This window comes from Streptomyces sp. NPDC049813 (assembly GCF_044465085.1).
Lineage (GTDB): Bacteria > Actinomycetota > Actinomycetes > Streptomycetales > Streptomycetaceae > Streptomyces.
In genome coordinates this window covers 218,022-301,751 of the sequence record NZ_JBITLI010000010.1, presented here as the reverse complement: position 1 = coordinate 301,751, position 83,730 = coordinate 218,022, and the positions used below count along the sequence as shown (strand labels likewise).

The 83,730-nt window shown below is 72.9% G+C and carries 77 protein-coding genes and 2 pseudogenes; 48 read left to right on the top strand and 31 right to left on the bottom strand.

Annotated elements, in window-relative coordinates; all coding sequences use genetic code 11:
• Positions 1–140: 140 nt before the first annotated feature.
• Positions 141–719 carry a dihydrofolate reductase family protein gene (locus tag ACIBW6_RS22065; protein ID WP_399062090.1) on the bottom strand — a complete coding sequence of 193 codons (579 nt, stop codon included), beginning with the start codon at positions 717–719 and terminating at the stop codon, positions 141–143.
• A gap of 133 nt (positions 720–852) precedes the next feature.
• Here ACIBW6_RS22065 and ACIBW6_RS22060 point away from each other — a divergent pair, with 133 nt between their 5' ends.
• Positions 853–1,698, top strand: coding sequence for an MBL fold metallo-hydrolase (locus ACIBW6_RS22060; protein WP_399062088.1), 846 nt, complete (start codon positions 853–855; stop codon positions 1,696–1,698).
• Between the two features lie 78 nt (positions 1,699–1,776).
• Here ACIBW6_RS22060 and ACIBW6_RS22055 read toward each other — a convergent pair whose 3' ends face one another.
• The gene (locus ACIBW6_RS22055; RefSeq protein ID WP_399062087.1) at positions 1,777–2,283 is read right to left on the bottom strand and encodes a metallophosphoesterase family protein; all 507 of its coding nucleotides are present in this window, start codon (positions 2,281–2,283) and stop codon (positions 1,777–1,779) included.
• 101 nt (positions 2,284–2,384) lie between these two features.
• On the opposite strand from ACIBW6_RS22055, the gene ACIBW6_RS22050 reads away from it, so the two are divergent.
• The 6 genes from ACIBW6_RS22050 to ACIBW6_RS22025 all read left to right on the top strand — a co-directional run bounded on the left by ACIBW6_RS22050 (position 2,385) and on the right by ACIBW6_RS22025 (position 9,818).
• On the top strand, positions 2,385–3,605 hold the full coding sequence (locus ACIBW6_RS22050) for an aromatic acid exporter family protein (protein ID WP_399062085.1): 1,221 nt from the start codon (positions 2,385–2,387) through the stop codon (positions 3,603–3,605).
• A 112-nt stretch (positions 3,606–3,717) separates the two neighbouring features.
• Positions 3,718–4,287 (top strand): glycerol-3-phosphate responsive antiterminator, encoded by a 570-nt coding sequence (locus ACIBW6_RS22045; RefSeq protein ID WP_399062083.1) that lies wholly within the window; start codon positions 3,718–3,720, stop codon positions 4,285–4,287.
• 252 nt (positions 4,288–4,539) lie between these two features.
• The gene (locus ACIBW6_RS22040; protein WP_399062081.1) at positions 4,540–5,841 is read left to right on the top strand and encodes a nitrate/nitrite transporter; all 1,302 of its coding nucleotides are present in this window, start codon (positions 4,540–4,542) and stop codon (positions 5,839–5,841) included.
• Positions 5,842–5,895: 54 nt separating this feature from the next.
• Positions 5,896–6,672 carry an SDR family NAD(P)-dependent oxidoreductase gene (locus ACIBW6_RS22035; protein WP_399062079.1) on the top strand — a complete coding sequence of 259 codons (777 nt, stop codon included), beginning with the start codon at positions 5,896–5,898 and terminating at the stop codon, positions 6,670–6,672.
• A 132-nt stretch (positions 6,673–6,804) separates the two neighbouring features.
• The gene (locus ACIBW6_RS22030; protein WP_399062077.1) at positions 6,805–8,268 is read left to right on the top strand and encodes an FAD-binding oxidoreductase; all 1,464 of its coding nucleotides are present in this window, start codon (positions 6,805–6,807) and stop codon (positions 8,266–8,268) included.
• A 110-nt stretch (positions 8,269–8,378) separates the two neighbouring features.
• Complete coding sequence (locus tag ACIBW6_RS22025) at positions 8,379–9,818, top strand: FGGY-family carbohydrate kinase (protein WP_399062075.1); 1,440 nt, start codon at positions 8,379–8,381, stop codon at positions 9,816–9,818.
• 64 nt (positions 9,819–9,882) lie between these two features.
• Here the strand turns inward: ACIBW6_RS22025 and ACIBW6_RS22020 are convergent, their stop codons facing one another.
• Complete coding sequence (locus tag ACIBW6_RS22020) at positions 9,883–10,620, bottom strand: SDR family oxidoreductase (protein ID WP_399062073.1); 738 nt, start codon at positions 10,618–10,620, stop codon at positions 9,883–9,885.
• Between the two features lie 209 nt (positions 10,621–10,829).
• Here ACIBW6_RS22020 and ACIBW6_RS22015 point away from each other — a divergent pair, with 209 nt between their 5' ends.
• The gene (locus tag ACIBW6_RS22015) at positions 10,830–11,240 is read left to right on the top strand and encodes a GNAT family N-acetyltransferase (RefSeq protein WP_399062071.1); all 411 of its coding nucleotides are present in this window, start codon (positions 10,830–10,832) and stop codon (positions 11,238–11,240) included.
• 32 nt (positions 11,241–11,272) lie between these two features.
• Here the strand turns inward: ACIBW6_RS22015 and ACIBW6_RS22010 are convergent, their stop codons facing one another.
• Positions 11,273–12,340 (bottom strand): Lrp/AsnC family transcriptional regulator, encoded by a 1,068-nt coding sequence (locus tag ACIBW6_RS22010; RefSeq protein ID WP_399062069.1) that lies wholly within the window; start codon positions 12,338–12,340, stop codon positions 11,273–11,275.
• A 187-nt stretch (positions 12,341–12,527) separates the two neighbouring features.
• On the opposite strand from ACIBW6_RS22010, the gene ACIBW6_RS22005 reads away from it, so the two are divergent.
• The 3 genes from ACIBW6_RS22005 (at position 12,528) to ACIBW6_RS21995 (ending at position 15,674) form a co-directional block, all read left to right on the top strand.
• Positions 12,528–13,445: an alpha/beta hydrolase gene (locus ACIBW6_RS22005; RefSeq protein ID WP_399062067.1), complete on the top strand. Its 918-nt coding sequence runs from the start codon at positions 12,528–12,530 to the stop codon at positions 13,443–13,445.
• Positions 13,446–13,693: 248 nt separating this feature from the next.
• Entirely contained in the window at positions 13,694–14,770 is a 1,077-nt protein-coding gene (locus ACIBW6_RS22000) for a glycoside hydrolase family 19 protein (protein ID WP_399062065.1), read from the top strand.
• Between the two features lie 361 nt (positions 14,771–15,131).
• Entirely contained in the window at positions 15,132–15,674 is a 543-nt protein-coding gene (locus ACIBW6_RS21995; RefSeq protein ID WP_399062063.1) for a hypothetical protein, read from the top strand.
• Between the two features lie 74 nt (positions 15,675–15,748).
• Here the strand turns inward: ACIBW6_RS21995 and ACIBW6_RS21990 are convergent, their stop codons facing one another.
• Positions 15,749–17,146 carry an MFS transporter gene (locus tag ACIBW6_RS21990; protein ID WP_399062104.1) on the bottom strand — a complete coding sequence of 466 codons (1,398 nt, stop codon included), beginning with the start codon at positions 17,144–17,146 and terminating at the stop codon, positions 15,749–15,751.
• 216 nt (positions 17,147–17,362) lie between these two features.
• Between ACIBW6_RS21990 and ACIBW6_RS21985 the strand changes: the two genes are divergently transcribed.
• From ACIBW6_RS21985 to ACIBW6_RS21975, 3 genes are all read left to right on the top strand, one after another.
• Positions 17,363–17,854, top strand: a complete 492-nt coding sequence (locus ACIBW6_RS21985; protein ID WP_399062061.1) for a MarR family winged helix-turn-helix transcriptional regulator — start codon at positions 17,363–17,365, stop codon at positions 17,852–17,854.
• 115 nt (positions 17,855–17,969) lie between these two features.
• On the top strand, positions 17,970–18,845 hold the full coding sequence (locus ACIBW6_RS21980; protein ID WP_399062059.1) for an MOSC domain-containing protein: 876 nt from the start codon (positions 17,970–17,972) through the stop codon (positions 18,843–18,845).
• A gap of 235 nt (positions 18,846–19,080) precedes the next feature.
• The gene (locus ACIBW6_RS21975) at positions 19,081–19,581 is read left to right on the top strand and encodes a DinB family protein (protein WP_399062057.1); all 501 of its coding nucleotides are present in this window, start codon (positions 19,081–19,083) and stop codon (positions 19,579–19,581) included.
• Between the two features lie 14 nt (positions 19,582–19,595).
• Here the strand turns inward: ACIBW6_RS21975 and ACIBW6_RS21970 are convergent, their stop codons facing one another.
• The 4 genes from ACIBW6_RS21970 to ACIBW6_RS21955 all read right to left on the bottom strand — a co-directional run bounded on the left by ACIBW6_RS21970 (position 19,596) and on the right by ACIBW6_RS21955 (position 22,760).
• Positions 19,596–20,354, bottom strand: coding sequence for an SDR family NAD(P)-dependent oxidoreductase (locus ACIBW6_RS21970; RefSeq protein WP_399062055.1), 759 nt, complete (start codon positions 20,352–20,354; stop codon positions 19,596–19,598).
• 81 nt (positions 20,355–20,435) lie between these two features.
• Positions 20,436–21,782: an MFS transporter gene (locus ACIBW6_RS21965; protein ID WP_399062053.1), complete on the bottom strand. Its 1,347-nt coding sequence runs from the start codon at positions 21,780–21,782 to the stop codon at positions 20,436–20,438.
• Positions 21,783–21,861: 79 nt separating this feature from the next.
• Positions 21,862–22,446: a TetR/AcrR family transcriptional regulator gene (locus tag ACIBW6_RS21960; protein ID WP_399062051.1), complete on the bottom strand. Its 585-nt coding sequence runs from the start codon at positions 22,444–22,446 to the stop codon at positions 21,862–21,864.
• An 83-nt stretch (positions 22,447–22,529) separates the two neighbouring features.
• Positions 22,530–22,760: a hypothetical protein gene (locus ACIBW6_RS21955; RefSeq protein ID WP_399062049.1), complete on the bottom strand. Its 231-nt coding sequence runs from the start codon at positions 22,758–22,760 to the stop codon at positions 22,530–22,532.
• Between the two features lie 224 nt (positions 22,761–22,984).
• On the opposite strand from ACIBW6_RS21955, the gene ACIBW6_RS21950 reads away from it, so the two are divergent.
• Entirely contained in the window at positions 22,985–23,719 is a 735-nt protein-coding gene (locus ACIBW6_RS21950) for a S1 family peptidase (RefSeq protein ID WP_399062048.1), read from the top strand.
• Between the two features lie 117 nt (positions 23,720–23,836).
• On the opposite strand, the gene ACIBW6_RS21945 is transcribed toward ACIBW6_RS21950, so the two are convergent.
• The 3 genes from ACIBW6_RS21945 to ACIBW6_RS21935 all read right to left on the bottom strand — a co-directional run bounded on the left by ACIBW6_RS21945 (position 23,837) and on the right by ACIBW6_RS21935 (position 27,638).
• The gene (locus tag ACIBW6_RS21945) at positions 23,837–25,534 is read right to left on the bottom strand and encodes a methyltransferase (protein WP_399062046.1); all 1,698 of its coding nucleotides are present in this window, start codon (positions 25,532–25,534) and stop codon (positions 23,837–23,839) included.
• Between the two features lie 192 nt (positions 25,535–25,726).
• The gene (locus tag ACIBW6_RS21940) at positions 25,727–26,935 is read right to left on the bottom strand and encodes a 4-hydroxybenzoate 3-monooxygenase (protein ID WP_399062044.1); all 1,209 of its coding nucleotides are present in this window, start codon (positions 26,933–26,935) and stop codon (positions 25,727–25,729) included.
• 115 nt (positions 26,936–27,050) lie between these two features.
• Entirely contained in the window at positions 27,051–27,638 is a 588-nt protein-coding gene (locus tag ACIBW6_RS21935; protein WP_399062042.1) for a dienelactone hydrolase family protein, read from the bottom strand.
• Positions 27,639–27,998: 360 nt separating this feature from the next.
• Here ACIBW6_RS21935 and ACIBW6_RS21930 point away from each other — a divergent pair, with 360 nt between their 5' ends.
• On the top strand, positions 27,999–28,685 hold the full coding sequence (locus tag ACIBW6_RS21930) for an ANTAR domain-containing protein (RefSeq protein ID WP_399062040.1): 687 nt from the start codon (positions 27,999–28,001) through the stop codon (positions 28,683–28,685).
• A gap of 49 nt (positions 28,686–28,734) precedes the next feature.
• Positions 28,735–29,493: an ANTAR domain-containing protein gene (locus ACIBW6_RS21925; RefSeq protein WP_399062038.1), complete on the top strand. Its 759-nt coding sequence runs from the start codon at positions 28,735–28,737 to the stop codon at positions 29,491–29,493.
• Positions 29,494–29,609: 116 nt separating this feature from the next.
• Here the strand turns inward: ACIBW6_RS21925 and ACIBW6_RS21920 are convergent, their stop codons facing one another.
• Positions 29,610–33,698, bottom strand: coding sequence for a discoidin domain-containing protein (locus tag ACIBW6_RS21920; protein ID WP_399062036.1), 4,089 nt, complete (start codon positions 33,696–33,698; stop codon positions 29,610–29,612).
• Positions 33,699–34,132: 434 nt separating this feature from the next.
• Between ACIBW6_RS21920 and ACIBW6_RS21915 the strand changes: the two genes are divergently transcribed.
• From ACIBW6_RS21915 to ACIBW6_RS21900, 4 genes are all read left to right on the top strand, one after another.
• Positions 34,133–34,882, top strand: a complete 750-nt coding sequence (locus ACIBW6_RS21915) for an SDR family NAD(P)-dependent oxidoreductase (protein WP_399062034.1) — start codon at positions 34,133–34,135, stop codon at positions 34,880–34,882.
• 100 nt (positions 34,883–34,982) lie between these two features.
• Positions 34,983–35,807 (top strand): hypothetical protein, encoded by an 825-nt coding sequence (locus tag ACIBW6_RS21910; protein WP_399062032.1) that lies wholly within the window; start codon positions 34,983–34,985, stop codon positions 35,805–35,807.
• A gap of 163 nt (positions 35,808–35,970) precedes the next feature.
• Complete coding sequence (locus tag ACIBW6_RS21905; RefSeq protein WP_399062030.1) at positions 35,971–37,113, top strand: anion permease; 1,143 nt, start codon at positions 35,971–35,973, stop codon at positions 37,111–37,113.
• A gap of 16 nt (positions 37,114–37,129) precedes the next feature.
• Positions 37,130–37,360, top strand: a complete 231-nt coding sequence (locus ACIBW6_RS21900; protein WP_399062028.1) for a hypothetical protein — start codon at positions 37,130–37,132, stop codon at positions 37,358–37,360.
• 141 nt (positions 37,361–37,501) lie between these two features.
• Here the strand turns inward: ACIBW6_RS21900 and ACIBW6_RS21895 are convergent, their stop codons facing one another.
• A complete protein-coding gene (locus ACIBW6_RS21895; RefSeq protein WP_399062026.1) occupies positions 37,502–38,950 on the bottom strand; it encodes an APC family permease in 1,449 nt (482 codons plus the stop codon).
• Between the two features lie 155 nt (positions 38,951–39,105).
• On the opposite strand from ACIBW6_RS21895, the gene ACIBW6_RS21890 reads away from it, so the two are divergent.
• Positions 39,106–40,314: an ROK family protein gene (locus ACIBW6_RS21890; RefSeq protein WP_399062024.1), complete on the top strand. Its 1,209-nt coding sequence runs from the start codon at positions 39,106–39,108 to the stop codon at positions 40,312–40,314.
• A 56-nt stretch (positions 40,315–40,370) separates the two neighbouring features.
• Here ACIBW6_RS21890 and ACIBW6_RS21885 read toward each other — a convergent pair.
• From ACIBW6_RS21885 to ACIBW6_RS21865, 5 genes and pseudogenes are all read right to left on the bottom strand, one after another.
• A pseudogene (locus ACIBW6_RS21885) lies at positions 40,371–40,502 on the bottom strand (DUF664 domain-containing protein); the annotation flags it as partial.
• Positions 40,503–40,779: 277 nt separating this feature from the next.
• On the bottom strand, positions 40,780–41,007 hold the full coding sequence (locus ACIBW6_RS21880) for a hypothetical protein (protein ID WP_399062022.1): 228 nt from the start codon (positions 41,005–41,007) through the stop codon (positions 40,780–40,782).
• Between the two features lie 695 nt (positions 41,008–41,702).
• Positions 41,703–42,554, bottom strand: coding sequence for an aldo/keto reductase (locus ACIBW6_RS21875; RefSeq protein WP_399062020.1), 852 nt, complete (start codon positions 42,552–42,554; stop codon positions 41,703–41,705).
• A gap of 49 nt (positions 42,555–42,603) precedes the next feature.
• The gene (locus ACIBW6_RS21870; RefSeq protein WP_399062018.1) at positions 42,604–43,632 is read right to left on the bottom strand and encodes a zinc-binding dehydrogenase; all 1,029 of its coding nucleotides are present in this window, start codon (positions 43,630–43,632) and stop codon (positions 42,604–42,606) included.
• Between the two features lie 44 nt (positions 43,633–43,676).
• A complete protein-coding gene (locus ACIBW6_RS21865; protein ID WP_399062016.1) occupies positions 43,677–44,654 on the bottom strand; it encodes an aldo/keto reductase in 978 nt (325 codons plus the stop codon).
• Positions 44,655–44,868: 214 nt separating this feature from the next.
• On the opposite strand from ACIBW6_RS21865, the gene ACIBW6_RS21860 reads away from it, so the two are divergent.
• A complete protein-coding gene (locus tag ACIBW6_RS21860; RefSeq protein WP_399062014.1) occupies positions 44,869–45,777 on the top strand; it encodes a helix-turn-helix transcriptional regulator in 909 nt (302 codons plus the stop codon).
• 98 nt (positions 45,778–45,875) lie between these two features.
• Here ACIBW6_RS21860 and ACIBW6_RS21855 read toward each other — a convergent pair whose 3' ends face one another.
• From ACIBW6_RS21855 to ACIBW6_RS21845, 3 genes are all read right to left on the bottom strand, one after another.
• A complete protein-coding gene (locus tag ACIBW6_RS21855; RefSeq protein ID WP_399062012.1) occupies positions 45,876–46,733 on the bottom strand; it encodes an aldo/keto reductase in 858 nt (285 codons plus the stop codon).
• The gene (locus ACIBW6_RS21850) at positions 46,730–47,164 is read right to left on the bottom strand and encodes a cupin domain-containing protein (RefSeq protein ID WP_399062011.1); all 435 of its coding nucleotides are present in this window, start codon (positions 47,162–47,164) and stop codon (positions 46,730–46,732) included. Before ACIBW6_RS21850 ends, ACIBW6_RS21855 begins: the two co-directional genes overlap by 4 nt.
• 68 nt (positions 47,165–47,232) lie before the next feature.
• Positions 47,233–47,553 (bottom strand): carboxymuconolactone decarboxylase family protein, encoded by a 321-nt coding sequence (locus ACIBW6_RS21845; protein ID WP_399062009.1) that lies wholly within the window; start codon positions 47,551–47,553, stop codon positions 47,233–47,235.
• 225 nt (positions 47,554–47,778) lie between these two features.
• Here ACIBW6_RS21845 and ACIBW6_RS21840 point away from each other — a divergent pair, with 225 nt between their 5' ends.
• On the top strand, positions 47,779–48,666 hold the full coding sequence (locus ACIBW6_RS21840) for a helix-turn-helix transcriptional regulator (RefSeq protein WP_399062007.1): 888 nt from the start codon (positions 47,779–47,781) through the stop codon (positions 48,664–48,666).
• A 207-nt stretch (positions 48,667–48,873) separates the two neighbouring features.
• Here the strand turns inward: ACIBW6_RS21840 and ACIBW6_RS21835 are convergent, their stop codons facing one another.
• The 3 genes from ACIBW6_RS21835 to ACIBW6_RS21825 all read right to left on the bottom strand — a co-directional run bounded on the left by ACIBW6_RS21835 (position 48,874) and on the right by ACIBW6_RS21825 (position 51,736).
• Positions 48,874–49,767: a class I SAM-dependent methyltransferase gene (locus tag ACIBW6_RS21835; RefSeq protein ID WP_399062005.1), complete on the bottom strand. Its 894-nt coding sequence runs from the start codon at positions 49,765–49,767 to the stop codon at positions 48,874–48,876.
• Between the two features lie 89 nt (positions 49,768–49,856).
• Positions 49,857–50,945, bottom strand: coding sequence for an NAD(P)-dependent alcohol dehydrogenase (locus ACIBW6_RS21830; protein WP_399062102.1), 1,089 nt, complete (start codon positions 50,943–50,945; stop codon positions 49,857–49,859).
• 35 nt (positions 50,946–50,980) lie between these two features.
• Positions 50,981–51,736, bottom strand: coding sequence for a (5-formylfuran-3-yl)methyl phosphate synthase (locus ACIBW6_RS21825; RefSeq protein ID WP_399062003.1), 756 nt, complete (start codon positions 51,734–51,736; stop codon positions 50,981–50,983).
• A 336-nt stretch (positions 51,737–52,072) separates the two neighbouring features.
• Between ACIBW6_RS21825 and ACIBW6_RS21820 the strand changes: the two genes are divergently transcribed.
• Positions 52,073–52,606, top strand: a complete 534-nt coding sequence (locus tag ACIBW6_RS21820; RefSeq protein WP_399062001.1) for an EF-hand domain-containing protein — start codon at positions 52,073–52,075, stop codon at positions 52,604–52,606.
• A 322-nt stretch (positions 52,607–52,928) separates the two neighbouring features.
• Positions 52,929–53,849, top strand: a complete 921-nt coding sequence (locus ACIBW6_RS21815; RefSeq protein WP_399061999.1) for an NADP-dependent oxidoreductase — start codon at positions 52,929–52,931, stop codon at positions 53,847–53,849.
• A 61-nt stretch (positions 53,850–53,910) separates the two neighbouring features.
• Here the strand turns inward: ACIBW6_RS21815 and ACIBW6_RS21810 are convergent.
• The 3 genes and pseudogenes from ACIBW6_RS21810 to ACIBW6_RS21800 form a co-directional block, all read right to left on the bottom strand.
• Positions 53,911–54,036: pseudogene (locus ACIBW6_RS21810) on the bottom strand (TauD/TfdA family dioxygenase); the annotation flags it as partial.
• A gap of 21 nt (positions 54,037–54,057) precedes the next feature.
• Positions 54,058–54,324, bottom strand: a complete 267-nt coding sequence (locus ACIBW6_RS21805) for a hypothetical protein (protein ID WP_399061997.1) — start codon at positions 54,322–54,324, stop codon at positions 54,058–54,060.
• A 97-nt stretch (positions 54,325–54,421) separates the two neighbouring features.
• Positions 54,422–57,928 carry an AfsR/SARP family transcriptional regulator gene (locus ACIBW6_RS21800; RefSeq protein WP_399061995.1) on the bottom strand — a complete coding sequence of 1,169 codons (3,507 nt, stop codon included), beginning with the start codon at positions 57,926–57,928 and terminating at the stop codon, positions 54,422–54,424.
• Between the two features lie 439 nt (positions 57,929–58,367).
• Here ACIBW6_RS21800 and ACIBW6_RS21795 point away from each other — a divergent pair, with 439 nt between their 5' ends.
• The 4 genes from ACIBW6_RS21795 to ACIBW6_RS21780 all read left to right on the top strand — a co-directional run bounded on the left by ACIBW6_RS21795 (position 58,368) and on the right by ACIBW6_RS21780 (position 62,559).
• A complete protein-coding gene (locus tag ACIBW6_RS21795) occupies positions 58,368–58,988 on the top strand; it encodes an SDR family oxidoreductase (RefSeq protein ID WP_399061993.1) in 621 nt (206 codons plus the stop codon).
• A complete protein-coding gene (locus ACIBW6_RS21790; protein WP_399061991.1) occupies positions 58,985–60,217 on the top strand; it encodes an MFS transporter in 1,233 nt (410 codons plus the stop codon). The genes ACIBW6_RS21795 and ACIBW6_RS21790 overlap by 4 nt, the downstream gene beginning before the upstream one ends.
• A 418-nt stretch (positions 60,218–60,635) precedes the next feature.
• Positions 60,636–61,739 carry a transposase gene (locus ACIBW6_RS21785; protein ID WP_399061989.1) on the top strand — a complete coding sequence of 368 codons (1,104 nt, stop codon included), beginning with the start codon at positions 60,636–60,638 and terminating at the stop codon, positions 61,737–61,739.
• Between the two features lie 130 nt (positions 61,740–61,869).
• Complete coding sequence (locus tag ACIBW6_RS21780) at positions 61,870–62,559, top strand: response regulator transcription factor (protein WP_399061987.1); 690 nt, start codon at positions 61,870–61,872, stop codon at positions 62,557–62,559.
• 8 nt (positions 62,560–62,567) lie between these two features.
• Here the strand turns inward: ACIBW6_RS21780 and ACIBW6_RS21775 are convergent, their stop codons facing one another.
• Positions 62,568–63,281 carry an arylmalonate decarboxylase gene (locus ACIBW6_RS21775; RefSeq protein ID WP_399061985.1) on the bottom strand — a complete coding sequence of 238 codons (714 nt, stop codon included), beginning with the start codon at positions 63,279–63,281 and terminating at the stop codon, positions 62,568–62,570.
• A 227-nt stretch (positions 63,282–63,508) separates the two neighbouring features.
• On the opposite strand from ACIBW6_RS21775, the gene ACIBW6_RS21770 reads away from it, so the two are divergent.
• From ACIBW6_RS21770 to ACIBW6_RS21690, 17 genes are all read left to right on the top strand, one after another.
• Complete coding sequence (locus ACIBW6_RS21770; protein WP_399061983.1) at positions 63,509–64,660, top strand: isopropylmalate synthase; 1,152 nt, start codon at positions 63,509–63,511, stop codon at positions 64,658–64,660.
• A 77-nt stretch (positions 64,661–64,737) separates the two neighbouring features.
• Positions 64,738–64,923 carry a lysine biosynthesis protein LysW gene (locus ACIBW6_RS21765; protein WP_399061981.1) on the top strand — a complete coding sequence of 62 codons (186 nt, stop codon included), beginning with the start codon at positions 64,738–64,740 and terminating at the stop codon, positions 64,921–64,923.
• A gap of 1 nt (position 64,924) precedes the next feature.
• A complete protein-coding gene (locus tag ACIBW6_RS21760) occupies positions 64,925–65,782 on the top strand; it encodes a RimK family alpha-L-glutamate ligase (RefSeq protein ID WP_399061979.1) in 858 nt (285 codons plus the stop codon).
• On the top strand, positions 65,779–66,834 hold the full coding sequence (gene argC / locus ACIBW6_RS21755; protein ID WP_399061977.1) for an N-acetyl-gamma-glutamyl-phosphate reductase: 1,056 nt from the start codon (positions 65,779–65,781) through the stop codon (positions 66,832–66,834). Before ACIBW6_RS21760 ends, argC begins: the two co-directional genes overlap by 4 nt.
• Positions 66,831–67,658 carry an acetylglutamate kinase gene (locus ACIBW6_RS21750; RefSeq protein ID WP_399061975.1) on the top strand — a complete coding sequence of 276 codons (828 nt, stop codon included), beginning with the start codon at positions 66,831–66,833 and terminating at the stop codon, positions 67,656–67,658. The genes argC and ACIBW6_RS21750 overlap by 4 nt, the downstream gene beginning before the upstream one ends.
• Positions 67,659–67,712: 54 nt before the next feature.
• A complete protein-coding gene (locus tag ACIBW6_RS21745; RefSeq protein ID WP_399061973.1) occupies positions 67,713–68,276 on the top strand; it encodes a type 1 glutamine amidotransferase in 564 nt (187 codons plus the stop codon).
• Positions 68,277–68,344: 68 nt separating this feature from the next.
• The gene (locus tag ACIBW6_RS21740; protein WP_399061972.1) at positions 68,345–69,496 is read left to right on the top strand and encodes a Glu/Leu/Phe/Val dehydrogenase dimerization domain-containing protein; all 1,152 of its coding nucleotides are present in this window, start codon (positions 68,345–68,347) and stop codon (positions 69,494–69,496) included.
• Complete coding sequence (locus ACIBW6_RS21735; RefSeq protein ID WP_399061970.1) at positions 69,493–71,250, top strand: AMP-binding protein; 1,758 nt, start codon at positions 69,493–69,495, stop codon at positions 71,248–71,250. Before ACIBW6_RS21740 ends, ACIBW6_RS21735 begins: the two co-directional genes overlap by 4 nt.
• A gap of 85 nt (positions 71,251–71,335) precedes the next feature.
• Positions 71,336–72,601: a pyridoxal phosphate-dependent aminotransferase gene (locus ACIBW6_RS21730; RefSeq protein ID WP_399061968.1), complete on the top strand. Its 1,266-nt coding sequence runs from the start codon at positions 71,336–71,338 to the stop codon at positions 72,599–72,601.
• Between the two features lie 85 nt (positions 72,602–72,686).
• On the top strand, positions 72,687–73,643 hold the full coding sequence (locus tag ACIBW6_RS21725; protein WP_399061966.1) for a fumarylacetoacetate (FAA) hydrolase: 957 nt from the start codon (positions 72,687–72,689) through the stop codon (positions 73,641–73,643).
• A gap of 145 nt (positions 73,644–73,788) precedes the next feature.
• Positions 73,789–75,174, top strand: coding sequence for an NtaA/DmoA family FMN-dependent monooxygenase (locus tag ACIBW6_RS21720; protein ID WP_399061964.1), 1,386 nt, complete (start codon positions 73,789–73,791; stop codon positions 75,172–75,174).
• Entirely contained in the window at positions 75,171–76,382 is a 1,212-nt protein-coding gene (locus ACIBW6_RS21715; RefSeq protein WP_399061962.1) for an LLM class flavin-dependent oxidoreductase, read from the top strand. Before ACIBW6_RS21720 ends, ACIBW6_RS21715 begins: the two co-directional genes overlap by 4 nt.
• A 327-nt stretch (positions 76,383–76,709) precedes the next feature.
• Entirely contained in the window at positions 76,710–77,645 is a 936-nt protein-coding gene (locus tag ACIBW6_RS21710) for a GNAT family N-acetyltransferase (RefSeq protein ID WP_399061960.1), read from the top strand.
• A gap of 42 nt (positions 77,646–77,687) precedes the next feature.
• Positions 77,688–78,608, top strand: a complete 921-nt coding sequence (locus ACIBW6_RS21705; RefSeq protein WP_399061958.1) for an aminoglycoside phosphotransferase family protein — start codon at positions 77,688–77,690, stop codon at positions 78,606–78,608.
• A gap of 140 nt (positions 78,609–78,748) precedes the next feature.
• Positions 78,749–79,735, top strand: coding sequence for an aldo/keto reductase (locus ACIBW6_RS21700; RefSeq protein ID WP_399061956.1), 987 nt, complete (start codon positions 78,749–78,751; stop codon positions 79,733–79,735).
• 124 nt (positions 79,736–79,859) lie between these two features.
• Positions 79,860–80,645 carry an SAM-dependent methyltransferase gene (locus tag ACIBW6_RS21695; RefSeq protein WP_399061954.1) on the top strand — a complete coding sequence of 262 codons (786 nt, stop codon included), beginning with the start codon at positions 79,860–79,862 and terminating at the stop codon, positions 80,643–80,645.
• A gap of 161 nt (positions 80,646–80,806) precedes the next feature.
• On the top strand, positions 80,807–81,391 hold the full coding sequence (locus tag ACIBW6_RS21690; RefSeq protein ID WP_399061952.1) for a DinB family protein: 585 nt from the start codon (positions 80,807–80,809) through the stop codon (positions 81,389–81,391).
• A gap of 36 nt (positions 81,392–81,427) precedes the next feature.
• Here the strand turns inward: ACIBW6_RS21690 and ACIBW6_RS21685 are convergent, their stop codons facing one another.
• Positions 81,428–81,961 (bottom strand): DinB family protein, encoded by a 534-nt coding sequence (locus ACIBW6_RS21685; protein WP_399061950.1) that lies wholly within the window; start codon positions 81,959–81,961, stop codon positions 81,428–81,430.
• A 45-nt stretch (positions 81,962–82,006) separates the two neighbouring features.
• Positions 82,007–82,639 (bottom strand): ATP-binding protein, encoded by a 633-nt coding sequence (locus ACIBW6_RS21680; protein ID WP_399061948.1) that lies wholly within the window; start codon positions 82,637–82,639, stop codon positions 82,007–82,009.
• Between the two features lie 184 nt (positions 82,640–82,823).
• Between ACIBW6_RS21680 and ACIBW6_RS21675 the strand changes: the two genes are divergently transcribed.
• The gene (locus ACIBW6_RS21675) at positions 82,824–83,600 is read left to right on the top strand and encodes an SAM-dependent methyltransferase (RefSeq protein ID WP_399061946.1); all 777 of its coding nucleotides are present in this window, start codon (positions 82,824–82,826) and stop codon (positions 83,598–83,600) included.
• The last annotated feature ends 130 nt before the right edge of the window (positions 83,601–83,730 follow it).

Here is an 83,730-nt window from a genome sequence, read left to right as displayed (position 1 = left end):
CCGATACGACAAACGCCCCGACCGCTACCTCGCCGCCGTCACCCTCGCCAGCACACTCATCTGGCTCGACACATGATCGACAAGACGCCCCCTAGGGACAACGGCACCTGCTGGAGCGGGGGCGGCGAGCCCGGCCTGTGTCAGCCGTCCGTGCCGGGTGGCCCCTTCAGGACGGTGGGCTCGTACTCGAGGAGCTGGAGCCCGCCGTCGAAGGTGCGGCTCTCGACGAGGTCGAGGCGGACGTCCGGATACGCGTCGAAGATCCGCTCCCTGCCGGTGGCGCCGGTGATGACCGGGAAGACGACGACGCGGAAGCGGTCCACGAGCCCCGCCACGAGCAGCGACCGGCACAGCGTGAGACTGCCCAGGGTGCGCAGCGGCCGCTCGGCGTCCTTCTTCAGGTCCCGCACGGCCGCCACGGGGTCCCCGGCCACCAGTTCGGTGTTCGGCCAGTCCAGGGGCGTGCGCAGCGTCGACGAGAAGATCACCTTCGGCATGGCGCTCAGTTCGGCGAAGGCCGAGTCGTCGGGTGCCTGGGCGGCGAACCCCGCCATCAGCCGGTAGGTCGTGGCGCCCATCAGGGTGGTGTGCTGCTTCTCGGCGTCGCTGTCGATCCACGCGAGGTACTCGGGGCCACCCATGCCCCACAGCCCCGGCCAGCCGTCCGCGGCCGCGTATCCGTCGAGCGAGATGATGAAGTCCACCATGAGACGTGGCATCGGAGCGTCCCTCCACAGTGAGGTGTGTGTCGTAGGGGTGACTGCTCCCCGCCCTCGAAATCATCGCGCGCTTTCCCGCCCAGTGCCGTGCCGGGCCGGGCGGGAGGGGCCGTTCAAGGAGGAACAGGTTCTGATGTCGTCTTCGAAGCGCGTGCCGTCGGCCGAGGGCTCGCGGCTGCCGATCTGCGCCACCTGCGGCGTGCAGTACGGGGCGCCCCGCGCCGACTGCCCGATCTGTCTGGACGAGCGCCAGTACGTGGGGTGGGACGGTCAGCGGTGGACCTCGCTGGCCGAGCTGCGCGCCTGCGGCCACCGGGGCCGGCTGAAGGAGGAGGGGCCCGGCGTGGTCGGGCTCGACGCGGTGCCGTCGGTGGGCATCGGCCAGCGCGCGCTGCTGGTCCGGTCGCCGTCCGGCAACGTGCTGTGGGACTGCGTCGGCTACCTCGACGACGACCTCGCCGCCCGGATCGAGGAGCTGGGCGGGATCAGCGCGATCGCCGTGAGCCATCCGCACTTCTACGGGGTGATGGCCGAGTGGGGGCGGGCGTTCGACGCGCCGGTGTACGTCCATGCGGCCGACCGCCGCTGGGTGGCGCGGCCGGACCCGGCGATCGAGTACTGGAGCGGCGACACCCACCGGATCGCGCCCGGTATGACGCTGATCAACGCCGGCACGCACTTCGCCGGAGGCACCGTGCTGCACTGGGCCGACGACCCCGAGGGGCACGGCGCGCTGTTCAGCGGCGACATCTTCATGGTGGTGATGGACCGGCGGTGGGTCAGCTTCATGTACAGCATCCCCAACTTCATCCCGGAGCGGCCGGGCACCGTCCGCCGGGCACTGAACCTGGTCGAACCGTTCGCCTTCGAGCGCATCTACGGGGGGTTCTGGGGGCGGGTGGTCAGCGCCGACGGGGCGGCCGCGGTGCGGCGTTCCGCGGACCGCTACCTGCGGTTCGCCGAGGGGGACGGGGCGTAGCGGCGCCGCGGTCCTGTGGCGGCCCGCGCCGCCCCTGTTCCTCGCCGCGGACGCTCGGCCCGTACGGGGCGGCAGCCTTCAGCCCGTGCGGGGCGGCAGCCTGTGCAGCTCCACCTCGGTCAGCTGCCCCGCGTCCACCACGGCCGTCATGTACGTGCAGTACGGCTGACGGCGGCGGTCGGTCGGCGATCCCGGGTTCAGCAACCGCAGCCCGCCGGGGGCCGTGGTGTCCCAGGGGATGTGGCTGTGCCCGAAGACCAGGAGGTCGAGTTCGGGGAAGCGCTCGGCGCAGCGGCGCTCCCGTCCCTGGGCCGCGCCCGTCTCGTGGACGACACCGACGCGCACCCCGTCCAGCTCCGCGCGGGCCACTTCGGGCAGCCGGTCGCGCAGCTCCGGGCCGTCGTTGTTGCCGTGGACCGCGAGGAGGCGGCGGGAGCGGCTCTCCAGTAGGTCCAGGGTGGCGGTGTCCACCCAGTCGCCGGCGTGGACGACCACGTCGGCGCGCGGTACCCGGGCGAGGAGTTCCGCGGGCAGCGCCTTCGCACGCTTCGGCAGATGCGTGTCCGAGATCAGCAGCAGAAGCATGTCCCCACTATCGCGCACCGCCGCCCGGGCCTCCGCGTCCCTCACGGTACGGTGCGCCCGCCCCGGGTGTCCGTGATCGTTCCGCGGGGAAAGGCACACCCGTGCGCGAAGCGACTGATCCACTTCTCAACCTCGTCAGACGCGGCAAGGAACCCGCCGTGGTGCAGACGGTGCGCTCCACCGCCGCGGCCGTCATCTCCTACGTCGTCGCGGTCCGGCTGAGCAGCGAACCCGTCCCCCTCACGGCGCCCCTGACGGCGCTGCTCGTCGTCCAGGTCACGCTCTTCGCGACGATCCGCACCGCCATCAGCCGGGTGAACGCGGTCGTGGCGGGGGTGCTGATCGCGATCGGGTTCAGTGCGCTGGTCGGGCTCACGTGGTGGAGCCTCGGCCTGATCATTCTGGCCGCGCTGACCATCGGCCGGTTCGTCAAGGCGGGTGACTTCCTCGTCGAGGTCGCGATCAGCGCGATGCTCGTCCTCGGTGTCACCCAGGCGGCGGGCGCGGCCTGGGACCGCGTCCTGGAGACCCTGATCGGGGCGGTCGTCGGCTTCCTCTTCAACACCCTGTTCGTCCCGCCGGTGTGGGTGTCGTCGGCGAGCGAGTCGCTGCTCGACCTCTCCCGGCGGATGGCCCACCTGACGAGCAGGATGCACGAGCAGCTCTCTGGCCCCGTGTCGGTCGAGGAAGCGGCGTCGCGGCTGTACGAGGCACGCCGTCTCGACAACGACATCGCCGATGTCGACGCGGCGCTGCGGCAGGCCGAGGACAGCCTGCGGCTCAACCCGCGCGTCAAGGAGGGCCTGCTCTCCCGGGTCGTCCTGCGCACGGGCCTCGACACGCTGGAGATCTGCTCGGTCGTCCTGCGCGTCTCCACCAGGACGCTGACCGACCTCGCCAAGGCGCGCGCGGGCGAGCCGCTCTTCCCGCCGCACGTCTCGGCCGCGATCAGGGAGATGTACGACCATCTGGGCGGCGCCTTCCAGGCGTTCGCCGTCCTGATCACCTCGCAGGTCAGTGCCAACGCGGAGGATGCCGAGTCCCGGCTCACCAAGGAGCTCGCGGCGGGGCGCGAGAGCCGCGACCGGCTCGCCGCCATGCTGCTCGACCTGGTGCGCGACCACCCCGGCCAGTGGCAGCTGCACGGGGCGCTGCTGGCCGAGGCGGACCGGATCCTGGACGAGATGGACGTCGACAAGCGCTCCGCGCGGCTGGTGGAGGAACTTGATCTGCGGGCGCGTGAGATGCAGGACAAGCATCCGCGGCTGACCGCGCTGCGGCGTTCGCTGCGCGGGTTCGCCCGCCGGCTGCGCCGCCGTTGACCCGCTGGACGCCGGCTGCCGGGGCCGGCGTCCTGGGCCCCGGGTCATGGGCCCAGGTCACGGCCGTACGCTGAGGGTGCTTGCCGCCGCGCCACACTCCAGGAGAACCGCCATGAACACCACCCCGCTCCCGTCACTCCTGGAGGAGTTCCCGGTCGTCGCCAGCATCAAGGACGAGGACGACCTGGACGCCGTGCTGCGCTCCGAGTGCCGCGTCGTCTTCCTGCTCTACGGCACGGTCCTCGACCTGCCCGCGGTCGTGCAGCGGCTCAAGGACGACGGCCGGGTGGTGCTCGTCAACGTGGATCTGCTCGAAGGGTTCGCGACCAAGGAGATCGTGGTCCGGTACGTCAAGGAGCGGACGGCGGCCGACGGCATCCTCAGCTCCAAGGGGTTCCTGCTGCGCGCGGCCCGCGAGCTGGGGCTCTACGCGGTGCACCGCTTCTTCCTCATCGACTCGATGTCGTACCGCAACCTCGCGCCGCAGCTGCGCATGTCGAAGGCGGACTGCGTGGAGATCCTGCCCGGCTGCATGCCGCGGGTCATCTCCTGGGTCGTCGCGGACATCGACGTACCGCTCATCGCGGGCGGTCTGGTCTGCGACCGGGACGACGTGTTCGCCGCGCTGAAGGCCGGGGCGAGCGCGATCGCGTCGTCGAACCGGGAGGTCTGGGCGATGTGAAATCGGGGGTTGACACTGTCGTCACCCGCGATTTACTTTTGCGGAGCGGTCCGCCACAGGCACCGCACCGGACTGCACGACAATCGCATAACGGCTTCCGGGACAAGGGTCGACGCACCCTCGTGCCGAAGCAGTTACTAGAGACCAGAGAACAGTAACTCCACCCGATACCGGGAGAGTTGCTGTTCTTTTTTTGTGCCCTTTCGGGCGCCCCGTCCTGCCCTGCATTTCCACGAAGAGGTGATGAGCGCCGTGACCAGGTCCCAGCGCTGGGTCAGCTTTCTGATCCTGTCGATGACCTGCGGAATCATCTATCAGGTCGCGTACATACGGTTCGTGTTCCTGGGCCCCACGGCGCAGGCCCTCGCTCTCTCGTCGCAGGACTACGCCAACATCGTCTCGGTCTTCGGCGTCGTCGCGATGGTGATGTACTTCTTCGGCGGCTGGTTCGCCGACAAGTTCCGTCCCAAAGCCCTTGTGGTGACGGCCTTGGTGGGAACGGGCCTCGCCGATCTCTATCTCGGGACCGTCCCCGGATACTGGGGAATTCTCGCCGCGCACGTCCTGATGGCCGTCATGGGAATGGGCCTTTACTGGGCCGCCCTGGTGAAAGCCATCGGAATGCTGGGCGATTCCTCCGAGCAGGGCCGTCTCTTCGGTTTCCTGGAGGGCGTGCGGGGTGTCACGTCGACGATCGTCGGCTTCGTGGGGACGGCCGTCGTCGCGGCGAGCGTCGCCGAGGCGGCGGGCGTGCTCTGGCTGATCCGGATCTACGGCATCCTGTGCTTCGTCTACGCCGCGCTCGTGTGGCTGTTCGTCAGGGGTGACGAGAAGCGGCTGGCGCACCTCGGCTCCAGCACCCTCACCCTGCGCCAGCTGGGGCGCGCCGCGCGGAACAAGTACACGTGGCTGATCGGCGGCACGGTCATGCTGATGTACTGCTTCTACACGACGCTCGGCTACTTCTCGCCGCTGCTGGAGCACCAGTACGGGATGGCCGCCGCGCTCATCGGTGTCATCGGCGTCGTGCGCACCTACGTCTTCCAGTTCGTCGCCGGTCCGGCCGGTGGGGTCGTCGTGGACAAGGTCACCCGGTCCACACCTCGCTTCCTGCGCTGGATGTTCGCGGGTTGCGCGGCCGTCGCCCTCGTCTTCCTGGTCCTGCCGCGCGACTCCGCCTTCACCTGGGTGGCGCTGGGGCTGATGTTCGCGCTCTGCCTGCTGGTGTTCGCCAGCCGGGGCGTCTACTGGGCGCAGGTCGGCGAGGTCGAGGTCCCGGAGGGCGAGCGCGGCGGTGTCATCGGCCTCGCCTCGGGGCTCGCCTACCTGCCCGACGCGTTCCTGCCGACGGTGTGCGCCTGGTGGATCGGCGATCCGGCCGCCACGCCCGCCGTTCCCGAGCACGGCGGCGGCTACACCACTCTCTTCCTGTTCCTCCTGGCCATGGCGGTGCTCGGCCTGTGGCTGACCACCCTGACCGTCCGGGTCCGGCGCCGGGAACTGGCCGCGGCCGCCGCGCCGGACACCCCTCGGGTGGTGCCCGCGACCGCCTGAACCGCCCCGCCAGGAACCCTGCCCGCAGCGCACCACGAAAGAGCGATCCCCCTCATGGACATCACCGAGTTCCACCGCGACTTCTTCTCCCTCGACGGCAAGAACGCCATCGTCACCGGCGGCAACACCGGCCTGGGTCAGGCCTTCTCGCTGGCCCTGGCCAAGGCGGGGGCGAACGTCTTCGTGCCGTCGGTCACCGACGACGACGGCGCCACCCGCACGCTCATCGAGGCCGAGGGCCGCCGCATGGAGTTCCTGGCGGCCGACCTCACCCGGCCCGGGGTGCCGCGGCAGATCGTCGAGGGGTGTGTCGACGCCTTCGGGTCGGTCGACATCGTGGTGAACTCGGCCGGCATCTGCAACCTGGCCGAGGTGGAGAAGTTCGGCCGGTCCGAGTGGGACCCGATGATCAGCGTGAACCTCACGGCCCCGTTCGAGCTGAGCCACGAGGCGATCCGGTTCATGATCCCGCAGCGCTCCGGGAAGATCATCAACATCGCGTCGATGTTCTCCTTCCTCGGCGGCCAGTGGTCCCCCGCCTACGCGGCCACCAAGCACGGCATCGCCGGCTTCACCAAGGCGTACTGCGACGAGGTCGCGCAGCACAACATCCAGGTCAACGCGATCGCGCCCGGGTACTTCGCCACGAAGATCACCGAAGCGACCCGTGCGGACCCGACGACCGACCAGCGGGTCCTTGACCACATCCCGGCCGGCCGCTGGGGCGACGTCGCCGACCTGATGGGAACGACGGTCTTCCTCGCCTCCCGCGCGTCGGACTACGTCAACGGCCACGTGCTCCCGGTCGACGGAGGCTACTTGGTCCGCTGAGCCCGACCCCGGCGCCCCCCCGCCGACGGGACGTGCGCGACGCACCCGTCACCCCGGACACGTAAGACACCCAAGACACGTACGGCACGCCCTCACACCCCCCTCACACCGCACCGAACGAGGTAGATCACCATGGCCCAGTCGCTCTCCAAGCTGTCCCGCGCGGACATCGTCGCCCGCCTGACGGACCTGCTCGCCGCCGGGCAGATCGTCACGGACGAGGAGCAGCTCAAGCTCGCGAGCGTCGACCGGTTCAAGAAGTACCAGTCCGTGCACGGCATCTTCGACGGCCCGCTGCCCGCCGCGATCGTCAACGCGCGCTCCACCGAGGACGTCGCGAAGGTCCTGGCCTTCGCCGACGAGAACAAGATCAACGTCGTGGCCCGCACCGGCCGCACCGGCACCGAGGGCGGTCTGGAGACGGCGGTCGAGGACACGATCGTGCTGGACGGCTCCGGCCTCGACGAGATCATCTTGATCGATCCCGAGAACATGCAGGTCACCGTCGGCTGCGGCGTCCCGCTGCAGGTCCTGGAGGACAAGCTGCGCGAGCAGGGCCTGACCACCGGCCACTCCCCGCAGTCCAAGCCGCTCGCCCAGTACGGCGGTCTCGTCTCCACCCGCTCCATCGGCCAGTTCTCCACGCTGTACGGCGCGATCGAGGACATGGTCGTCGGCCTGGAGGCGGTCTTCCCCGACGGCACGGTGACCCGCATCAAGAACGTGCCGCGCCGCTCGGCGGGCCCGGACATCCGGCACATCGTCATCGGCAACGAGGGCGCCCTGTGCTACATCACCGAGGTCACGGTCAAGATCTTCAAGTACCAGCCGGAGAACAACGAGTTCCACGGCTTCCTCGTCGACGACCTCGCCACCGGCGTCAAGGTCATCCGCGAGGTCGTGACGAACGGCTTCAAGCCCTCGGTGGTCCGGGTCTACTCGCCGGAGGACGCCCGCCAGCACTTCGCGCACTTCTACGACGGCAAGGTCGTCGTCGTCTTCGTCGCCGAGGGCCCCCGGGGCATCGTGCGGGCGACGAGCGAGGAGATCGAGCGCGTCATCGGCCAGTACCCGCACGAGAAGGTCGACCCGGCCCTCATCGAGGACTGGTTCGACCACCTCAACTGGGGCGTCGACAAGATCGAGGCCGAGAAGCAGGTCATGCTCCAGAAGGCCGAACTCGGCTACACCACCGAGGTGTCGGTCGACTGGTCGCGCACCGTCGAGCTGTACGACAACGTCATGCGCCGCATCCGCACCGAGTTCCCCGCGGCGGACGACCTCGTGATGCTGGGCGCCCACTCCTCGCACAGCTACCAGACGGGTACGAACCTCTACTTCGTCTACGACTACAAGATCAACTGCGAGCCGCGCGAAGAGATCCACAAGTACCACGTCCCGCTGAACGCGATCATCGTCGAGGAGTCCCTGAAGGTCGGCGGCTCGATCGTCCACCACCACGGCATCGGCAAGTACCGCGCGCCCTGGACCACGCAGGAGCACGGCAGCGCGTACGCGATCCTCGCCAAGCTCAAGGAGACGTTCGACCCGAACGGGATCATGAACAAGGGCACCATCTTCCCGATGGACGCCTGACGTCCCGGAAGGGGCCCTGGAGTTCGGCCGCGAACTCCAGGGCCCCGTCCCCCGCGTCCTCCTGAGTCCTCACGCGCTCTTCTCACCCGTACGACCTGACCGGAGTGGGCATGTCCAGCACCCGTCCCCGCTACTTCATCGGCATCGACAACGGCTCCCAGTCGTCCAAGGTGACCGTCTACGACGCCCACGGCCGTGCCGTCAGCGAGGGCCACGCCGCGCTGCGGCCCTACGACACCCCGCGCCCCGGGGTCGTCGAGCACCCGGACGACGACCTGTGGACGTCGATCGGGGCGGCGAGCCGCGCGGCCATGGCGGCGTTCGACGGCGACCCGGCGGACATCGCGGGTGTGGGCCTGTGCACGATCCGCTTCTGCCGCGCGATCCTCACGGCGGACGGCACGCTCGCCCAGCCGGTGATGAGCTGGATGGACGAGCGGGTCGCCCTGCCGTACACGCGGACGAACCCGGACGCGGCGTACGTCACCACGTCGTCCGGTTACATCAGCCACCGTATGACCGGGGCCTTCCGCGACACCGCGGCCAACTACGCCGGCATGTGGCCGCTGGACCCGGACACCTGGCAGTGGACGGAGGACGACGCGGAACTCGCCAAGTACGGCATTCCGCGCGACATGCTCGTCGAGCTGGTCCTGCCCGGCGAGACGCTCGGCACCGTGACCCCCGCCGCGGCGGCCCACACCGGCATCCCGGCCGGTCTCCCCGTGGTCGCCACCGCCAACGACAAGGCCGTCGAGGCCCTCGGCTGCGGGCTGCGCTCCCCCGACACCCTCCTCATCTCCCTCGGCACCTACGTCGCGGGCATGACGACCGGCCCACGCAACGTCCCCGACGCGACCGACTTCTGGACCAACTACGCCTGCGCGCCGCACTCCTATCTCTACGAGTCGCACGGCGTCCGGCGCGGGATGTGGACGGTGAGCTGGTACCGCGACCTGCTGGGCGAGGAGGCCGCCGCGCACGCGCGGGAGGCGGGGCTGTCCGTGGAGGACCACCTCAACGCCGAGGCGGCGAAGGTGCCGCCGGGCTCCGACGGCCTGATGACGGTCCTGGACTGGCTGGCGCCCGGCGACGCCCCCTACCGCAAGGGCTCCCTGCTCGGCTTCGACGGCCGCCAGGGCCGGTTCCACATCTACCGCTCGATGCTGGAGGGGCTCGCGCTGACCGTCCACGACACGGGCGCCCGGATGGCGGCGGAGCTGGGCGCGGAGTACCGCGAGGTCATCGTCTCCGGCGGCGGGTCCCGCTCCGACCTCATGATGCAGATCCAGGCCGACGTCCACGGCCTGCCCGCCCGCCGCGCCGAGGCCGCCAGCGCGGCGGGGCTCGGCTCCGCCATCTGCGCGGCGGTCGGCCTCGGCGCGTACGCGGACTTCGACGAAGCGGTGGCCGCGATGGTGCGCCCGGGCGCGACCTTCCTGCCGAGCCAGGACCACCATGAGGTCTACCGGCGCCTGGAGAGCGTGTACCGGGAGATCCGCGGTCACACGGACGCGGTCTACCGGCGGAGCTTCGACCTCTTCGGGTAGTCGGTCCGCGGGCCGGGCCGGGCCGGGCGGGGCGGGGCGGGGCGGGGACCGGCGCGGCCGAGGTTCAGGCCAGTCCGCCGCTCGCGCGCAGGTTCTGGCCGGTGATCCAGCGGCCGTCCGGGCCGGTCAGGAACGCGACGACGTCGGCGACGTCGGAGGGTCGTCCCAGGCGGCCGAGCGGTGTCCTGCCGATGACCGCGTCGAGAGCCTCCGGCGGGTTGGTTCCGCGCAGCAGATCGGTGTCGGTCGCCCCCGGTGAGACGGTGTTGACCGTGATGCCGCGCGGCCCGAGCTCCCGCGCGGCGACCGCGGTCAGCTGCTCGATGGCCCCCTTGCTGGCGGCGTACGGCGCGATGCCGGGGACGGGCCGGGTGGTGTTCAGGGTCGAGATGTTCACGATCCGCCCGCCGTCGCGCATGTGCCGGGCCGCGTGACGCATCGTCAGGAACACCGATCTGGTGTTGCCGGCCATCAGCCGGTCGAACACCTCCGCGTCGGTCTCGGCGAGCGGAGCGGGTGTGAAGGACATCGCCGCGTTGTTCACCAGGATGTCCAGGGCGCCGAGGTGCGCGTCGGCGGCTTCCATCAACCGCTCCGCGGCATCCGGTTCCCCCAGGTCCAGGCGTATGGCCCGGACCTTCCCGCCGTCCGCCCGCACGGCGCGGACGACGTCGGCCGCGGCGTCCTCGCTGGCCGCGTAGTTGAAGACGACGTCCACGCCGTCGCGGCAGAGGCGTTCGACGATGGCCCGGCCGATGCCGCGGGAGCCGCCGGTGACGACGGCCGTTCTGTCTGTGGGCACTGTTCCTCCAGGGTCGGTCGCGGACGGGTGATCCGGAACGTGAACGTTCGAAGGACGGTACTGGGACGCGCGACAGGCGACAGACGCCGGGCGCGGCCGTTGGACGGCGCCCCGGACCCCCTCCTCGCGCGGGACGGAAGCGGACGCCCTTGCTCCGGTGCACCGCCTTCCGTAACCTGTAGCAGGTGAATAGCATTAGTGACCCTTACATGCTGCACGAGGGGGCACCCTCTGTGCAGACGTACCTGCGACTGCGCTCGGTGTCCGGGCTGAGTGCGAAGACCGTACAGGCCGCGGAAGCCGGTCTGCCGCACACCTGGTACGGCGTGACGGTGCTGCACGGTGACGACCGGCGTCCGGTCGGCATGGGCCGCGTCATCGGCGACGGTGGCTGCTTCTTCCAGATCGTCGACATCTGTGTCACGCCGGAGCACCAGGGCCGGGGGCTCGGCAAGCGGATCATGGCGGAGCTTGTCCGCGAGTTGGAGTCGCGGGCACCGGAGGGCGCCTATGTCTCCTTGATCGCGGACGGCGACGCACGGTTCCTGTATGAGAAGTTCGGGTTTCGGGAGACGGCTCCGGCGTCGGTGGGCATGCACCGCATGGTGCGCTCCGGCTGACTTCGGGGCGGCGCCGCCTCCCAGGCTCGCGGCTACGGCGCGCAGACGGGCCGGCTTCGCGCGGGCGCGGAGGCAGGGCGCCCGGCGCCCAGCGGCGGCGTCCGTTTGACGGCATGGCTCACGATCGCCGTCTCGACCTGCGTGATGCCGAGGCCGGTCAGGTCGGCGGAGAGGAAGCCGTAGAGCGCCGCCAGGTCGGGGAAGTAGGCGGCCGCGTGCAGGTTCGAGGGGCCGGAGGTCGCGAACGCGCCGTGTACGGCCGGGTGGTCGGCCAGCGCCCGGCCCGCGGCGGCCAGGTGGTCGGGGGCGACGTGCAGCAGCAGCTTGGCCTCGATGGGCAGCCCGATCCGGCGGGGGTCGACCAGGACCTGTGTCACCAGCCGTCCCTGGGATGCCAGTTGGGCGATCCGGCGGCGCACCGTCGTCTCCGGACGGCCGGTGCGGGCGGCCAGGGCGGCGGCGGAGAGCCGGGCGTCGGGCGTGAGCGCGGTGATGAGCGACTGCTCGACGGGGTCGGTGTCGACGCCGTACGGCCCCGCGGAGCGGGCGGGTGCCGGGGAGTGGACGGTCTTCGGGGCCGGACCCGGGTCGGGCCATGTCAGAGCCGTCCGCTCGGCCGGGGTCAGCACGGCGTGCCGCCACTCGGACGTGAGCCGGAAGACGTGCAGGATCGTGGCGCTCTCCAGGGAGGTGACCGCCTGCGTGGAGGGCAGTTGGCGGAACACCAGCGGGTCGCGGGAACCGGGTTCGGTGCGGGCCACCGCGAAGATCTCGTCACCCGCGGTGGTGACGTCGACGAACGGGATGTCGTCCCGCGCCGCGAGCGCGGCCACGATCGTGTCGAGCTTTCCCCGTAGCACTCTGATGCGGAGGAACAGTGCGCCCGCCGAGCCGCCGTCGCGCGGGCGCGCGACCGGGGAGATCACCACCCGCACGGTGCCGTCCGCGGTGAGCGCGTGCAGGCGGCGGCGCACGGTGGCGGGGCTGCGGTCCAGGGCTTGCGCCGCCCGCTCGGCGGTGAGCCGCCCGTCGCACTGGAGGGCGGCCACCAGCCGTTGGTCCGTGGAGTCGAGCACGGAATCCGCCGAAACGTTGGCCATGCAGGCGAGTTTCGCTCATCGCGGTGCCGCTGGCGGCCTCTTTCGCCGGACCCCGTTCCAGCATGAGGACACGTAGTCGGGCCGTCCGACAAAGACCCGAGCCCGAACCCCGAGCCCGAGCCCGAGCCCCGAGCCCCGAGCCCCGAGCCCCGAGCCCCGAGCCCCGAGCCCCGAAGGGAACCTTCCCGTGCCCCTCCCCGACCTCCGCGAGAAAGTCCGTTTCACCAGCGGTGACACGACATGCGCCGCCTGGCATTATCCCGGCACCAACGGCGGGTGCGTGGTCATGGCGGGCGGCACCGCTGTGACCAAGGAACCCGCCACGGACCGCTTCGCCCGGCGCTTCAACGACGCCGGTTTCGCCGTCCTGGCCTTCGACCACCGCCGCTTCGGCGAGAGCGGCGGCGCCCCGCGCCAGGTCGTCCGGTTCGCCGAGCAGCGCGCCGACTGGCGGGCGGCGATCGCCTGCGCGCGGGAGCTGCCCGGCGTCGACCCGGGAGGAGTCTGCCTCTGGGGCTTCTCCCTCGGAGCCGGTCACCTCCTCCAGGTGGCGGCGGACGATCCGGGCCTGGCCGCGGCGATCGCGCAGTCGCCGGTCACCGACGGCCGCGCGCTCGCTCCGCACGCGGCGCGCGCCATGACGCCCCTCGCCCTGTTGCGGCTCATGGCCCTGGCGGTCGCGGACGGACTCGGCGGTCTCGTGGGCCTGCGTCCGCTGCTGGTCCCGACGGCAGGCGTCCGTGGTGACGTCGCCTCACTCACCACGGCCGACGCGATGGACGGCGACCGCGCCCTGGACCCCGACCGCCGCTACCCGGACTGGGACCAGAGGGTCGCCGCACGGATCGCGCTCCGCATGGGCGGCTACCGGCCCGGGCTGCACGCCTCCCGCATCCGGTGTCCTCTGCTCATGGTGGTCTGCGACCAGGACCGCAGTGCGCTGGCGGGCCCCGCTCTGCGGGCGGCGGCCGCGGCCCCCGACGCGGAGGTGCTCCGCCTCGAAGGGCGGCACTACGCCCCCTTCCTTGAGGCCCATGAGGAGACGGTCGAGGCCGAGATCGCCTTTCTGCAGAAGCACCTGACCCGCCGGCACGGGCTCGCTTGACCCCAGTGGCGGGGCCCGCCCTCGACCGCGGGTGGCGAGGGGTCGCGCTCGACCGCGGGTGGCGCGGGCCGCCGGGGCCGGGGTGGCGAGGGCCGCCGCGGCCGAACTGGACACCGTCGGCGGAGAGTCGCAGCGCCAGCGTCCGTCTCACCGCTCTGCAACAGCACTTGGTCTAGACCTTGACAGGTCCATACCATTCAGTTTGAGTCTGGAGCGACTGTCACACTCACCCCCGCAAGGAGTGATCCATGTCCAGACAGCGCCTCCTCGCGTTCCTCACCGCCCTCGCCGTCGCGGTGGGGATCGCCCTCCTGGGACCGATGACGTCCACCGCCTCGGCCGCTACCTGCGCCACGGGCTGGAACGCGACCGCCGTCTACACCGGCGGCTCGACCGCCTCCTACAACGGGCACAACTGGCAAGCCAAGTGGTGGACCCAGGGCGAGACACCGTCCACGGGCGGCTCCGGGGTCTGGGCCGACCAGGGCTCCTGCACCGGGGGCTCGGGCGGCGGCGGAACCAGTTGCACCTACCCCGCGTGGGTCGCCGGGCGCGCCTACGTCGCCGGCGACATCGTCAAGTACACCAACGGCAAGTACTACAAGGCCTCGCACGACAACCCGGGGTACGACCCGACGATCAGCACCTGGTACTGGGACCCGTACACCTGCAGCGGTGACGGCGGCACCACTCCCCCGTCCAACGGCTCGTTCATCGTGAGCGAGGCCCAGTTCAACCAGATGTTCCCGAACCGGAGTTCGTTCTACACCTACAGCGGGCTGACGGCCGCGCTCAGCGCCTACCCGGGCTTCACCACCACCGGCAGCGACACCGTCAAGAAGCAGGAGGCCGCGGCCTTCCTCGCCAACGTCAGCCACGAGACCGGCGGCCTCGTCTACGTCGTCGAGCAGAACACCGCCAACTACCCGCACTACTGCGACACTTCGCAGTCCTACGGCTGCCCGGCGGGCCAGGCCGCGTACTACGGACGCGGCCCGATCCAGCTCAGCTGGAACTTCAACTACAAGGCCGCCGGTGACGCCCTCGGCATCGACCTCCTCCACAACCCCAACCTCGTGCAGACCGATCCGGCGATCGCCTGGAAGACCGGCCTGTGGTACTGGAACACCCAGACCGGCCCCGGCACCATGACCGGGCACAACGCCATGGTCAACGGGGTGGGCTTCGGCGAGACGATCCGCTCCATCAACGGCAGCATCGAGTGCAACGGCGGCAACCCCGCCCAGGTGCAGAGCCGGATCAACGCCTACCAGAGCTTCACCTCGATCCTCGGCGTTCCCGCGGGCAGCAACCTCAGCTGCTGACCGCGCGGTCCGCCGTCCCGACCGGGCAGCGCGCGCCCGCTGTGGCACCTGGCCGCCACAGCGGGTCCGGGACTTCGATGTCCGCTCCGGGCCGCGTCCGGACCGCGGGCGTCCGGCCCGGGGCCGTGTCGGGACCGCGCCGCAAGGGGTGTGCTCGGGGTCGGCAGGTGCGTTCCTCGCGCCCCCGTGTGCATGCCGGTCTCCCGTGTGACGGGAACGCGTCGACAGGCGGGGTGCGCGCGGTGTGCCGGTGCCACCGGCGTCGCTAGTTTCCAGTGACCACAGCAGCGTCCCCCGCAAGGCCGGGAACAGGCCCCGGCTCCGGGCGGCGGGACGCGACCCCGGTCTCTGGAGGCCACTCATGTCATTCGGATCCCGCGCGGCAGCCGCCCTGTCGGCCCTGCTCCTGGCGACGGCCGGACTCTTCCTCTCGGGCGCGCCCGCCCATGCGTCGATCGACCTCGTCACCTGTCCCGTCGGCACGGAGACGACCACGTACTCACCAGGGCTGAAATATCCGGCCACGCCCGCGCCGAACGTCTCCCTGCACGCCACCGGTACGGTCGGGCCCTGCGTCTCCCTGGACCTGCACCACACGTCGGGGTCCGTGTCCTTCACCGGGAGCGGGCCGCTGAACTGCCTCGGCGGCAACTCCTCGGGGACCGGCGCGCTCAACTGGACCGACGCCGGCGCCGCGACCACCCACTTCACCTTCACCGGCGGCGTCTCCCTGCGCCCCAACGGCGTGACCGTGCTGGTACTCACCGGCAACGTGACCTCGGGTGACTACTCCGGCCACACGGTCCTCGTCACCATCACCCTGCTGAGCACCGACCTCACCGCGTGTCTCGGCCCGGCCGGCCTGACCAGCAGCTCCGGACCCCTCACGGTCACGGTCCTCTGACGGCCATGCGCGGAACCCGGCAGTCGGCCTCCGGGCCGTCCACCGGATTTCGCTCCGCGAGCGTCCACCGCCGTTCAGTGCGCCGCGGGCTGGGGCGGCCGGACGCCCTCGCCCGCCGGAGCGGACGGGGCCGTCCGCCCGGGGCGGCGCAGCACCAGCAGCGCCACCACGAAGGCCGCCGCGATCAGCGCGGAGCCGACGGTGAACGCCAGGCGGTAGCCACCGGTGAGGGCCGCCGCCCGCGGCTCCCCCGCGGCCAGCAGGGAACCGGTGCGGGACGCGGCGAGCGTGGACAGGACGGCGACGCCCAGGGCCATGCCGATCTGCTGGGTGGTGTTGAAGAGGCCGGAGGCGAGTCCGGCGTCCTCCTCTCCGGCAGCGGACATGCCGAGTCCGGCGAGAGCGGGCAGGACGAGCCCACCACCGGAGACGAGGAGCATCACGGGGAGCAGATCAGGGACGTACGCCCCCTGCACGGGCACCCGCGCGAGACAACCGAGGGCGCCGGCGAGGAGGGCGAGGCCCGCGAGGAGAACCTGCCGTTCCCCGAACCGGCTCGCGAGCCGCGCCGACGCCCCGAGCGAGACCGCTCCGATCATGACGGCGGCGGGCAGCATCGCGAGGCCGGTCCGCGCGGCTCCGTAGCCGAGCACCTGCTGCATGTAGAGCGCGGCGAGCACCTGGAAGGCGAACATGGCGGCGAGGGTGAGGATCTGGGTGACGCCCGCGCCGATGACGGTCCGCGACCGCAGGACGCGCAGCGGCATGAGCGGCGTGCGCGCCCGGGCCTGCCGCACGACGAACCCCGCGACCAGTACCAGCGAGCCGCTGATCAGCCCCACGGTGTGCGCCGAACCGGCCCCGTACTCCTCGATCTTCACGACGCCGTAGATGCCGAGCATCAGTCCGCCGGTGATGAGCAGCGCGCCCCAGGTGTCGGCGCCCGCGCGCAGTCCGAGGCCGCGGTCGGCAGGGAGGGCCGGTACGGCGAGGGCGAGGACGGCGGCGCCGATGGGCAGGTTGATGAAGAAGATCCAGTGCCAGTCGAGGGCGTCGGTCAGGACGCCGCCGAGCACCTGGCCGATCGAGGCGCCGGCGGCGCCGGTGAAGCTGAACACGCCGATGGCGCGGGCCCGTTCGCGTGGGTCGGTGAAGAGAGTGACGAGGATGCCGAGTCCGACGGCGGCGGCCATGGCGCTGCCGACACCCTGGAGGAAGCGGGCGGCGAGCAGCAGGCCGGGGCCGGTGGCGAGTCCGGCGAGGAGCGAGGCGGCGGTGAACACGACCGTGCCGGCCAGGAACATCCGCTTGCGGCCGAGGAGGTCGCCGAGGCGTCCGGCGAGGAGCAGCAGGCTGCCGAAGGCGATGAGGTAGGCGTTGACCACCCAACTCAGGCCGCCGGGTGTGAAGTCGAGGTCGTCCTGGATGGCCGGCAGGGCGACGGTGACGATGGAGCCGTCGAGGATGATCATCAGGGTTCCGGTGGCGATGACGCCGAGGGCGAGCCAGCGGGAGTGGGTGCGGGTTCTGCCGGGCGGGTTCTGGGTCACGGGTGTGGCGGACACGGCGAACGGTCCTCCTGGGTCGGGCCACCACCCCCTCCAGGTGGCGACGACAGCAAGACCGTAACAGATAGTCCCGTTGCAGACTATCTTTCTCGGAATCGATGGTGTTCTACCCTGGACCTCATGACCGCCATGACGCCCGCACCGGCCCGGACCAGGCCGGACCTCTCCTACTTCCTGGACCACACCAGTCACGTGCTCCGTACGCAGATGGCGGCGGCCCTTGCCGAGGTCGGTCTGACGGCGCGCATGCACTGCGTGCTCGTGCACGCCCTGGAGGAGGAGCGCACGCAGAACCAGCTGGCCGAGATCGGCGACATGGACAAGACGACGATGGTCGTGACCGTCGACGCCCTGGAGAAGGCCGGCCTGGCCGAGCGGAAGCCGTCCAGCACGGACCGCCGGGCCCGGATCATCGCGGTGACGGAGGAAGGCGCGCGCACGGCCGCGCGCAGCCAGCAGATCGTGGACCGGGTCCACGAGGAAGCACTGGCCGCCTTCTCGCCGGATGACCGGGAGACGTTCCTGCGCCTCCTCACGCACCTGACGACCGGTCACCTCGCCACGCCCACCCCCAGTCCCACGACGCCTCGCCGCCCGCGCCAGCGCGGCTGACGCCCTCAGCCGGCTGGCCGGACCCACGTCAACGGCCGCCACTATCAGCCCTGCTGAGCATCAGTCACTCATGACGGGGCGCTCTAAAGTGGTCGTCGACCAAGGGGGGCGGCACATGGCCGACGTCGTGCAGTTGATCTGCTATCCCGTGAAGGGGTGCGAGGGCACCTCGATGAGCGAGGCGCTCCTGACCCCGGCGGGCCTCGCGCACGACCGCAGCTTCATGGTCATCAGCGAGGAAGGGGTCTACCGCACCCAGCGACGCCACCCCCGCCTCGCGCTGATCCGGCCCACCGTCAGCGCCGACGGCACCCACCTCACGCTGGAGCCCACCGACCCCACAAGTCCGTTCGGTACGGCGTTCGTCACGGTGTCGGTGTCCGCCGCGCGCCGCGACGTCGATCTGTTCGGCAGCACCTTCCAGGGCATCGACCAGGGGGACGGCGCCGCCGCCTGGCTCTCCGACTTCCTCGGCACGTCCAGTCGCCTGGTCCGTGTGCCCCCCGAGCACGACCGGGTCGCCGACGGCCTGACCCCTGGCCCCTCCGGCTACGCGGACAGCAGCGCCGTGCACCTGCTGACCCGCGCCTCCCTCGGCCTCCTCGATCAGCGGATGGCCGGCCGCGGGGCCCCGCCCCTGCCGGTGGACCGCTTCCGCCCGAACATCGTCGTCGACAGCCCCCGAGGTCACGACGCGGACCGAGGCGATGACTGGGCGGCGGTGCCACACGCCGAGGACCGCGCGCGCCGCCTCGCCATCGGCGGGGCCGAGCTGGGGTTCGCCAAGCTCGCGGTGCGGTGTGCCGTGACGCTGGTGGACCAGGAGTCGGGTGCGCGACGCGGCCCGGAACCCTTGCGCACACTCGCGGACCACCGGCGAGCCACGAGCGGCGGCGTCGTCTTCGGGGCCAAGTTCTCCGTGCTGACCCCGGGGAAGCTGTCGGTCGGCGACGAGGTCGTCGTGCGGGAGTGGCAGGACGCCGAGCGGTGAGCACGCCCGGCCGCGTGGTGAGCACGTCCGGCCGGGTCGTCCGTTTGCCGCTACGGCAATTTTTCGTGCCTGTCCTCCGGCGGTCCGGCAAGACTGGCCGCCGGGTCCGGGGTCCTGGCCCTCCGGACCACTCGCCCCAGGCAGCCGCACGCGCGGGTGCCGGTCCCGAGACCCGACACCGAGCCCCGGCCCGCGCACTCGGCGCCGGGACCGCACACCGGGAAGGGAGACCACCATGGCCGGAACCAGCCGCCGCCCCCGCAGAGGCGACACGCCACCGCCCCGTACCGCGAACAACGAGACCGAGGTGTTGCGGGGCTTCCTCGACTACCTGCGGACCTCGATCGCCGCGAAGGTCGAGGGCGCGCCCGAGCCACAGGTCCGCACGGCCGCCGTGCCCTCGGGCACGAACCTGCTGGGCCTGCTCAACCACCTGACGTTCGTGGAGCGTTCGCTGTTCCTCGGGGACGACGTGGCGGACTGGCAGGCGACGTTCCGGGCCGCGCCCACGGACGGCGTGGCCGATGTCGTCGCCCGCTACCGCGCGGCGGTCGAGCGGGCCGACGAGGTGCTCGACGGATGCGCCGATCCCGGGGCGCCCCTCCCCCGGCCCCGGCCGGGACGGACCGCCCCCAGCGTGCGCTGGGCGCTCACCCACATGATCGAGGAGACCGGCCGGCACGCGGGGCACGCGGACATCCTGCGCGAACTCGCCGACGGCTCGACCGGCCGCTGACCCGCGCGCGTCCGTCAGGCCGAGGCCCCGCTGTCGACGACCAGATCGGTGCCGACCACCGCGCCCGCGGCGGGTGAGGCCAGATAGAGCACGGCGGCCGCCACTTCCTCCGCCTCGGCGAGCCGGCCCAGCGGGTTCTCCGTCCTCATCCGCTCGGCACGGTCGGCCTCGCTCTCGCCGGGCCGCAACGACATGGGCGCGGCGGCGGCGCCCGGGCTGACCGCGTTGATGCGGACACCCTGATGGATGTGGTCGAGGGCGGCGGACCGGGTCAGCGCGGAGACCGCGGCCTTCGAGGTGATGTACGCACCGGCGTTCGGGATGCGCTTGTGTGCACCCAGATTGGAGGCGATGTTGACGATGGCGCCGCCACCGTTCTCCTTCATGTGCGCGATCTCGTGCTTCATGGCCAGCCACACGCCGGTGACGTTGGTCCGCAGGACCGCGTCCCAGTCCTCCTCGCTCACCTCGCCCACCGGCCCCCCACCGCGCAGGATCCCGGCGTTGTTGACCGCGACGTCCAGGCCCCCGAACCGGGTGACGCTCCGCGCCACGAGGTCGCGCACCTGCGCGGAGTCGGTCACATCGGCGGTGACGGAGGCGGCGGTGCCGCCGGCCGCCTCGATGAGGGCGACGGTCTCGTCGAGCGAGGCGGCGGTGCGGCCCGCGGCGATCACGGACGCGCCCTCGGCGGCGAAGGCACGGGCGATGGCGCGGCCGAGGCCGGACCCCGCGCCGGTGACGAGGACGCTCTTGCCGGTGAAGCGGTGCATGTCGGTGACTCCCATGTGTGTGCGTCGGTGGTGGGTTCTCGGTCGTGCGGTTCAGTGGGTGAGGGCGGTCTCGTTCCGCTCTCAGCGGGTGCGGTGGATGAGGGCGGCCGCAAGGGCGAGGGCGGCCCCTGTCGCGGCCAGGGACGCCGTCCCGCCGCCCAGCGTGAGGAGAAGGGCGAAGAGGACGGTCGGGCCGCACTCCATCGCGGTGTTCAGCACGCCGCCGGCCAGCCCGGACTCCCCCGGCTGCACGCCGTCACCGGCGAGCACGGCGGCGCCGGCGAAGGCGGCCGCGGCCCCGGCCGGGAGCAGGAGGAGGCCCGGCAGCAGTCCGTACGCGTACGGGATCCCGGCGTCGAGGCCGGTGGCCGCGAGGAGGACCGACCCGACCGCAGCCGTGCCCAGTCCGGCGGCCGTGACGGCGCCGGCCCCGCGTCGGCGGATGAGCGGTCCCGCCGCCCGGCCGGACGCGATCAGCGCGACGGCGAACGGCACGAACGCGGCCGAGATACGCAACTCCGACCAGAGGCGCGCCTGTTGCAGATGGAGGGAGAGGACCACGGAGATGAGCGCGGTCGCGCAGGCGCTCAGCGCGATGGCCCCGAGGGCGAGAGCCCGGCGTCGCACCGTGAGGAAGCCGGGCGGCAACAGCGGGTCGTGGCCGCGCCGTTCGGCGTACCAGAAGGCGCCCAGCAGAATGCTCCCGCCGAGCAGCGGCGCGAGCACGCCCGCCGACGTCCATGACCGTTCGCCGGTGACGACGAGTCCGTAACTGCTCAGGACGATGCCGGCCGTGCCGAGCAGCGCGCCGGGCACGTCGAGCGCCCGGGCACGGTCCGGGGCGGTGTCCGGCAGCAGCCGCGGCGCGAGGGCGAGAGCCGCGAGCGCCACCGCGAGGGGCACGGCGAAGGTCCAACGCCAGGAAAGGAGCGCGGAGATGACACCGGAGAGCAGGTTGCCCGCGGTCGCGCCGAGCACCGAAAGACCGCCCCACGTGGCCATCGCCCTGCCGTACGCGGCGGGCGCGTCGTACACGGAGCGCAGGACCGCCATGGCGGCCGGTGCGACGAGGGCGGCGCCCGCGCCCTGGGCGAAGCGTGCCGCGAGCAGCGCGTCGATGTTCGGGGCGAGCGGCGCGACGGCGGAGGCGGCGGCGAAGAGGGTGAGGCCCACGGTCAGGGCGTGCCGCCCGCCGTTCCGGTCGGCGAGGCGGCCGCCGAAGAGCAGCAGCCCGGCGAAGGTCAGGCCGTAGGCGGCGCTGAGCAGGATCAGGTCGGCATGGTCCAGGCCGAGTTCGCGCCCGATGCGGGGCAGGGGGACGACGACCGCGGTGAGCGTGAAGATCAGGGTGGCCTGAACGGTGCCGAGAAGGGTGAAGGCGGCCCGCTGCCGCGCGGTCGCTGGTTCGGTGGCGCGAGCGGTGGTCATCGATCCCCCTGTTATTTGACCGTTCAGTCCATTATCGAGGCGCGCGAAGGGCCCCGACGGCTCCCTCTCGCGGGTGGTGTCAGTCCAGCAGCGCCAGGGCCTGCTCGGCGGCGTCCCGCACCCGGCCCGGTTCGTCCGACGCCTTGCCGACGACCCGCACGCCCTGGAGCAGGACGAGCAGCATGCGGGCCAGCGCGCGCGGATCGCGGTCGGCCGGCAGCTCGCCCTGCGCCTGCGCCCGCACGAGCGCGGAGTGCAGCGGGGTCTCGACCTGCTCCCAGCTGCGCTCCACCCTCCGGGCCGCTGCGGCGTCGTGCGGAGCCAGCTCGGCAGCGGTGTTCGTGACGAGGCAGCCGCTCAGTCGCGCGGTCGGGGAGGAAGCCTCCGCGGCGAAGCGGCGGACCACCGCCCGCACCGCGGGCAGCGCCGGACCCGGCTGGGACAGCTCGGCCAGCAGCCGCGGGTCGCGCGTCTCGGTGTACCGGTCCAGCGCCTTCAGGTACAGCTCGTGCTTGGTACCGAAGGTCGCGTAGAGGCTGGCGCGCCCGATGCCGAGGTGCTCGACGAGGTCCGCGACCGACGTCGCCTCGTAGCCCCGCTGCCAGAACAGCTCAAGGGCCGACTGCAACGCGGCTTCCGGATCGAATTCCTTGGTCCTGGCCATGCGCAGCAATCTAGAACAAGCTGGAACGATCGGTCAAGAAAAGCGACCAGACGCTGGACACGACTGCGCATTGCGGGGGCGGCCTACCCCGCCTGTCGCGTCTGCCGGGTGAACTGCCGCAGCTGCTTCTCTACATCGAACCGGTTCAGGCCGGCGTCCTGCGCGTACGCCTCGACCGCGTCCTGCGTCTTCGCGGCGGCCTCGAACCACACTTCGCGCTGCTTCGTCCGCTCGTCGTCGTCGAGCCGTCCCAGTTTCCTTCCCTCGTCGTCGGCGGTGCGCTGCAGGGCGATCAGGTCATCGGGGAGATCCACGAGCGGATCTTAAGCAGGGTTGCGCCTCGCGGCACGGCGGGCACGACGGGGGCCCTGCAGGATGGACGAGATGACGCTCCTTCAGCAGAGGCGACGCTCCTCACTTGGCTCAGGTGCACGTTTACCGCATGTGCCGGGCATGGCACGCATCGAGGAGTCCGGCTCGTGAGGCGTTGTGCGGCCTGGACGGTGTGCAGGTGTCGGCCCGAGGGGAGTTGTTCCGGATGGTGCGTCGCGTACAGGTGTTGCTGTGGAGTGTGGTGTTGGTCGTCGCGGGTTCGGTGTTGTCGGCCCGGCCCGCCTCGGCCGTCATCGGCGGATCGACGAGCACGTACGCCCCCTGGGCGGTGCGCATGCTCATCGACGGCACGCCGTCGTGCACCGGGACGGCGGTGACCCGTCAGTGGATTCTCAGCGCGTCGCACTGCTTCTTCGAGCAGGCGCGGCCCATCGCCGACAGCCGCATCACCTTCCGCGTCGGCGACCTGGACGTGCGCAAGGGCGTCACGGTGCGTCCGGTGCGGGGCACACGTGTGGGCAGTGCGGACGCCGACATGCTCCTCATCAAAGTCACCCCGATGAAGCTCCGGCCGGCGCGGCTCGCTCCCGGGCACGCCCGTCCGGGGCAGGTCGTGCGGGAGTACGGCTGGGGCGCCACCTGCACCGGTGACGAGAACGCTTGTCAGTCCCCTGTGCTGAAACAGGCGACCCTGCGCGTGGTGCGCGCGGACGACCTCCGGTGTAAGGGCTTCACCGCACCGGGTGGCTCGGACTTCTGCATGGAGAAGGTGTCCGGCATTCCCGCGGGCGGGGACTCCGGCGGCCCGGTGATGACCGTCGCGCCGCGTGGGGCCGAGAGGTTGGTGGGGGTCTTCGACGGATCGGACCGGGAGGAGATCGCGGAGGCCGGGGAGGTCGCCCGACAGCGGGACTGGATCCGCGCGGTCGTCCGGACATAGGGAATGGGGGGCGTGCGTCGGGGCGCGGCTTGAGCCCTTTGGAGCAGCTCCCGGGGCGGCCCGCCCGCTCCGTGCCCGGGCAGGCAGCCCCGTACGCCGGTCTTGCCGTCCGGGTGGTCAGACCGTGGCGGCCGCGTCCTTCCGGACGTGCAGGACACTGCCGTCCAGGGGCAGCGGCGTCCGGTCCACCAGGGCGAGGCCCGCGTCGGCGAAGAGGCGGGCGTAGTGGTCCGCGGTGCGTTCGCGTCCGCCGACGTTGCACATCATGTGCAGGTCCCAGGCGGTGGCCAGGGAGTACGAGCCGTCCGCGGGCAGGACGCGTTCGACGACGAGGAGGTCGGCGTGGTCCGGCATGGCGCGGGCGCAGTGGCGCAGGATGGTGCGGCAGCGCTCGTCGTCCCAGTCGTGCAGGATCCGGGACAGGACGTACACGTCACCGCCCGGGGGAACGTCCGCGAAGTCACCGGCACGGAACGAGCAGCGGGCCGCGCAGCCCGCCGTGTCGAGCAGGCGGCGGGCGGCCTCGGCGGCGTGCGGGCGTTCCAGCAGGACACCGTGGAGGCCGGGGTGCGCGGTGAGGATGCGGCCGAGCAGTTCGCCGTTGCCCCCGGCCACGTCGACCACGGTCCCACCGCCGGGGGCCTGGGCCGCCGCCGTCAGCACCGGATGGGACGGGAGCGGGTCGAACATGCGGGAACCCGCGGCCATCGACCGGTCGAAGAGCGCGGCGAGTTCGGGGTCGCGGGCGAAGTGGTCGAAGTGGTTCTCGCCGAAGTGGTGCTCGAAGGCGACCTCTCCGGTGCGCACGGTGCGGTCGAGTCCGGCGAAGGACTGGTAGAAGGGGCCGCCGTACATCAGTGCCAGGGCCCGCATGGAGTCCGGGGCGTCCGCGCGCAGGAGAGTGCCGAGCGCGGTGAGCCGGAAGCCGTCCTCCTGCCGGTCCACGACGCCGAGCATGGCGAGGTAGCGGAGCAGGGTCGCGAGGTGGCGCGGGGAGGTGTCGGTGGCGCGGGTCAGGTCGTCGAGGGTGGTGGCCCGGTCCGCGGCCAGGTGGTCGGGGACGCACAGGCCCGCGAAGGCGGCCAGGGCCTGCGTGGTCCAGGCCCCGGTCAGCAGGCGCAGGAGCGTTTCGGCGGGGCGGCGGGCCCGGTGCTCGGCGAGGTGGTCGGCGAGCAGGTCGCGGTGGTCGCCGGGGACGTACAGCTCCACGCGCCGGTAGTCGCCCTTGGCCTCCGGGGAGGCGGCGAAGTAGAAGACCGTGCCGTTCTCGTGCGGGTTGTAGCCGCCTCCGTCAGGGGTGGCTCCGTAGCGTGCGAAGGCCGCGCAGAGTCCTCGTAGGACGAGCGGGTCCGGCGCGGTGACCTCGAAGGCGACGTGTGCCTCGTGCTGGTGTTCGCGCTCGTGTGCGGCCAGCGGGGCCAGGCCGGAGTCCGGGGGCGCGGTCAGGGTGAAGACCTCGACCGTGCGCCGGGAGCCGTCGTGGCACTCCACCGGCGGTCTCAGGATGCCGACGTCGAGGTCCGCGGCGCGGCGGCGGTGCCGGGCGGCGAGGCGTTCCCGTACGACGACGCTGGGTTGCGGTGGCCCATCGGCGACGAGCCCGCAGTCGGCGAGCATGGTCCGCAGCGCGGTCGCGTCGTCGGGGAGGACGAGGAGGGCGGCGTGGGAGAAGCGGCAGCGCTCCGCCAGCGCCCGCAGTTCCGGGCCGTCGAGTCCGGGCAGCAGGAGGGGCAAGAGCGTGGCGGTGTCCTGCTCCTTGACGAAGTCGACCGTCGCACGCAGGCGCGACGAGTCGCCCGACAACGTCTTGATCATTGCGGGAAGTCCTCAGGGATCTGGGAGGGAGGGTCAGGGGTGGGGATTTGGTGCGGGGGGGGGTGGTGCTGGGGTTGGTGCGGGGGGGGGGGTGGTGCGGGCCTCCGTCGGCGGCGGCCCTCGCGTGCCGACGGCCGTTCTCGTACGCCTACGTGGTACTCGGCGGCCAGACGCTCGCGAGGTGGTCGGCGCTCATACGCCCACATAGTGCTCGGCGAACCAGTCCTGCTGGCTGCGGGAGGTGCGCAGGGAGTGCAGGCGTGCGCGGCGCAGGTTGTTGTGGAAGCGCGTGGCACCGTCCGTCCCGGGCGGGCCGTGGAGCAGCCCGATCATCCAGTGCGAGAACTCCTGCGCGCGCCAGATGTGGGTCAGGCACCGGGCCGAGTAGGTGTCGAGGCCCTCGGTGTCGCCGTGGAGGAGGGCGTCGGTCAGGGCACGGGCGAGCAACTCCGCTTCGAGGACCGCGAGGTTGGCGCCCTTCGCCGCGGAGGGGCTGATCAGGGCGGCGGCGTCGCCGGCGAGGAACAGCGTGCCGTGGCGCAGGGGTTCGAGGACGTCGGATGCGAGGTCGACGACGGTGCGCTGCACGATCGGGCCGCGCACCAGCGGTCCGTACGCCTTGGCGTGCATGCGCCGGTCGAGTTCGTCCCAGATACGCTCCTGCGACCAGGCGTCGGCCGGGGTCCCGGGCGCGCACTGGAGGTAGTAGCGGGTGATCTCGCTGGTGCGGGCCATGTGGCCGGCGAAGCCGCGTTCGTGCACCGCGTAGCCGACGGCGTCCAGGCTGGGGGGCGCCTCGGCGAGCAGGCCGAGCCAGGTGACGCCGTGGTCGCGGTGGTGGCGTGCCGTGCCGGCGGGCAGCGAGCGCCGGGCCGCTCCGTGCCGCCCGTCGCATCCGGCGACGTACCGGGCGCGCCAGCGGCCGGGGCGCCCGTCCGGTTCGCGGGCGGTGACCACGGGGCGCTCGGTGTCCGCGTCGACGATGGCCATCGCCTCGGTGGCGAACCGGACCTGGCCGCCCGCGGCCAGGAACCGCCGCAACAGGTCCCCGACGAGTTCCTGCTGCGGGTACACCGTGTGCTGTTCGCCCTGGCCGAGTCCGCCGTAGTCCAGCCGGAACCGGCTCTCCTCGGTGCGGAACTCGCAGGTGCTGTGGGGTTGTCCGCGCCGGTGCAGTCCGTCGGCGAGGCCGTGCCGTTCCAGGACGCGGACGGTGTGCGCGGCCAGGAAGCCGGCGCGCGCCCGCGTCGCGAGCGCGGCGCGCCCGGCCCGTTCCAGGACGACGCAGTCGATGCCGTGGTCCAGCAGGATGTTGGCGAGGAGGAGTCCGGCAGGTCCGGCTCCGAGGACGACCACGTCGGTCAGATGGTCGGGAGCGCTGGTAGGGTGCCCGTCTGTCACGACACGGGATACTAAGTGGCGCAAATGCGGCTGGTGCGCCAGAACCACCCGAATGCCCGCATCCGGTGTCAACTGCCGCGCGTCACGCCGCAGTCGGCGCCGACCGGACCGGGGCTCAGTCGGCGGTGAGGGTCTGGCGCAGGAGGGGCAGCAGGCGGTCCCAGTGGTGGCGCAGTGCGGCGGGGTCGTGGGCGTCGGTGTCGGCCATGGTGAAGCCGTGGGTGGTGCCGGGGTAGATCTCGGACGTGTGGTCGACGCCCGCGGCGTCGAGGCTCCGGATGAGCCGGTCGAGGGCGTCGGGGGTCATGTCGCCCGCGGCGTGGCCGAAATGGGACCGGGCGGTGAGGCCGGTGAAGCTGTCGGGGCCGTCGGCGTCCACGGGGGCGTGGAACGCCGCGAGGGCCGCGACCCGGTCGGAGTGGGCCGTGGCGGTGCGCACCGCCAGCAGGCCGCCGATGCAGTAGCCGGTCACCGCGCCCGGCCCGGCGCCGGCCTCGGGCCGGGCGGCGAGGAAGCCGAGGTAGGCCTCGGCGTCGCGCAGCGTCCGCGCGGCGGTGTGGGCCTCGATGAGCGGCATCAGCTGCGCGAGGACAGCGGGCCTGGCCGCCGCGCCGATGTGCGCCGGAAGGTCGATCACCGGCGCCGGACCGTGCCGGTAGAAGATGTTCGGGACGAGTACGTAGTAGCCGTGGCGGGCGAGCAACCCGGCGCCCCTCTGAGCGCCGCACGGGCCGGCGCTCCGGCGCGGGCTCCTCCTCCTGTCACGTCGACCCCAGCGCGACACGTCAACCACGATCCGTGTGTGGCGCGGAGCCGTCCCGGTGGTCATCACCGCCCAACGTAGCGCACGGCGCGACCCCGGATGCCTCCTCGGTACGAGAGCCCTTGGCGCGGGCCCCGCAAGCGGCCACCGGCGTGCGCGACAAGCGCTGCGCCGCCCGCCAGCCGTGGTCGCTTCCGCTTTTGGCACGTTGAGTGACCGGGTCGCTACTAGGCTGGACGGTGCTGCGGCTCGGTGGGGGCCGGGGCGCACGGCGGCGACCCAGGGGAAAGCGGGTGGGGTATGCGTTCCACGGTCCAGGAGCTCCTGGACGGCCTGCACGCGGCGGCGGACGCCCCGGAGCGTCGGCGCTGGGCGGCGGCCTGCGCCCGGGGCCTGGGGCTGGGGGGCCTGGCCGTCTCGGTGGGGCAGGAGCTGGTGTGGTTCAGCGACGACACCAGCGCCCGGCTGGAGGACCTCCAGTTCGTGTTCGGGCAGGGCCCCAGCCGGCACCTCGCGGAGGCGACCGGCACCCGGGAGTTCCCCGATCTGACCCGGCTGTTGCAGATGCAGTGGCCGCAGTTCGCCGCCGCGGCCGAGGAGCTGGGCATCGCCGCCCTGTTCGTGTGGCCGCTGCACATCGGTGCCGTGCGGGTGGGCACCATGACCGGCTACCGGCGCGCGACCGGCCCGCTGACCGCCCGGGAGTCGTCGGACGGCAGGGTGGTCGCCGACGCCCTGGCCCGGCAGCTGCTCGACGGGTGGCCGGACAACGGCGAGCCGGACAGGGTCTGCGGCGCCGGGGCAGGCTCGGTCGGCCTGCACCGGGCCGAGGTGCACCAGGCCACCGGAGTCCTCAGCGAACTGCTCGGCATCCCGCTGGCCGAGGCCCTGGACCGGCTGCGGGCCAGGGCGTTCGCCTCCGGCCGGTCCCTGCCGGACAGTGCGCGCCACATCTTGCAGCAGGAGCTACCCCGTGACGACGTATGAACAGCCCCGCCGGCCGGCCACGCTCCGTGCGGCCGCCAAGGAGGACACCATGAGCAGGGAACAGCACATCGCCCGCACCTTCGTGGAACTGGCCGACACCCTGGTCGAGGAGTTCGACGTCATCGACTTCCTGCAGCAGATGACCGTGCGCTGCCGGGAGCTCCTGGACGTCACCGACGCTGCGGTCTTCCTCGCCCATCCGGGCCCCCACCTGCACTCCCCCGCACCGTGCGATCCCACGCCCGCCCTGCAACAGCTGCTGGAGGCCGCCTGCGTCCAGGGTCCGGCCGTGGAGTCCCACCGCACGGCCCGCACGGTCACCGCGCCGGACGCGAGCGAGGCCGCGGACCGCTGGCCGGAGTTCGCCGCCCGGCACCGCGCCGCCGGTTACACCCTGGCCATCGCCCTGCCGATGCGGCTGCGCCGGGAGAACGTCGGCAGCCTGCTCCTGCTCAGCACGGGCAGCCGGCCGCTGCGGGCCGACGATCTCGCCCTCGCCCAGGCGCTCGCCGACGCCACCACCATCGGCCTGCTCCAGGCCCGCGTCATCCGCGAACAGCACACCGTCAACGAACAGCTGCACACGGCCCTGCAGACCCGCATCGTCATCGAACAGGCCAAGGGCGTCCTCGCCGTCCGCAGTGACATCACCCTCAACGAAGCCTTCAACCTGATGCGGCGCCGCGCCCGCCACCACCGGCTCCTCCTCAACGAGGTGGCCCGCGACGTCATCGAGAACGGCCTCACCCCGGCCGAGCCGGCGGCGCCACAGGGCGGGCCGGCCGAGGCGGCGACCGAGACGGAGTGACTCGCGCGCCGTGCGGCGGCCGGTCGGCGAAGGCCGGAGGGCGCCGCGGCCGGTCGTCCGCACCGCGGTCGTGGTCCCTCCGGACGGAGGGGCCACGACCGCCGACGCTCCCCTGATCAGGCCTGTCGCGCCGCGGGCGCGGAGTTGTACGCCTCCGCCCGCAGTTCGAGCCGCTCCCCCGCCGCCGACGCGGGCCACGACAGCGTCACCTGTTGCGTCTCGCCGGGCAGCAGCCACAGGTAGTTGTGGCTGTAGAGGGTGGGCAGCACGCGCTCCCCATGGTGGCCGTGGCGCAGCGAGAGCCGCGTCATCGCCGCGACGGCGGAGCCGGCGTTGCGGACCGCCGCGGTCAGCTCGTGACGGTCGCCGGAGCGGGACACGCGAGGGGTTGAGAGGGTCAGCCGTGTCCGGTCCATGGTGCCGAGCTTCTTCATCGCGGCGGGTGTCCGGTGGCGCCAGTACGTGTTGGCCGACGCCGTCCGGCCGTGCTGGTCCCGCACGGTCAGGCGCAGCAGGTGCAGGTCGGGCTGGGTGTCGGTCCATGGGACGGTGAACAGGTCCGCGGTCTTCGCGGCCGCCGCGATGTCCACGGTGCGCGATCGCGGAGCGCCGAGACGGCGGCCGTTCAGGTCGTACAGGGTCGCGGTGACGGTCGCCTTCTTGAGCGCGGCCCGGGTGTGGTTGACCGCGGTGACCGCCCATGTCGTGGGGTGCGCCTGGACGTGCACCGGCTCGCACGCCGAACGGGCGCCGTAGTAGGTGCCGTTGACGTCGAAGTCGTAGTCGTACGTCTGCCAGACCGTGCTGTGCCATGCCGGGTGCGACATCCACAGCATGAGTCCGGTGGCGTCGTCCCACAGGTGCGCGTTCCACGCCTCGAACATGGCGCGGGTGTTCTCGAAGTTGACGAACTGTGCCTTACGGGCGAAGTCGTCGAGGTCCTTCGCCTCGCCGAGCCGGGTCTCGATGGCGGCCTTGTAGTGCTGCGGTGCCTGGTTGCCGCGTTCGCTCCAGTCGTGCAGGTACCAGGCGCCGCCGATCGGCCAGGCGGGCTCGTCCGCGGTCATCGCGCGCAGGCTCTCGGCGGTGGAGACGACGGGCATGCCGATCTCGGTGTGGAAGCCGAAGTTCTTGCTGCCGTACGTCCCCGCGTCGAAGTACTTCTCGGGCTCCACGTAGCCGTAGGGGCCGCCCCCGGTGACGATGCCGCCCGCCGAGTTGTTCTGGTAGAGGATGCCGGGCGCCGCGCTCTCGACGGCCTTGCGCATCCCCGCGTCGACGGCCGCGGGCGGGTCGCCCTCGTTGGCGCCGCACCACAGCACGATGCTCGGGTGGATCCGGTAGCGCAGGACGGTGTCGGCGGCCTGCGCGGTGAAGGTGGCGTGGTCCGGCGGGTCCATCGCCCAGGCGTTGGGGAAGTCGTTCCACACGAGGATGCCGTGCTCGTCGCAGGCCGCGAAGAACTCCTCGCGGTCGCTGCTGCCGACCCAGTTGCGGATCATGGTGAAGTTCATGTCGCGGTGCATGCGCACGGCGGCGTCCATCCGCGCGGCGGGCATCCGGCGCAGCAGTTCGTCCCAGCCCCAGTTGCCGCCGCGGGCCAGCACCCGGACCCCGTTCACACTGATCCTGAGCGGGTCGGGCTCGTTGGAGACCGTCTCGACGTCCTGCCAGGTGCTGCCGTCGTCGGAGACCTGGATCGTGTACGTCTTCGGGTACGCGCGCTCCCAGAGGAGGGCCACGCGGTCGAAGGCGCGGGCGGCGCCGAGGTCGACCTGGATCCACTGGTCGTCCGCGTACGCGGAGCCCCAGCGGGTGCCGGGGTCGCCGTCGGTGGCGTTCGCCGCGGGCTTGTCGTCCTCCTGCGTGGAGGCCGTCGCCTTCTGGTGCAGGGCGAGGTCCGTGCCCGGGTCCTTCGCGGCGAACACCGAGAGGGACCACAGAGAGTTGCCCCAACTGGTGTTCCGAACCCCGCAGTTGATGCGCACGTAACGGGCTGTCCGGGCCGGGATGTCGCGGACCTGGAGGCTTGCGTCGTTGTTGCCGAAGGGCAGCGGCAGCCCGGTGTTGTCGACGGACGCCGCGTCGTGCCAGGTGTCGCCGTCCGTGGAGAGCTGCACCTTGAAGGTGCGCGCGTAGGCCTTCTCCCACAGCAGGTCGACCCGGTCGACTGAGCGGGCGGAGCCCAGGTCGACCCGGATCCACTGGTCGTCGGCGAACTCCGAGGACCAGCGGGTGGCCGCGTCGCCGTCGCTCACGCAGCGCGCCGCGTGCTCGGGCGTGTCGGTGCCGGAGGCGTCGGCCGGAGCGTTCAGGGCGAGGTCGGTGCCGGGGGTGCGGCTGTCGTACACCGACAGGGACCACAGCGAGAAGCCCCAGTCGGTGGCGCGCTCGGCGCACTTGACGCGCACGAAGCGGGCGTCGGCGCGGTCGAAGGTCACGGACTGCGGGCTCGCGTCGTCGCTGCCACTGTTGCCGAAGGGCAGCGGCACGTCGTACTCGTAGCCGAACTGCCGGATGCCGAAGCGGGTGCGGCGCCGGTCGCTCTCCGTGCCCGCGACGGACGCGGTCAGCGTGAGGTCGTACAGGTCCGGGTCGCCGAGCCCGTTGGGCCACCACAGGCGGGGCTCGTGCACCCGCAGCCGGGAGAACTCGCCGGGGGTGAACACGACGTCGGCGCTCGCGCCCGCCCCCACCTCGACGGTCTTCGAGATCCGCACCCCGTCGAAGGCGGCCGTGACGGCCACGGACCGCTTCGCCGCGTCGGTGTTGCGCACGGGGACGACGACGGTGAGTTCGGCGAGCGAGGTGTCGGGCAGCCGGGGCAGCACGGTGTCGACGCGCGGGTCGCCGAGCACGGCGGCGCCGGTGCCGCGCAGCCGGACGTGGTTCCAGATGCCGGCGGCGCGGTCGCGCACGGCGGGCATCCAGTCCCAGCCCGACGCGGCGAGATACGTGGGCGAGTTCTTGTTCATGGTGTCCGCGCCCGCGTCCACCCAGGCCTCGCCGGCCGGGCCCTTGTCGCCGGGGCTGCCCGGCACCGGCATGGGGGCGATGCGCACGGCGAGCACGTTGCGGCCGCGGGGTTCGAGGGCGTCGGTGACGTCGAACGCGGCGCGGGCGAAGGGGTGGGCCAGCTCTCCGACACGGGTGCCGTTGAGCCAGACCTCGGCCGCGTGGTTGATCCCGTCGAACTCCAGGCGTACGCGGCGCCCGCCGGTGACACGGAGTCCTGCGGGGACGTCGAACTCCCGGCGGTACCACCACGCGTGGCGGGACAGCGCCTCCGGGATCCGCAGGTTGTTCAGTCCCGCGACGGGGTCCGGGAGTCTGCCCTGGTCGACGAGTGAGCCGAGGACCGTGCCGGGGACGGTGGCGGGCAGCCAGCCGTCGGTGTCGACGCCGTGCCGCGACAGGGCCGCGCCGTCGCCGCCCGCGCGGTCGTCCATCGTCAAGAGCCACCCCGACTCGACGGGCACCGTGCCGTCGGGGGCCACCCGCAGCGCCGGGGCGTCGTGGTGGCGGGCGTCCCAGTCCGTCCAGCCGCTCGCGGCCGGGCGCCGGCCCGGGTCCTTGCCGTGGACCGCGAACCCGTTCAGGCCCAGCGGGAGGGCGCTCGACCGCTTGTATGACGTCATGCGGACCCAGCGCGCCGTGACAGGGTGCGGCAGCGGGATGTCGACGGCGCCGCCCCGGCCGTCGGTGGTGCGGTGCACCGTCGTCCACGTGGCGCCGTCCGTCGAGGTCTCCACGGCGAAGGACTCGGCGTAACTCGACAGGATCTCCTTGCCCGTCGTGCCCGAGCGCGGGTTCCCCGTCGTCGGGGGCTCGAAGACGGGGTCGCCCGCGGTGGCCTCGAACGTGAGCCGGACGGAGGTGATCTCGCACGCCGCCTGGAGGTCCACGGAGATCCACTGCGGATCGCCCGGGGCCGCGCGCCAGCCGCTGCCGCGCACGCCCGGATCGTTGAGGCCGTCGACCGCGAACGCGCCGGGCGTCGGCGCGTAGTCCGTCGACGAGACCCGCACCGGGCGGTGAACGGCCAGTTCACGCCGGGCGCCCGCGGTGTTCCCCGGCGCTGTCGGGGCGTGCGCTTCCGCCGCGGCGGCGGGGGCGTCAAGTCCGAAGCCCGCGAGGAGGGTTGAACCGGCAGCGATGAACCAGCGCCGCGACGGACGTATCGCCCGGTCGTTCCGATCGGTCATGAGAACTCGGGTCCCATCATGAACAAGGCAGGCATGGCGGCGTCGCCGACTGCGCCTGACAACGTTGCCATTTGATGGCCACAGGTTCCGGTCGTGATCGGCTCGGTGTCAAGAGGGGTGTACGGGTCTGTGGGGGCTGTGCGGGCTGTGGGGGTGGGAGTTGCTGGTGGGGCGGGTGAGGTGCCCGGGGCGTGAGATGGCGGGGGCTGGGGTGCCGCCCGGGGCGAGGGATGACGGGGACAGGCGAGCCGGCCGGGGGCGTGAGATGGCGGGGGCGGGCATTCCGGTCCCTAGGATGGCGGCTGGCCGCAACGGGCGACCGAGTCGGACGTAAGGGAGCGGCACCGCCTTCGCGCTGCTCCACTCCCCTGCGCGGCGACGCGGGCGCCCGGGCCGGCCGGAACAGGACTGCCGAGAGGACGGGGTGACGGGGCATGCGACGCTTCACCGATCAGGTCGCCGTGGTGACCGGTGCCGCCGCCGGCATCGGCGCGGCCGCGGCCCGGCGGCTCGCCACGGAGGGCGCGGCCGTCGTCCTCGGCGACATCGACGCCGAGCGTGGCGAGCGGACCGCGGCGCGGCTGCGGGAGGAGGGCGCGCACGCCACGTTCGTGCGCGCTGATGTGGCCGAGGCGGCGGACTGGGAGCGCGTGCTGGAGGCCGCACATGTGCACGGTCCGGTGCGGGTGCTCGTGTCGAACGCGTACACCGTGGAGCTGGCGTCGGCGGGCGCGATGACGCAGGCGTCCTGGGAGCGGCAGGTAGCGGTCAATCTGACGGGCGGTTTCCTCGGTTTCCAGGCCGTGCAGCCCGACATGTCGGAGCACGGCGGCGCCGTCGTCTACACGTCGTCGGTCCACGCGCACATGGGGCTGCCGGGCCGTCCGGCGTACGCCGCGACCAAGGGCGCCGTGCTCTCGCTGTGCCGGCAGCTGGCGGTGGAGTACGGCCCGGCGATCCGCGTGAACGCGGTGCTGCCGGGGCCGGTCCTCACCGGCGCGTGGGACGGGGTCGGTGCCGAGGACCGTGCGCGCAGCGTGGCCGGGACGGCGGCCGGGCGGTTCGGCACGCCCGAGGAGGTGGCCGCGGCGATCGCGTTCCTCGCCTCCGCCGAGGCGGGGTTCGTGACCGGTACGAGTCTGCTGGTCGACGGTGGCTGGAGTGTCGTCAAGGCGTCCTCCTGACGCCCGGCGTGCCCGTGGTGCAGGGTTTTGCACCGGGTCGGGACGCACGCCTTCAAGCACCCCTCGGAGTACGCGTCGGGGCAGGCGGTAGCGTGTCGGCATGTGCATCTCGACGGGCGAGGCCGCGTTCTCCGGCACGATCGTGTACTGCGGGCGCCTGCACCACCCCGTGCACGGCCTCGTCCATGTGCTGGGCTATCAGAACACCGCCGTCAACCTGTCGGACGGCCCGAACGCGATGCTGCTGCACCTGCCCACCAGGCGGCTGACGCCCGAACAGTTCCTGCCCGCGGGGCGCGCCAGCGACGTCCTGCACCGCATGGTCGCCGCCGCGGAGCGCGACGCCGTCACGGATGCCGGCATCGCGTGGATGGGCGGGGAACCGGAGCCCGTCCGCGTCTTCGACCACGACGTGTACACGGTGCTCCTGGCGGACGACCCCACCGCGGTCCCCGCCGCGCTGTGGCAGGTGCCGCCGCACCGGCGCCCCGTCCTCGACCCGGACCTCCTGCGGTTCTACGCCGAGCACTTCCCCGGCCACGCCATCGCGGTGTGCTGCTTCGACCAGGCCGACGCACAACGCGCCAAGCCCCTGCTGCTGTGGTACGCGCCGCTCGACCCGGACCGGCTGACCGTCCCGGCGTTAGACAGTCACACCGGGAAGGCGCCGGACCTCGACGCGCCTGTGCCCGTGGACCATTGGGTGCTGTTCTCCACCGACGAGGCTCCCTCCGCCTGGGGCGCGCCGGTCGTCTACCCCGGCGATCTGCGCCACCGCCTGCGCGCGTTCCTCCCCGCCGCTGTCCTCGGCCGACGCTACGGCCCCGAACAGACGCTGCCCAACGGGGACTTCACCATCAGCCATCATGATCTGCTCACGGGCGACGCCGACCGCATCGAACGACGTCGGCCGGTCCGGGTCTGAGGAGTCCGGGCGGGCGCGGAAGCGCGCTGCACGAACAGCCGGAGCGCGTCACCGCGTTCGGGCTCGGGGAGAGGCTGCCGACCCGGGGCGGGTACCGCAACGTATCCGACAGCCTTTGCCCGCCGTTCTCCGTCAGTACTTCTGCGATTGCTTGCATCAGGTCATGGACCACATCACGTTCCTCGTGGCGGTCGTCATCGTCACGGCCCTGGCGTTCGACTTCACGAACGGGTTCCATGACACGGCCAACGCGATGGCCACGTCCATCGCGACGGGTGCGCTGAGACCCCGGACGGCGGTGTTGATCAGCGGCGCGCTGAACGTCGTCGGCGCGTTCCTGTCCACCGAGGTCGCCAAGACCATCTCGGGCGGGATCGTCGACGACGCGCTGGTGACTCCGGGCATGGTCTTCGCGGGCTTGGTCGGGGCCATCCTGTGGAACTTGCTGACATGGCTCGCCGGGCTTCCGTCGAGTTCCTCGCACGCCCTGTTCGGCGGGCTGATAGGGGCCGTCTGGGTCGGGGCGGGCGCGGACGGCGTCCACTTCGACAAGGTCCTCGAGAAGGTGCTGATCCCGGCCCTCGCCTCACCGGTGATCGCCGGGGTCGCCGCGCTGGTCGCGACGTACCTGGCGTACCGGCTGACGAACCGGGCCCGCAAGGAGACCGTCACCACCGGCTTCCGGATCGGCCAGATCGCCTCCGCCTCGCTCGTCTCGCTCGCGCACGGCACCAACGACGCGCAGAAGACCATGGGCGTCATCACCCTGACCCTCATCTCCGCGGGCGCGCTCGGCCATGACTCCGGGCCTCCGGTGTGGGTCGTCGGCGCCGCGGGCCTCGCCATCGGTCTGGGCACCTACCTCGGCGGCTGGCGCGTCATCCGCACCATGGGCAAGGGCCTCACCGAGATCCAGTCCCCGCAGGGCTTCGCCGCCGAGACCGCGTCCACCACGGTCATCCTCACCTCGGCGCACCTCGGCTTCGCCCTGTCCACCACGCAGGTCGCCTCCGGCAGCATCCTCGGCGCGGGCCTGGGCCGCCGGCTCGCGGAGGTGCGCTGGAGCGTGGCCGGACGCATGCTGGCCGGCTGGCTGATCACCCTGCCCGCGGCGGCGCTGGTGGGAGGGCTCTCGGCGAGCATCGTCAAGCACGGCGGGAACACCGGCGCCGCGGTCATCGCCCTGGTCGCGCTGGCCCTCGCCACGGGCATCGTCGCGCTGGCCCGCCGCAACCCGGTGCACGCGCAGAACGTCAACGACCACCACGAGGTCGCCGTCCGTACCCCGGCCCGAACGGCCGCCTGACCGACCGGAGTTCACCATGCATCTGGACTGGACCGCACTCGGCAAGGTCGCCGTGGTCAGTTTCGGCGCGACCGTCGCCCTCGTCGCCGTCTTCGCCCTCGGTGTCCTCGGCCTGTCCCAGGTCGCCGCCGCCCGGGAGCGCGGCGCCGGCGCGGGAGTGAGTCTGGCGCAGGCGGGCGTCTGCTTCGTCGCTTGCGCGGCCGTGGTCGTGTACGGGATCTATCTGATCGTCCCGCAGTTCCACTGAGGGCGGGGCGGGCACGGCGGCCCGTCGGCGGCTCGGGGGCGCGGGCGCAGCTCTCGGGGCCGCCTGGGGCGGCGGCCGCCGAAAGCCGCCTCCCGCTCCCGCTGTTGTCCGAGCGGGCGGTCCGTGCGGGAAGGGGGCGGCTCAGGCCTGGGCCCGGGTGCCGGCGGTGCGTTCGGGCTCGTCGTCGTCCGTCTCGCGCGGTCCGAACGGCCACACCTTCTCGAAGCGCGCCCACACCACGAACGCGACGCAGCCGAGCGCCAGCCAGGCGAGCGACCACTCGATGGGGTGGCGGCCCGGGGAGTTCTTGTCCGCGTACCCGTAGATGACCAGCCAGCCGATCAGCGCGACCGCGCTCGGCAGCGGGTACAGCCACATGCGGTAGGGGCGGCGCATGTCGGGGTGGCGCCTGCGCAGCACCGTGACGGCGGCGATCTGCGCCAGGGCCTGCACGATCACCATGACGGTGGTCAGGAGCTGGATGAGGGTCTGCAGGTCGGTGTGGCGGCCGATCAGGAAGCCGATGGCGGTGATGACGCCCATGGTGGCGAGGCCGAGCGTGGGGAAGCGGTGGCGCGGGTGCAGCTTGGCGTAGGGGCGGAAGAAGACGCGGTCGCGCGCGGCGTCGTAAGGCACCCGTGAACCGCCGAGCAGCCCCGCGAAGACGGAGGCGAACGCGGTGATGAGGATGAGCACCGTCACGACGTCCGCGGCGCCCTTGCCCCAGGCCTTCTCCAGTACCGCCGAGGCGACGGACGTCGACGCGACGTCGTGCGGGTCCGTCATCCGCTGCCAGTCGATCACGCCGAGCGAGCCGATCTGGAGCAGCAGGTAGATGACCATGATGCCGAGGATCGAGTAGACGATGGAACGGGGCAGCGTGCGTCCCGGGTCCTTGATCTCGGCGCCCATGTACGCGGTGGTGTTGTAGCCGAGGTAGTCGTAGATGCCGATGGTCAGACCGGCGGCGAAGCCGATCCAGAAGTGGTTGCCGGTCACGTCGAAGGCGTGCGCCGGGTAGCTGAAGGCGCGCTCCGGGCTGAAGTCACCGGCCGCGGCGGCGATCACGAGGAGCACCGAGGCGATCATCACGGTCCACATCACGACCGTGATCCGTGCGATGTGCTCGATGCCCCGCCACAGCAGCAGTACCACCAGAGCGATGACGCCGAGGCCGATCAGGTCGCCGGAGGTGCGGCCCAGGCCGGGGGCGAGATAGCCGAGGTACTGGACGAATCCGACCACACCCGTGGACATGATCAGCGGGATGAAGAGCATCGCCGTCCACACGAACAGGAACGGCATGAGGCGGCCGGTGCGGTGCTTGAAGGCCCGGCGCAGGTACACGTAGCTGCCGCCGGATCCGGGCATCGCGGCGCCGAGTTCGGCCCAGACGAGTCCGTCGGCGAGCGCCAGGACCGCCCCCGCCACGAACCCCATGACGGCTTGCGGGCCGCCGAACGCGGTGACCATCAGCGGGATGGTGACGAACGGTCCGATCCCGCACATCTGGCTCATGTTGATCGCGGTCGCCTGGAACAGCCCGATGCGGCGTACGAAGCCGTCGGGCACGGGTGGGGTGGTGGACACGAGGGCCTCCCCGGCCTGGTGTGGGGGACGTGCGAGGGGCGGGCGGTTCGGTGGGCCGGCGCGGGGGTTCGCGGGAGGAACGGCACGCCGGGCCTGATTAAGTTAAGTACCTTTACTATGACCGTCAAGAGGGTGGCGGCGATCCGTCGGGGAGCATGCGCGAGGATGATGCGGTGACCAGCGGGGACGAGGGTGCGGACCAGCCCATGAACGCGCAGCGGCAGCGCCGTGCGAACGAGCGCCTGTTGCTCGACCGGCTGCGCGCGGACGGCCCCTCGTCCCGGGCCCAACTGGCCCGCGTCACCGGCCTGTCCAAGCCGACGGTCTCCAGCGCCCTGGCCTCGCTCGAAGGCTCGGGTCTGGTCCGCGAGGCCGGCACCCGCACCCCGGAGCGCGGTCGCGGCCGGGCCTCCGTCCTCTACGTCCCCGACCCGGCGGCGGGGTACGCCCTGGGCATCGACATCGGCCGCACCTGGCTGCGGGTCGCGCTCGCCGATCTGGACGGCACGCTCGTGGCCCGCCTGGAGGTACGCAACCAGGCCCGCACCTCGGCCGCCCTGACCGCGCTCGTGGTCGGCACCGCCGACCAGTTGATCGAGCGGGCGAAGGTGCCCCGCGAGAAGATCGCCCAGGCCGTGGTGGGCACGCCCGGCGTGTACGACGCGCAGACGCGCCGGGTGCGCTACGCCCAGCATCTGCCCGGCTGGGGCAGGGCCGGGCTGATCGACGAGGTACGGGACCAGTTGGGCATCCCGCTCGCCGTGCACAACGACGCGAACCTCGCCGCGCTCGGCGAGTACACCTTCGGCGCCGGAGCGGGCAGCCGCCTCTTCGTGTACGTCATGATCGGCACGGGGCTCGGCATGGGGGTGGTCAGCGGCGGCCGGCTCTTCACCGGGGCGCACGGCGGGGCGGGCGAGATCGGTTTCCTGCCCTGGCCCGGCCGGCACCGGACGGACACCCTGGAGGGTGCCGTCTCCGGCGACGCGGTCGTCGCGGCCGCCCGCTCGCGCGGGATGGCGGGCCCGCTCACCGCCAAGGACGTCTTCGACGCGGCACGCGGGGGCGACGCGGCCGCGGAGGCGGCGGTGCGGGTGGAGGGCGAGCGTGTCGCGCACGCGGTGGCCGCCGTCGCCGCGGTCCTCGATCCGGACCTGGTGGCGCTCGGGGGCGGCGTCGGCCACAGCGCGGATCTGCTCCTGCGGACGGTCCGGGACACGCTGCGCTCCCTCACTCCCCTGCGCCCCAAGGTCGTCGCCAGTGCGCTCGCGGAGGACTCCGTCCTGCTGGGAGCGGTGGCGACGGGGCTGGAGACGGCCCGGGGCGTTGTCTTTGAGCGGCGCGCGGGGGGTCTGGCTCGCTGAGGGGCCTGAGGGCGTGGGCGGGGCTGTGGGTCGCGGCTCGGGACTCCGCACTCCGCTCAGCGAGGCCCGCGTCCCGTTCGGCCGTCGAGGAGTTCGCGGACGACGTCCAGGTGGCCGACGTGCCGTGCGGTCTCCTCGACGACATGCAGGATGATGCCGCGCAGATCGGCCAGTTCGTCCCCGAGGGGTTCGGGGTGGGGACCGCGTGGCGGGCCCTTCCGTTCGCCTCCGTGCGCCAATCCCTTATCCTCTTGGGAAGTCATCAACTACCGCATGACATCTGCCCGGTGTCGGAGTCGGCGTGGGGTGCGCGTCCCCGCTCCACGCCACCACTGGACGGCTTCAGGCGCAGCCACGGGTCGGCACATCCGGACGCCGGCGACCCCGTCGGCGCGTCCCGCCGGGCGGCGAAAGGGACGCGCCGTGTCTTCGGCGTCGACGAACTACCGCACTGTGCTGCGCACTTCAGGTGCCGCGGCCTTCTTCCTTCCCGCCGCTGTCGGACGTCTGGGCATCGCCATGACGGGCATCGGCATCGTCTGGCTGGTGCACGCGCGCACCGGTTCGTATGCCACCGCGGGTCTCGTCACCGGCGGCTTCGCTGTCGCGGACGCCGCTGCCGGGCCTCAGATCGGGCGTCTCGTCGACCGGTTCGGGCAGACGCGGGTACTTCCCTATGTGCTGGGTGCTCATGCCGGGGCCGTGGCGTCGCTGCTGTCGTCGGCAGGACGCCGAGCCGGTTCCATGATGGCGGGAGCGGGCCTTCGGCCCAGGCTTGGAAGGGGTGGGGGTGACAGGCATGGCGAAACACGGGGAACGTCTACGTCACCGTGGTCGGTTCGGCCCCCTCGGGAACTCCGGGTACCGGCCTGCTGTGCCTGCCGATCGCGGCGTGTGCGCAGGGCGCGCGGACCGCGGACGCGGCCTGTCGTGCGGCGTGGGAGCTGGGTGCGGGGATCGCGCCCAGCGGTGACTTCGAGGACGCGTACCGTGCGCTGTCGGCCGAGGAGCGGCAGCGCGCGCTGGAGGTGGCCCGGCGGACGTTGCCCGTCCTCAGGGCAGCGCGGGGGCGCGGCGCCGCTGAGGACGCGGCCCAGCTCGACATCCTGCTGTCGCTGATCGCGCCGTCCGACGACAGGCGGGCGCTGCGCCAGCACGGCCCCGCTCGGACTGGGGCTGCTCCAACGCGACGCGGCGGCCGTCCTGGACGCCGGTGGAGCGGCGTCGGCCGAAGGAGGGCGGCTGCTGGGTAAGTTGACCCTCCTGACGCGGCGTCACGGGATGTGCCCGGCAGGCAGCGCCGCGCTCTTCGCAGCTCTGTTCCTCCTCGACAGCCTGGAGCGCGTGCGCCTCAGCCTCCCGAGGGCTGAGATCCGGGCGCTCGCGCGTCAGGCGTCCAGGCGGCGCTTGGCGAGCCAGGTGACGATCTCGGGGTCGTGGTGGTCGAAGAAGAGGGAGTTGCCGGTGTCGAGCGTGGTGATCTCGGCCATTTGCTCGTCGGTGAGCTCGAAGTCGAAGACGTCCATGTTCTCGGCCATGCGCTCGGCGCGCACCGACTTGGGGATGGCGACGACGCCACGCTGGATGAGCCAGCGCAGCACGACCTGGGCGACGGACTTGCCGTGTTCCTCACCGATCCCGGCGAGCAGCGGGTTGCTGAACAGGCCGTTCCTTCCCTCGGCGAAGCCGCCCCAGGACTGGATCTGGACCCCGTGCTCGCGCATGAGGTCCTGGTGGTCGGCGCGCTGGAAGAAGGGGTGGGTCTCGATCTGGTTGACCTGCGGGGTGATCTCGTTGTTGACGATCAGGTCGATCAGGCGGTCGGGGTAGAAGTTCGCGACGCCGATCGCCCGGGTCAAGCCTGCGCGGTGGAGGGACTCCATGGCACGCCATTGGCCGTAGACGTCGCCGAAGGGCTGGTGCATCAGGTACAGGTCGAGGTGGTCCAGGCCCAGCTTGGTCAGGGACGTCTCGAACGCGCGGCGGGTGTTGTCCTGGGCGGGGGCGTCCTGGACCCACAGCTTGGTGGTGACGAAGAGGTCGTCGCGGGGAATCCCGCTGGAGGCGACGGCGCGGCCGACCGCTTCTTCGTTGCCGTAGGCGGCGGCGGTGTCCAGCAGGCGGTAGCCGGCGGCGAGGGCTTCGGAGACGGCGCGCTCGGTGTCCTCGGCGGGGATCTGGTAGACGCCGAAGCCGAGGAGCGGCATCTCTACGCCGTTGTTGAGGGTGACGGTCCGCATTGGTGGGGTGTCCTTCGCTGTACGGGTGGGGCGGGGGCAGAGCCGGTGGTCAGGGGCGGAGGAGGGCCTTGAGGACCTCGCGGTCGGCCATCGCCCGGTAGGCGGCCGGTGCCTCGTCGAGGGCGAAGGTCCGGTCGAAGACGCGGCCGGGGGCGATCGTGCCGTCCAGGACGTCGGGCAGCAGGTGCTCGATGTAGGCGCGGGCGGGGCTGGCGCCGCCGGTCAGGGTGATGTTGCGCATGAACGCGGCCGGGCCGATCGGGCCTTGCTCGTACTGGGGGACGCCCAGGCGGCTGACGGTCCCGCCGTCGAGGACCGCGCCGAGTGCGGTGTCCAGGGCCTGGCGGGTGCCGACGGCCTCGATGACCTTGTCCACGCCGCCGGTCAGCTCCCGGATGCGGGCGATGCCCTCCGCGCCGCGTTCGGCGACCACGTCGGTGGCGCCGAACGCACGGCCCAGGCCGGTGCGGGCCTCGTGGCGGCCGGCGAGCACGATCCGCTCGGCGCCGCGCCGCTTAGCGGCGATCACCGCGCACAGGCCGACCGCGCCGTCCCCGACCACCAGCACCGCGTCACCGCGGCCGACACCGGCGGTGACGGCGCCGTGGTGGCCGGTGGTCATCACGTCGGACAGCGCGAGCAGCGACGGCAGCAGCGCGGAGTCGGCGGCCACCGGCAGCTTCACCAGGGTGCCGTCCGCGTGCGGGACGCGGACGGCTTCGCCCTGGCCGCCGTCCACGCCATCGAACCCGTAGCGGCCGCCGTCGCGGCAGGAGATGTGCAGGCCCTTGGCGCAGTAGTCGCAGGTGTTGTCGCTGTACGTGAACGGGGCGACGACCAGGTCACCGGGTTTCAGGGCGCTCACGTCGGCACCGGTCTCCTCGACGACGCCGAGGAATTCGTGGCCCATGGGGCGGCCGGTGCCGGTGGCGGGCATCGAGGCGTAGGGCCACAGGTCGCTGCCGCACACGCAGGAGGCGACGACGCGCACCACGGCGTCGGCGGGCTGGACGATCTCGGGGTCGGGCCGGTCCTCGACGCGGACGTCGCCGGCTCCGTACATCAGTGCTGCACGCATGGAAGGTCACTGCTCCAATAGGGGGACGTGCCGGGGGCCGGGGGTCAGCGTTCGAGCATCCGGGCCTGGGCCTCGTTGTGGGTGGCGCCGGCGGCGGGCGGCAGGCCGGAGAGCCGGTCGAGCTGCTCGGCGGTGAGGGTGACCGCGTCGGCGGCGGTGTTCTCCTCGACCCGGCTGACGCGCTTGGTGCCGGGGATCGGGGCGATGTCGTCGCCCTGGGCGAGCAGCCAGGCCAGCGCGATCTGACCGGGCGTGGCACCGGCCTCGTCGGCGAGCGCCGTGACCTCGTCGGCCAGTGCGAGGTTGTGCCGGAAGTTGTCGCCGGTGAAGCGGGGGTTGCCGCGGCGGAAGTCGTTCTCGTCGAACTGGTCGGTGGAGCGCACGGTGCCGGTCAGGACACCGCGGCCCAGCGGGGAGAACGGCACCAGGCCGATGTTCAGCTCCCGCAGGACGGGCAGCACGCGCTCCTCGACACCCCGGGTGAACAGGGAGTACTCGGACTGGACCGCGGTGACGGGCTGGACGGCGTGGGCCCGGCGGATGGTGTCCGGGCCGGCCTCGGAGAGCCCGAAGGCGCGGACCTTGCCCGCGGCGATCAGTTCGCCGACGGCGCCGGCCGTCTCCTCGATCGGCGTGTTCGGATCGACGCGGTGCTGGTAGTACAGGTCGATGTGATCGGTGCCCAGCCGCTTCAGGGAGCCTTCGACCGCGGTGCGGATGTTGGCCGGGCCGGAGTCCAGGTTCCCCGCGCCGTCGCCGCCGTGCGATACCAGGCCGAACTTGGTGGCGAGCACCACCTGGTCCCGGCGCCCTTTCAGCGCCCGACCGAGCAGTTCCTCGTTGGTGTAGGGGCCGTAGATCTCGGCGGTGTCGATGAGGGTGACGCCGAGCTCCAGGGCCCGGTGCACGGTCCTGATCGACTCCGCGTCGTCGGTGCCCGAGCCGGTGTAGCCGTGGGACATGCCCATGGCGCCCAGTCCGATCCGGGAGACCTCCAGGTCACGCAGGTTGACGTAGCGCATTCTGCCTTCTTCGTCCGATGGTGTGTCCGCCCCCGCGCTGTCGCCCGGCCGGGGCAGGTGGTGCCGGTCGTAGCCGGGGGACACCGCGGGGCGTCGTCCTCGTCATCCACCTTCGCCCGGATCGCGGGAATGTGGCAGGGCGAGCTCTTCGGGGGTAGTGACAGGGCCCCCCACGACCGCGCGGGACGGGTGGCCGCCGGGTGAGACTGGGGTCATGGCAGCAACGAGCGCGCACAGCGAGGGCGCCGAGCTGGGCCGCTATCTGCGCGCCCGCCGCACCCGGACCCGTCCCGAGGCCGTCGGCCTCAGCGTCGGCACCGGCATCCGCCGCACCCCCGGTCTGCGGCGCGAGGAGCTGGCCACCCTCGCCGGCATCAGCATCGACTACTACGTGCGTCTGGAGCGCGGCAAGGAGACCCGGCCCAGCCCCGCCGTCCTCGACTCGCTCGCCCGCGCCCTGCACCTGGACGAGCAGGAGCACCAGCACCTGCGCGAGCTCGCCGCCCGCGCCGCCCGGTACATGCCGGAGCCACCGCCCGCGCCCGGCCGCACCGTGCGCCCCCACCTGAAGGTGCTGCTGGAGTCGCTGCGCCCGAACCCCGCGTACGTCATCAGCCGCAGCATGGACCTGCTCGCCTGGAACCCCGGCGGCCTCGCCCTGTACGCGGGTCTGGAGGAGTGGCCCGCCAACCACCGCAACCTGGCCCGCTACCTCTTCCTGCACCCGGCGGCCCGCGACCTCTTCACCGACTGGGACCGGCAGATCACCGCGTGCGTCGCCCGCCTGCGCGCCCTCGCCGGCACGGCGCCGGACGCGCCCGATCTCACGCGTCTCGTCGGCGAGCTCCTCCTCAAGAGCCCCGACTTCGCGGGCCTGTGGGAGCGCTACGAAGTCACCGGCCGCAAGCCCGCCCACAAGACGTTCCACCACCCGCTGGTCGGGACGGTCACCCTCATCTCGCAGTCCCTGCAGGTCGAGGGAACTCCGGGGCAGCGGATCGGCGTGTACACGGCCGAGCCCGGCAGCCCCGACCAGGACGCACTGCTCCTGCTCGACATGACCGCGCCCCGGCCCGCCGGACACCCCGGCCCCGCCCCGAGCACCAGCGGCGGGCCGTCGTAGGGACACCTCCTCCAGGTCCTCCGGCACGAGCCCCTCGGTGAAGGGCACCGCCCCTCTGTCGATGTCGAACCCGTCGAATCGTCCGCCGGGCCCCGAGGTCACTTGCCGCTGTAGACGGGGAAGGCGCTGTGCTCGCCGTAGTCCACGTCGCGCAGCCCGCGCAAGGCGTCCATGTCCTGCTCGGAGATCTCGAAGTCGACCGCCGCGTTGGACCGCATGTGGTCGGGGTCGGCCGTCTTGGGCAGCGACACGGTGCCCAGTTGCAGGGTGTAGCGGATGCACAGCTGGGGGACGGACACGCCGTACTTCCGGGCCATCTCCTGGATCTCGGCGTTGTCGAGGATCGCGCCGTGGGCGATCGGCGAGTACGCCTCGACGAGGATCTGCTTGCTCGCGCAGTGGGCGAGCAGATCGGAGGGGGTGTTGCCCGCGTGCACGAGCAGCTGGTTCACGTGCGGGGTGACGCTCGCACCCTGGGCGATGTTCTCCAGGTCGTGCTGCTGGAAGTTGGAGACGCCGATCGAGCGGACCTTGCCGGCCCGGTGGGCGTCCTCCAGGGCCCGCCATGCCTCGCGGTTGCCCTCGGCGTAGTCGCCGCCCCGGAAGTCGTCCCACGGCTGCGGGCTGTGGATCAGCAGCAGGTCGACGTGGTCCAGGCCCAGCTTCTCCAGGGAGCCGTCGATCGCGGCGACCGCCCGGTCGTAGTCCTTGATCTCCGCGGCGAGCTTGGTCGAGACGAACAGCTCCTCGCGGGGCACCGACGACGTGCGGACACCCTCGCCGACACCGCGCTCGTTGCCGTACGCCTGAGCGGTGTCGATGTTGCGGTAGCCGGTCTCGACGGCCACGCGGACCGCGTCGGCGGCCTTGTCGTCGTCGATGAACCAGGTGCCGAGTCCCAGCTTGGGGATCTCGACGCCGTTGGACAGCGTGTAGGTCTCGTCGAGGACGGTCATGCGTGCGCTCCGTTCTTCGGCAGCTTGCCGTACACCTCGTCGGTGACCGGCTCCAGCCATTCGTTGCTGACGTCGTCGCCCGGCGTGATGAAGGCGACGTGGGAGAACCACGTGTCCGCCTTCGCGCCGTGCCAGTGTTTCGTGCCCGCCGGGACCCGGACCACGGTGCCCGGCTCCATGCTGACGGGCGCCTCCCCCTCGGCCTGGTACCAGCCGCTGCCCGCCGTGCACAGCAGGATCTGGTCACCGCCGCCGGCCGTGCCGTGGTGGATGTGCCAGTTGTTGCGGCAGCCCGGTTCGAAGGAGACGTTGCTGACGGGAACGTTTCCCGAGGCGAGCGGCGCCAGATAGCTCTGGCCGGTGAAGTACTGCGCGAAGGCGTCGTTCTTCTCCCCCAGCGGGAAGATCTGCGCGAAGTCGTGGACAGCCATTTCCGTTCTTTCCTTTGCTCGGTCCGCCCCGCCGCCCGTGGGGCCGCGGGGCGCTGGGTCCGCCGTGGTCAGGCGGAACGCTCGTCCGCGATCTGCTTCAGCCGGGTGATCGCGGTCATGGCGTTCGGCCATCCGGCGTAGAAGGCCAGCTGGGTGATCGCCTCGGACAGCTCCTCCACCGTGAGTCCGTTGTCCAGCGCCACGCCCAGGTGGTACGGCAGCTGCTCGCTGCGGTACAGCGCGGCCAGCACGCTCACCGTGACCAGGCTGCGGTCCCGCGGGGACAGGCCGGGCCGCTCCCACACGTCCGCGAAGAGCACCTCGTCGGTGACCTCCACCAGCTTCGGCGCGATGCCGGCCAGTTCCCGGGGTGCGGACTGCTTCGCCATGAGGTGACTCCTTGCGATGGTTCGACCATGTGGACGCGGCCCTTCCCACCGTCGGGCCTCCCGCGCCGGGCGGCATCCGCAGCCGGGTGCCCCCGCCTGCGGGCTCGGACCGCGTCCGCTGACACCATCGAGGAAACCGCAGCTCACGGCGGTGCGGAAGGCACTGCTGTGACAGGTACCGACAGGACCCCCCAGCTCCGGCGGGCCGCGTCTAGCCTGGCGGACATGGACACCGCCCAGGAGATCCGCGAGTTCCTCGCCACCCGCCGCGCCAAGATCAGTCCGCGCCAGGCCGGCCTGCCCGACTTCGGGGGCGGCAAGCGCAGGGTGCCCGGACTGCGCCGTGAGGAGGTCGCCCTGCTGGCCGGTGTGAGCATCGACGACTACGTCCGCCTGGAACGCGGTCAGCTCGCCGGCGCCTCCGAAGAGGTCCTCGACGCCCTCTGCCGGGCCCTCCAGCTCGACGAGGCCGAACGCGCCCACCTGCACGATCTGGCAGCCGCCCAGCGCCGTCGCCCACCCCGCCGCGCCACCCGCAAGCCGCGGACCCCGGTCCCGGCCAGTCTCACCCGCGTCCTGGACTCCATGACCGACGCTCCGGCCTTCATCCGCAACGGACGCCTCGACATCCTGGCCGTCAATCCGCTCGGGCGCGCCCTCTACGCCCCCTTGTTCAGCGGGCCGGCCCGCCCGGTCAACATCGCGCGCTTCCAGTTCCTCGACCCCACCAGCCGCGACTTCTTCCCCGACTGGAGCACCTCCGTCGACACCACCGTCGCCCTGCTGCGCACCGAGGCCGGCCGGGCTCCGGGCGAGACCGGGCTGACCGGCCTCGTGGGCGAACTCGTCACCCGCAGCGACGAGTTCCGCGCCGCGTGGGCCAAGCACAACGTGCGCCTGCACCACACCGGCCGCAAGTCCTTCCGCCACCCGGCCATCGGCGAACTCACCCTCGACTTCGACGCGATGGAGCTGCCGGCGCACCCCGGCCTCACGCTGACCGCCTACACCGCCGAGCCCGGCACACCCGACCACGACGCCCTGCGCCTGCTCGCCTCCTGGGCCGCCACGCACGACGAATTGGCCGACCACGAGGACTCCGCCCGCTCCTGATCCGCGATCCGCGCCGGGGGCATCGCGGCCCGGACACCTGGCGGTCCGGGGCTTCCGTGGACCATGCCGTGCGGGCCCCGTCGTGCCTGAGTCCGTGCCTGAGTCGTCGTGCCTAAGGCGCCGTGCCGGAGTCACCGTGCCTGAGCCGCCGTCAGGCAGGCCGGGGCCTCGGAGGGCCCCGCCGGCACCCGGAGCCGGCCGGCGCGGTCAGGGCTTGTACGCGAACACCCAGCGGTTGCCCGCCAGAGCGTCGTTCGGCTCGGGCAGCGGACCGCGTCCGTGCCGGTGGGTGAACTCGAAGGGCGTGTGCACCGACGTGGCCCACCCCGTGTCCGCGAGCGTGCCCGCGGAGTCGGGCCGCGGTTCCTTCGCGAAGAGGTCGAGCAGGTCGATGCCGATCTGCTGGGTCGTCGCCAGGTAGAGCGGGCTGTCTCGGTAGGTCATCAGGTCCGGTTCGAGTTTGACCTCGTACGCCAGGGCGCTGCCGGGTGTGCTCAGCCGGTCCACGGTGGCGATCAGGGACGTCTCCGCGTCGGCGGGTAGGTAGAACAGCAGTCCTTCGGCAAGCCAGACACTCGGGGCGGCGCTGTCGAAGCCGGAGTCGGCGAGTGCCGTGGCCCAGTCGGCGCGCAGGTCGACGGGGACGGGTACCCGGGCCGCCTTCGCGGTGGGCGCCGCTGCGCTGAGCACCTCGTGCTTGAAGGCGAGGACCTCCGCCCGGTCGACCTCGTGGACGACGCTGCCGGTGGGCCAGTCGAGCCGGAAGGCCCGCGTGTCCAACCCCGCGCCGAGCAGCACGACTTGGCGGGCGCCCGCCGAGTGCACCGCCTGGAGGACGAAGTCGTCCAGGACCCGGGTCCGCAGACCGAAGTAGCGCGCGAAACGCCCCCACAGCGGGTTGGCGTCCCCGTCCGGTACGTCCTGCAAGCGTGTCGGCCATCCGGCGGAGGCCGGGGCGGCGCGCACGAAGTGTTCCGCGAAGTCGTCCTGGGCGAGGCTGTCGGGGCGGTGGGTCTCGATGGCCCGGGCGGCGGCGACGAGGAGCGCGGTCGCGCCCACTCCCCCGTCGACGCCGGTGTCCTGTTGCGTGGTGGCGACCACATGTCCTCCGTCGGTTGCCGGGTGCGGTGCGCATGGCGGCCAGGCGCTGCGCTCATCGTTCGCGTGTGCTGTGCTCGTCGGCGCCGTTCCTACGGCAGCAGGACGGGTTTGACGACGCGACCCGCTGCGCAGTCGCGTTCGGCCTCGTTGATGGCGGCGAGGGGGTACGTGCGTATCAGCTCGTGGAACGGGAAGCGGCCCGCCTGCCACAGGGTGATGAGCCGCGGGATCAGCAGGCCGGGCACCGCGTCCCCCTCGCAGATGTGTGAGATGCGCCGGCCGCGGTCCAGCGCTCCGGGGGTGATCGGCAAGGTGGTGTGCAGCCGTGCCACCAGGCCGAGGTGGCCGGTCGGGCGCAGGGACCGCAGGGCGTCGTTGATCAGTGCGGGGTCGGCCGTGGTGTCGAGGGCGAAGTGCGCCCCGCCGTCGGTGAGTCGACGGATGCGCGTGGGCAGGTCGGTGGTCGTGGCGGGCAGGGGGGCCGCGCCGTAGCGCTCGGCGAGGGCGAGCCGTTCGGGGTGCTGGTCGACGGCCACGGTCAGGGCGCCCGAGGCGGTGGCGGCCATGACCGCCGCCAGGCCGACCGCGCCGGCGCCGAGGACGGCCACGGTCTGCCCCGGTCCGGCGCCGAAGGAGTTCAGGACCGCCCCGGCGCCGGTGAGGAACCCGCAGCCGAGGGGGCCGAGCAGTTCGACGGGCAAAGACGCGTCGACGCGTACGGCGTTGCGGGCCGGGACCACCGCGTACGCGGCGAACGACGACTGTCCGAACCAGCGCGGCGCCAGTGCCTGCCCCGCCGCGTCGGTGAACCTGTCGGCGTGCTCCTCGCGCCCGCCGAACAGGTTGAGTTCGGCGAAGGTGCCGCAGTAGGCCGGGGCCGCGTGCAGACAGCTCGGGCAGCGGCCGCAGGAGTCGAAGCTCAGGACGACGTGGTCGCCCTTGTCCAGGCCGGTGTGCGGCCCGCCCGTCTCCACCACGGTCCCGGCGCCCTCGTGGCCGAGGACCGCCGGCAGCGGTGAGCGTCCTCCCGACCGCCGGACCGCGAGATCCGTACGGCACATCCCGCAGCCGGCGATCCGTACGAGGACCTCGTCGCCGGCCGGTCCCGCGCGCAGCCGCACCTTCTCGACGGCGAACCGGGCCTCGGGGGAACGCAGGACGGCCGCGTCGAACGTCATCGCCCCGTCGTCGCACTCGCTCGCCATGTGCGCGGTCAGCCCGCGGCGACGGCGGCGGCCGCGTGTTCCCCGGCGTGCCGGTCCATCTGCGCCCGGAACGCCGCGATCAACTCGGGGACGATCCGGCCGGCGTCGCGGTCGCCGCCCTCGCAGACCGCACCGCGCACGCCCACGATGTCCGTGCCGATGCGGGTCAGCGCATCGAGGTCGCCCGCTTTCACGCTGCCCGCGAGGGCGGCGAGCAGCCCGGCCGCGTGGGCCCGGCGCACGAACTCCGCACAGATGTCCGGCGGTACGTGGTCGAAGAGGCGCGTCCCGTCCTTGATCGCGGTGTCGAGCATGGCGGCGTCGGAACCCGACCGTTCGGCGATGTCGGGCAGGGCGAGCGGGTTGACGCAGCCGATGCGGTGGGCGTCGGCGTAGCCCGAGGCGACGACGAAGGCGTCCGGCCGGTACTCCTTCACCGCCCGCACGACGCCGCGCATGACGTCGACGGCCTGCTCGGGCGTCGTGCAGCCGTAGAGCCCGACCTTGATGTACGTGGCTCCGGAGACGGCCGCGCCGAGGGCGGCCTGCGCCACCGTGCCCGGCTTGTACGGCACGTCTCCCACGGTGGCGGAGACCGGTGTGGCGGCGGGGACCGCCGCGCGGATCTCCTTGATGACCCAGGGGAAGTTCGCGCCGAGCGAGCCCTCCGCGGGTCTCTTCACGTCCACGATGTCGAGATGGTCCGCCGCCTTCGCGCACTCGACGGCTTCCTCGACACTGTCCGGGGAGATCAGAAGTAACAACGTGCTCTCCTCTCCGCGCCGCACCGCGAGGCCCGCGCATGCGGGCCGGGCGGGCGAGCGCGCTGGCGTCTCTCGCGGTGTCGTCATCATCAGCGGCGGCCCGTGGCCACCGGTAGGGCGCAAGAAGAGCGAGCGAGGTGCCGGCCGCGGTGCGCGTGCGCCGTGCACGCCGGTGCAACCGGTTCCCCGGGGCGTTCATGCCGCCGCCGTGCCATCTTCACTCTTTCTGTTGATGCCCTGCCGGTCTTCCCGGAGCGCCGGGTCCCGGGACCCGCATAGTTGCTGCTCGGCCGGCCGGGAGCGGCCGTCTCCTGGACACATGAAAGGTGGACATACATGCGTGCCGAAGCAGTCACACGTGTGAAGCTGGTCTTCAAGCTGTTCGACGCCGACGGCAACGGGGTCCTGGAGGACGACGACTTCACACTGATGAGCGACCGGGTCGCCGCGGCGGTGCCCGACGCCGACCAGGAGCGCACGCGGGCGATGCGCGCCAGTTTCCAGCAGTACTGGGAGACGCTGGTCCGTGAACTCGACGCCGACGGGGACGGCCGGATCACGTACGAGGAGTTCCAGGCGTGCGTCCTGTCGCCGGAGCGTTTCAACGAGGCCGTCGACGCGTTCGCGGCCGGTTTCTCGCACTTCGGTGACGTGGACGGCAGCGGCACGGTCACCCGGCCCGTCTTCATCGGCATGATGCGGGGCGTCGGCTTCGAACTCGCCAACATCGAGGCTCTGTTCGACGCGTTCGAGCCCGATGCCGCCGACCGGATCCGGGTCGACGTCTGGGAGGCCGAGATCAAGAACTACTACGCGCCCGACAAGGGCGGCGTCCCGGCGGATCTGCTGGCGGCCGGTGTGGCGGCCTGAATCCGACCGGCCCGGTCCGACCGGTGTGATCCGACGGGGTCCGGCCCGACCGGTGTGATCCGACCGGGTCCGGCCCGACCGGCGTGCCGGGGCCCGCTTCCGATGGAGCGGGCCCCGGCTTCATGGCCGCGGCTTCATGGCCGCGGCTTCGTCGCCCCGACTTCGTGGCGTCAGCGGGAGGCCGTCGCCGCGAGCACAGTCCGGTCAGTGGCCCACTGGAACGAGGGACAAATGGCCCAGCTGGTCATGCCACTTCTCTTCTAGGCTCGTAAGTGCGGCCGCGAGCCCCGCTCCTCAGTCCCCCTACTCCGAGGAACCTCCCATGCAAGCCATCACCGTTCAGGACCGCGCCGCCGGTGTCAGCGGCCTGACGCTCTCCGAACTGCCCCACCCTCATGCCGCCGAGAACGACGTGATCGTGCGCGTCCACGCCGCCGGGTTCACCCCGGGCGAGCTGGAGTGGCCCGGCACCTGGACCGACCGGGCCGGCCGCGACCGGACGCCGAGCGTGCCCGGGCACGAGCTGTCCGGCGTGGTCACCGAGCTCGGGTACGGCACCACCGGGCTCACGGTCGGGCAGCGTGTCTTCGGCCTGACCGACTGGACCCGCAACGGTTCGCTGGCCCAGTACACGGCGGTCGAGGCCCGCAATCTCGCCCCGCTCCCGGCCGACATCGACCACGTCACGGCCGCCGCGCTGCCGATCTCCGGGCTGACGGCCTGGCAGGGGCTGTTCGACCACGGCCACCTCGGCACCGGCCAGAGCGTGCTCGTCCACGGCTCCGCGGGCGGCGTCGGTTCGATCGCCGTCCAGCTGGCCCGCGAGGCGGGCGCCCGGGTGATCGCCACCGGCCGCGCCGGTGACCGCGACACCGCCCTCGGTCTCGGCGCGCACGCGTTCGTCGACCTGGAGGCCGAGAAGCTGGAGGATGCCGGCGAGGTCGATGTCGTGTTCGACGTGATCGGCGGTGAGATCCTCGAGCGTTCCACGGCCCTGGTCCGCCCCGGCGGCACCCTGGTGACGATCGCCGAGCCGGTCACCGTCCACCCGCGCGACGGCCGGGCCGTCTTCTTCGTCGTCGAACCCGACCGCTCCCGCCTCGCCCACCTCGCCCGGCGACTGCGGGACGGGCGCCTCCAGCCGCTCGTCGGCGCCGTGCGGCCACTGGCCGAGACGGCCTCGGCGTTCGCACCGTCCGAACGCGTCCACGGCAAGACGATCATCCGCGTCACCGAGGACTGACCGATCGCCGTAGGCCGGCCGAGCGGCCTACGGGCACCTTCAGCCGCCCGCGCCCGGGGGGTCAGGAAGGCGTACCCGCCGCGGGTGACGGCTCCACGCCGATGACCTTGCGATAGACCCGTGCCCCGTCGCCGTAGTCGTCGATGGCGTAGTGCCAGGTGGCGCGGTTGTCCCAGCAGACATAGTCGCCGGGGCGCCAGCCGCGCGCTCACGGATGCCAGGAGCTCCTTGAAGGGCTGGGAGAGGTCGTCGTACGCGGCCTGCAGATCCGCCCAGAGCATGTGACCGCCGAGTTCGGGCGCCACCTCGTAGGGCAGCGACTCGACGGCACCTTGTGGTCGAGGAAGGCCTGGCGCAGGGCGTCGGCGGTGGTGTCGTCGATGGGGGCGGTCAGGTCGATTCCGGTGATCTCGGCGCCGAAGCGCGGTCCGGTCCGGACGACCTCGAAGGGGGCGACGCTGCTTGTGATCGACATGGGGCCGAAGCTAGTGAGACGCCAAGTGCCGGTCGCAGCAGGGCAGTTGAAGAGCACGAGACTGCAATGGCGCTTTCACGCGGCTGCCACGCGCGTGTCAAGAGCGGGCTCGTGGCGGTTCCTGACCGGCCGCCGGGTCCGGAGCCGGGGTGAGTCGGTCCTTCCAGCGCCGCAAGGTGTGCTCGCCGCCGTCCCGGGAGCCGCGGTCGAAGGCACTCCGGTACGCGGCAGGCCCGAGCGTGGTGCGCAGTGCCGCGGCGATCCGGTCCACGTCGCCGCGTTCGGCGGGCGGCAACGGGGCGTCGACGCCGCGGCGTTCGGCCTCGGCCGCGCCGAGGAGGGCGGCCGCCGCTTCGGGGGCGCGGGTCGTCAGCGCGCCGGCCAGGCCCTCCAGGGAGAGCGCGAGGGCGCGGGGTTCGTCGAGGGCCCGGGCCACGGTGAGGCCGCGCAGGTGAAGGGCGATCGCCTCGTCGGGACGGGAGCGGAGTTCGGCGAGGAAACCGAGTTCGGCGAGGCGCAGGTGCTCGCCCGCGGGGGACGACGCCTGGGCGAACCCGTCGCGCAGCCGCGCGAGGTGATCCTGCGCGGCAGCGAGGTCGCCGGACCGCCGCGCGCCGAGGGCCAGGCCCATCTCGGCGTGGATCTCGGCGTACGCGTACCCCTGCTCGGCGGCGATCGCGCGGGCCTGCCGGTGCAGGGCGCGGGCACGGTCCCAGTCCCGGGCGAGCAGGGCGAGCCGCCCGAGTCCGGACAGGCGCGCGGACACCTCGGCAGGCAGGCCCAGGTCGCGGGCGATGCGCAGGCCGTCCCGCTGCAACCGTTCGGCCTCCTCGTACGCCCCCTTGATCTCGGCGAGGGTGGCGAGGGGCGGCACTGTCTGCAACTCACCCCAGTTGTCTCCCAGTTCACGGAAGAGCCGGGCGCCGTGGTGGCCGTCGCGGTCCAGTCCCGCGAGGTCGCCCCGGTCCAGCGCGAGCCGGGCCCGCAGCCCCAGGGCTGCCGCTGTCCCCCAGGTGTCGTCGAACGCTGCGAACAGGCGCAGCGCGGTGGAGTTGAGGGTGTCGGCGTCGTGGGCGCCACCCGCGCTGAAGAGTCCGTACGCGCAGAGCCACAGCGCGCGGGCGCGCCGGACCGGGTCGGGGGCGCCGGGCGCACAGCCGTCGGCCGGGACGCGAGCGGCTTCGGTGCCGCGCCCCTCGGTGAGGAGGGTGAACGCCCGCAGCAGGAGCAGGAGTTCGGTGGGCGGCTCGGGCGCGGCGGGCGAGACATGGCCGAGGACCGCGCCCAGCGCGCGGCGGGCTTCGGTGAGGCGGCCGCGCAGCAGCCACCACCAGGTGAGGGCGCCGGTGAGGCGCTCGGCGGGAGCGCTGTCTCCGGCGGCGGCCAGGCGCATGGCCGTGTCGAGGGCGGCGCGCAGGTTTCCCGCCTCTGCGTCCAACTGGCCGAGCCGGTGCCGCTGTTCGGGGCCGCGCAGACCGGGCTCGGCGTGTTCGGCGAGCTCCAGGTAGTACGCGAGGTGGCGGCGCCGGGTCGCGGTGAGGTCGGCCATCTCGTGCATCCGCTCGACGGCGTACGCGGCCACGGACTCCAGGAGGTGGTAGCGCGGGCCGGCCGGGCCGCTCGCCACGACGACGAGGGAACGGTCGACGAGCCGGGTGACGAGGTCGAGCACCTCGGTTCCGGTCACCCCGTCGCCCGCGGTGACGGCCTCCGCCGCCGCCAGGTCGCAGCCGTCGCTGAAGACGGCGAGGCGGCGCAGCACGATCCGTTCCGGGGCGCTGAGCAGCTCCCAGCTCCAGTCGATGACGGCGCGCAGGGTCTGCTGCCGGGCCGGGGCGTCGCGCCGACCGCTGGTGAGCACCTGGAAACGGTTCTCCAGGCGGGCGGCGAGTGCCTGGACGCCGAGGGCGCGGACGCGGGTCGCGGCGAGTTCCAGGGCGAGCGGGATGCCGTCGAGGCGGCGGCAGATCTCCGCGACGGCGGCGCGTTCGGCGGGTCCGGCGGCCGCGGGGTCGGCGGAGAAGCCCGGTGCGGAGGCGGCGGCGCGTTCGGTGAAGAGGCGCACCGCGTCCGGCGCGGCCAGCGGTTCGACGAGGACGACGGCCTCGCCGGTCAGCCCGAGCGGCTCCTGGCTGGTGGTGAGCACGCGCAGCCCGGGGGCGGCCGACAGGAGGCGGGCGGCGAGTCCGGCGGCGGCGTCGACCACGTGCTCGCAGTTGTCCAGGACCAGGAGGGCACGGCGGTCGCGCAGCGCGGCGGTGAGGGACTGGGCGGGAGAGGGCGCGCTGCCGCTGTCGGGGGGCGTGGACGCGGGCATGGGGGTGGAACCGGATGTCGGTGTGCGTGTGGCTTTGGAACCGGGTGTGGCCGTCGCGGTGGGGGCTGCCGTGCGGGTGGGTCCTGCGTCGTCGCGTACGCCGAGTGCGGTGGCGACGACGTCGGCGAGGTCCGCGACCGAGCCGGAGCGCAGGCCCGACAACTCGACGAGCCAGCTGTCCGGGGTCTCCGCCGCGGCGGCGATCGCGAGACGCGTCTTGCCGACACCACCGGGACCGGTGAGAGTCACCAGCCGTGCGGACGTGAGGAGTTGGCGGACCTGAGCCACTGTGCCGTCCCGGCCGATGAGGGCGGTGAGAGGGGTGGGGAGGTCGCCCGGTGGGGCGGGAAGGTCACCGGATCGGGTGAGAGAGGGGCTGCCGGGCTGGCTGCGAGGGGCGTCCGCCACAGGCGAGGGGCTGCCCGGCGCGGTGGGGTGCGCCGGGGTGGGCGTCGGCGGGTCGGACGGAGTCCGCGGCGACACCTGCCCGGCAGGGGGAGTCCACGAGGAGTTCGGCGCGCCGGGCGGTGGCCATGCTCGTGCGCCCGCCGGTGGGGCGAGCCTCGGGTCCTGGCGCAGCAACGCCGTGTGGAGCGCGGTCAGTTCCGGGCCGGGATCCACGCCCAGCTCCTCGGCGAGCCGGACGCGCAACTCCTCATAACCGGCGAGAGCTTCGCTCTGGCGTCCGGCTGCGTACAGGGCACGTAGGTGCAGGGCGCGCAGGCGTTCCCGCAGGGGGTGGGCGCTGACGAGTTCCGTCAACTCCCCTACGAGTGACGTGTGGTCGCCCAGCTCAAGGCGGGCCGCGGCTCGCTCCTCCAGGGCGGTGAGCCGCTCCTCGGCCAGGCGGTCGGCGACGGGACGGGCGAAGTCGGCGTCCGCGAAGTCCGCGTACGCGGGTCCGCGCCACAGCTCCAGCGCCCCGGTCAGCAGGGCGTCGCGGTCGGCGGGGGCCGGTGCGGCGGCGGCCCGGGCCGTCAGCTCCCTGAACCGTGCGGCGTCGACCTCGTCCGCGCGCAGGTCCAGGTGGTAGCCGGGCGGGCGGTGCACGACACGGGTCTTGCCGAGGACACGGCGCAGCTGGGAGACGCGGGCCTGGAGGGCGCCGGGCGGGTTGGCCGGCGGCCGGGTCTCCCACAGGGCGTCGATCAGCCGGTCCGCCGGGACGGTCCCACCGTCCTGGGCCAGCAGCATCGCGAGCAGCGCGCGGACCTTGGCCTCGGGGACCGTGACCTCTTGCCCGTCGTCGTCGTGGACCACGAGTGGTCCGAGCACCCCGAACTGCATGACGATCACCCTATCCGGCGGGCCGGACGCGCGCTCCGCCTCCGGGGCGGCGGGCCGCGCGAGGGTGCGGCCGGCCAGGCGAGGGCGCGGCGGGCCGCACGAGGGTGCCGCGGAAGGAAGGGTTCGCAGGTGCTTCGGCGCCGCCCGAACCGTGCGGCACGGTCGCCCGAACCGTGCGGCACAGTCGCCCGAACCGTGCGGCACGGCCGCCCGAAGCGGATCCGAAGGATTCCCGAAGCGGCGTCGCGCACAGTCGGATCTCCGAGGCACCGAGGCACCGAGGCACCGAGGCACCGAGGCACCGAGGCACCGCATCACCGGGACAGCGGGTCCGCAGGAGCCCCCGGAGACCGGGAGAGCACAACACCGCCACACCGCCACACCGCCACACCGGCACGGAGACACAGCGGCACAGAGACACGGAAAGGGTGACCGGCGCATGACCAGGTACGGAGGCCGCAGGGCCATGGTCGTGGGCGGCCCGGCGCCGACCGGCCTGGCCATCGCGAAGCGGCTCGTGGAGGGCGGGGCCCGCGTCCTGGTCGTCGCCCCGGCCTCCGAACACGGCCGGCTCGGCGCCGAACTGGGCACCGCCGCCCGCATCGTCGACCCGGCCGCGCTCGACGCCTTGTGGGACGCGGAGGGCCCCGGCCCCTCCGTCGACTGGCTCTTCGCGGCGACGGCCGCACTCGCCCGTCCCCTGCTGCCCAGGCTGCGACCGGGCGCCGCCGTGGTGCTCACCGCCGCGGAGCCCTCCGGTACGGAACCGCACACCCTCGCGACGGACCTGGCGGACCTGGGCATCCGGGTCAACGCCGTCGTCCCGGCGTGTATCGCGGCCTCGCACGAGCCTCCGGCGCCGCTGCCACCGCTGGGCCGGCTCGGCGCCGCCGAGGAAGTGGCGCGGGCCGCACTGTTCCTGGCCACGGACGCGACATTCACCACCGGGGCGCGGCTGCCGGTGGACGGCGGTCTCGGCCGCGGTCCGGCCTCCCTTCCCCCTCCCCCGACCGATTCGCCTGTCCCCCCGCTCGACGAACCCTGGAGCAAGCAACCATGAGCACCGCACCGGACACCGCGGCCGACGCGCCCGCGCAGCCGGACGCGCAGCAGCCCGGCGACCCACAGAAGCTGCCGCTGTTCGCGCTGCTGGCGCTGGCCACCGCCGTCTTCATCACCAGCCTCACCGAGACGCTCCCCGCCGGGCTGCTCCCCGCGATCAGCGGTGACCTGGGCGTCAGCGAATCGGCCACCGGCCAGACCGTGACCATCTACGCGCTCGGGACCGCCCTGACGGCGATCCCGCTGACCGCCGCGACCTCCGGCTGGCGCCGCAAGCGCCTGCTGCTCGCGGCCATGGCCGGGTTCGCCGTCGCCAACAGCGTCACCGCCGTCTCCTCCGTGTACGGACTGACGATGGTCGCGCGCTTCGTTGCGGGGGTCGCGGCCGGCCTCGCCTGGGCGCTGCTCGCCGGGTACGCGCGGCGGCTGGCGCCGGCACACCTGCAGGGCCGCGCCATCGCCATCGCCATGGCCGGCATCCCTGTCGCGCTCTCGCTGGGCGTGCCCGCCGGTACGTTCCTGGGCAAGGTGACGGACTGGCGGGTGGCGTTCCTGGCGATGACCGGCCTCACCCTGGTGCTGCTGCTGTGGATCGTGGCGGCCGTGCCCGACCAGCCCGGGCAGCGGGACGGCGAACGCCCCGGCATGCTGCGGGCGTTGCGGGTACCGGGCGTGCCGCCGGTGCTCTTCGTCACGCTGGTCTTCGTCCTGGCCCACACCATCCTGTACGCGTACGTGGCCACGTTCCTCGACGACCTCGGCCTGGGTGACGACACCGACCTGGTGCTGCTGGTCTTCGGCGCCGCCTCGCTGGCGAGCATCTGGGTGGTCGGTGCCCGCATCCACCAGCAGCTCCGGCAACTGACGGTCGTCAGCACCCTGTTGGTGGCGGTCGCGGCCGCCGTCCTGGCCGTGTTCGCCGAGCACACGGCCTTCGTGTACCTGGCGGCCGTGCTGTGGGGGCTCGGCTGGGGCGGCGTGCCGACGCTGTTGCAGACGGCCGCGGGCGAGGCGGGCGGCGACCACGCCGACGGCGCCCAGGCGATGCTGGTGACGCTGTGGAACGTGGCCATGGCCGCGGGCGGCGTGATCGGCGGAGTGCTCCTGGACACAGCCGGGAGCGACTCCTTCCCGTGGACCCTGCTGGGGCTGCTCGCGCCGGTCCTCGTCGTGGTCCTCTACGCCCGCTCGCACGGCTTCCCTGCCGCGCGCCGCGACGGCGCCTGACCGTCCCCGACGCCAGGCTCCTTGGACGGCCCGTCGCACAGGGCCGTCCAAGGAGCCGCCGGGAATCCAGCCATCCGTCCGAGGAGCTTTCCGGGCCGCCCGGCCCTCGACCACGAGAGGGAAAAGGTCGCCGCCGGGGCGCGGACAGATTCCCGTCAGACACTTGTCACACAGCAATGGACCCGCAGCATTCCGTTCACATGGTTTTGACATGAGCCGCAATAGGCTGGTCAGAGCCCCTTCCGCGGCGCCCCCGCAAACCCCGCCCGGCGGCCCGGAAAGCGCTCGCCGCACGTACCGCCACCCGTATTGGCGCTGATCAGAGGCCAATATGGGAAAGTCCTCGATCATGTGACCGAAATACCGCCCGTGGGCGGTATTTTTTGCGTCCGGCGATCACGAGGGGGGCGCGCGTCACATGGGGGCGAGGGAGGCCGGGACCCGCGAGGACGGCGACGCGGCGCTGCGGGAGTTCACGGCGGAGGTGTTCGCCTCGCTGCGCCGTGCCGAGCAGCGGCGCTGGGCGCAGACCTATCTGCGCGCCCTCGCCCTCGCTCCCGGACGCAAGACGCCGCTGCGGCTGGTCCGGGCGGCGCACCTGCCGCCCGCGGCGGCGAAGGGGCTGCACCAGTTCGTCCACGCGAGTCCGTGGGAGTGGCGTCCGGTGCGGGCCCGTCTCGCCGGGCTCGTGGCCGGCCGCACTCGCCCGTACGCGTGGACGGTGGCGGACGTCGTGCTGCCGAAGACGGGAGCGCACACGGTGGGCGTGCACACCCGGCCCGACCCGGCCGACGGGCGTGCCGTGCACGGTCAGCGCGCGCTCGGCCTGTTCCTCGCCGCGCCGGGCGCGTCCTTCCCCGTCGACTGGCACCTGGTCCTGGACGGCCCCTGGGCGGCGGACCGTTCGCTGCGCGCTCGCGCGCGGGTGCCGCGTACCGAGCTGCCGCGCCCGGCGGGCCTGCACATCCTGGACCTGGCCACCGGGGACCCCGCCCGGACCGGCCCGGCCGGTCTGCCCTGGGTCCTCGATCTGACGCCGTACGCCGAAGCGGGGACGGTCCTGGCCGCGCTGGCCCGGCTGGGCCGCGCCGTCGTCGCCGAAGTGCCGCCGGACCTGGAGCTGCGTCACGCCCGCCCCGGTACCAGCACCGCGGGCGCGCTCCTGGAGCCGCTGCTGCGGCGCCGGCCCTACCCCGCGGTCCACGCCCACCCGGGCCCGGTCCGCCTGCCCGGCTTCGGTCCCGGTGGCGCGTACCGGCTGCTCGGCTGTGCGCCTCCCGGCGGGGCCGGAGCCGCCCGGCACTGGCTCACCGACCTCGCGGACGCGGGCGCCGAGCAGGTGCTGGCGCTGCTGCCCGCCCGGGTGCGTACCGCCGAGACGCTGGCGTCACTGCGCGCGCAGTATGGACTGGCCGACTTCACGGGCCGCTCCTTCCCGGGCTGGCACCACCACATGACGTTGCTCTCCGCCGCGTACGCGCAGGCGAGGCTGCCGGCCGGCGACCCAGGTACGGAGCGGTGAGACAGCGCGGCACGGCGGCGCCGCCCGCGCCGCACCATCCGCGGGCCCGGCCTGGGCCGGCCCAGGCCCGCACAGACGACTTACGACGAACGACAACGACGGACGACGACGGGGAAGGACGGACACGGTCATGAGGAGCGTGCTGGTGGTGGAGCGGGACCGGGACATCGCCGAGGAGACCGTCCGCAATCTGCGGCGCCAGGGCTACGCGGCACGCAGCGTCGGCACGGGTGCGATGGCGCTGCGGGCCCACCGGGACGCGGACTTGGTGCTGCTCTCGCTCGAACTGCCCGACGTGGACGGGTTACGGGTCTGCCGGACACTGCGTGACGACGGCGACGTGCCGCTGATCGCCATCGCCGACGGCGAGGACGAGCTGGGCCGGGTGCTAGCCCTCCAGGCGGGTGCCGACGACTGTGTGGTGCGGGCCTGGGGGTTCCGGGAGCTGGCAGCCCGCGCGGAAGCGGTGCTGCGCCGGGCCCGGCCCGCCGTGCGCGCGGCCGCGCCCATCGCGCTGCACCCCCTCCATCTCGACCCGCGCACCCAGGAGGTACGCGTGTCCGAGCGGCTGGTGCCGGTCACCGCGAAGGAGTTCGCGCTGCTCTACCTGCTGGCGGCGACCCCGGCGACGGTGGTCTCGCGGAAGGAGCTCATGGCCCGGATCTGGGACAGCGACTGGGGGCACGCGAGCCGCACGATCGACACCCACGTCAGCAGCCTGCGTGCGAAACTCGGCGCCAACAGCTGGATCATCACGGTGCGCGGCGTGGGGTACCGGATGGGACACGTGCGCCCGGTGGGTCGCGCCGCCGATGGCTGAGTCCGGGTTCAGGCCGCCGCTCCGGACGCGCGCGCGTCACGTCCCACCGTGTGCAGCGCCCAGCGGGCCGACGCCTGGTTGGAGGTGAGCGCGATCCGTCCGGGCCTGCGCCGCTCCAGCTCGCCGAGGACCGCAAGCGTGCCCATGCCCGTCCCGGTGAACAGCAGCGGGCGGTCGTCGTCCGGCAGCGCGGTGTCCAGCCGGTCCAGGAGGTCGAGGGCCGTCACCCGGTACGGGTCGTGCCGGCCGTCGGGCAGCGGTACCCGCACCACGTCGTCCACCGTGAGACCGGCCTGCTCCCAGAAGGCGCGCGAGGTGTCCGTCAGCCACGGCTCGTAGGGCGACACGAGGGTCACCCGGCGGAGCCGGAGCCCGGCGGCGATCGCCAGTACCGCCTGCGTGGAGGAGGCCACCGGGAGCCGGAAGCGTGCCGTCAGGCGCGCGCAGAACTCCCGGTCGCCGTCCGGGCCGAGCAGGTAGTGCGAGGCGCTGCACGCCACCACCGCCGCGTCGAGCCGCAGGGCGCCGAAGGAGCCGAGGGTGTCCGGGAGGACGTCGTTGTAGGTCTCCAGCATCCGGCGCAGCGCCAGCCCGGGAGTGCGGGGGAAGCGCGCGGTGTGCACGTTGACGCGGCCGCCGAGGAACTGGTGGAACTCCGGTTCCGCGGTGGGGTTCTCGGGCGGCACGACTATGCCGAGGCGGGGCAGCGGGAAAAGGTCCATGGTCGCACAGTAGAACGCGCCGGAAACACGGGGAGGGATTCCGTCGACTATTTGTCGCGGCCCCACCCCTTTCTCGCGCGGGTTTGCGTCCCTGACATTCCTTGACACTTCTTCTCAAGGCTTCACCCGGCTCGTGTTGCTTTTCGTGCCGGTGGAATCGGAGGCTGTTCCCAGTGCCGCGCCGCACCCCTGGACCGAATGCGCGGAGACGAAAAGGAGAGAGTGACATGACAGGAGTGGAAGGCGCCCGGGCAGCGGTGGTGTCGCCCCGGATATCCGACGCGACGCTGCGTGACTCCGCGCACATGGCGGGCGTCGAGTTCGGCCCGCGGGACGCCTCGGCGATCGCCCGCCTCCTCGTGGCCACCGGCGTCGACCTCGTCGAGGTCGGCATGGTCTCCGGGCCGGGCTCCAAGGACGCAGGCCTGGTCCTCGCCACGCACGAGGAGGTGGGCCCCGAGCGCAGCATGACGCTGGTGGTCGTCCGTGACCGGCGGCAGGTCGCCACGGCGCTCGACGAGGCCGAACGGCTCGGTGTGCGGCACGTGATGTACTCCATCCCGACCTCGGAGCAGCACGCCGTGCTCAAGCTCGGCACGTCCAGTGCCAAGCTCCTGACCGCCCTGGTCCGTTCGGCGGTCGGGCAGGCCAAGGAGCGCGGGTTCCACGTCACGTTCAGCGGTGAGGACGGGGCGCGTACCCCGGCCGCGCGGCTCGTGCCGTACGTGACCGCCGGGTTCGAGGCCGGCGCGGACCGCTTCCGGCTCGCCGAGACGGTCGCCTATCTGTCGCCCTGGCAGATGGAGAAGGTGATCGGCGATCTCACGGCCATCGACGGCGCCGAGATCGAGATCCACTCGCACAACATGCTCGGCCTCGCCGTCGCCAATTCCCTGGCCGCCGTGCGCGCCGGAGCGCAATGGGTCTCCGCCACCGTCGGCGGCATCGGCGAGCGCGGCGGCAACGCGCCGCTGGCGGAACTGCTCACCGCGCTGCGCGTCATCCACGGCGACACCCGCTTCGACCTGAGCCACCTCACCGAACTGTCCCGGCTGGCGCTGCGCGGGGCCCGGCTCGGCGAGGCGTTCCAGCCGGGTCCCACCACGGCGCAGGCCTTCGCCTACGAACTCCCCGGTCAGCTCACCCACCCGGAGGCGTACGAGACCCTGCCCGCCGAACTCGTCGGCAACACGCGCGAGTTGAAGGTACGCACCCGGCTCACCCCGGCCCTGGTCGGCTGGGCCCTGACCGACTCGGGGCTCGACGTCGACGTCACCGCCTTCACGCCGTGGCTGGCCGCACGGCAGGAGGAGGCGGGCCGCCCGCTGCTCGACCGCGACGCCATCCGCAAGGCCGCCGTCGACTTCACCGCCGCCTGACCACTCTCCCGCGGCCCCCTCACCTTCTGCTGACCCTTCCTGCTACTTCCCTGCCCCACCCACCATCGGAGTGCTTCATGACCACCGCCACCCTCTCCGGCGTCTGCCCCGAGTGCGAGACGGACCTGACCGTGCCGCCGGTCGGCCCGGGCGAGACCCTGTCCTGCCCCGAGTGCCTGCTGACGCTGCGTGTCGAGAGTGTCGTCGACGGTGTGCTGACCCTGGAGACCGTCGAGGTCCAGCTGCGCGACTGGGGTCAGTGAGATGGCCGCCAAGACCTTCCGGGCGGCTGTCGTCGCCGACCGGATCGCCTGGGAGGAGCGCCGCCTCATCGAGGCCGGCCCCGCCCTCGGACTGTCCGTGGAGTGGGTCAACGACGAGGCGCTGTGCCTGGGTTCGGCCGACGCGCCCTCGGTGCGCGACTTCGACCTGCTGCTCGTGCGCAGCCGCAGTTACACGCGCGGCGGGCTGATCGCCACCCTCGCGGAGGCCGCGGGGATCCCGACCCTCAACACGGCCGCGGCCATCCACGCCTGCGAGAACAAGGCCGCACTGCGTGCGGCGCTGCGCTCCGCCGACGTGCCCGTGCCCGAACACCGACTCGTCCTGTCGCGCAAGGACTTCACCCGGGCGCTGGCCGAACTGCCCCCGCCGGTCGTCCTGAAGCCGGTCTTCGGCGGCATGGGCAAGCGTGTCACCCTGCTGCGCGACGCCGACACCGCGCAGTCCGTCTACGACTACGTGGAGGACCTCGGGCACGCCTTCGAGCAGGCCGCGCTGGTCGAACCCTTCCTCGGCGGCGGCTCGGTGCGCTGCCTGGTGGTCGGCCGGGAGCTGGTGGCCGTCGCCGAGTTCGAGCCGGGCGGCGCCGACTGGCGCAACAACGCGGCGCTCGGCAACCACAACCGGGCCCTGGACCCGGCCCCCGAGATCGCCAAGACCGTGGACGCCGTGGTCGACGTCCTCGGGCCCGGGATCTACGGCGTCGACCTGTTCCGCACCCCCGAAGGCCTCGTCGTGAACGAGGTCAACCACGCCCCCGGCTTCCGGGCGGTCGCCACCGCCACCGGGGCGGACGTCCCCTCGGCCATCGGCCGCTACGTACAGGAGCTGCTCGCATGATCCGCGCAGGAGTCGTCGGGGCCTCGGGGCTCGCCGGCGGCGACCTCATCCGGCTGATCACCCAGCACCCGGAGTTCGAACTGACCTTCCTCGGCGGCTCCTCCCACGTCGGCAGGCGCCCCGCCGAACTCCACCCCAACCTCCGCCAGGACCTCGGGCTCGCCGTGGAGCCCGTCACCGACGACGTGGCCGGCCGCGTCGACGTCCTCTTCCTCGCCACGCCGGCCCCCGTCTCCGCCGACCTGTCCGCCTTGCTCGCCGACCGCGTCCCCGCCCTCGTCGACCTCAGCGGCGCCTTCCGCATCCGCACGCCCGAGCTGCACGACCGCTGGTACCCGAAGGTCCAGCGCCGCCCAGACCTCGCCGAGCGCTTCGTCTACGGAGTCCCCGAGCTGGTCCGGGAGCGCCTGCGCGACGCCGCCCTGATCTCCCTGCCCGGCTGCTACGCCACCGCCCTCACCCTGGGCCTGGCCCCGCTCACCCTCGGGCTCGGCCTCGACCTCACCACCGTCGTCGTCGACGGCAAGAGCGGCTCCAGCGGCGGCGGCCTCCAGCTGCGCGCCAGCGACCTGCACGCCCTGCGCAACGGTGCCATCGCCCCGTACGCGCCCACCGGCCACCGGCACGCCGCCGAGGTCGGCGATTTCCTCGCCCGCGAAGGGACCGGCACGGTCGGCTCCCTCAGCATGTCCGCCTACGGCGTGTCCCACGTGCGCGGCCTGCTCACCAGTACGTACGCCTTCCCGGCGACGCCCGTCGACCAGCGGCAGCTGCACCGCGCGTACCTGCGCTTCTACAAGGGGCAGCCCTTCGTGCGGGTGCGGCGCCACACCGAGACACGCGTCCCGGTCCCGGACCCGCAGGCCGTCCTCGGCTCCAACTACTGCGACGTGAGCGTGCTGCACGACCCGGACGCCGACCGGATCGTGGTGCTCGCCGCGCTCGACAACCTCGTCAAGGGCGCCGCCGGGCAGGCCGTGCAGGCCGCCAACCTCCGCTTCGGCCTCCCCGAGGAGACGGGGCTGACCATGCAGCCGGTGATGCCCGCATGAGCACCGCACCCCGCGACGCGTCCGCCACTCCGCTCGTGGTGAAGCTCGGCGGCAGCGCCCTGGACGAGCTGTCCGGCCCCTGGTGGGACGATCTGGCCGCCCACGCCCGGCACCGCCCGCTGCTCCTCGTGCACGGCTGGTCCAAACCGCTCAAACGGCTCGGCGGCCGGCACGCGGACCCCGCCGCGATCCTGCGCGACCGCTACGGCAACCAGAGCCGGTGGACCACCCCCGAAGTCATCGCCGACATCAAGACCGTCAGCGCCCGGCTGGGGGCGGACGTCCTCGACCGGCTCGCCCGCCGCGGCATCACCGCGCAGCGGCTGCTCGGCAGCGACGGCATCGTCGCCGCGGGCGCGGGCGAACGCTGGTGGTGGCGGGAGAAGCAACTCGTCGAACTGGCCAACCTGGTGGGCCCGATCACCTCCGTCAACCCCGCCCCGCTCGGCCCACTGCGCCCCGGCCACGCCCACCTGATCACGCCGCTCGCCCGCGACGCGGCCGGGCGGGAGGTCAACACCGACGGCGACCGGGCCGCCGCCGCGCTGGCCGGCGCGGTGAGCGCCGCCACCCTGGTCCTCGTCACCGACGTGCCCCACCTCCTGGTCGACGGCGAACCCGTCACCCGGATCGGCGCCGCGGCCGCCGCCCGGTTCCGCGACACCCAGGCCACCGGCGGCATGCGCAAGAAGCTGCGCGCGGCGGGCGAGGCGCTGGAGCGCGGGGTGCCGTCCGTGGTGCTCGGCAGCGGAACCGTCAGCGACCTGCTGGCCGCCCGCACCGGCACGGTCATCGCCGCCGAGGCGGCCCGGCCCGCGGCCTGACCGCGGCCCGACGTCCCGCAGGCCCCGCACTTCTCCCGCACCTGGAGCGCTTCCGTGCCACGACCCCGCGTCCTCCTCGTCAACAACGGCACCCTCTCCCTGCCCCAGCTCCGCGCCCGCTTCGAGGAGCTGGGCTCACGGACCGACACGACCGACGTGACCTCCCTGCCGGACCGGCTCGACGGCCACTATCAGGCGGTGGTGCTCAGCGGTACCAAGGTCCGCGCCTACGACCTCGACCACTACCGGCCCCTCGTCGACCTCCTCCTCGGCTCCCGCCTGCCGGTCTTCGGGATCTGCGGCGGCATGCAACTGCTGGCCACGCAGGCCGGCGGCCGGCTGGTCCCGGGCCCGCAGCGGGTCGGCGGCCACGAGGCCGAGGTCGACAAGGACCAGCCGCTCTTCACCTACGTGAAACCCAAGGTGACCGTCTTCCACCGGCACACCCTCTACCTGGAGGCCGCCCCGCCGGGCTTCCGCTCCATCGGCCGGTCCGCGCAGGCGCCCGTCGAGTTCCTGCGCTCCGACGACGGGCGCATCCACGGCTCCCAGGCGCACCTGGAGTTCCGCAAGGACGGCCTGGAGATCCTGCGCGGCTTCACCGACCTGTACCGCTGAGACCCCGCGCCGTCACCCGTGCGCACACCTGTGACCCCGAAGACCCCGACCCCGCGAAGGACCCCGGCATGAGCACTGCGGCAGACAACGAACAGCCCGCCTTCACCGTCCATCTCCACGGCAGCGACGGCCCGTTGCGCGGCTGGGTCGTGGTGGACACCCTGGTCGACGGAGTGGCCATGGGCGGCACCCGGATGACCGGCACGGTCACCGAGGAGGAGGTCGCGGGTCTCGCCCGCGACATGACCCACAAGTTCACGCTCGCCAAGCTGCCCATCGGCGGCGCCAAGGCGGGCATCGTCTCCGACGGAGGCATCGACTCCGACGGTGGGGGCGGTGGCGCGGGCGGGCGCGAGGAGCTCTTCCGCACCTTCGGACGCACCGTCAAACCGTTGCTGCACGGCGGTATCCACCTCGGCATCGACATGGGCGTCACCCCTGGCGACCGGGCCGTCTTCTTCGCGGAGGCGGGGTACGACCCCCGGTTCCGGCGCGGCGTCCCTGACATGCCGGTCGACTGGCGCACGTACTACGAGCCGCTGATCGACGCCACCGGACACGGTGTCGGGACCGCCGCGCTCACCGCCCTGGAGGCGGGAGGCCGCACCGGCGCGGCCCGCGTCGTCATCCAGGGGTTCGGCGCCGTCGGCCGCGCCGTCGCCCGCTTCCTGGAGGCGCGCGGCCACACCGTCGTCGCCGTCGCCGACGTCGAGGGCACCATCAGCGCCGACCGGCTCCCCGTCGACGACCTGATCGCCGTCACCGACACCTACGGCCGCGTCGACCGCCGCAGGCTGCCGCAAGCCGTCACGGTCTCCGCCGAACCCGAGGCGTGGCTGGACGTCGACGCCGACCTGCTCGTCCTGGCCGCGCAGAAGCACGCGCTCACCGAGGCCAACGTCCACCGGCTGCGTGCGCGGCTCGTCGTCGAGGGCGCCAACCTCGCCTCCACCGACGCCGCCCGCGAGAAGGTCACCGCCTCCGGCGCCCATCTGGTGCCCGGGGTGATCGCCAACATCGGCGGCGCCGCCTCCGCCGCGCTCGCCGTCACCCGCGTCGTCCCCTTCGACCTGTCCGCGGACGCTCGCAAGGAGTGGGTCTTCGACTGGGTGGCCGACCGGGTGCGCGGCAACACCCGCGACCTCCTGGAGATCGCCGCGGGGCAGGCCGGCGACCCGCTGGCCGAACTGCTCGCCGTGCGCCGCGCGGAGCGCCGATGAGCGCCCCCGCCGGGGCCGCCGCCCCGGCCGACCCGTCCCGCGCCGAGAAGCCTGCCGACACCCGGCCGGAACACACACCCCGCTCGGACGGCCGTACCGACACCTTCCCGGCGCACACACCGCACACGCCCGGCCGTGCCGCCACCTATCTGGCGCGCGGCTGGTGGCGGACCGAGACCTTCCTCGACGACCTGCGCCGGCAGGCACGGGAGCGGCCCCGCAAACTCGCCGTCGCCGCGCGCCGCCTCAAGGAGTCGCGTACCGACACCCTCGACTACGCCGAACTCGCGCGGCTCACCGACCGGTTCGCAGGCGCCCTGCTCGACCTGGGGGTGCGGCGCGGCGACGCCGTCGCGGTGCAACTGCCCAACCGCTGGGAACTGGTGGCGCTGATGTTCGCCACCATCCGGGTCGGCGCCGTCATCTGCCCCGTCTCACCTGTCTGCCCGGCGGACGAGCTGCGCCACCGGCTCGGCCTGACCCGGGCACGGGTGTGCGTCACCCTGCCGGACTGGGAAGGCGTCCCGCTCGCGGCGACCGTCGCCGGGCTCCGCGCCGAACTGCCGGATCTGGCCCACGTCCTGGTGGTCGACGGTCCCGCCCCCGAGGGCACGCGCTCCTTCCACGACCACTTCGTAGCCCAGCCGTGGGAGGAGTCGCGCGCACGGGAGCTGGAGGGTCGCGAACTCACCGCCGACGAACCGTTCGTGGTGCTGTTCACCTCCGGTACGACCGGCGCGTCCAAGGGGGTTCTGCACAGTCAGAACACCGTCCACTCGGCGGTCCGCGGCTACGTCGACGCCTTCGGTCTCGGTGCCGACTGGGTCGTCGCCGTCTCCACGCCGCTGGTCCATTACTCCGGTTTCGCGCAGGGCGTGCTCGCGGGGGTGCTGCTCGGCGGCACCGTCGCCTTCCAGGACCTGCGCGACAATCCGGCCCTGCTCGACCTCGTCGAACGCTACGGAGCCACCCTGCTCTACGGGCCGCCCGCGACCCTCGACGACGTGGCCCGGGCCCAGCGCGCCGATCCACGGGACACGACGAGCCTGCGCCACGTCGTGATCGGCTCGGCCCCGGTGCTGCCCTCCCTGGCCGCCGAGGTGCACGAGACGCTCGGGGCCCGCGCCCATTCGCTGTGGGGGATGTCGGAGAACGGGCCGGTGACCACCACCCGCCCGGACGATCCGGACGGCTGGGCGGCCCACAGCAACGGCCGCCCCGTCGGCTCGATGGAGACACGCGTCGACCCGCTGCCGGACGCCGGCTCCGACGGCGTCGGCCGGCTCCGGGTGCGCGGCGCGTCCCTGGCGCTCGGCTACCACCGGCGCCCGGAGGCGTTCGCCGCGGACCTCGACGGGGAGGGCTGGTTCGACACCGGTGACCTGGCCCGCGCCGACGGCCGGGGCGGCATCCGGGTCCTGGGCCGGGCCCGCGACGCCATCGTCCGGGACGGGGCCGTGGCGCCGGCGGCGCAGCTGGAAGGCGCCATCGGCACGCATCCCGCGGCCGTCGAGGCCGCGCTCGTCGGTCTGCCCGACGCGGCGGGGCGGCCGGACGCGACGATCCTGGCTGTGGTCGTCCCGCGCGACGGCACCGGCCCCACGCTCGCCGGGCTCCGCGACCACCTGCGCTCGCACGACCACGAGGAACGGTTCCTGCCCGACCGCGTGGAGGTGCTGCCCGCGCTCCCCAAGACACTCACAGGAAAGGTCCGCAAGGCGGTGCTCCGTGCCCGCTTCAGCCCTACGAGCTGACCGGTCCCGCCCGGCCCCGGCTCGTCCCGCTCCGCGCCCGTCGCACCCCACCCCCCTGGCCCGGCCCACCCGATCTGGAGCATCCATGCCCACCCCGGTCCCCATGTCCGCCACGCTCGCGGCCGACGCGGTCCTGGTTCGCAGGCAGCGCGCGGGGCAGCGGATCCTGCCCATGTCCAGCGGCGAGATCGGCCTGCCCGTGCTGCCCGAACTCGCCGCGCGCCTGGCCCGCGCCGCGCACCGGACCGCTTACGGGCCGGTCACCGGGAGCCTTGCCCTGCGTACCGCCGCCGCGGGGTACTGGACCCGGCGCGGCCTGGACACCGCGCCGGAGCAGGTGGTGGCGGGGCCCGGCAGCAAAGCGCTCCTCTTCGCCCTGCAACTGGCGATCGGCGGCGACGTGATCGTCCCGGTCCCGGGCTGGGTCAGCTACGGCGCGCAGACCCGGCTTACCGGCGGGACCCCGCTGCCCGTACCTGTGGCCCCCGGGCGCGGCGGGGTGCCCGACCCTGACCTGCTGCGCGAGGCGGTCGCCCGGGCCCGCGCCGCGGGCCGTGATCCGCGCACGGTCGTGGTCACGGTCCCCGACAACCCCACGGGGACCGTGGCCCCCGCCGGGACGGTCCGCCGCCTCGCGGCGGCGGCACGCGCGCTGGACCTCGTCATCGTCTCCGACGAGATCTACCACGACCTGGTGCACGACCCCGCCGCTCCCCCGGTCTCCCCGGCCCGGTTCGCGCCGGAACGCACCGTCGTCACCACCGGGCTCACCAAGAACCTCGCCGTCGGGGGCTGGCGCACCGGGGTCGCCCGGCTCCCCGACGGCGAGCCGGGCCGCACACTGCACACGGCGCTGGCCTCGGTGGCCAGCCAGATCTGGTCGAGTCCGCCCGCCCCGGTGCAGGAGGCCGCCGCCTACGCCCTGGCCGAACCGGCCGAGGTCGTGGCCCGTGTGGAGGCGAGCAGACGGCTGCACGCGACGGTGGCGCGTGCCGTTGCCGCACGGCTCACGGACGCGGGTGCCGTCCTGGCTCCCATCGTCGCCACGTGCTACCTGTACCCGGATCTCGAATCCCGGCGCGAGCAGCTCACCGCACGCGGGGTGACCGGCGGCGAGTCCGCCGCCCGGTGGCTGCTCGACCGGCACGGCGTCGGCGTGCTGCCCGCGGGCGCCTTCGGTGAACCGGACGATCCGCTGCGGCTGCGCGTCGCCACGAGCCGTCTCTACGGCACCACCGACGCCGAGCGCGAAGCCGCGCTGGCGGCCACCGATCCGCTGCGGTTGCCGTGGATCGCGGACGCGATCGACCACGCCGGGACGGCGTTCGCCCACCTCACGGCCATGGCCTGAACCACTCCTCGCCACCTCTTCCGCCTGCGCCCCACCCGCCTCACACCCAAGCCACCGCCCTACCGCCCCCTTCCAGGAGATCACCATGCCCGAGCCCGCGACCCCGGCCCCCGTGCCGCCCGTACTCTTCGAGGCCGACCGCCATGGCCGCCGTTACGTCGGCTTCGGTCTGCCCGAACCCGACGCCTCGCTCACGCTGTTCGCGGTCGACGCGCACACCCTCGCCGACACGTTCGTCACGACCGACGGGTCACCGGAAGCGGTCCGGGCGGCGCTCACGTCCGCCGACACCGTGACCGTGCCGGCCGGCGACCCGGAGCTGCGGCTGCGCCCGCCGCTGCTCCCCGAGGCCACCGGCAACGCGCTGCTGAGCGGCTTCATGGGCACCCATGTCAAGAAGTGGGGCGGGGAAAGGGCCCCGGAGGGCGGGGGGGAGTTCACGCCGCCGAAGTGGTTCTTCAAGGGCTTCGGGGACTGGGTCCGGCTACCGGGCGAGCCACTCGTCGTGCCCGCCGCACCGGTGGCGCTCATCGAGGAACCCGAGGTCGCCCTCGTCTACGTCAACGACCCGGAGGGCACCCCGCACTACGCCGGCTACACCTTCGGCAACGACCTGTGCGACATCGGCCTGCACCGCAAGGACCCGGGCTACAACCCGTACTGCAAACTGTGCGACACGGCGCTGGCGCCCTGGCTGTTCCTCGGGCCGCCGCCCGCTTCCGTGACCGGGCGGGTCACCATCGTCCGTGACGGGGCCACCGCGTGGGAGGGCTCCTTCGACTGCGGCGGCGACGCGCTGTACTTCCGCATCGCCGACATGGCCGCGCACTTCTTCGCCTTCCCCGCCGTGCGCAGGCCCGGTCTTGTCAACTACCTGCTGCTCGGCGCCGACGAGGCGAGCTTCCACGACGGTTTCCGGATCGCGGACGGGGACCGGATCGCCATCGACGTCAAGAGCCACGGCGTCACCCTGGACAACACCGTGCGGCACACCGCCCCGGCACCCGTCGCCCCTTGGCCCGGCGACGCCGCACGGGCATGAACACCGCGTGAAATAGGGGCCCTTGGCCTGTCGGGCGCCACCCGCGCTCGTGCAGGCTCGGGGCACACCCACCGCGCACCCACCGCCCCCTTCACACACCTGTCGTCCCGGCTCGCCCCGGACGCTCCAGGAGGAACGAGCAACCGTGACCGACCCGGCCAGGAAACAGGTGATCCTCGCCGCGCAACTGCCCGGCATCCACAACGTGACCGTCTGGTCGGACCCCAGGTCACGCAGTCAGATCGCCTTCGAGTCGTTCGCCGCGCTGGCCCGCACGGCGGAGCGCGGCCTCTTCGACTTCTTCTTCCTCGCCGAGGGCCTGCGGCTGCGCGAACACAAGGACGCGTTCTACGAGTTCGACGTGGCGGGCCGCCCGGAGAACCTGACGGTGCTCGCGGCCCTGGCCGCCGTCACCCGGCGCCTGGGGCTGGCGGCCACGGTGAACGCGACCTTCAACGAGCCCTATGAAGTGGCCCGCAGGCTGGCCACCCTGGACCACCTCAGCGCGGGTCGCGCCGCCTGGAACGTGGTGACCAGCTTCGACGGCTTCACCGGGGAGAACTTCCGTAGGGGCGGCTTCCTGCAGGAGGCCGACCGTTACACCCGCGCCGCCGAATTCCTCGCGGTGACCCGCCAGTTGTGGGACAGCTGGGCCGATGACGCCCTGCTCGACGATCCGGCAGGCGGCCACTTCGTGCGGCCCGGCGCCGGCCGGTTCGCACACCGGGGCGCGCACTTCGACATCAGCGGCCGCTTCGCGTCGCCCCGCGCCCCACAGGGCCACCCGGTGGTCATCCAGGCCGGGGAGTCCGACGCGGGCCGGGAGTTCGCCGCGAGCGACGCCGACGTCATCTTCAGCAAGTACAACCGGCTGGACGAGGCGCGTGCCTTCTACCGTGACGTGAAGGGCCGCCTCGCCCGGCACGGGCGGAGCCACGACGAGCTGAAGGTGCTGCCCACCGCGACCGTCGTGGTCGCCGACACGGACGCCGAGGCCGCCGCCTACGCGGACGAGATCACCCGCGCCCAGGTCGGCCCGCAGACCGCCCTCGCCCATCTGGAGGCGGTGTGGGGCCGCGACCTGTCCGCCTACGACCCCGAGGGGCCGCTGCCCGAGGTCGAACCCGACCCCGAAGCACTCGTCCTGCGCGGCCACTCCGTCTTCCGGACCGGCCGACTGGAGACCGCGCGCCGCTGGCGGGCCCTCGCCGAGGAGCGCGGTCTGAGCATCCGCGGACTCGTCACCGAGGTTCACGGCGGACAGACCTTCGTGGGCAGCCCCCGTACCGTCGCCGACGCGATCGACCACTTCGTGAGCAGTGACGGTGCCGACGGCTTCGTCCTGGTGCCGCATCTGACCCCGGACGGCCTCGACGACGTCGTCGACCGTGTCGTCCCGCTGCTCCAGGAGCGCGGTGCCTTCCGCACGGAGTACACCGGCACCACCCTGCGCGACCATCTGGGCCTGGGCCCGGCGCGTCCCCGCACCCATGTCCGTACTCCCTCGCAGGAAGGCGGCACGCCGCGATGACCGGTACCCCCTTGCACCTGGCCGTCGCTCTCGACGGAGCGGGCTGGCACCCGGCCGCCTGGCGTACGACCGGGGTGCGGCCCGCCGAGCTGTTCACCGCCGAGTACTGGGCGGCGCTCGTGGGGGAGGCCGAGCGCGGGCTGCTCGACTTCGTCACGCTGGAGGACTCCCTCGGCCCGCAGTCCGCCGCCTTCCACCGGCCCGACGACCGCACCGACCAGGTGCGCGGCACCCTGGACGCGGTCCTGCTGGCCGCCCGGCTCGCCCCGCTGACCCGGCACATCGGGCTCGTACCGACCGCCAACGTCACGCACACCGAGCCCTTCCACCTCTCGCTTGCCGTCGCCACCCTGGACTTCGCCGCCACCGGCCGTGCCGGCTGGCGCCCCCAGATCGCCTCCCGGGCCGCGGACGCCGCCCACTTCGGCCGCCGCACCACCCCACAGCTCACCGACGAGGAAGCCCGCGTCCCCGAACGCACGGCCGCCCGGCTGCGCCCCCTCTTCGACGAGGCGGCCGACGCCGTGGAGGTCGTCCGCCGGCTGTGGGACAGCTGGGAGGACGACGCGGAGATCCGCTCCGTCGCCACCGGCCGCTTCATCGACGGCGCGCGGATCCACCACATCGACTTCGAGGGACCGCACTTCAGCGTCCGGGGCCCGTCCATCACGCCCCGCCCGCCGCAGGGGCAGCCGCCGGTGGCCGGCCTCGCGCACGCCTCCGTGCCCTACGAGTTCGCCGCCCGGGCCTGCGACATCGTCTTCGTCACCCCGCACGACCGGCCCGGCACGAAGGCGGTGCTCGGCGAGGTCGACGCGGCGACGGCCGCCGTGGGCCGCGACCGCACGGCGCAACCCCTCCTCGTCCTCGCCGACCTGCTCGTCCTCCTCGACGAGACACCCGGCGCGGCCGCCCGTCGCCTGGCACGCCTGGACGACCTCGCGGGCACGCCCCTCACCTCCGACGCCGAGATCTTCGCCGGTACCCCCGAGGAGCTGGCCGACCTGCTGCTGGACCGGCGGACGGCGGGGCTCGACGGCTTCCGGCTGCGCCCGGCGGTCCTGCCGCACGACCTGGCCGGGATCACCGGGGCCCTGGTCCCGGCCCTGCAACGACGGGGCGCCTTCCGCACGGCCTACACCAGCGACACCCTGCGCGGCCACTTGGGCCTGACCCGCCCGCGCAACCGGTACGCGGGCACGAGATGAGCGGCTGGGGGCCGTCCCCGCCGCGACTTGACGCGGCGGGGACGGCCCCCGTACTCCCTCGGGCCGGTGCGGCGCATCCCCCGCATGGGCCGCACTGAACACCGGTCCGCCCGAGCGGAGTTGCTCCAAAGGCTGGCATGGACCAACCGTCATCTGGTGGAGAATTCGCACCCTTCCCGTGGGAGAAGGATGAAGCCGGGATGCTGTCCACCGCCCCCGGCAGCGCTTTTGCCGGCTTCCGCGCCCCACCGCGCGACGTCGACGCCGGCCGCGGCGGCCGGTGGAAAAATCCCGCGCACCGGCCGACCGTACGAGGGATCATGAGGGATGCCTCCAGATGACTGGCACCTCACCGAAGACCTCGATGGGTTTCTGGCCCGGGCCGGGGATTTCCTGCGGTCGCGCCCCGCGTCGCACACCGTCCCGCTGACGGTGACCGAGACGCTGCGCACGGGCGGCACAGTCGAATACGGCGCCGAGACTCCCGTGTTCGGAAGCGTGGGACCGGCGGGCGGGGTCCGCGCGGCCTTCTTCCACACGCCGCCCCACCGCCTGTACCTCACCGCTCTCACACCCGAGGATGCCGATGCCCTCGCGTCCCGGTTGGCCCGCCTCGGCCACCGGGTCCCTGGCGTCATCGCGGACCAGGACACCGCCGCGGCCTTCGCCGACGCGTGGGCGCGGCACTCGGGCGCGACACCGGCGCTGCATCAGCGGGAGCGCCTGTACCGCCTGGGTACGCTCACCGCTCCGCAGCCGTTCCCGAAGGGCCGGAGCCGGTTCGCGGACGAGCGGGATCGCGAGCGACTCGTGCGATGGCACGGCGAGTTCGTCGCCGCCGTGGGGAACGTCCCGGCCGGTGACAGCGGCGCGTGGGCAGACACACGCATCGCTCAAGGACGCGTCACGTTCTGGGAGTCCCCGGACGGCACTCCCGTGTCCATGGCGGGCGTCACCCCGATGGTCGCAGGGCAGGTCAGGGTGGCCCCCGTCTACACTCCGGCCCCCATGCGCGGACGCGGTTACGCGGGCGCCGCGACGGTCGAGGTGAGCAGGGCCGCGCGGGCGGCGGGGGCGGCGGAGGTCCTGCTCTTCGCGGACCTGGCCAATCCCACCAGCAACGGTCTCTACCAGCGGATCGGGTACCGCCCGGTCGCGGACTTCGCGGTGTACGACTTCCCGGAGCCGGAGCCGGGCCCGGACCCCGACCCGGACCTGGGGCAGGCGCCCGCCGCGTCGGAGGCGGGTGATCCGCGTGCATGAACCAGGCGGTGGACGAATCAGCGGCGTACCCGAAGGAGAAGCGTGAGCACGGAGACCGTCCAGGACGCCCCGGGCCGCCGCCCACACATCGACACCGCTCTCACCCGCGCGCTGGTCGACTCGCAGTTCCCGCACTGGGCCGGGCTCCCGCTGGAGCGGGTCGAACCGGGAGGATCGGACCATGTCATTCACCGGCTCGGCCGGGAACTGGCGGTCCGCCTGCCCCAGCACAAGGGTCCCGTCGGCTCACTGGCCAAGGAGTTCACCTGGCTGCCCCGGCTCGCGCCGCACCTCCCGCTCGCGGTGCCGACGCCGGTGGCGCAAGGCCGTCCGGACCTCGGATATCCCTGGCCCTGGTCGGTGTTCCGCTGGCATGAGGGGGAAACGGCCACCGTGCGGGGGCTCGGCGACTCGACTTCCGCCGCTGTCGAACTGGCACAGTTTTTGCGCGAGTTGTGGGGGTGCGCGGGGGTGGTGCGTCCGGCACCGGATGCCGCCGTGCGGCTCCGCACGCAGCCGTTGTCGTCCCGGGACCGGTCCACGCGCGCCGCGATCGAGCGCACGGCGGACGTCTTCGACACCGGCACGATGACCGCGGTGTGGCAGGCCGCGCTGGCGGCCGATCCGTGGGACCGGCCGCCGGTGTGGTGCCACGGCGACTTCCACACCGGGAACCTGCTGACCCGGCGCGGCCGGCTCACCGCCGTCATCGACTTCGGCGGCCTGGCGTTCGGCGACCCGGCCGCGGACCTGATGATGGCTTACACGCTCATGGCAGCTCCCGGACGCACGGCGTTCCATGCCGCCCTCGACGTGGACGAGGCCACGTGGACGCGCGGCCTGGGCTGGGGGCTGGCCAGCGGCCTGAGCGCCTACACCGCGTACGCGCGGGCGTCGCCCCGGATCGCCGCGGCGACGACGCGCCAGATCTCGGCGGTGCTGGACGACTGGACGCGGCGCTGAGGGCCCGCGCGTCGCCGCCGACTGCCCACTGCTCCTCGTCCATGCCTCCTCGGCAGCCGACGTGGACCCCTCACACGTACCGCACCACTAGCGAGACTTCAGCCCACCCGCACCAGCTGCAGCGGCACGATCGGAGAGACATGCGCACCCACCAGCTCGGGAAGACGACTGTCGAGGTCACCGAACTCGGTTTCGGCGGCGGGCCGTTGGGCGGGCTCTTCGCCCCGCTCGACGACGCGACCGCAGCTGCGACACTGGCCGCGGCCTGGGACGGCGGCATCCGGTACTTCGACACCTCCCCGCATTACGGCATCGGCCACTCCGAGCGTCGTGTCGGCGGACTGCTGAGCGGTCAGGAGCGGGACGGGTTCACGCTGTCCACGAAGGTGGGCCGGCTCCTGGTACCCCAGGAAGCGGCGGGGCGCATGGACGAGGCGTTCGCGGTGCCCGCCACCCACCGCAGGATCTGGGACTTCTCCCGCGACGGCGTGCTGCGCAGCGTCGAGGACTCCCTCACGCGCATGGGCGTCGACCGCGTCGACGTGCTGTACCTGCATGACGCCGAGCGGCACTTCGAGGAGGCGCTGCGCACCGGATATCCGGCCCTGTCCGAGCTGCGCGCCCAGGGCCTGGTCGGAGCGATCGGGGCCGGTATGTACGACCCCGGCAAGCTGACGCGTCTCGTGCGGGAGACCGACGCCGACGTGGTGATGCTCTCGGGCCGGTTCACGCTGCTGGACCACAGCGCGTTGGACGAACTGCTGCCCGCGTGCGGCGACCGTGGCGTCTCGGTCCTGGCCGCCTCGGTCTTCAACTCCGGTCTGCTGGCCACCGACCGGCCGGTCGACGGCGCCCGGTTCGACTACGCCCCCGCGGCACCGGAGCTGATCGCGAGGGCCCACCGGATCGCCGACGTCTGCGAGGCCCACGGTGTCACGGTCCCGCAGGCAGCCATGGCGTTCCCGCTGCTCCACCCGGCGGTCGCCGGGATCGTGGTCGGTATGCGCAGCGCGGACGAGGTACGGCGCAACCTCGCGTCCTTCGACGCGGCGGTCCCGAGCGCGCTCTGGGCGGACCTGCGCGAGGCGGGACTCGTGGACGAGCGGGTGGCGGAGGCCGGTCGCTGATCCGTCCGTCATCCTCGTCGTTCGCTGCCCGACCTCAACGCAGCTTTCTGTGCGCGGAGTTGACATGCCAGACTACGTCTGCGCGCGCTGCACCGGCCCCCTTCCCCGCGACTTGGAGACCTCCGTGACGACACCCCCGTCCCCCTCTCGGATCGACACGAGCCAGGCGCACCCCGCACGGGTCTACGACTGGCTGCTCGGCGGCAAGGACAACTACCCCGTCGACGAGGCAGTGGGGGAGAAGCTGCCGCCCGAGGTGCGGATCGGCGCGTTGCAGAACCGGGCCTTCATGAACCGGGCCGTCGCGTACCTCGCGAGCGCGGGCGTCGACCAGTTCCTCGACATCGGGACGGGCATACCCACCGAGCCCAACCTGCACCAGATCGTGCAGGGCATCGCGCCGTCCGCGAAGATCGTCTACACCGACCACGACCCCATCGTGCTGCGCCATGCGGAGGCTCTCCTGGTCAGCAGCCCGGAAGGCAGGACGGACTACGTCCAGGCGGACGTACGCGATCCGGGGGCGATCCTCGACCACGCCCGCACGGTGCTGGATTTCGACCGCCCGATCGCACTGTCGCTGATCGCGCTGATGCATTTCGTCGCGGACGAGCACGACCCGTACGGCATCGTCGCGACCCTCGCCTCCGCGCTGCCCTCCGGCAGCCACCTGGTGCTGTCGCACGCCGCCAGCGACATCTTCCCGGAGATCGCCGAGCAGGCGACGGAACAGTACGCGAGGAGCGGCATGACGCTCGCGCTCCGCTCCCGTAAGGAGGTGGCGCGTTTCCTGGAGGGGATGGAGCTCGTCGAACCCGGGCTGGTGACGGCCCCGGAGTGGTTCCGCGGGGAGCCCGCCCCGGAGCCGGAGCCGAGCGGGATGTACGCGGTGGTGGCACAGGTGTCCTGACGCCACCGCTGCCCGGGCCGCTGCCGCCCCGACGCGCGTCGACACGGCCACCGAGACCGTAAGCCGTGGCTGTGACCGTGGCCGTGGCCGTGGCCGTGGCCGTGGCCGTGGCCGTGGCCGTGGCTTGAGCTGATCAGCGACCCGTGGCAGGCTCATGCCGCATGATCGACGACTTCGCGAAGGACACCCTGCTCGGGAGACTCCAGCGGGACCGCGCGGCGCTGCTCTGGAAACTCGACGGCTTGTCCGAGTACGACGCCCGCCGTCCCCTGACAGCCACCGGGACGAACCTCCTCGGTCTGGTCAAACACGTGGCCAACGTCGAGGCGAGGTACTTCGGCGAGGTCTTCGGCCGCCCCTCTCCCGAACGGCTGCCCCGGTGGCAGGATTCCGACGGCAGTGACCTGTGGGCGGCCGCGGACGAGACCCGCGAGCAGGTCATCGGTTTCTACCGGCGGACGTGGGACCACGCGGACGCGACGATCAACGAGCTGCGCCTCGACGCTCCCGGCCATGTTCCGTGGTGGTCGGAGCCGCACGCCGACACGAACCTCTTCGCTGTCATGGTCCACGTCCTCGGCGAGACCATCCGGCACGCCGGGCACGCCGACATACTGCGCGAGGGTGTCGACGGACGGACCGGGTTGCGCGTCGAGCACGAGCAGCAGATCGATGAGGAGGCCCGCGCGGCCTGTCGCACGAGGATCGAGCAGGCCGCGAGGACCGCCGCGCGGCTCACGGCGTGACAGGCAACTCTTCACCCGCACACGTGGGGGTCGCCTTCACTCACCCGTCGCTCCGTCGATGAGTTCGCGAGCGATGTCGAGGTGGCCGGCGTGGCGGGCGTACTCCTGAAGGAGGTGGAAGAGGATCCGTCCGAGCGAAGGTGCTGGACCGGGCGCCGTGAAGCGGCCCCCGAGCCGGGCCTTGTCGCTCAGCGCGGCCGCGCCGACCGCGGAGTTCGCGGTGCCCACCTCCGCTTCATAGGCGGCGATGACCTGCGGCACGGTGACGTCGGCGGCGACCGTCCACTCCTCGTCGTCACCGCCTGGTGGATAGGCCACGACCTGCTCAGCGGCGAACCCCCAGCGCAGCCAGCGGCGTTCGACCCAGCCGAGGTGTTGGACCAGTCCCAGCGGCGACCAGCCGAGTGGTACGACGGGCGCGCGCACCTGGGCGTCGGACAGTCCGGCGATCTTGCGCAGCGTTGTCTCGCGGTACCACTCCAAGTAGCCGAGGAGCAGGTCCTGGGCGTCGGACGTCTGGACCGGTGGGCCGTCGAGGAGTGCGGGGACCGGGTCCGGAGGCTGCTGCATGTCACGACCGTAGCGCGGCCCCGGAGGCGTGCGCGGCTCGCACGTCTAACTGATCGCGCCGCGCCGGTCGTCGACGCGTACGGAGAGGTGTGCCCAGTGCGCCGTGAGCCGGGTCAGTTCGTCGGCCGTCGTACGGCCCGTCCAGCGCGATGCCTCTCCCGGCAGGAAGTGCACCGTGGTCCCGGTCGTGTCCTCGTCGGGGATCGGCGTCAAGTCGGTTGTCGGGACACCGTGTTCGTAGCGTTGGGTCCATGAGCCGCCCCGCCGGCGGTTGGTGTGGACGAGCCACGTGCTGAGTGCGGCGACCGTGGACATGCCCCGGCGCGGGTGTCCGTCGGGGAGTCGCGCCGCCCCGGGGTCGTCGAAGAAGCGGAGGTCCTTCGTCGCCATGACCGGCTTCTTCACGGCCCGGCCGTCCTCGTCGAACCGGGTGTCGGTGCCCCGCCCGTCGTCGCTCACGGACACCGAGCCATCCGGATGCAGGGTGATCCGGCACCTCCCGCCGCCCCCGCACTCGGCCTCGTCAGCCGCGTACGCGACGACCTCCAGGATCAGGTGCCGGACCCCGCCCGGAGCGTAGGCGGCCGGGTCCCGGCGGATGCGCTGCACATGGGCGGGGTCGACGCTGCTCCCCCAGTCGTGGGTCGTGTTGTGCCAGGCGGGGCGGGGGGCGTCCATCCGGCAAGTATGCGGAAGCGGGTGGGGCGGCGGGAGTCGCCTGGGAGGCGGAACGAGCAACCGGAACCGCCGGGTCGAGAGAGCAGCCTGAGCCGAATGCTTTGCACCCCGACCGCCCCGCACCACCCCCCACACCCCATTTATTGCGATGAGCGCGCCACCCCCACTGAACTAACGTCCCCCTATGACAACTACCCCCGCCCACCCCCCACGTCTCGGCAGCGCCCTCACCTTCCACGGGCCGCTCTCCGAAGCCCGCGCCGCGCGCATGGTCGACCGGCTCGCCACCGTCTCGCCGGCCACCGTCCTCGACATCGGGTGCGGCTGGGGCGAACTGCTCCTGCGCGTCGTGCGGTCCGTCCCGGGCGCGACCGGCGTGGGCCTCGACATCAACGCCGGCGATCTGGCCCGGGGCCGCGACCTCGCGCGGGAACGCGGGCTGGCCGGGCGGGTCGAGTTCGCCGAGGAGTCGGCGCTCGGCACCGCACGCGGGCCCGCGGACGTGGTGCTCTGCCTGGGCTCCGGTCAGGCGCTGTGCGACCCCGAGCAGCCGTACGATCCCGGCGCCGTCCTGCGCGAGCTGCGTCGTCTGGTCCGGCCGGGCGGACGCGTCGTCCTGGGTGAGGGGTTCTGGGAGCGCGTCCCGGCGGACGGGGAACTCGCGGCCATGTGGCCCGGGGCACGCGCCGACGACCACGTGGGGCTCGGCGCGCTCGTCGACCTCGCTGTCGCGGCGGGGTTCCGCCCCGTGTGGATCGAGTCGGCGAGCCGGGAGGAGTGGGAGGAGTTCGAGTCGGGCTACCGCCACGACACGGAACTCTGGCTCGCCATGAACCCGGGCCACCCGCTCGCCACCGAGACCCGCGAGCGCGTCGACCGCCAGCGGGCCTCCTGGGCGGGCGGCTACCGGAACGTCCTCGGCATCGCGTACTTGACGCTGGTACCGGTGGCGGCGGGCTGACGGGGCCGCGCGGTCGGTCCCGGCACCGCGTGCTGCTGGCGTCGGCGCGCCGGCACTCCGCACGGAGCCCGAGCGGCCGGACCCCACACCACGCCCCTCGGGGTCAGGCCGTCGACCCCCGCACCGCGCC

What these genes read in the sequence shown, in the direction of transcription:
- ACIBW6_RS22065 (WP_399062090.1), bottom strand. Translation starts at nt 719, where the DNA reads ATGCCACGTCTCATGGTGGACTTCATCATCTCGCTCGACGGATACGCG.
- ACIBW6_RS22060 (WP_399062088.1), top strand. Translation starts at nt 853, where the DNA reads ATGTCGTCTTCGAAGCGCGTGCCGTCGGCCGAGGGCTCGCGGCTGCCG.
- ACIBW6_RS22055 (WP_399062087.1), bottom strand. Translation starts at nt 2,283, where the DNA reads ATGCTTCTGCTGCTGATCTCGGACACGCATCTGCCGAAGCGTGCGAAG.
- ACIBW6_RS22045 (WP_399062083.1), top strand. Translation starts at nt 3,718, where the DNA reads ATGAACACCACCCCGCTCCCGTCACTCCTGGAGGAGTTCCCGGTCGTC.
- ACIBW6_RS22035 (WP_399062079.1), top strand. Translation starts at nt 5,896, where the DNA reads ATGGACATCACCGAGTTCCACCGCGACTTCTTCTCCCTCGACGGCAAG.
- ACIBW6_RS22030 (WP_399062077.1), top strand. Translation starts at nt 6,805, where the DNA reads ATGGCCCAGTCGCTCTCCAAGCTGTCCCGCGCGGACATCGTCGCCCGC.
- ACIBW6_RS22025 (WP_399062075.1), top strand. Translation starts at nt 8,379, where the DNA reads ATGTCCAGCACCCGTCCCCGCTACTTCATCGGCATCGACAACGGCTCC.
- ACIBW6_RS22015 (WP_399062071.1), top strand. Translation starts at nt 10,830, where the DNA reads ATGCTGCACGAGGGGGCACCCTCTGTGCAGACGTACCTGCGACTGCGC.
- ACIBW6_RS22010 (WP_399062069.1), bottom strand. Translation starts at nt 12,340, where the DNA reads ATGGCCAACGTTTCGGCGGATTCCGTGCTCGACTCCACGGACCAACGG.
- ACIBW6_RS22000 (WP_399062065.1), top strand. Translation starts at nt 13,694, where the DNA reads ATGTCCAGACAGCGCCTCCTCGCGTTCCTCACCGCCCTCGCCGTCGCG.
- ACIBW6_RS21995 (WP_399062063.1), top strand. Translation starts at nt 15,132, where the DNA reads ATGTCATTCGGATCCCGCGCGGCAGCCGCCCTGTCGGCCCTGCTCCTG.
- ACIBW6_RS21990 (WP_399062104.1), bottom strand. Translation starts at nt 17,146, where the DNA reads ATGATCATCCTCGACGGCTCCATCGTCACCGTCGCCCTGCCGGCCATC.
- ACIBW6_RS21985 (WP_399062061.1), top strand. Translation starts at nt 17,363, where the DNA reads ATGACCGCCATGACGCCCGCACCGGCCCGGACCAGGCCGGACCTCTCC.
- ACIBW6_RS21980 (WP_399062059.1), top strand. Translation starts at nt 17,970, where the DNA reads ATGGCCGACGTCGTGCAGTTGATCTGCTATCCCGTGAAGGGGTGCGAG.
- ACIBW6_RS21975 (WP_399062057.1), top strand. Translation starts at nt 19,081, where the DNA reads ATGGCCGGAACCAGCCGCCGCCCCCGCAGAGGCGACACGCCACCGCCC.
- ACIBW6_RS21970 (WP_399062055.1), bottom strand. Translation starts at nt 20,354, where the DNA reads ATGCACCGCTTCACCGGCAAGAGCGTCCTCGTCACCGGCGCGGGGTCC.
- ACIBW6_RS21965 (WP_399062053.1), bottom strand. Translation starts at nt 21,782, where the DNA reads ATGACCACCGCTCGCGCCACCGAACCAGCGACCGCGCGGCAGCGGGCC.
- ACIBW6_RS21960 (WP_399062051.1), bottom strand. Translation starts at nt 22,446, where the DNA reads ATGGCCAGGACCAAGGAATTCGATCCGGAAGCCGCGTTGCAGTCGGCC.
- ACIBW6_RS21950 (WP_399062048.1), top strand. Translation starts at nt 22,985, where the DNA reads ATGGTGCGTCGCGTACAGGTGTTGCTGTGGAGTGTGGTGTTGGTCGTC.
- ACIBW6_RS21945 (WP_399062046.1), bottom strand. Translation starts at nt 25,534, where the DNA reads ATGATCAAGACGTTGTCGGGCGACTCGTCGCGCCTGCGTGCGACGGTC.
- ACIBW6_RS21930 (WP_399062040.1), top strand. Translation starts at nt 27,999, where the DNA reads ATGCGTTCCACGGTCCAGGAGCTCCTGGACGGCCTGCACGCGGCGGCG.
- ACIBW6_RS21925 (WP_399062038.1), top strand. Translation starts at nt 28,735, where the DNA reads ATGAGCAGGGAACAGCACATCGCCCGCACCTTCGTGGAACTGGCCGAC.
- ACIBW6_RS21920 (WP_399062036.1), bottom strand. Translation starts at nt 33,698, where the DNA reads ATGACCGATCGGAACGACCGGGCGATACGTCCGTCGCGGCGCTGGTTC.
- ACIBW6_RS21915 (WP_399062034.1), top strand. Translation starts at nt 34,133, where the DNA reads ATGCGACGCTTCACCGATCAGGTCGCCGTGGTGACCGGTGCCGCCGCC.
- ACIBW6_RS21910 (WP_399062032.1), top strand. Translation starts at nt 34,983, where the DNA reads ATGTGCATCTCGACGGGCGAGGCCGCGTTCTCCGGCACGATCGTGTAC.
- ACIBW6_RS21905 (WP_399062030.1), top strand. Translation starts at nt 35,971, where the DNA reads ATGGACCACATCACGTTCCTCGTGGCGGTCGTCATCGTCACGGCCCTG.
- ACIBW6_RS21900 (WP_399062028.1), top strand. Translation starts at nt 37,130, where the DNA reads ATGCATCTGGACTGGACCGCACTCGGCAAGGTCGCCGTGGTCAGTTTC.
- ACIBW6_RS21890 (WP_399062024.1), top strand. Translation starts at nt 39,106, where the DNA reads ATGCGCGAGGATGATGCGGTGACCAGCGGGGACGAGGGTGCGGACCAG.
- ACIBW6_RS21880 (WP_399062022.1), bottom strand. Translation starts at nt 41,007, where the DNA reads ATGAGCACCCAGCACATAGGGAAGTACCCGCGTCTGCCCGAACCGGTC.
- ACIBW6_RS21875 (WP_399062020.1), bottom strand. Translation starts at nt 42,554, where the DNA reads ATGCGGACCGTCACCCTCAACAACGGCGTAGAGATGCCGCTCCTCGGC.
- ACIBW6_RS21870 (WP_399062018.1), bottom strand. Translation starts at nt 43,632, where the DNA reads ATGCGTGCAGCACTGATGTACGGAGCCGGCGACGTCCGCGTCGAGGAC.
- ACIBW6_RS21865 (WP_399062016.1), bottom strand. Translation starts at nt 44,654, where the DNA reads ATGCGCTACGTCAACCTGCGTGACCTGGAGGTCTCCCGGATCGGACTG.
- ACIBW6_RS21860 (WP_399062014.1), top strand. Translation starts at nt 44,869, where the DNA reads ATGGCAGCAACGAGCGCGCACAGCGAGGGCGCCGAGCTGGGCCGCTAT.
- ACIBW6_RS21855 (WP_399062012.1), bottom strand. Translation starts at nt 46,733, where the DNA reads ATGACCGTCCTCGACGAGACCTACACGCTGTCCAACGGCGTCGAGATC.
- ACIBW6_RS21850 (WP_399062011.1), bottom strand. Translation starts at nt 47,164, where the DNA reads ATGGCTGTCCACGACTTCGCGCAGATCTTCCCGCTGGGGGAGAAGAAC.
- ACIBW6_RS21845 (WP_399062009.1), bottom strand. Translation starts at nt 47,553, where the DNA reads ATGGCGAAGCAGTCCGCACCCCGGGAACTGGCCGGCATCGCGCCGAAG.
- ACIBW6_RS21840 (WP_399062007.1), top strand. Translation starts at nt 47,779, where the DNA reads ATGGACACCGCCCAGGAGATCCGCGAGTTCCTCGCCACCCGCCGCGCC.
- ACIBW6_RS21830 (WP_399062102.1), bottom strand. Translation starts at nt 50,945, where the DNA reads ATGACGTTCGACGCGGCCGTCCTGCGTTCCCCCGAGGCCCGGTTCGCC.
- ACIBW6_RS21820 (WP_399062001.1), top strand. Translation starts at nt 52,073, where the DNA reads ATGCGTGCCGAAGCAGTCACACGTGTGAAGCTGGTCTTCAAGCTGTTC.
- ACIBW6_RS21815 (WP_399061999.1), top strand. Translation starts at nt 52,929, where the DNA reads ATGCAAGCCATCACCGTTCAGGACCGCGCCGCCGGTGTCAGCGGCCTG.
- ACIBW6_RS21805 (WP_399061997.1), bottom strand. Translation starts at nt 54,324, where the DNA reads ATGTCGATCACAAGCAGCGTCGCCCCCTTCGAGGTCGTCCGGACCGGA.
- ACIBW6_RS21800 (WP_399061995.1), bottom strand. Translation starts at nt 57,928, where the DNA reads ATGCAGTTCGGGGTGCTCGGACCACTCGTGGTCCACGACGACGACGGG.
- ACIBW6_RS21795 (WP_399061993.1), top strand. Translation starts at nt 58,368, where the DNA reads ATGACCAGGTACGGAGGCCGCAGGGCCATGGTCGTGGGCGGCCCGGCG.
- ACIBW6_RS21790 (WP_399061991.1), top strand. Translation starts at nt 58,985, where the DNA reads ATGAGCACCGCACCGGACACCGCGGCCGACGCGCCCGCGCAGCCGGAC.
- ACIBW6_RS21785 (WP_399061989.1), top strand. Translation starts at nt 60,636, where the DNA reads ATGGGGGCGAGGGAGGCCGGGACCCGCGAGGACGGCGACGCGGCGCTG.
- ACIBW6_RS21780 (WP_399061987.1), top strand. Translation starts at nt 61,870, where the DNA reads ATGAGGAGCGTGCTGGTGGTGGAGCGGGACCGGGACATCGCCGAGGAG.
- ACIBW6_RS21775 (WP_399061985.1), bottom strand. Translation starts at nt 63,281, where the DNA reads ATGGACCTTTTCCCGCTGCCCCGCCTCGGCATAGTCGTGCCGCCCGAG.
- ACIBW6_RS21770 (WP_399061983.1), top strand. Translation starts at nt 63,509, where the DNA reads ATGACAGGAGTGGAAGGCGCCCGGGCAGCGGTGGTGTCGCCCCGGATA.
- ACIBW6_RS21765 (WP_399061981.1), top strand. Translation starts at nt 64,738, where the DNA reads ATGACCACCGCCACCCTCTCCGGCGTCTGCCCCGAGTGCGAGACGGAC.
- ACIBW6_RS21760 (WP_399061979.1), top strand. Translation starts at nt 64,925, where the DNA reads ATGGCCGCCAAGACCTTCCGGGCGGCTGTCGTCGCCGACCGGATCGCC.
- argC (WP_399061977.1), top strand. Translation starts at nt 65,779, where the DNA reads ATGATCCGCGCAGGAGTCGTCGGGGCCTCGGGGCTCGCCGGCGGCGAC.
- ACIBW6_RS21750 (WP_399061975.1), top strand. Translation starts at nt 66,831, where the DNA reads ATGAGCACCGCACCCCGCGACGCGTCCGCCACTCCGCTCGTGGTGAAG.
- ACIBW6_RS21740 (WP_399061972.1), top strand. Translation starts at nt 68,345, where the DNA reads ATGAGCACTGCGGCAGACAACGAACAGCCCGCCTTCACCGTCCATCTC.
- ACIBW6_RS21735 (WP_399061970.1), top strand. Translation starts at nt 69,493, where the DNA reads ATGAGCGCCCCCGCCGGGGCCGCCGCCCCGGCCGACCCGTCCCGCGCC.
- ACIBW6_RS21730 (WP_399061968.1), top strand. Translation starts at nt 71,336, where the DNA reads ATGCCCACCCCGGTCCCCATGTCCGCCACGCTCGCGGCCGACGCGGTC.
- ACIBW6_RS21725 (WP_399061966.1), top strand. Translation starts at nt 72,687, where the DNA reads ATGCCCGAGCCCGCGACCCCGGCCCCCGTGCCGCCCGTACTCTTCGAG.
- ACIBW6_RS21715 (WP_399061962.1), top strand. Translation starts at nt 75,171, where the DNA reads ATGACCGGTACCCCCTTGCACCTGGCCGTCGCTCTCGACGGAGCGGGC.
- ACIBW6_RS21710 (WP_399061960.1), top strand. Translation starts at nt 76,710, where the DNA reads ATGCCTCCAGATGACTGGCACCTCACCGAAGACCTCGATGGGTTTCTG.
- ACIBW6_RS21700 (WP_399061956.1), top strand. Translation starts at nt 78,749, where the DNA reads ATGCGCACCCACCAGCTCGGGAAGACGACTGTCGAGGTCACCGAACTC.
- ACIBW6_RS21690 (WP_399061952.1), top strand. Translation starts at nt 80,807, where the DNA reads ATGATCGACGACTTCGCGAAGGACACCCTGCTCGGGAGACTCCAGCGG.
- ACIBW6_RS21685 (WP_399061950.1), bottom strand. Translation starts at nt 81,961, where the DNA reads ATGCAGCAGCCTCCGGACCCGGTCCCCGCACTCCTCGACGGCCCACCG.
- ACIBW6_RS21680 (WP_399061948.1), bottom strand. Translation starts at nt 82,639, where the DNA reads ATGGACGCCCCCCGCCCCGCCTGGCACAACACGACCCACGACTGGGGG.
- ACIBW6_RS21675 (WP_399061946.1), top strand. Translation starts at nt 82,824, where the DNA reads ATGACAACTACCCCCGCCCACCCCCCACGTCTCGGCAGCGCCCTCACC.